81 protein-coding genes and 2 tRNA genes are annotated in these 89,219 nt (G+C 62.1%); 27 read left to right on the plus strand and 56 right to left on the minus strand.

Annotated elements, in window-relative coordinates; all coding sequences use genetic code 11:
* From ACK8OE_RS16170 to ACK8OE_RS16190, 5 genes are all read right to left on the minus strand, one after another.
* Window positions 1-2,037, minus strand: a 2,037-nt coding sequence (locus ACK8OE_RS16170) for a glycoside hydrolase family 9 protein (protein ID WP_410273402.1), incomplete at its 3' end; no start/stop codon positions are given.
* Between the two features lie 199 nt (window positions 2,038-2,236).
* Entirely contained in the window at window positions 2,237-3,520 is a 1,284-nt protein-coding gene (locus ACK8OE_RS16175; protein ID WP_410273403.1) for a glycoside hydrolase family 5 protein, read from the minus strand.
* 335 nt (window positions 3,521-3,855) lie between these two features.
* Window positions 3,856-5,385, minus strand: a complete 1,530-nt coding sequence (locus ACK8OE_RS16180; protein ID WP_410273404.1) for a tryptophan halogenase family protein — start codon at window positions 5,383-5,385, stop codon at window positions 3,856-3,858.
* 165 nt (window positions 5,386-5,550) lie between these two features.
* Window positions 5,551-8,952 carry a TonB-dependent receptor gene (locus ACK8OE_RS16185; protein ID WP_410273405.1) on the minus strand — a complete coding sequence of 1,134 codons (3,402 nt, stop codon included), beginning with the start codon at window positions 8,950-8,952 and terminating at the stop codon, window positions 5,551-5,553.
* 383 nt (window positions 8,953-9,335) lie between these two features.
* Entirely contained in the window at window positions 9,336-9,719 is a 384-nt protein-coding gene (locus ACK8OE_RS16190) for a hypothetical protein (RefSeq protein WP_290792964.1), read from the minus strand.
* 277 nt (window positions 9,720-9,996) lie between these two features.
* On the opposite strand from ACK8OE_RS16190, the gene ACK8OE_RS16195 reads away from it, so the two are divergent.
* Window positions 9,997-10,692, plus strand: a complete 696-nt coding sequence (locus ACK8OE_RS16195; protein WP_410273406.1) for a FadR/GntR family transcriptional regulator — start codon at window positions 9,997-9,999, stop codon at window positions 10,690-10,692.
* Between the two features lie 56 nt (window positions 10,693-10,748).
* On the opposite strand, the gene ACK8OE_RS16200 is transcribed toward ACK8OE_RS16195, so the two are convergent.
* Genes ACK8OE_RS16200 through ACK8OE_RS16210 form a run of 3 tightly spaced genes read right to left on the minus strand, consistent with a single transcriptional unit; the run spans window position 10,749 to window position 15,976 of the window.
* Window positions 10,749-12,326, minus strand: coding sequence for a GH39 family glycosyl hydrolase (locus ACK8OE_RS16200; RefSeq protein WP_410273407.1), 1,578 nt, complete (start codon window positions 12,324-12,326; stop codon window positions 10,749-10,751).
* 20 nt (window positions 12,327-12,346) lie between these two features.
* Window positions 12,347-13,882 carry a carboxylesterase/lipase family protein gene (locus tag ACK8OE_RS16205; protein ID WP_410273408.1) on the minus strand — a complete coding sequence of 512 codons (1,536 nt, stop codon included), beginning with the start codon at window positions 13,880-13,882 and terminating at the stop codon, window positions 12,347-12,349.
* Between the two features lie 45 nt (window positions 13,883-13,927).
* Window positions 13,928-15,976, minus strand: a complete 2,049-nt coding sequence (locus ACK8OE_RS16210; RefSeq protein ID WP_410273409.1) for a beta-galactosidase — start codon at window positions 15,974-15,976, stop codon at window positions 13,928-13,930.
* Between the two features lie 290 nt (window positions 15,977-16,266).
* On the opposite strand from ACK8OE_RS16210, the gene ACK8OE_RS16215 reads away from it, so the two are divergent.
* Genes ACK8OE_RS16215 through ACK8OE_RS16230 form a run of 4 tightly spaced genes read left to right on the plus strand, consistent with a single transcriptional unit; the run spans window position 16,267 to window position 21,713 of the window.
* Window positions 16,267-17,478, plus strand: coding sequence for a sigma-54-dependent transcriptional regulator (locus ACK8OE_RS16215; RefSeq protein WP_410273410.1), 1,212 nt, complete (start codon window positions 16,267-16,269; stop codon window positions 17,476-17,478).
* Window positions 17,468-18,640: a sensor histidine kinase gene (locus ACK8OE_RS16220; protein WP_410273411.1), complete on the plus strand. Its 1,173-nt coding sequence runs from the start codon at window positions 17,468-17,470 to the stop codon at window positions 18,638-18,640. The genes ACK8OE_RS16215 and ACK8OE_RS16220 overlap by 11 nt, the downstream gene beginning before the upstream one ends.
* Window positions 18,641-18,645: 5 nt before the next feature.
* The gene (locus tag ACK8OE_RS16225) at window positions 18,646-19,332 is read left to right on the plus strand and encodes an ABC transporter ATP-binding protein (RefSeq protein ID WP_410273412.1); all 687 of its coding nucleotides are present in this window, start codon (window positions 18,646-18,648) and stop codon (window positions 19,330-19,332) included.
* Window positions 19,329-21,713 (plus strand): ABC transporter permease, encoded by a 2,385-nt coding sequence (locus tag ACK8OE_RS16230; protein ID WP_410273413.1) that lies wholly within the window; start codon window positions 19,329-19,331, stop codon window positions 21,711-21,713. The genes ACK8OE_RS16225 and ACK8OE_RS16230 overlap by 4 nt, the downstream gene beginning before the upstream one ends.
* A gap of 14 nt (window positions 21,714-21,727) precedes the next feature.
* On the opposite strand, the gene ACK8OE_RS16235 is transcribed toward ACK8OE_RS16230, so the two are convergent.
* From ACK8OE_RS16235 to ACK8OE_RS16250, 4 genes are all read right to left on the minus strand, one after another.
* Complete coding sequence (locus tag ACK8OE_RS16235; protein ID WP_410273472.1) at window positions 21,728-22,345, minus strand: fibronectin type III-like domain-contianing protein; 618 nt, start codon at window positions 22,343-22,345, stop codon at window positions 21,728-21,730.
* Between the two features lie 4 nt (window positions 22,346-22,349).
* Complete coding sequence (locus ACK8OE_RS16240) at window positions 22,350-24,059, minus strand: glycoside hydrolase family 3 protein (protein ID WP_410273414.1); 1,710 nt, start codon at window positions 24,057-24,059, stop codon at window positions 22,350-22,352.
* A gap of 90 nt (window positions 24,060-24,149) precedes the next feature.
* Window positions 24,150-26,570 (minus strand): glycoside hydrolase family 2 TIM barrel-domain containing protein, encoded by a 2,421-nt coding sequence (locus ACK8OE_RS16245; protein WP_410273415.1) that lies wholly within the window; start codon window positions 26,568-26,570, stop codon window positions 24,150-24,152.
* 528 nt (window positions 26,571-27,098) lie between these two features.
* Window positions 27,099-27,174: transfer RNA gene (locus ACK8OE_RS16250), tRNA-Ile, on the minus strand.
* A 252-nt stretch (window positions 27,175-27,426) separates the two neighbouring features.
* Here ACK8OE_RS16250 and ACK8OE_RS16255 point away from each other — a divergent pair.
* From ACK8OE_RS16255 to ACK8OE_RS16270, 4 genes are all read left to right on the plus strand, one after another.
* Complete coding sequence (locus ACK8OE_RS16255) at window positions 27,427-28,170, plus strand: SIMPL domain-containing protein (protein WP_410273416.1); 744 nt, start codon at window positions 27,427-27,429, stop codon at window positions 28,168-28,170.
* 76 nt (window positions 28,171-28,246) lie between these two features.
* Entirely contained in the window at window positions 28,247-28,759 is a 513-nt protein-coding gene (locus ACK8OE_RS16260; RefSeq protein WP_410273417.1) for a DUF805 domain-containing protein, read from the plus strand.
* A gap of 36 nt (window positions 28,760-28,795) precedes the next feature.
* Window positions 28,796-29,431, plus strand: coding sequence for a TIGR02466 family protein (locus ACK8OE_RS16265; protein WP_126423581.1), 636 nt, complete (start codon window positions 28,796-28,798; stop codon window positions 29,429-29,431).
* Between the two features lies 1 nt (window position 29,432).
* Window positions 29,433-30,470, plus strand: coding sequence for an oxidoreductase (locus ACK8OE_RS16270; RefSeq protein WP_410273418.1), 1,038 nt, complete (start codon window positions 29,433-29,435; stop codon window positions 30,468-30,470).
* Between the two features lie 77 nt (window positions 30,471-30,547).
* Here ACK8OE_RS16270 and ACK8OE_RS16275 read toward each other — a convergent pair whose 3' ends face one another.
* Both ACK8OE_RS16275 and ACK8OE_RS16280 read right to left on the minus strand, forming a co-directional pair.
* Window positions 30,548-32,884, minus strand: a complete 2,337-nt coding sequence (locus tag ACK8OE_RS16275; protein ID WP_410273419.1) for a TonB-dependent receptor — start codon at window positions 32,882-32,884, stop codon at window positions 30,548-30,550.
* A gap of 151 nt (window positions 32,885-33,035) precedes the next feature.
* Entirely contained in the window at window positions 33,036-33,653 is a 618-nt protein-coding gene (locus ACK8OE_RS16280) for a DUF1134 domain-containing protein (protein ID WP_290793008.1), read from the minus strand.
* A gap of 163 nt (window positions 33,654-33,816) precedes the next feature.
* Here ACK8OE_RS16280 and ACK8OE_RS16285 point away from each other — a divergent pair, with 163 nt between their 5' ends.
* Window positions 33,817-34,542, plus strand: a complete 726-nt coding sequence (locus ACK8OE_RS16285) for a DUF6348 family protein (RefSeq protein WP_410273420.1) — start codon at window positions 33,817-33,819, stop codon at window positions 34,540-34,542.
* Here ACK8OE_RS16285 and ACK8OE_RS16290 read toward each other — a convergent pair.
* Both ACK8OE_RS16290 and ACK8OE_RS16295 read right to left on the minus strand, forming a co-directional pair.
* Window positions 34,524-35,159 carry a hypothetical protein gene (locus ACK8OE_RS16290; protein ID WP_410273421.1) on the minus strand — a complete coding sequence of 212 codons (636 nt, stop codon included), beginning with the start codon at window positions 35,157-35,159 and terminating at the stop codon, window positions 34,524-34,526. The genes ACK8OE_RS16285 and ACK8OE_RS16290 overlap by 19 nt on opposite strands.
* A gap of 283 nt (window positions 35,160-35,442) precedes the next feature.
* Complete coding sequence (locus ACK8OE_RS16295) at window positions 35,443-35,805, minus strand: MmcQ/YjbR family DNA-binding protein (protein ID WP_410273422.1); 363 nt, start codon at window positions 35,803-35,805, stop codon at window positions 35,443-35,445.
* Window positions 35,806-36,345: 540 nt separating this feature from the next.
* Here ACK8OE_RS16295 and ACK8OE_RS16300 point away from each other — a divergent pair.
* A complete protein-coding gene (locus ACK8OE_RS16300) occupies window positions 36,346-37,596 on the plus strand; it encodes an SGNH/GDSL hydrolase family protein (protein ID WP_410273423.1) in 1,251 nt (416 codons plus the stop codon).
* A gap of 169 nt (window positions 37,597-37,765) precedes the next feature.
* Here ACK8OE_RS16300 and ACK8OE_RS16305 read toward each other — a convergent pair whose 3' ends face one another.
* Window positions 37,766-38,536, minus strand: a complete 771-nt coding sequence (locus ACK8OE_RS16305) for a DUF695 domain-containing protein (protein WP_410273424.1) — start codon at window positions 38,534-38,536, stop codon at window positions 37,766-37,768.
* 128 nt (window positions 38,537-38,664) lie between these two features.
* On the opposite strand from ACK8OE_RS16305, the gene lepA reads away from it, so the two are divergent.
* Entirely contained in the window at window positions 38,665-40,467 is a 1,803-nt protein-coding gene (lepA, locus tag ACK8OE_RS16310) for a translation elongation factor 4 (RefSeq protein ID WP_410273425.1), read from the plus strand.
* Window positions 40,468-40,662: 195 nt separating this feature from the next.
* Window positions 40,663-41,439 (plus strand): response regulator, encoded by a 777-nt coding sequence (locus ACK8OE_RS16315; RefSeq protein ID WP_410273426.1) that lies wholly within the window; start codon window positions 40,663-40,665, stop codon window positions 41,437-41,439.
* A 35-nt stretch (window positions 41,440-41,474) separates the two neighbouring features.
* Here ACK8OE_RS16315 and ACK8OE_RS16320 read toward each other — a convergent pair whose 3' ends face one another.
* The 12 genes from ACK8OE_RS16320 to ACK8OE_RS16375 all read right to left on the minus strand — a co-directional run bounded on the left by ACK8OE_RS16320 (window position 41,475) and on the right by ACK8OE_RS16375 (window position 50,898).
* Window positions 41,475-41,861 carry a hypothetical protein gene (locus ACK8OE_RS16320; protein ID WP_410273427.1) on the minus strand — a complete coding sequence of 129 codons (387 nt, stop codon included), beginning with the start codon at window positions 41,859-41,861 and terminating at the stop codon, window positions 41,475-41,477.
* Window positions 41,862-41,877: 16 nt separating this feature from the next.
* Window positions 41,878-42,270: a hypothetical protein gene (locus ACK8OE_RS16325; protein ID WP_410273428.1), complete on the minus strand. Its 393-nt coding sequence runs from the start codon at window positions 42,268-42,270 to the stop codon at window positions 41,878-41,880.
* Between the two features lie 251 nt (window positions 42,271-42,521).
* Window positions 42,522-42,914: a DUF6491 family protein gene (locus tag ACK8OE_RS16330; protein ID WP_410273429.1), complete on the minus strand. Its 393-nt coding sequence runs from the start codon at window positions 42,912-42,914 to the stop codon at window positions 42,522-42,524.
* Window positions 42,915-42,926: 12 nt separating this feature from the next.
* Window positions 42,927-43,421 (minus strand): DUF6491 family protein, encoded by a 495-nt coding sequence (locus ACK8OE_RS16335; RefSeq protein ID WP_410273430.1) that lies wholly within the window; start codon window positions 43,419-43,421, stop codon window positions 42,927-42,929.
* Window positions 43,422-43,491: 70 nt separating this feature from the next.
* Window positions 43,492-45,219, minus strand: coding sequence for a tRNA (5-methylaminomethyl-2-thiouridine)(34)-methyltransferase MnmD (mnmD, locus tag ACK8OE_RS16340; RefSeq protein WP_410273431.1), 1,728 nt, complete (start codon window positions 45,217-45,219; stop codon window positions 43,492-43,494).
* Between the two features lie 88 nt (window positions 45,220-45,307).
* The gene (locus ACK8OE_RS16345) at window positions 45,308-45,529 is read right to left on the minus strand and encodes a hypothetical protein (RefSeq protein ID WP_298333350.1); all 222 of its coding nucleotides are present in this window, start codon (window positions 45,527-45,529) and stop codon (window positions 45,308-45,310) included.
* A 208-nt stretch (window positions 45,530-45,737) separates the two neighbouring features.
* Window positions 45,738-46,604, minus strand: coding sequence for a flagellar motor stator protein MotA (gene motA, locus ACK8OE_RS16350; RefSeq protein ID WP_126423567.1), 867 nt, complete (start codon window positions 46,602-46,604; stop codon window positions 45,738-45,740).
* Between the two features lie 97 nt (window positions 46,605-46,701).
* Complete coding sequence (locus tag ACK8OE_RS16355) at window positions 46,702-47,202, minus strand: hypothetical protein (RefSeq protein WP_410273432.1); 501 nt, start codon at window positions 47,200-47,202, stop codon at window positions 46,702-46,704.
* Between the two features lie 75 nt (window positions 47,203-47,277).
* Window positions 47,278-47,844, minus strand: coding sequence for a hypothetical protein (locus ACK8OE_RS16360; protein WP_410273433.1), 567 nt, complete (start codon window positions 47,842-47,844; stop codon window positions 47,278-47,280).
* On the minus strand, window positions 47,841-48,092 hold the full coding sequence (locus tag ACK8OE_RS16365) for a hypothetical protein (protein ID WP_410273434.1): 252 nt from the start codon (window positions 48,090-48,092) through the stop codon (window positions 47,841-47,843). Before ACK8OE_RS16365 ends, ACK8OE_RS16360 begins: the two co-directional genes overlap by 4 nt.
* Window positions 48,093-48,200: 108 nt before the next feature.
* Window positions 48,201-49,745 (minus strand): amidase, encoded by a 1,545-nt coding sequence (locus ACK8OE_RS16370; protein ID WP_410273435.1) that lies wholly within the window; start codon window positions 49,743-49,745, stop codon window positions 48,201-48,203.
* A 214-nt stretch (window positions 49,746-49,959) separates the two neighbouring features.
* Window positions 49,960-50,898 (minus strand): 2-hydroxyacid dehydrogenase, encoded by a 939-nt coding sequence (locus ACK8OE_RS16375; protein WP_410273436.1) that lies wholly within the window; start codon window positions 50,896-50,898, stop codon window positions 49,960-49,962.
* Between the two features lie 90 nt (window positions 50,899-50,988).
* Between ACK8OE_RS16375 and ACK8OE_RS16380 the strand changes: the two genes are divergently transcribed.
* The 4 genes from ACK8OE_RS16380 (at window position 50,989) to ACK8OE_RS16395 (ending at window position 53,436) form a co-directional block, all read left to right on the plus strand.
* Entirely contained in the window at window positions 50,989-51,450 is a 462-nt protein-coding gene (locus tag ACK8OE_RS16380; RefSeq protein ID WP_410273437.1) for a hypothetical protein, read from the plus strand.
* A 31-nt stretch (window positions 51,451-51,481) separates the two neighbouring features.
* On the plus strand, window positions 51,482-51,901 hold the full coding sequence (locus tag ACK8OE_RS16385; protein ID WP_410273438.1) for a DUF1801 domain-containing protein: 420 nt from the start codon (window positions 51,482-51,484) through the stop codon (window positions 51,899-51,901).
* Between the two features lie 80 nt (window positions 51,902-51,981).
* Window positions 51,982-52,695, plus strand: coding sequence for a hypothetical protein (locus tag ACK8OE_RS16390; RefSeq protein WP_410273439.1), 714 nt, complete (start codon window positions 51,982-51,984; stop codon window positions 52,693-52,695).
* A 75-nt stretch (window positions 52,696-52,770) separates the two neighbouring features.
* Window positions 52,771-53,436, plus strand: coding sequence for a hypothetical protein (locus ACK8OE_RS16395; protein ID WP_410273440.1), 666 nt, complete (start codon window positions 52,771-52,773; stop codon window positions 53,434-53,436).
* 15 nt (window positions 53,437-53,451) lie between these two features.
* On the opposite strand, the gene ACK8OE_RS16400 is transcribed toward ACK8OE_RS16395, so the two are convergent.
* Window positions 53,452-53,940, minus strand: coding sequence for a hypothetical protein (locus ACK8OE_RS16400; protein ID WP_290793077.1), 489 nt, complete (start codon window positions 53,938-53,940; stop codon window positions 53,452-53,454).
* Between the two features lie 133 nt (window positions 53,941-54,073).
* Between ACK8OE_RS16400 and ACK8OE_RS16405 the strand changes: the two genes are divergently transcribed.
* Both ACK8OE_RS16405 and ACK8OE_RS16410 read left to right on the plus strand, forming a co-directional pair.
* Window positions 54,074-54,319, plus strand: coding sequence for a BrnT family toxin (locus ACK8OE_RS16405; RefSeq protein WP_410273441.1), 246 nt, complete (start codon window positions 54,074-54,076; stop codon window positions 54,317-54,319).
* Window positions 54,306-54,602, plus strand: a complete 297-nt coding sequence (locus ACK8OE_RS16410) for a BrnA antitoxin family protein (protein WP_410273442.1) — start codon at window positions 54,306-54,308, stop codon at window positions 54,600-54,602. The genes ACK8OE_RS16405 and ACK8OE_RS16410 overlap by 14 nt, the downstream gene beginning before the upstream one ends.
* Before the next feature lie 103 nt (window positions 54,603-54,705).
* Here ACK8OE_RS16410 and ACK8OE_RS16415 read toward each other — a convergent pair whose 3' ends face one another.
* Window positions 54,706-55,101 (minus strand): acyl-CoA thioesterase, encoded by a 396-nt coding sequence (locus ACK8OE_RS16415; protein WP_041659479.1) that lies wholly within the window; start codon window positions 55,099-55,101, stop codon window positions 54,706-54,708.
* A gap of 126 nt (window positions 55,102-55,227) precedes the next feature.
* Window positions 55,228-55,461, minus strand: coding sequence for a 30S ribosomal protein S21 (rpsU, locus tag ACK8OE_RS16420; RefSeq protein ID WP_041659477.1), 234 nt, complete (start codon window positions 55,459-55,461; stop codon window positions 55,228-55,230).
* Between the two features lie 277 nt (window positions 55,462-55,738).
* Here rpsU and ACK8OE_RS16425 point away from each other — a divergent pair, with 277 nt between their 5' ends.
* The gene (locus tag ACK8OE_RS16425; RefSeq protein ID WP_410273443.1) at window positions 55,739-56,386 is read left to right on the plus strand and encodes a COQ9 family protein; all 648 of its coding nucleotides are present in this window, start codon (window positions 55,739-55,741) and stop codon (window positions 56,384-56,386) included.
* Here the strand turns inward: ACK8OE_RS16425 and ACK8OE_RS16430 are convergent.
* Together ACK8OE_RS16430 and purE are read right to left on the minus strand one after the other, a co-directional pair.
* Window positions 56,383-57,459: a 5-(carboxyamino)imidazole ribonucleotide synthase gene (locus ACK8OE_RS16430; protein WP_410273444.1), complete on the minus strand. Its 1,077-nt coding sequence runs from the start codon at window positions 57,457-57,459 to the stop codon at window positions 56,383-56,385. The genes ACK8OE_RS16425 and ACK8OE_RS16430 overlap by 4 nt on opposite strands.
* A gap of 4 nt (window positions 57,460-57,463) precedes the next feature.
* The gene (purE, locus tag ACK8OE_RS16435) at window positions 57,464-57,958 is read right to left on the minus strand and encodes a 5-(carboxyamino)imidazole ribonucleotide mutase (protein ID WP_126423554.1); all 495 of its coding nucleotides are present in this window, start codon (window positions 57,956-57,958) and stop codon (window positions 57,464-57,466) included.
* A gap of 114 nt (window positions 57,959-58,072) precedes the next feature.
* Here purE and ACK8OE_RS16440 point away from each other — a divergent pair, with 114 nt between their 5' ends.
* Complete coding sequence (locus ACK8OE_RS16440; protein ID WP_410273445.1) at window positions 58,073-58,816, plus strand: GGDEF domain-containing protein; 744 nt, start codon at window positions 58,073-58,075, stop codon at window positions 58,814-58,816.
* 52 nt (window positions 58,817-58,868) lie between these two features.
* Window positions 58,869-59,258 (plus strand): VOC family protein, encoded by a 390-nt coding sequence (locus ACK8OE_RS16445; RefSeq protein ID WP_410273446.1) that lies wholly within the window; start codon window positions 58,869-58,871, stop codon window positions 59,256-59,258.
* A gap of 28 nt (window positions 59,259-59,286) precedes the next feature.
* On the opposite strand, the gene ACK8OE_RS16450 is transcribed toward ACK8OE_RS16445, so the two are convergent.
* Window positions 59,287-60,462 carry a deoxyguanosinetriphosphate triphosphohydrolase gene (locus tag ACK8OE_RS16450; RefSeq protein WP_410273447.1) on the minus strand — a complete coding sequence of 392 codons (1,176 nt, stop codon included), beginning with the start codon at window positions 60,460-60,462 and terminating at the stop codon, window positions 59,287-59,289.
* A gap of 253 nt (window positions 60,463-60,715) precedes the next feature.
* Between ACK8OE_RS16450 and ACK8OE_RS16455 the strand changes: the two genes are divergently transcribed.
* Together ACK8OE_RS16455 and ACK8OE_RS16460 are read left to right on the plus strand one after the other, a co-directional pair.
* Window positions 60,716-61,042, plus strand: coding sequence for a HesB/IscA family protein (locus ACK8OE_RS16455; RefSeq protein ID WP_410273448.1), 327 nt, complete (start codon window positions 60,716-60,718; stop codon window positions 61,040-61,042).
* A gap of 120 nt (window positions 61,043-61,162) precedes the next feature.
* Window positions 61,163-61,927: a hypothetical protein gene (locus tag ACK8OE_RS16460; protein ID WP_410273449.1), complete on the plus strand. Its 765-nt coding sequence runs from the start codon at window positions 61,163-61,165 to the stop codon at window positions 61,925-61,927.
* Window positions 61,928-62,261: 334 nt separating this feature from the next.
* On the opposite strand, the gene guaD is transcribed toward ACK8OE_RS16460, so the two are convergent.
* The 16 genes from guaD to ACK8OE_RS16540 form a co-directional block, all read right to left on the minus strand.
* Entirely contained in the window at window positions 62,262-63,632 is a 1,371-nt protein-coding gene (guaD, locus tag ACK8OE_RS16465) for a guanine deaminase (RefSeq protein ID WP_410273450.1), read from the minus strand.
* A gap of 139 nt (window positions 63,633-63,771) precedes the next feature.
* Complete coding sequence (locus ACK8OE_RS16470; protein ID WP_410273451.1) at window positions 63,772-64,791, minus strand: adenosine deaminase; 1,020 nt, start codon at window positions 64,789-64,791, stop codon at window positions 63,772-63,774.
* A complete protein-coding gene (xdhC, locus tag ACK8OE_RS16475) occupies window positions 64,766-65,719 on the minus strand; it encodes a xanthine dehydrogenase accessory protein XdhC (protein WP_410273452.1) in 954 nt (317 codons plus the stop codon). Before xdhC ends, ACK8OE_RS16470 begins: the two co-directional genes overlap by 26 nt.
* Complete coding sequence (xdhB, locus tag ACK8OE_RS16480; protein WP_410273453.1) at window positions 65,716-68,025, minus strand: xanthine dehydrogenase molybdopterin binding subunit; 2,310 nt, start codon at window positions 68,023-68,025, stop codon at window positions 65,716-65,718. The genes xdhC and xdhB overlap by 4 nt, the downstream gene beginning before the upstream one ends.
* Window positions 68,018-69,451, minus strand: coding sequence for a xanthine dehydrogenase small subunit (gene xdhA / locus ACK8OE_RS16485; RefSeq protein WP_410273454.1), 1,434 nt, complete (start codon window positions 69,449-69,451; stop codon window positions 68,018-68,020). Before xdhA ends, xdhB begins: the two co-directional genes overlap by 8 nt.
* A 15-nt stretch (window positions 69,452-69,466) precedes the next feature.
* Entirely contained in the window at window positions 69,467-69,796 is a 330-nt protein-coding gene (gene uraH / locus ACK8OE_RS16490; protein WP_410273455.1) for a hydroxyisourate hydrolase, read from the minus strand.
* On the minus strand, window positions 69,793-71,187 hold the full coding sequence (locus tag ACK8OE_RS16495; protein ID WP_410273456.1) for an NAD(P)-binding domain-containing protein: 1,395 nt from the start codon (window positions 71,185-71,187) through the stop codon (window positions 69,793-69,795). Before ACK8OE_RS16495 ends, uraH begins: the two co-directional genes overlap by 4 nt.
* Window positions 71,184-71,687, minus strand: a complete 504-nt coding sequence (gene uraD, locus ACK8OE_RS16500) for a 2-oxo-4-hydroxy-4-carboxy-5-ureidoimidazoline decarboxylase (RefSeq protein ID WP_410273457.1) — start codon at window positions 71,685-71,687, stop codon at window positions 71,184-71,186. Before uraD ends, ACK8OE_RS16495 begins: the two co-directional genes overlap by 4 nt.
* Window positions 71,684-72,064 carry an oxalurate catabolism protein HpxZ gene (hpxZ, locus tag ACK8OE_RS16505; protein WP_410273458.1) on the minus strand — a complete coding sequence of 127 codons (381 nt, stop codon included), beginning with the start codon at window positions 72,062-72,064 and terminating at the stop codon, window positions 71,684-71,686. Before hpxZ ends, uraD begins: the two co-directional genes overlap by 4 nt.
* Complete coding sequence (gene puuE / locus ACK8OE_RS16510) at window positions 72,054-72,947, minus strand: allantoinase PuuE (RefSeq protein WP_410273459.1); 894 nt, start codon at window positions 72,945-72,947, stop codon at window positions 72,054-72,056. The genes hpxZ and puuE overlap by 11 nt, the downstream gene beginning before the upstream one ends.
* A complete protein-coding gene (locus ACK8OE_RS16515; RefSeq protein ID WP_410273460.1) occupies window positions 72,944-74,170 on the minus strand; it encodes a pyridoxal-phosphate-dependent aminotransferase family protein in 1,227 nt (408 codons plus the stop codon). The genes puuE and ACK8OE_RS16515 overlap by 4 nt, the downstream gene beginning before the upstream one ends.
* The gene (locus ACK8OE_RS16520) at window positions 74,167-75,537 is read right to left on the minus strand and encodes an allantoate amidohydrolase (RefSeq protein WP_410273461.1); all 1,371 of its coding nucleotides are present in this window, start codon (window positions 75,535-75,537) and stop codon (window positions 74,167-74,169) included. Before ACK8OE_RS16520 ends, ACK8OE_RS16515 begins: the two co-directional genes overlap by 4 nt.
* Window positions 75,531-77,105 (minus strand): gamma-glutamyltransferase family protein, encoded by a 1,575-nt coding sequence (locus ACK8OE_RS16525; RefSeq protein WP_410273462.1) that lies wholly within the window; start codon window positions 77,103-77,105, stop codon window positions 75,531-75,533. Before ACK8OE_RS16525 ends, ACK8OE_RS16520 begins: the two co-directional genes overlap by 7 nt.
* Window positions 77,102-78,424: an AtzE family amidohydrolase gene (locus ACK8OE_RS16530; protein ID WP_410273463.1), complete on the minus strand. Its 1,323-nt coding sequence runs from the start codon at window positions 78,422-78,424 to the stop codon at window positions 77,102-77,104. Before ACK8OE_RS16530 ends, ACK8OE_RS16525 begins: the two co-directional genes overlap by 4 nt.
* Window positions 78,421-78,681: a hypothetical protein gene (locus tag ACK8OE_RS16535; RefSeq protein WP_410273464.1), complete on the minus strand. Its 261-nt coding sequence runs from the start codon at window positions 78,679-78,681 to the stop codon at window positions 78,421-78,423. The genes ACK8OE_RS16530 and ACK8OE_RS16535 overlap by 4 nt, the downstream gene beginning before the upstream one ends.
* Window positions 78,682-78,776: 95 nt before the next feature.
* On the minus strand, window positions 78,777-79,676 hold the full coding sequence (locus tag ACK8OE_RS16540; protein WP_410273465.1) for a LysR family transcriptional regulator: 900 nt from the start codon (window positions 79,674-79,676) through the stop codon (window positions 78,777-78,779).
* Window positions 79,677-79,812: 136 nt separating this feature from the next.
* On the opposite strand from ACK8OE_RS16540, the gene ACK8OE_RS16545 reads away from it, so the two are divergent.
* Window positions 79,813-80,643: a pirin family protein gene (locus ACK8OE_RS16545; RefSeq protein WP_410273466.1), complete on the plus strand. Its 831-nt coding sequence runs from the start codon at window positions 79,813-79,815 to the stop codon at window positions 80,641-80,643.
* A gap of 189 nt (window positions 80,644-80,832) precedes the next feature.
* Window positions 80,833-81,444, plus strand: a complete 612-nt coding sequence (locus ACK8OE_RS16550; protein ID WP_272741539.1) for an FMN-dependent NADH-azoreductase — start codon at window positions 80,833-80,835, stop codon at window positions 81,442-81,444.
* 43 nt (window positions 81,445-81,487) lie between these two features.
* Here the strand turns inward: ACK8OE_RS16550 and otsA are convergent, their stop codons facing one another.
* The 3 genes from otsA to otsB are packed head-to-tail and all read right to left on the minus strand — an operon-like array spanning window position 81,488 to window position 85,547.
* Window positions 81,488-82,939: an alpha,alpha-trehalose-phosphate synthase (UDP-forming) gene (gene otsA, locus ACK8OE_RS16555; protein ID WP_410273467.1), complete on the minus strand. Its 1,452-nt coding sequence runs from the start codon at window positions 82,937-82,939 to the stop codon at window positions 81,488-81,490.
* A gap of 9 nt (window positions 82,940-82,948) precedes the next feature.
* Window positions 82,949-84,808 carry a glycoside hydrolase family 15 protein gene (locus tag ACK8OE_RS16560; RefSeq protein ID WP_410273468.1) on the minus strand — a complete coding sequence of 620 codons (1,860 nt, stop codon included), beginning with the start codon at window positions 84,806-84,808 and terminating at the stop codon, window positions 82,949-82,951.
* Window positions 84,801-85,547 carry a trehalose-phosphatase gene (otsB, locus tag ACK8OE_RS16565; RefSeq protein WP_410273469.1) on the minus strand — a complete coding sequence of 249 codons (747 nt, stop codon included), beginning with the start codon at window positions 85,545-85,547 and terminating at the stop codon, window positions 84,801-84,803. The genes ACK8OE_RS16560 and otsB overlap by 8 nt, the downstream gene beginning before the upstream one ends.
* Window positions 85,548-85,946: 399 nt before the next feature.
* On the opposite strand from otsB, the gene ACK8OE_RS16570 reads away from it, so the two are divergent.
* Entirely contained in the window at window positions 85,947-87,518 is a 1,572-nt protein-coding gene (locus ACK8OE_RS16570; RefSeq protein WP_410273470.1) for an alpha-N-arabinofuranosidase, read from the plus strand.
* 68 nt (window positions 87,519-87,586) lie between these two features.
* Here ACK8OE_RS16570 and ACK8OE_RS16575 read toward each other — a convergent pair whose 3' ends face one another.
* Window positions 87,587-88,708 (minus strand): alpha/beta hydrolase family protein, encoded by a 1,122-nt coding sequence (locus ACK8OE_RS16575; protein WP_410273471.1) that lies wholly within the window; start codon window positions 88,706-88,708, stop codon window positions 87,587-87,589.
* A gap of 230 nt (window positions 88,709-88,938) precedes the next feature.
* Window positions 88,939-89,015, minus strand: a tRNA-Arg gene (locus ACK8OE_RS16580).
* Window positions 89,016-89,219: the final 204 nt, after the last annotated feature.

Below are 89,219 nucleotides of genomic sequence, written 5' to 3' on the forward strand. Positions count from 1 at the left end.
AACGAACTTGGACAGCAGGCGGATGTAGGCCACCTGATAGCCGTTCGACACTTCGGTGATCGGCCACGAATTCAGCGGCCAGCCATCATTGAAGTCCTTGTAGGATTTTTGCGCGGGCTGCGCATAGGGCGGCGAAGGACGCTTGGTGCCACACAGGTTGCTGACCGACGGACAACGGCTGTCCCAGTCCCATTGCGTCTGGTTGGGACCGCCCGGCACAAAGCCCGGCGGCGGGCCATAGGTCGAGGTGCCCACGCTGTCCCATTTGGCCGAGCCATCCACAAACCACGCGTGGAAGATCTGAGTGGCAGAGTTTTCCGCGCCCAGACTGGACATATTGGTCAGATAACACAGGGCCAGCGGGTTCACGCCGTGCATGTAGTGGATATAGGCCGCGGCCGCGTTCAGATTATCGGTCGGGCTGTGCGTCGTGCCCAGATTATGCACATTGAGCGCCGTAAACAGCAGACCAAAATTAGCCTTGATACTGTTGCTGCCCCACACATAGTCGGGAATGAAGGCCTGATACGGGTCGGCCTTTGTGGTGATCTTGCCGCGCACCCATTCCCCATTGACGCCATTGAGGTAGTTCGTGCGGATATCATTGGCCGTGGCCGAGGGCACCCCCGGCAGGGTCGCGTAGTGCAGGAGCGCATCCTGCGTCCCGCCATCATAGGGCGACACATAGTTGCGAAAGCGGATCAGGTTGGCCTGCCCGTAATTGGCTTCGACGAAATCGCGATAGGTGGTCTTGCCCGTCGCGTCATAGAGATAGACCGCCGCGATCAGACGCGCCAGCAGGCGTCCGCGATCATCCGTCTCCTGCTGACCGGCCCCCAGCCCCTGCGAGCCGTTGGCGGGATCATTGTTGGTGAAAATGACATTCGGGTTGGCCACGGCCCAGTCCCACGCCTTTTCGGCCCGCGTCTGAAGATCGGCGGCATAGCTGGCAAAGGGCGTAAAGCCTGCCAGCACCTTGGCCCCGCGTGCAAAGGCCCCGGCGGTGTTCAGGGTCGCCGATGTGCTGGCCGGACCATAATAGCTGGGGCCCGTGGCCGCCGACGGGGGCGATGCGTGGCTGAGCCCGACAATCGACAGGACCGAGCCGTCGGCCTGCTGCATGCGGCGCAGCCAGTCGAGCCCCCATTTGGCTTCGTCGATAATGTCCGGAATGCCATTGCCCGATTCCGGGATATTGTAGTCATCTCCCCAGATGGACGGCTTTTCGGCATAGGCGAACAGCAGGGCCGTCACGTATCCGGCGGTCCAGCTTGTATATTTGTTGAAATCGCCCGCGTCGTACCAGCCGCCGGAGACGTCGCGTTCGGTCGCGGCATTGGTCTTGTCGCTGTACAGGCGCGCATTGCGGTCCTGACCCGGCCCGACGTGCGAGGCCGCATCGGCCCAGCCGGCCCCGGCATGGGCCACGGTCTTTTCCTGCCCGGCGCGCTGATAATAGAAGTAACGCACCGCCGCCTTCAGCACCGCGGCATAGACGTCGCTGGCGATCCTGAATGTATAGGATTTGACGTTCTTCTGGGCATCGCGAATGTAGTATTCGCCGACGGCGGTGACGCTGCTGAAGTCGAAATGCCACACCTTGTCGCCAGAACTTTTGTCGGTCGCGCCATTGTTCCAGGCCACGGGGGCCGCCGTAAACACCACGGCGTCCGTGGCGGCATTGACCACCTCATAGACGGTGCCGGGCGTGAAGGAATCGGCGGCATCGAAACTGATGATCTGCGTCCCGTCGCTCAGGGTGCCCACGGCCTCGCCCTGCGGGTCACGGATGACGGCGACCTTGCCCTGCGTCGGCAGGTAGCCGAACTGATCGACGACAATCGGCAGGCCCAGCGTCATGGTCGAAGGGCGCAATACGGCCGGTGTGGCGGATGAGGCGGACGAAGACGCCCCCCCGCCGCCGGAGCTGCCACCTCCACCGCCCCCACCACCGCAACTCAGAAGGCCAAACGGGATCAGGCTGATGCCGGCGGCCAGAAACAGGCGACGGCGGGTGGAGTCAACGGGGGTGATCATAAGCAATACCCTTCGCATGACGGGAAGGCGGTCCCTGCCTTCCCGTGGACTGTTCTGTGCGTTTCAGGCCCTGTGCCCGAGCGGATGGTTCTGCCAGAGCGAAATGACTTTGAGTGGAATCGACATTTCGCTCTAAAATTTTGTTTTGTCCCGATATTTTTTGTCGAAAACCGCTCACACTTTTCGACATATCGCTCTGTTATTTCTTGCCGGCCCCGATGAGCAGGGCGTCCAGCATCGCCTGATCCTTGACGGCAAGCGTCGTGCGGTCGATGAGGGCTCCGGTGTCCCAGAAGAAGGGCACAGCGCCATTAGCTCGCGCCTGCTGGGTGACATACCGGTTCCAGAAATCCACCGAGGCGTTGTGCTTGGGCATGTCCAGCGGCTGGGTTTTGCGCCAGGCACCGTACTCACCGATGATGACGGGGATGCCCTTGTCGATGAAGTGGGTCTTCATCGCCAGCATTTGCTGATCGACATAGGGCTCCTCGCTGTGGGTCGCGTTGCGGTCCGGCTCGATCGTCGAATGGTTGTCGCGGCCCCAGTAGTAGAACATCTTGCCCCAGGACGCGTCCTTGTCGATGATCATGAACTGCGACGGCGCGTAGTAGTGGACTTCGAACATCAGACGGTTCGTCGTGGTATCGGTGGGCATGCCCGGCCACATCGAAACGGCCAGCTCGGTATTGGTTTGCGGCGCCTGTACGACGAGGGTGCGGTAGGCGTTTCGCCCGCCGGTCGCGCGCACAGCGTCGATAAAGGTCTGGTGATAGCTGAGCAGGATTTTTGTATTCGCTTCCGTACCGGCGTCCGGCTCGTTAGCGCTGGCGAAGATCAGGCGCTCGTCGAAGTCGCGCAGGTGGGTGGCGATCTGCTCCCAGAACGCTTTCTGCCTGGCGTTGACCGCGTCCTTACTGGCCGCATCTATGTGCTTCTCAAGCCAGCCGCCATCCCAGTGGATGTTCAGGACCACATAGAGGTCGGCGTTCATGCAGTACTGGACAACCGTCTTGACGCGATCCAGCCAGGTGCTGGAAATCTTTGCCGTTGTCTTATCCGCATACTGGTCCCAGGCGCACGGCAGTCGGATGGCGTCAAAGCCCAGAGCCTTATACTTGTTGACAAGCGCCTGGGTGATGAGCGGATTACCCCAGGCAGTCTCACCGCCTATGGCTTCCATCGTATTGCCGATATTGATGGCCAGCTTGATTTTGGCGGCAATCTCGGCCGCCGTGCTGGTCATCCCCGTCGCATTCGCCGACAGCGGATTTGTATTATAGTTGGGATACAAACCGCTCGCTGACGAGGACGATGAGGAGGAAGACGACGACGTTGAAGAGGTGCCGCCTGCGGAGGCCGTCGATACGCCCCCACCGCCGCCCCCACCGCAGGCCACGACCGATAAGGGCACCACGCAGGCGGTGGCCATGATCAGATGGCGACGGTTCAGGACCTTGGGCGTCTTGCCGGTTTGTTTTGTCATAGGGTACTTCCTCGTTTTACAGGCCGTTTACGGCTCTCTTTGTGACTGTTTCAGATTTCAGGGGTTACAGCCGACACAGGGGACGGCTTTGCGGGGGGGCGTCACGACATCTGTCTTGAAAGGGGCCCCCATCCCATGGGCACAACTCGCCTTCGAGGGCGATAAATTGAATGATTATATGATAATAACGCCAATTGCGGACTGTCAAGCTCTCCCTAGATCATTATGATTTCTGGTAGAAACATAATGATCTAGTATTTTGTTTGCCCCTCGCCGGGCGGTGGCTCCGCCACCTTGGCCGCCGCCTCAATGGCGGCTTGAGCGGAATGATTCCACTAGAAATCATTCCGCTCTAAATCGGCCTGAGGTCGCTCAGAGGCCGCCTTGCAGTGCCGGTCGATGAAATCCTGATGCGGCATGACCGCCTGCGCCGATCGACTGATCTCGTCGCGGCGCAAATCCATACCCTTTTTGATCTGTTCCAGCGGGTAGAGGTCCGCCGCTACGGCGTAGCGCGTGGGCACGGCTCCATTGCCCAGCAGGATGGCGAGCCAGCTCGGTTCCATATAGGATTCCAGATCACCCAGCGGGATCTGTGCGCTGGCGTTCCATACCTCCAGCTTGTGGCGCAGACTGTCGGGAATTTCGATGTTGCGGCACGCCGCCCACAAGGGCTCTGGCCGGCGTGAGAGGTAATAGTGGGCGATGATGAAGTCGCGTATGCGCTCGATCTCGCGGGTGGATATCCGGTTGTATTCGTCGCGCAAAACGGGGTCGATCGTCCTTTCGGGGAAGAACTGAAGCAACTTCAGGACGCCCATGACGATCAACTGTAGCCCGGTGGACTCCAGAGGTTCGAGAAAGCTGGAGGCGAAACCGATCCCTATACAGTTGCGGTTCCAGAACACCTTGCGATGCCCGGAGGTAAAGCGGAACACTCTGGGTTCAGCCAGCGGTTCGCCCTCGATGGCACCAAGCAGGGCGTCACGCGCCGCATCGTCGCTCCAGAGGTCCGAATTATAGACCATGCCGTGCCCGCTTCGGTGTTGCAGGGGAATCGTCCAGCGCCAGCCCCCGGCGTGAGCCGTGGACCTCGTATACGGCATGGGCGCGCCGGTCCGTGTCGCCGGGGCCGCCATAGCGCTGTTGCACAGCAACCACTGCGACCAGTCCACAAACGGCGTGTCCAGCGCCTTTCCCAGCAATTCAGAGGCGAAGCCGGTGCAATCCAGAAACAGGTCGCCGGACACCTTGCGGCCATCGGCAAGGTGGATGGCGGTGATATGGCCAGACGCGCTGTCCAGATCAACGTGCGTCATCCGGCCTTCGATACGCTGCACGCCCAGCCCCGTCGCCACCTCGCGCAGATAATGGGCGTACAGGGCGGCATCGAAATGGTAGGCATAGTGATAGCGCGCAGTCTGCGGATCGCCCGGCGCAAAACGATTGTTTTTGGCAACGGCGTAGGCGAACGAATAGTCATCGATCGGATGCGCGTCGCCGGCCTGCCTCAGTCTCAGCCAGTAATGGTGGGTCGATACCCCCTCCACCTGATGACCATAGTCGCTGAAGGCGTGGAAATGCCGGTTCCCCACAACGCCCCAGTCGCAAAACTCAATACCCAGCTTGAACGTGCCCTGAGTGCGGCGAATAAAGTCATTTTCGTCAATGCCGAGCAAGGCGTTGCAGTGCGCCAGTACCGGCACCGTCGCCTCCCCAACACCGATGATGCCGATCTCCTCGGATTCCACTACAGTGATGCGCGTTCGACGCCGATCCGTCTTGCGCGCCAGCAACCCCGCCGCGATCCAACCCGCCGCGCCGCCGCCCAGTATGACGATGTCCTGTTGCTGTACGCTGTTCATAGAGCGCTTTCTGAATTTATAGCGGAATGATTTCTACTGGAATCATTCCGCTCAAGCCGCCATTGCGGCGGCGGCCAAGGTGGCGGAGCCCGCACCCGGCGAGGGGCTAAACAAAAATGAAGAGTAAGGGCGCTTCGACATGAAGCGCCCTTCCCCCTCAGACCGTTAGAAGCGCGCCCGCACGGTGACTTCGTAACGCTGATCGCTGACATTGAAGTCGTAGGGCTCGAACACGCCAGGCACGGGCTCCTGAAGCGTTTTCGACTTCGTATTGAGAAGGTTGTTCGCGTTGAAGGAAACGGAAATCTTCTCGTTCAGCCTGTAGTCAAAGCCCAGGTCCAGATAACCCGCCGCCGCCATATAGGCCGGAACCATGTTGTACACCGGATAGGAATGGGCGGCGTCAAAGTTGGTCGGGCTGGTATTGAGGATGTAGGGGTTGCCGCCGCTTGTCGCGTAGGACAGCGGATTGACGTTGGTGGACAGCAAGGCCTTGTCGCGCCAGTTGTAGGCCAGACGGACATTGACCTTGTCGCGGCTGTACAGCAGCTGGATGTTGTAGGCCCACTTCGACAACCCGGCATAGGGGAGGTCGGGGTAGGTCTGCGGCACCGTACCGTCCGGGTTCAGGCCCGGCAGGGAGCCATTGGCCGGCGGCGGGGTCAGCACGCTGTTGGCCTGCTGGGCCGGGTTCCGGCTGTCGATATAGGTCAGGTTGGCATCGATACCGAACCCGCGCATCCAGCCAGGGAGCTGATCAAAGAACTTGCAGCCACCGATTTCAAAGCCCTTGATCGTGGCCTTCTGCTCGGAGGTCTTGTTCTGCAGATAGAGCCAAGGAAGGTCAAGCTCTGCCGGCGTTCCGGTTTGCGGGTCATTGGCGTTGACCGGAGGCTTAGCGCCATTAGCATAAGCCAGCGCCGGGACAGGTAGATTGTTGGCGATGAACGAATGGAAGACCGGATGATCTTCGATCTGCTTGGCGAACACATCCAGGTAAAAGAAGCTCGACGACGACGGATAGTATTCGAACGTCACGTCCTGGCTATTGATCATGGTCGGCTTCAGATCCGCGCCGCCACCATTGACAGAGACCCCGGTAAGAATTGAAGGCGCCTGCGGATTAGACGCCGCTCTTGATCTGGCACCAATGGTCCCGCCGGCGCGAATGTCATTGAGGTTCGGCGGTGCCGACGCCCTCGATGCTGCCGCCCGAATGATGAACTTGTCGCTGACGTCGAACTTGATGTTAAAGGACGGCAGGATGCGGTGGTAGCTGTAGTTGCGCTGTTGCAGGTTATACCCCTGAACAAACGCATAGAGCGTCGGGAACACCGGATTGGCATTGGGATTGGCGGTCTTCACCTGCTGCGCGTTGAAGTAATCCGTGCTGTCCTTTTCGGTGAGCGCGAGGTTCGTCGCATTGGGCGTGGACAGAAGGCCGCTCGCCGTCAGGGTTTCGCTGAAGGAACGCACCCCGATATTCCCCGAAAACGCCGGGATGAAGCCGAAACCATCGTGCGCAAACTTGGCCTGGATATAGATGGCCTTGTTGACGATGCGGCTGTCGGTCTTGTTCAGCCCCTGATCGATATAGCGCGTCCAGTATTGGTCCGCCGTCCCGTTGGTGATCTGCCCGTTATAGGTCTTGAGCAAATGGTACCAGTCATAACTTTGCTTCAGCGACTGGCTGGGGACCAGAAGCTGCGCCGGAACCGCCGCGTCGCCGCCGAAGAAGTTCGGGAAGCTTGCGACCTCATAATCCGACGCGCGGACATTCGGGTTGGTCAGATACAGAATATTCCCTGCGCCATAGGACGGATCGCCGGGATGCGAACCCCAGGGATTACCCAACCAGGACTGGCTGAGTGGTGCCCAATAGGTCCCCGCATTGTCGTCGTTTTCGGTGCGCTTGGCGATTCGGGCACCAAAAGTAACCGTGCGCAGGAAACCTTCATCGCTGGGCCGGTATTCCACATCAAAGTGGGCAGCCGTCATCTCGCCCTTGTTATTCGGTTTATGATAGCCGAAATTGCTGAGATACGCCTTGCTCTTGTCGAGCAGACCCGTGGTGGAAAGCCCCGTCAGGAGCGGCAGCGACCCCGTCAGGTCAACGTCCATCGAGTTCACCAGCGGGCTCGTCTGGGCGAGGCCCACAAACATGTTTTCGCCCGTCATGCGGGAACGGACGTATTGCGCACCGCCACGCACCGTTATCTGTTCGCCGGCCGTCCACAGGAAGCTTTGTGAGATATCGAGGGTAGAGCTTTTGCTGCGCGACGCCGACGCCCCGCCGCTCGGGTTAAACGTGCCCGCAGGCCCGCACTGCACCAGGCGTCTGCCGTCCCATCCCGCCGGCGGATTTGCCGGATTAACCCCGGCGCTGGCGGACCAATCCCACTGGAGCGACGAAGCCGGACCGCCAAAGGTGGCGCCGCAATCGAGCTGGTACCAGCTGGGCAACCAGCCAATGGTCTTGCTCTGGTTCTGGAACTCGACCGAGTTGCCGGTGGACCCGACCGTCAGGCTCCCCCTGCGGAAGGCGCCATCGGCATTGAATTCAACCGGGGTGCCCGGCTTAGGCATAACAGCCGACGTTGCAGTAGGACTTGATGTCACCGAACCGGTGTTACCCCAACCTTCGCTGTTATATTGCGAGTAGAAGACGGTGTTGGTCAGCGTCAGGTTTTCCGTCGGCCGCCACTGGATGGCCTGATAGGCGCCGTAACGGTCACGCTGGCTGAGATTGTTACTCCAGGTAAACGAGCTGGGAACAAACGCCATATGGTCGTCGCGCGTGGAGTTCGGCGAATACTCACCAAACATGGCGCCGACCTGAAGGTTGCTGCTCTGCTGGTGCAGACGGCTGTAGGCGACATCCCACAACACGCCAATTTCACCGATACCGGTTTCGAATCGCCTGGAGAACATGGCGGAGACGCGCGGCGACCCCTTCTTCACCTGGCTGCCGTAGCTGCCGCCCACCGTAAGGTTGAGTTGAGGAGCCTTGAAATCGAAGGGCAGATGGGTGCGCAGGTTGATCAAGGACGCCCCGCCTTCGATCAGGTCTGCGCGCGACGCCTTATACACATCTACACCAGCCATCAGTTCCGGCGTCACTTCGTTCCAGCTGATAGCGCTGGCACCGTTGGCGCTGAACAGCTGCTGGCCGTTGAGCATGCTCGAATTGAAGGGCAGACCGCGCACGGTGACGCCCGTCCCTTCGATTTCGAACGCCGAGCTGCCGCCGTTGGTGGAGGTGTAGCGCGAGATCGACACGCCCGAAATGCGTTGCAGCACTTCGGTGATCGAATTGTCGGGCAGCTTGCCCGCTTCGTCGGCGACGATCGAATCGACGATCGTGTCGGCCTTCCTTTTGATTTCAATGGCCGACTGAAGCGCCTTGCGACGCGCCGTAACCACGATCACGGCGTCGCCATCGGCTTTGGCAGCCTCGGCTTCTTTGGCCTCGGTGGCGTTTTGCGCACAGACCGGCATCGCCATTGACAAGGCGATCACCGACGTCCCGGCAACGAGCGCTAAAAAGCGCGACTTTATTGGCAACATACATGCCTCCCCTGTGAGCCGTCCTCTATGCGGCGGCGTTCTTGTTTGACTGGATGACCGCAACGGACTCGCCTGCGGACACGAGCTCATATCACACTATTATATTATTGTACGACAAGAATGTTTTTGAGCGCCGTGCAATTGTTTTCATATTTGATGCAAAAACATCACATAATTGTCCGATAAAATGCGAATTTTGGCTATAAATAAAGAAAAACGAAATTTACCGATAAAAAATTAGCCGGAGCCTCTTGTTTCATATTTTGTATGAGTATATTATTTATTGGCCAACTGGTTTGGCACCGCACTGAGCATCAAGCCCTCTCCCCGTTGGATGAGGCCACTCCCCTCGCTGAACGCTCTCCCTGTTCAGCGAGGGCTTTTTACAACCGCTCGACGTGGCCGCGGCAGATCAGTCGGGACCTGAGCTGAGACAGGCTGCGTATCTGCACCTCCAACAGCCCGGATAAGGCCCCAGAGGCCTCGCTGGCCGCCTGACCACTCAGGGCCTCGGCGTAAAAATGCAGGGTTCGCTGCTGACCCGGTGCCACAGAGCACCCTTCCCACCCGATCAGCCTTTCGCACACCCCGCCGTCGGCCTGTCTCAGACGGGCGTAGATCTGAACGTATTCGGTGATATGCCAGGGGGTGGGGTTATCGACCTGAAACGACAGGAACACCTGCCCTTCGTTCACGCACAGACGCGGCGGTCCATAACGCAAGGACTCGTGATGGGCGTCTGTGATCAGCAATGCGTCGTCGTACATTCCGTTCCCCTGAACATCGGCGGCGTTTACGCAACCGTTTTTCAGAAGTATAACGCGCCGCCGCCCCCCAGCTAACAGGCTGAATATGTGTGATTATTTCCGAAATGACACAGGCGGCCTGATCGAAACTGTTCGCGGTGTCCGAATACGGACATATCGCGACTCCCAAAGGCCCATCCACACGGTCACGTTTGCAAATGCGCCATAGTGCTTTGAAGTGCACATTGAATGCGTTAGACGTAGACAGACGATGAATACCGCACGATTTGAGGGCGCAATGACTGACCTTATGGAGACGGGGGCCAAGATGGCCGTGCACGTTCACCGCCTGCTCGGTGAAGCCATTGTCGCCGGTGAGTTTGACGGTTCGGGCCTGCCCAACGAAGCCGAACTGAGCACACGCTATGGGGCCAGCCGCACGGTGATCCGCGAAGCCATCCGTATGCTGATGGGCAAGGGCCTGATCAGTATGCGTCAGCGCGCCGACCGTATTCAGCCGCTGGCCGCCTGGAATCTTCTCGATCCCGAAATCAGCTTCTGGCTGCGCCGCCGCCCCTTCTCTCTGGAGATTTTCCGGGAATTTATCCAGATGCGTCTGGCGGTCGAGCCCGTGGCCGCCGGTCTGACGGCGGCGCGAGGCGATGCGGCGGTGGTAAAATCGCTTCAGACCCTCTTTGCGGCGCTCGAAGTGGCCCCCGCTCAGTCGGAAGCGCGCCTGACGGCGGCGATCCAGTTTCACCAGACGATCGTGCTGGAGTCCGGTAATGCGTTTTTCACGCGCCTGCTGGCCCTGATCAGCACCGCCCTGCACATGGAATATACCCACGCCCAGCCCAGCCCGCTCACCCTCTCCTTCCAAGAGCAGATCATGACCTGCATTGCGAATGGCGATGCCGCCGGGGCCGAGGGCATGATGCGGGAATTGCTGCGCGCGACGCTGCGGCAGGTCGAAGCGGCCCCCAACGAAGCCTGACGCCCCCGCAAAATGCCTGTGAGCCGGCCGGAAGACCGGCCCACAGAATGACCGCATCAGGACGCGGGCTGCACCTTTACCAGCACCACATCATTGCTCGACATGGGGACGCTGAGCGACACCGTGCCGTTTGACCCGACCGTCACCTTGCGGTCGGTTTCAGGGGCGTCGGTGGTGAGGGCCTGCATCTTTTCGATCTGCGCCGGCGTCAGTGTGTCCGGTGCCCCCAGCTCGATATAGGCGGAATAGGCATCGTTCTTCTTATAGCCCGTGCGCTGCACCGTCAGGCGGTAGGTACCGGGTTTCAGGCCCGTCAGTTTCAGGCTGACCGGGGCCGACCTGGCGTTGGGGACCAGCTTCGAGAAGAAGGTCTTGTTGCTTGAACCCTTCTGGTCCGGCAACTGGAAGTCCCAGATAACCGCCGAAGCCCCCTTGCCGTCATAGGCCGCCCACACCTGATCATCAGACGCAGGGATTTCCTTACCGGTCAGGGTGTTGAGATACTTATAGGCAAACCACGAAGCCTTGCGGATGCCTTCGCGGTTCATCAGGCCAAAACCGCCGTGGAAGGGGGCATTGGGGGGGCCGGGTTCCTCAAACAGGTCGGAATAGACCCAGTAGCTCATGCCCTGCGCCACCCCCTTGGTGCCCTTCAGCTTGCTGAGGATGTAGGGCGCAGCGATGTAGGAATCATGGCTTAAGTCGCGCGGGTTATAGCTGGTGCTCCATTCGGTGAAGATCAGCGGCAGGCCGGGCAGGTGCGAGGCCTCGATCTCGGCGCGCACTTTTTTGACGTCGGCGATGACGGCGTCCGGCTTCTTCGACAGTTGAAGGTCCATCTTGCCCTCTTCGTCGAGATAGCCGTAATCGACACCATAGGTGTGGGTGGTGGCGAAATCGACGGGCGTGTGCGTCGCCTTGGCATAGGCCAGAAGTTCCGGCACCCAGGCCGCCCCGGCGGTCGAGGGGCCGCCGACGCGCAATTGCGGGTCGATGGCTTTCAGCGTGCGGGCCGTGACGCCATAAAGGGCGAAATACTGCTCCTGATCGGCATACTGGAAGAAGCCGTCGAGATTGGGTTCATTCCACACCTCGAAATACCAGCTACGCACCTCTTCGATGCCGTAACGTTCAATCAGGTGTTTGGTGAAATCGTGCACCAGTTGCTTCCACAGATCGAGGCGCGGCGGCGAGGTATTGCCCTTCCAGTAGAAGATGGTCTGATCCGAGGTTTTGAGCGCCGAGGGCGTAAAGCCCAGCTCGACAAAGGGCTTGATCTTCATCTTCAGCAGGCGGTCGTACAGATAGTCGATCTTCGTCCAGTCATAGACCAGCTTGTTATCAACCTTCTTCACCGTGCCCAGTTCGTCGTGGAAGATGTCGTGGAAGCGGATATAGCGGAACCCCAGTTCTTTGGCGGCGATTTCCAGTTGTGCCAGATTGGCCTCACGGATCGTCGTGCCCGGATAGTCGGCCCCGACCGACAGATCATAAAAGCGGTCAACCGGCTGCGTGGCCTTGGTGACGTCGAGCGTGACCTGACGCGCAGCGGGGGCGGCCACTACGGCAGAGGGCACCAGCAGGGCGCTGGCGATCAGGGCCGCGAGGGTTCTGCGGGAAGCTTTAGCGGGCATAGAGTCTCCTGTGTGAAACGTTATTTTTGAGGTTCGGAAGGGGGTAAGAACAGCGAAAAGTCCGGCAGGGGCTGCGTCTCTTTGGCATCCTTTTCGGTGGCAATGATGTGCACCCGGGCGGGACGGCCATCAAAAGCCGGCCAATCTTTGCCGGGATCACCGTCTTTGGCGAAACGCACCCACGTGTCGGCAAGTCGGGTCGCCAGTTGCCGGTCCTGCGGCGTCCAGTCGCGCTTTTCGGTATCCAGATTATCAAAGACGAACAGGATTTCCGCACCATGACCAACACCGCACCCATAATGGCAGGGTTTGGGTTGCGCTGGCATGTGGGCAAAATAATAGAGATAGGGTTTGGCCTTACCCTCTCTGGCCTGAAGCCCGGCCCAGTACCATATGCGCCAGCCCCACCAGTCATTGCTCAGCCGGTTGATCGAGGCCTTGGCGTCGGCGTCCGTAGCGCCGGGATAGGCGGCCAGAAGTTCCGGTGAGGGCGAATGCCCCAGAAGTTTTGTCACCAAAGCCCGATAATTGGCAGCGGTAAAGGTGGGGGTGAACAGCAATTCCGGCGCCAGATCCTTGCCTTCGTCAGCGGTCCAGCCCGCCATCAAGGGCACATCGTTGTGACGCTTCCGGGTATAGGTCGTCGTCAGGTCTTCACGCAAAACATAGCCATCAACGCTGAGGAGCGTGTAATAGGCCACCTTGTGCAGGTCTTCGACGCTCAGTTGGCGCAGATCAGAGATATGGGCGGCCCCGACCGCCTTGGCATAGGTCAGCGCCCGATCTTCGGCCGACTGTCGTGAAAAATAGGCGTTCTCGCCGGCCGTGAGCGGCACGCCGAAATTGCCGCTCTGCGAGATGGCGCGCTGAAACAGGCCTTTGGCGACCGGTGATGCCATCAACTGAGCGACAGATTCACCACCGGCCGAATTGCCAAAAATGGTAACGCGCTGCGGATCGCCACCGAAGGCCGCGATGTTGTCGCGCACCCATTGCAAGGCGGCGATCTGATCCTCGAGGCCCTGATTGCCCGATGCCTTGTGCGCAGACTCCGCCGAAAGCTCAGGATGCGCAAAAAAGCCCAGAACGCCCAGACGGTAATTCAGGGTGACAATGACCGCCCCGTGCCGGGCCAGATTGCGCCCGTCATAGGACGGCTGGGCGGCGCTACCGCCGTAGTAGCCGCCCCCATGTATCCACACCATGACCGGCAGGTTATGGGCGTTTCTGGGGGCCCAGATGTTCAGATACAGGCAGTCTTCGCTTTTGGGATTGGGCAGCCATGTCGCGGTTTGCGCGCAGGCCGGTGAAAAGGTATCCGCCGCCCTGACCCCTTGCCAAGGTACGACCGGCTGCGGCGAGCGCCAGCGCAGATCACCGACCGGCGGCGCGGCAAAGGGAACGCCCAGCCACTTATGGACGTCCTGTTCATCCACACCCGCAATCTGGCCCCCGGTCACCGTCACGGGGGGCATGGTCGGGGCCGCAAACGCAGGCCCGCCCGCGAACAGGCTAAGACAGGCGGCGATCCGCGCGACGTTTACAAAGCGTTTCATGGCTGAATGTCCCCACATTGAGGCCGCCCGTCGACGCAACGGGGCCTATTGCACAATCTCAACACCGTCGGCCTCCAGATGCAGAGTGCCCGACCACGTCTTGCCGGAGAGTAACCCCGTTTTCGTGCCTTCAATACGGATATCTTTCGGACCGTAGGACGCGTTCACGTACAGGGTACGTCCGTTCACCACCCGCGCATAGACGCCCTCAGGGGTCGAGGGTCCCGGCGTGATCCCCAAACGGCCATAAAGGCTGCGGTATAAGGGTTGCAGCACCGACGGCTGAGCGGGCGTTGCGACATAGATGGCCTGCCCCTTTCCATAGGTGTTTATCGTGGCCAGCGGGGGCGTTCCCTCGACATTGGAAAAACGGCCCAGAACCGTGGCGGTGGTCGGTTCCAGCACCTCATAGAAGTGAATGGTGGTGTTGACCGACGCGGCCCCGATCTGCCCGCTCAAAGCGGCGTCCCTGCGGTAGAATTCGCGCGTTTTTACCCCGAAGACATCTGACAGATAGCCCGGCAAAGGCGTGTTAAACCATTGGTTTGTCTCGTTCACCTTGGCAGACATCGCCGTCATGATGACCGTACCCCCCTCCCTCACATACTGGCGGATATTGTCCGCCGACGCCTTGTCCATCAGGTAGAGGCCCGGCACCACGACCATCTTGTAGCGGCTGAGGTCCTCCTTGCCGACATTGATCACAGCGATGTCGATATTGTCGTTATAGACCGGCGAAAAGGCATTGTGCGCCTGAACCATATAGGGTGTGGTCAGGTACTGGGCGACGGTATTCGACCAGCTTTTGGGGCTTGAAGCGGTCTTGGCCTCGAACGAATAGGCGACGGCGACCTGTGGCTTCAATTCGCGGGGGAAACCCAGTTTTTCAAGCGTTTTGAACTCTTTGGCCATGGTGGCCCATTCGTCCAGCTTCCACGATGGGGTGTCGTCGTGATCAATCAGGCCAAACAAAGCCTGCTCCTCGCCGCCCAGATGCGTATTAAACGTCCAGGCCAGCATGCCCTGCGCCCCGTTCAGCAGGCCGAAATAGCCCCACATGCGCGACCGGCCTTTGGTGCCGTAATAGCCACCGCCGCCCGCCTGAAACTCGGAAAACCAGTTCGGCGTCGGCAGGGCGCCGCGCATCATCAGGGTCTCAAACGCGCCACCGATGGCATCGCCATTATAATAGCCGTGCGACCCGTGCGAGACGTACTGCTTGTAGGTGGACAGGTAGTCGAACCCCTTGCGATCGCTGCTGTCCCAGAGGTTGGAAATGACCGGCTTGTCCGGCGCGTTCTTACGCCGGGCGTTTTCGAGGATCATCAGGACGTTGATCGTCGCGTCTGACCAGTACCGGCGCAGATCCAGATAGCGCTCAAAAGGGCCCGGCCCATCCCCATAAGGGATTTCCACCTGATCCCACGCGGTGAGGGTGCGCGACCAGCGTTGCGTCGCCCAGGCCTTGTTCAGAGTGTCCAGAGTGCCGTACTTCTTTTGCAGCCACGCCACAAAGCGGGTCTTGTCGGCCTCGGAATAGGACATGAAGCCATTGCCGATTTCGTTATTGTAGCCGAAGGCAATAACCGCCGGATGATGGCCATAACGCTTGGTCATGGCCTCGGCCAATGCGGCGACCAGCCTCAGATAATCAGGATCGCTGGTATTATCCATATAGCGTTCGGCGGCATAGAGGCGTGTGCCGTTCTGCGTGACAAGGTCCACGCCCGGATAGGCCTTGTGCAGCCACATGGGGGCCGGCTGGCCCGGAATGTCCACAATCACCTTGATGCCGTTGCGATGCATCTCCTCCAGCACCGCATCAAAGGCCTCAAAGGTGAAGACGCCCTCGGCCGGCTGGAAGTAATCCCACGACAGATCGCCCATGCGCACCACGGTGAAACCGGCGGCCTTCATGCGCGCAATATCCTGATGAATCTGCACGGGCGTGCGGTCCACAGGCTGGTAATTGGCACCGACATAGAGGTGCGCGTCCGGCACGCGCAACTGCCCGGCCGGAGCCTGCGCGAAAGAGGCACTGGTCACCGCCGCCAACAGGGCGCACGCCCCCACCAAGGTCGCTTTGAGCTTCATCCACCGTCTCCCCTGTTCCGCTGTCCTTTGCGGCATCCTTGACGCGCACGGACCGGATTTTTATATTATTGTCAGACCAACACAGAAAGAGCACTCTGGGACTCTGACCTATGGGCGCTGCGCGTTTTTTGACATCCGCGCGCTTCGTCCGTCGCCGCACAGAATCGTCAGTATTCGCCTGCGCAGTTTACCAGACACCTCAACCATACATAACAGGCGGTATTGGTTGACTTTTTTCAATGGCGCTCACAAAGTGTCCGCTCAATTGACCGCCCCGTCCGAAAGCGTACATGTCCGAAGCCTCCCCCACCCTTCTGTTTGTTGATGACGACGCGGATGTACGCAAAACGGCCGAACTTCTGTTCCGCCGGGCCGGATACGCCTATCTCGAGGCGGCGTCGCCCGTCAGCGCCCTCAGCCTGCTGGCCACTACGCCGGTCGATCTGGTGCTGCTCGATCTGAACTTTTCCAAATCGCAGACCTCCGGTCAGGAGGGACTTGACGGTCTGGCCGACATGCTGCGCCACGATCCAAGCCTCAGCGTCATTGTGGTGACCGGGCACAGCGGGCTTCAGATCGCCGTTCAGGCCTTGCGCGCCGGGGCGCGCGACTTCGTGATGAAGCCGTGGAACAATGAGCGCCTGCTGGCGACCGTGGAAGCAACCCTTGCGTCGCGGCGTACCGACACGCTCGCCTCCACCCGCCCTCCCGCGCTGATCGGCCTGTCCGGGCCCATGCGCCGCATCATGGCGGCCATGGACCGCTGCGCCACCCTGACCATCCCCGTGCTGTTCAGCGGCGAGACCGGGACGGGCAAGTCGCTGGCGGCGACGGTCCTGCATCATCAGTCGCGCCGCTCAAGCCTCAGCGTGGTGGAATGCGCCACCCTGTCCCCCGAAGACCTTGACGATACGCCCAACCGCACGCTGATCCTCGAAAATATCGACCGCCTGCCGGACAAGATCATTCCCGCCCTGCTGAGCTATCTGCATCGCGCCCCGCGTTCCAACAGCCGCGTCATCTCCACCAGCGCCAGACCCCGCGCCGAAATCGGGCTGGACCGCGGACTGATGTACGCCCTCAGCACCATGGATATCGCCCTCGTTCCCCTGCGTGAACGGGTCGAAGACATCGTGCCTCTGGCCGAGCATTTTATTCTGGCCACCTGTCAGTTGCACGGCTTTCACCCGCGCACCCTGTCGCCGGAAGCCCGCGCCAGTCTTCAGGCCGAAGCGTGGACCGATAATGTCCACGCCCTGAAACACGTGATTGAACGCGCCATCATCCTGTCGGACCATCCAGCCCTGACGCCTGACGACCTGCCCCTGCACGATCGCCCCGGCGCGGCCGCCGACACCCCCAGAGGCAATCTGGCGCAATCAGAAAAAAGTCTGATTGAAGAAGCGCTTAACCGGCATAACTTCAATGTGTCTGCCGCAGCAGCGGAGCTGGGTCTGACCCGACCTTCGCTTTATCGAAGGATGGCCAAACATGGTCTTTGAGCCCCGCCTGAGGCAGGGGCTGGCCCTTCTGGCACTGGCCCTGAGCGCCGCCTTTATCGGGGACGCCGTCAACCGGGCGCTATGGGCCAACGCCGCGCTGGGGGGCCTGGTCTGTCTCATCCTGTTTGCCTATCTGATGAGCGGAGACCGGGCGGCCGCGACGCTCCCGCCCGCCTCTGCGCCGACGGGCCATAGCGATCCCGTCCACGTCTTTCTGGATCAGATTCCCCTGCCCCTGATCAGTCTGGCCCCCGGCGGGATGCCGCAGGCCGTCAACCGGGCGGCGCGCGCCCTGTTTGAAACCGACGACGCCATTGTGCGCGGTCGCGAGGCCCTGCTGTCGGCCCTGACGCCCCCGAACGAGCCGCGGCTCGATCTCTTCGGGCGACGCTACGCCCTCACCCTCAACGAGGTACAGACGGAGGACGGTGCCTTCCGGCTGGCCACACTGACGGACGTGCAGTCGGAAATCTATCGCGTCGAAGCCGCCACCTTGCGCGATACGCTTCAGGTACTGGGCCATGAAATCATGAACTCCCTGACGCCCATCTCGTCGCTGGCCGATATCGCGCGGGACTATCTCAGTCCCATGTCAGGCGAAGCCGCCGACCACGCGCGCGACGCCCTCACCACCCTGTCGCGCCGTTCGGCCAGCCTGACCCGCTTTATCGACGCCTATCGCGCGCTGGCCCGTTTACCCGCCCCGCAGTTGCAGCCGGTGCATCCCGGCCGTCTGGTCGAGGACGTGCTCAGTTTTTTCACGCGCAATCCCGCCATGGCCGATATCCGCTTCGACCTTGAGATCGAGGCGGGCGTGCCCTGGGTGGCGCTGGATGAGGCGCAGGTCGGTCAGGCCCTGATCAATATCATCACCAATGCCGTCGAAGCCACCGAGTCCAATGCCGGTCTGCGTCAGGTCAGCGTCCGCGTATCCCACACGCCGCACGATGTGGTCATTCGCATCGCGGATAATGGCGAAGGTATTGCCGAAAGCGTGCGCGCCGGCCTGTTTATGACCTTCACCACCACAAAGCCGCACGGGTCCGGTACGGGCCTCAACCTGGCCCGTCAGATCGCGCTCGCGCACGGCGGCAATCTCGGTTTGCTCGATGAGCCGTCCGCCTCTACGGTGTTCGCCTTCACCTTCCCGGTCACCGGATAGACCCCATGCCGCTGATCCAGCTCACCCACATCCATCATACCTATGCCGAAAATGCGCGCCCGGTGAACGCCCTGCGCGGCGTCAGTCTGGACATCGAAGCGGGTGAATTTGTCGCCATTGTCGGGCCGTCGGGCAGCGGAAAATCCACCCTGCTCAATATCATCGGCACGCTGGAAAGCCCCAGTCACGGCGACTATCGCTTTGACGGCCGGGCCGTTGCCGAGATGTCGGGACGTGAACGGGCGCTGTTGCGGGCGTCGCGCATCGGCTTCGTCTTTCAGAACTTCAACCTGATCGACCACCTGACGGTGTTTGAAAATATCCGGCTGGGGCTGCGCTATCGGCGTGACCATCTGAAAAACGAAAACGAACGGATACTGAGCGCCATGGACAAGGTCGGTCTGGCGCACCGGGCCGACCATCTGCCGCGCGAATTGTCCGGCGGCCAGCAGCAGCGCTGCGCCATTGCCCGCGCCATCGTGGGTGATCCGCAGATCGTGCTGGCCGACGAACCGACGGGCAGTCTCGACTCCCAAAATGCCGCTCAGGTTCTGGGCATTCTGGCGGAACTCAACAGCCGCGGCACCACGCTGGTCATCGTGACACACGCCCCCAGTCAGGCCGACCGCGCCGGACGGGTGGTCGAAATGCACGATGGCCGCATCCATCTTTCGACCCGACGTCTGGCATGAGGCAGGCCCAACGCGACTTTGGTTATGTTTTGCGCAGCGTGACGCGCCGCTGGGGCGTCTATGCCCTGATGATCGCCGGAACAGGCCTCGCGCTGACCCTGACCCTGATCGTCGGCCTGTTTATCCGCAGCGAGTTGAGTTTTGACCGCTTTATCCGCGACTCCGACCGTGTCTATCTGGTGTCGGCCCTGTACGGGCTGGAAAACAAGCCTCTGGTGCCCAGCGACATCACCCCCACTGGCGTGGCGCGCTGGATGCGGACGGATATGCCCGAAGCCCGGCAGGTGGCGCGTCTCCTGCCCGTCGAATGGGCCTTTTCGACACCGCGCCGCATCGCCCGCGAGCGCTTTTTCTGGGCCGACCCCAACCTGTTCGAGGTGCTTGACCTGCCCGCCGTCGCCGGAGACCTGAAGACCGCCCTGCGCGCACCCGACAGCATCGTCATGACGCAGCGCATGGCCAGAGCCTATTTCGGGGATCAGAACGCACTCGGCCGCACGCTGACCACGCGATACAACCAACGTCTGCGCGTCACCGCCATACTGAAGGATTTTCCGTCCAATACGCATCTGGACCGCGAACTTTTCGTTTCCGGGCGTTCCGCCGACAGCGTGCTGGCGCTGCACGACGCCAACCCCAGCTATCTGTGGAGTATCTGCTATACCTATGTGAAGATGGCCCCCGGCGTCCGGCCGCAGACGGTGGCGCAAACCCTCAGCCGGCTCACGCATCAGAACTGGCAGGGGCCGAACAACATCCCCGTCAGCTACGAACTGATCGCCCTCAAAGACCTGCACCTGCACGAACGGGGTGACCTTCAGATGAAGGCGCGCGGACACGTGGATACGCTTGTGGCCCTGTCGCTGGTTGCCTTGGTTATCCTGTCGATTGCCTGTGCCAACTATGCAGGGCTGGTGCTGGCGGAAACCGATGAACGCGGCGCCGAAATGGCGTTGTTGTCCGCGCTGGGCGCCGGGCGGGCGCATCTTCTGGCCACGGTGCTGCGCGAAAGCCTGATCGTGCATCTGATCAGCCTTGTGGTGGCGCTGGCCCTGACCGAGCGGCTGTTGCCCTATCTGAACCACAGCCTCAATCTGGACCTGAAACTGTGGGCCTCCCCGCTAAGCCTGATCGCGATTATGGCGCTGATCACCACCGCCCTCGCCGGGCTGTCGGCCCTGCTGCCGGCGATTATCGTCACCGCCCCTTCGGCGGTCCGCCGGGCCCGGATGCGTACACGGCCGCCGCAAAGGTGGCAGGGATGGATCATCGCGCAGTTTACACTGGTCATCAGCCTGCTGATCGCCGCGCAGGTCGTCTCGCGGCAATGGGACTATGCACTTTACACCGCGCCGGGGTTTGATGGAGAGCATCTGTACATCGTGCCGCGCCATGACAACCCCTGGATAAACAGGGCATTTCTCAACGAGATCGAGCAGATGGACGGGGTTTCGGGCGTCGCTGAGGCCTTCGGGGCCCCGACCTCAAATTTCGTGCGCCCCGCTCTGGTGAAGGGTAAGGACGGACGGGTTCTGTCCTTTACCCGAAACTCGGTTTCCCCTGATTTTTTCGACGTCTATGGAGTCAAGCTGCGCGCCGGGCACGGTCTGAACGGTACGTTTTCCGAGATTATTGCGCCGAAAGACGTCCTGATCAATGAGACCGCTGTGCGCGCCCTGGGCTTCGCGTCGGCTCAGGAGGCGCTGGGGCAAACGCTCGAATACGAAACCGACCGCACGCATATGCGGTCACGCATTATCGGCGTGGTGCCGGATATCCGCTTTTCTACCGTTCATTATGCCGTCCCCCCCATGATGTTTGACGGCTTCGACCGGTTTTTCACGCATTTCAGCATCCGCGTCAAAGCTCAGGGGGAGGCCGAAACCCTGAGACAGATTGATCAGGTCTGGCTGCGTCACACGGTGGGGACCGAACCCATCGCCCGGCAAGCGTTTCGGGACTATCTGACCTCGCAATATCACGACCTGCATCAGCAGGTGGCCGTCAGCCGCCTTGTCGCCGCCGCTGCCATTGTCCTCTCGGCACTGGGGCTGATGGGGCTGTGCGTCTTCCTGACCCGTCATCAGAGCCGGGAGCTGGCGATCCGCAAGGCCTTGGGGGCGCATTTCGGCGATCTTCTGAGGCACCGCCTCAGACCCTTCTGGCTGCCCTTGCTGATCGCCAATATTGCCGCCTGGCCGCTGGCCGGTTTCGTCCTGCAAAAGTGGCTGGGGACGTTCGCGGCGCACGTGCCCCTGACGCCCCTGCCCTTTGTGCTGGCCAGTCTGGCGACCAGTGCCTGCGCCGGAGGGGCCATCCTTCTGCACGCCGCGTGGTCAAACCGCAGCGTCAGGACGTCCCTTCTGCGACAGGATGCCTAGATGGTTCCCATGCTCTACGGCACCGTCTTTCCCTGACGCGCCGCAAACCGCTGGGCGGCAAGGGTGACAGTGACCCTTTCGCGAATATCATCCGACGCCGCCCCCAGTTGCACCTCATAGGCCCCCGGCGCGATCACCCATTCGGACGTGGCCTCGTCATAGACGGCCAGAAGCCGCGGATCGACGCTCAGGGTGACCGTCTGCGACTGCCCTTTCGACAGGGACAGCTTGCGGAACCCGACCAGACGACGCGGGGCCTCCCAGCCGGCGCTTTTGGGGGCCGCCACATAGACCTGCCCCACCGTCTTGCCTTCGCGCGCCCCCGTATTGGCGAGCGTGAAGCCGATCGTCAGCCGCTCCCCGGCCCCCTCGACCGCCTGAGCCTTGAGCCCATCCATGCGGAAGGTCGTGTAGCTGAGCCCCTGCCCGAAGGCAAACAGCGGCGTATAGCCTTTCAGATCAAACCACTTATAGCCCACGGCCGCGCCTTCGGTATAGCGCACGGTGAAGCTGGAATTGGGCGGCAGGTCGCCTCCCGGCAGGGCCTGATGCACGAATTGCGCCTCGGAGGCCGGGAAGGTCAGGGGCAGGTGCCCCGACGGATTGACCTCACCGCTCAGGACACGGGCAATCGCCTCACCGCCGCGCGCACCGGGATAGAAGGATGATCAGGCCGGGCAGTCTGGGCCGGTGGTCCTCACCGCCGCGCGCACCGGGATAGAAGGCGCTCAGAATGGCGCGCACCTCGTCCTTCCACGGCATGAAGACCGGACCACCGCTTTCGACAACGACGACCGTGTTGGGATTGGCGCTGGCCACCGCGCGCACCAGTTCATCCTGCTGACCGTTCAGATCGAGAGAGACATCAAAGCCTTCGCCCGCCCACTGATGGACGAACACGATCACCACATCGGCCGAACGTGCTGCGCGGGCCGCCGCGCTCAGATCGTCCCCGGAGAGGTAGCTGATCTGGGCTTTCGGGAGTTGTGCCTGCAAGGCCTTGAGCGGTGACGAGGGCTGCCAGACCACCGGCCCCGGCCAGCCCTTGGGTTCAAGGCCCGTCACCGCATTGCCGCCTACGGGGGAGACGCTGGACGACCCCCCACCGGCCAGCACGCCCTTGTCCGCGTAGGAACCCACCAGCAGGATGCGCTTCTGCCCCGACAGGGGCAACAGGGCCTTGTCGTTTTTCAGAAGCACCAGCGACTCTTCGGCGGCGGTTTGCGCAATCCTGTGGTGGGCTTCGAAGTCGATCTCGCCCTTGACGACCGGGTTGTCCATCACGCCCTTGTCGATCAGGGCCCACAGGATGCGCCGGGCCATGTCATCCAGACGACGGGCCGGAACCGAGCCATCCGAGAGAGCCGCCTTGAGACTTTCCCCGAAAAAGGCCTGCTTGTCGAAGGGGAAGCCGGATTGCTGATCCAGACCGGCATTGGCCGCCTGCACCGTCGAATGCACCGCCCCCCAGTCCGACATGACGTAGCCCTTATAGCCCCAGTCCCGCTTGAGCGTATCCGTCAGCAGGGCCTCGTTCTCACAGGCATAGACATCGTTGATCTTGTTATAAGAACACATGACGGAGCCCGGACTGGCGCGCTCAATAGCCAGCTCAAAGGCCAGATTGTCGCTCATGCGCAGGGCCGGCTCCGAGATTTGCGCGCTCAGTGTGGTGCGCCCCGTCTCCTGCGCATTGATCGAGAAATGCTTGACGGTCGAAACGACGTGGACGGACTGCACGCCCCGGATCAGGCCCGCCCCCATCTCGGCGGCCAGCAACGGGTCTTCCCCCGTATATTCGAAATTACGCCCGTTGCGCGGCTCCCGCAGCAGATTGATGCCGCCGGCCAGCATGATGTTGAAACCCGACAGGCGCGCCTCGGTGCCGATCATACGCCCGCCCCCCTCGGTGACCTGCGGGTCCCACGAGGCGGCCGTTGCCAGAGAGGACGGCAGGGAGGTGCGTGGCATAAGGTGATTGCGCACCCCCATCGAGGCATCGGTCTGAAACTGCGCCGGAATCCCCAGACGCGGAATGCCCGGAATATAGCCCGCCGACCCCGGTATGACGTTCGCCACCACTTCCCTGGTGTTGAGGCCCGGAATGACGGAAGGGTCGATCTGGGTCAACTGATCGCCGGAAGCATAGCCGAAAACCAGAAGCCGCTTTTCCTCCGTCGTCATCTGCGCCAGCAACAGGGCGGCGCGCTGATCGCTGCTCAGCGTCTTGTCCATCCACGGGGCGACCGCCTCGGCGTGCGCGGTTTGCGGCACGACCATCAGGGGAGACGCGGCGAGAAGCGAGGCGCTCAGCAAGAGCGCGGTGCGAAGTCGTTGAAGAGACATGAAAAACCTTCTTTATGAAAGGCGGGTCGCACAACCGGCGACACACGCGTTAAAAAATGGGCGTCAAATGAAACAGGAAAGGCGCGTGGCTCAAGGCGCCACCGTTTCCAGTACGACCCGCTGCGGCGCGAGTCCCTCGACCTGGACGTCAAGCCAGACCGGACCGGCGCCGGTTCCCGCACGCACCACGGCGACAGCGCGCCCGTGGAAGGTGCGGCGTATGCCCGACTGAAGGCTGCTGGCGTCGCGCGGATTGCCGTTGCCGAAACCGGCCAGCGTCCCCGCCCCCGACACGCGCACCGTGACCTGACGATCTGCCGCCTGCGTGTAAACCGGCGTCCCCTGCGCATCGAACAGCTCGACCGTCACATAGGCCAGATCCTGACCATTGGCCCGCAGTTGGCGGCGCTCGGCCACCACCTTCGCCCGAACAGGCACTTCTGAGGTGCGCAGCTCCCATTGCGCCGCCTTTCGCCCGTTACGATACCCGACGGCCACCAGCCGACCGGGTGCGTATCTCACCCTGAAGCTGGCGCGGTATTGCGTCTCGACCGACACGGCCTTGCGCCCCAGACTGCGGCCATTGAGGAACAGCTCGACCTCCGGCCATTTTGAAAACACCACCACCTCAAGCGGCTTGCCCTCCTGACCGGGCCACGTCCAGTTGGGGTGGATGTCTTCCAGCGACCAGTCCAGATGCGGCGGCGTGGTCGGGAAATACTGCCGGTCGGGCAGGTCTTCGGTGCCCTCCGGCTGACGCACAAACATCGACACCGGCGTTTTGCCCGTCTTCCACAGCACTTCGCGGTAATAGGCCGCCGGCCGCTTGCGGCCCGTGGCGTCGATTTCGCCGCAATAGGCCAGATGCCACGGATAGGGCCCCAGCTTTTGCCAGTCCTGACTGTAGCCCATCCAGCCGATGCCCGTTTCCCCCAGATAGTCCACGGCGGTCCACACGAAGTCGCCGATAACCCAGGGCTTGGTTTCCACCGCGCGCCAGTAGTCAAAGGCGTCCTTGGGCGTCGATTCCGAGGTGTACATCACGCGATCGGGGAAGGCCTGATGGTCGGGGTCGAAGCGATTGACGCGATAATTGTAGCCCGCCACGTCCAGCACGGCGAACTGCGCATCGCTCAGAGGCGGGTCGGCATTCACCCCTTGCGTCACCGCGCGCGACGGATCGAGCGCGCGGATACGGGCGACCAGCGCCTTACCCGTCTCCACCCCCAGCGGCGTGCCCTGCTCCGGGATTTCGTTGCCGATGCTCCACAGGATGACACTGGGGTGGTTGCGCCCGCTCAGGACCAGACTGTCGATATCCGAGCGCCAGTTGTCGGCAAAAAAGCGCGCATAGTCCTGATCGCGCTTGGGGCGGTTCCAACTGTCGAAGGCCTCGTTGATGACCAGCATCCCCAGCTCGTCCGCGGCCTCAAGCGTGGCCTGACTGGCCGGATTGTGGGCGCTGCGAATGGCGTTATAGCCCGCCGCCTTCATCAGGGCGACCTTGCGCCGGTCAGCATCCGGCCAGCCCGCAGCCCCCAGCATGTAGTTGTCGTGGTGGATATTGCCGCCCTTCAGCTTGTAGGGCTTGCCATTGATCCGCAGCCCGTTGACCGCATCCATCGTTACGCTGCGGATGCCGAAGCGCGTGCGTCTTTCGTCCACGATGACGCCATTCAGTTTCAGCTCCTGCACCAGCGTATAGAGGTGGGGCGTTTCCGGCGACCACAGGCGGGGCGTGGCCACGGTCAGGCTCTGATCCCGGACGTCAGCGGTGCCCTGGCGCGTCGCTTGCGCCACAACCTTTCCGGTCGGGTCGCGCAGGGTCCACACCCTTTCTACTGCGTCTTTCGAGGTGGCGCAGTCCGAGACCCGCGACTGTACCGACACCGTGGCCGTTTGTGCAGAGACCTGCGGCGTGGTGACGAAGACGCTGTCCGGCACGATATGGGCGCAGTCGAGCAGTTCCAGCCTTACGGGCCGGATAATACCCGACCCGGCGTACCAGCGCGACGACGGGTCCTTGTGATCGACACGCACGGCAATCACATTGTCGCCCGTGCGCAGCTTCCCCGTAAGATCGAGCGTAAAGGCCGTGTAGCCATAGGGGTGGCGCGCCACAGGCTCACCATTGAGCCAGATTTCGGCATCCATGTAGATCGCTTCGAAGGTCAGTCGCACGACCTTTTGCGCCTCCGGGGCCTCCAGCCGGATATGCCGCCGATACCAGCCCACGCCGCCCGGCAGATAGCCCGAATCCTGCCCGGCCACGGCCTGCGCCTCAAACGGCGGCTGCCCATCCGCCCTGTCCATGATGGCCCAGTCGTGTGGTACGGCGACCGTTTTCCACTGGCTATCGGGCGTATCGCTTTGCGCGCCATTGGGCGTATCCCCCGCATGAAAGCGCCACCCCTGCGAGATATCCTTTTCAATCGCTTGGGCCTGACACGACAGCGCGGCACTCAATAGCGCCGCAAACGCAGCCGCCTGATACGTCTTTTTCAGTAACACCCTGCCCTCTTTTCAGTTTTTTTGATACGACACAGGCCCGCCTGATCTCTCCGGGCTAAGACGCGCCCGAAACGGCGTTTCGCACTCTGCTCGACACCCCAGCCCTGACGACGCAGGGCCGCAGGTGCCCATCAACCGGGCTCCATGCTAGCAATGGTGCCCGTCTCGATGCAAGCAATATTTGTCTGACTATATTACTGAATGCGCAGTGAATAGCCTCTTCGATGCAAGACTGCCAGGGCGGTGTGTGCAATCGCCTGAGTACATTTCACGTCCAGACACGTCACATCAGGCACAGCCTGAGCTTCTGCCGAGGGCACGGTTTGCGGGTAGATATTTCCGAATTATGACGAACGATTGGGATGAAGCTGGTGGCTCTGACCGAGGGCAAATCATCCCATGGCCTGCGCAAACTGGCGGGGTCTCGTCTGACTGAAGCCGGGGGCTCTGAGAAGGAAATAATGGCCGTGTTGGGCCTCTCCTCCCCCAAGGCGGCGCACGGCGGCAATAACGACGTCTTTAGGGAGTTGGTAGGCGCGGAGGGACTCGAACCCCCAACCAGACCGTTATGAGCGGTCGGCTCTAACCATTGAGCTACACGCCCGCACCAAAGGCAGGGGTTGCGTGCCTAACACGCTCCCGCAAGGATTTAAAGCCCTCTGCCGGTATTTTCAACATGCAGACACGGCGGCGACAAAGCTGACGCCAGATCGTCAGTCCGGTTCATGCGTCATTCACACGCGCACATGGATTATTGACACACAGGCGGGGCATTCTCCGCCCCGTGACGCCCCCGCCGGGTCTTAAAAAGGCCACGCCGGAGCGCCAGACTGATTTTAAAAGAAGAGAGACACCTATGAAACGGATGTTCGCGGTTTCCGCCGCTGCCCTCGCCCTGATGACCGCCGCCGCGCCCGTAATGGCCCAAACCCCTGAAGCGCCCAAGGCGGAGCGCATGGCGCATCATCAAATGGGCACCCTGCTCACCTTGTCGGAAACGGCCGAGGTGCGCTCGACGCCGGACGTCGCCTTCATCACCTTTGGCGTGGTCACCGAGGCCAAAACCGCCGAAGAGGCCATGAAGCTCAACGCCCAGAAGATGAACAGCGTCTTCGCCGCCGTAAAGGCGCAGGGCATTGCCGACAAAAACGTGCAGACGACCGGCCTCAGCCTCAACGCCGTCTATGATTACCCGCAAAACGGCGGCACGCCGACCTTGCGCGGCTATCAGGCCAGCAATCGTATCAGCGTGCGCGTGGAAGAGGTCAAAAAGCTGGGCGGGGCCATCGACGCGGTGGTCAAGGCCGGTATCAACCAGATCGACGGCATCTCCTTCGGTCTCAAAGACCCGTCGGCCGCTGAGGACAAGGCGCGCATCGAGGCGACCAAAACCCTGATGGCGCGTGCCGAGCTTTATGCCAAGTCGCTGGGCAAGACGGTGAAGCGCATCAAGTCGCTGAACGAAAACGCCGCCATGTCCGCGCCGCCGCCCATGCCGATGGTCCGCGCCATGGCCATGAAGGCCGAGTCCGATACGGCCATTGCCGGCGGCGAGGTTTCGACCGCGATGACGCTCAATGCCGAGTTTGTACTGGAATAGGATTTGCTCTGAACGCATGACACCTCCCCCCGGTGAGTGATAGGTTACCTGTCACAACCACCGGGGGGATTTTTTTATGTGGCGTTTTCTGTTGTCCACCAAAGGGCGTACCGCGCGCCTGCCTTATGCGTTGTTCATGGTATCGACATCGCTGGGGCTGTTTGCGGCTTATTTCTTACTGTTACCGATAATGATGAATATCGGTTTTTCTATCTATACCCCGGTTATCAGCGTTTTATGGTTGCTGGCATTTGTGTTGATATGGCCCAGCTACGCACTGTCGGTACGCAGGCTGAAAGACATGAATGGGCCGACCTGGCCCGCCCTGTTTTTTTTGTTGCCCTTCCTCACTTCGCTTCTTTTTGTGCTGTCGCCTTGGATAGTGCCTGCTTTTCCGCAAAACAGTACAGGAATTAACCCTGAATACGAAGCTCTCACACGGACGCTGGGCCAAGTCTCAGAGGCTGTAGGCTGGCTAAATAGAGCCCTTATCCTGATCCTCTGCTTCATCCCCGGCACCAAGGGGCCCAACCGTTACGGCCCGCCGCCGGGACAAAAGGCCGCGCCCGACCTCAGCGTCTTCGAATAGGCTTGCCGCGAGCGCCCCTTTGGGCGAAAAGGCAGCATGAGCCAGCCCTACGCCTCCACCGTCACGCCTTTGTTCACCACCGAAATCTACCGCGCCGACCTGTCGGACATGCCGGATTTCGCGGCCTATCTGGAGGAGATCGACGACACCTGCCGCGCCTTCGCCGATGAGGACGAGGCCGGGCAAAACTGGTCGCAGCAAAAGGGCTATCTCGGCTACACCTCCTATGGGTCATTGAACAACCTGCCCCTTCTGGCCAGCGCCTTTGAAGACCTCAAGGCGCATACCGACGCCCACGCGGCACGCTTTGTCGAGATTCTGGAATACGACCTGCCCGCCGGGGCGCTGAAGCTCGACAATATGTGGATCAATATTCTGGAGCCCATGGGGCACCATTCGAACCACATCCACCCGCATAGCCTGATTTCCGGTACGTTTTATGTCAGCGTGCCCGACGGGGCCAGCGCGCTCAAATTCGAAGACCCGCGCCTGACCAGCTTTATGAATTCGCCGCCACGCAAGGAAGGGGCCAAGCGCGAGCATCAGCCCTTCGTCTATGAGGCGCCAAAGCCCGGCACGATCCTGATGTGGGAAAGCTGGCTGCGCCACGAAGTGCCGATCAACCTGTCTGAAGATATCCGTATAAGCATCAGTTTTAACTACAGTTGGTGAGATGATGAGCGCTCCGGTACAGACGGCATTGGTGGGCTATGGTTATGCCGGAAAGACCTTCCATGCGCCGCTGATCCGGGCCGCAGCGGGCCTTGCGCTGACCACCGTCGTGTCGTCGCGCCCCGCTGAGGTGCAGGCCGATCTGCCGGGGGTGACGGTCTGTGATTTCGAGGCGGCTCTGGCCGACCCGGCGATCGAACTGATGGTCGTGGCCACGCCCAATGATTTGCACGCCCCGCAGGCCATCGCCGCGCTCAAAGCGGGCAAGCACGTCGTCATCGACAAACCCTTTGCCCTCACCACCGCAGAGGCCGAAACCGTGCTGGCGGCAGCGCGGGCGGCCAAACGGCTGACGACCGTCTTTCATAACCGCCGCTGGGACGGCGATTTTCTGACCGTGAAGCACCTGATCGAAACGGGGGCCCTGGGTGAGATCAGCCTGTTTATCTCGCGCTTTGACCGCTTTCGCCCGGCCTTGCGCAACCGCTGGCGTGAACAGGCCCTGCCGGGGTCGGGCCTGTGGTACGATTTGGGGGCGCATCTGGTCGATCAGGCCCTGTGCCTGTTTGGCGCGCCCGACGCCATCGCGCTCGATCTGGCGCAGCAGCGCGACGGCTCGGTGGTCGATGACTATTTCCACGCCACCCTGTTCTACGGTGCGCGCCGCGTGCGCTTGCAGGCCAGCGCCCTGACGCCCGCGCCGGGACCGCGCTTTGAAATCCACGGGCGGTTGGGCAGCTACGTCAAATACGGCCTTGATACGCAGGAAGAGGCGCTAAAGGCTGGACAGCCGGTCGGTGGCGAGAGCTGGGGCGCAGATGGCGACGGCGTGCTTACACCGGTGAGCGGGGTCGATCCCCTGCCCCCTGTGGCGCAGCCGACCTTACCGGGGCGCTATCCGGCCTTTTATGAGGGCGTGGCGCAGGCCATTCGCGGCACCGGCCCCCTGCCCGTCCCCGCCGCAGAGGCGCTCAGCGTCATGCGCCTGCTCGATCTGGGCCGCCAGAGCGCCGAAACGGGCCGGACTCTTTCCCTATAAAAAAAGCCGCTCCGGTGTGGTCACCGGAGCGGCAGTGTGTATCCGGGCCGCAGCAGAGGCCCGGAGGACTTCCAAATTTAGAAACGCTTACGAACCGTGACGAAGGCCTGACGCGGCGCGCCGGGCAGCAGGGTCATGGTCGTGCCCGCGGTGTCGCGGTTGACGAAGCCGCCCGAACCGACCGTCGAGATGTAGTTTTCGTCGGTCAGGTTGGTGACGTTCAGTTGCACGTCGATATCGGCCGGGAAGCGGTAGCCCAGCGTCGCATCGACCGTGGTGAAGCCTTCGACCTTACCGCCGATGTTTTCGTAGGTGTAGTAACGCTCGCCCGTGTACTTGGCACCCGCCGTAGCGAACAGCGTACCATTGTCGTAGCTCAGGTCAGCGCTCAGCATGTGCTTGGGCGTATTGACGACGGTCTTGTCCTTGGTCTGATAGGTTACGCCGTTGCTGGTGTAGTTATCGGCGTACTTGGAGTCGTTATAGCTGTAGGACGACGACAGACGCAGGCTGTCGGTGAAGCGCCAGGTGCCGCCCAGTTCGACGCCGTTGGTCTTCACGGAACCGACGTTCGACAGGACCGCCGCATTGCCGAGGATCGAAGCGCCCTGCTGGATGGCCAGCAGACGGTCCGAGAAATCGACGTGATAGATGGCTGCGACGCCGCGGAAGTTGCTGAGGTTCAGGCGCAGGCCGCCTTCAAACGTCTTCGAGCTTTCCGGCTTCAGCTTCTGGCTGACGAAGTTGACGATGGCCTGCGACTGCGAAGCGAAGGGGCCCGACGTCGCCGCCGACACGTAGGCGGCCATGTTTTCCGAGTAGGAGCCGAACAGTTCGACTTCCGGCAGGGCCTTGAAGACGATACCGGCCTGCGGCAGGAAGCTGTCGTCCGACTTGATCTTGCCCGACAGGGCGCTGCCCGTGACGGTCGAGACCGAGTTTTCCACCTTCATCGCCTTGAAGCCGTAGTTCAGCTTCAGGCGCTCGCTGAGGGTCCACACGTCCTGAACGTAGCCGACCGTGGTCTTGGTGTTGAACTTGTATTCCCACTGGGTCTTGATCGGGTTCGACTGGAAGCCCAGCGAATCGCGCGACGGGGCGTTCAGGGTTTCGCCATAGAAGCGGCGGGCCTGATTGAAGTCGTTGTCTTCGACCCACAGACCGGCGGTCACCATGTGCGCGCCGAGGTCGAAGTTCACCGCGCCAAAGGCCCCCTTGCGGTCGATGTCGTATTCCGTGGTGCGGATCGACAGCGGCGCATTATTGGTGGTCGCGCTGGCCACGCCGTAGTTCGGCGAGATCGTGTAAGGGGTGACCCACAGGCCCTGACCCTTGTTGGTGTGGTTGTAGAGGGTGCCCGACACCTTGATCATGTCGTTGATCGGGGTCTCATAGCTGAGTGCCATCAGGTCGTCATCGCGCACGCCCGCGCCGTAATAGTAGGCGTCGTCCGGGTTGGCCACGCCGTAGGCAGCGTAGGGGTTGACACCCTTGCCGGTCCAGTAGCCCGAATTGGGGTCAAGCTGACCCGAAGCGTAGAGGGCCGGATTGTTGAGGGTGGTAGCCACGCCGATCGCGGCGGCGTAGTTCGGCTGGAAGTTATCCCAGTCGCGGCCCAGACGTCCGATCATTTCGAACGACATGTCCTGATAGTCCTGCTCGCGGCGTTCGGAGTGGTTGATGAAGCCGGTCAGTTCGCCTTCGCCCAGCGGCAGCACGGCCTTGGCGCTGATCTGCTGCTGCTTCTGCTCGCCGCCGCCCTTCCACTTGTCGGACTTCTGATCGGCGACCGACACAAAGGCGCGCAGGCCACCGAGGTTATCGAGCGTGCCGGTTTCAAAGCGGCCATAGAGGCGGTGCATCGAGTCCGAACCGATCGTGCCGGTCAGCTCGCCGCCCATGTTCTGGGCCGGGTCGCGCGAGAAGAATTGCAGCGTGCCGCCAAGGTTGGAGGTCGAAGCGGTCGAAAGCGCACCGGCACCCTGCATCAGGTCCACACGGGCTACGTCTTCGGAGATGATGGCGCGCGAAATGTGCAGACCGTTGTGGTTGCCATAGGACATGTCGCCCAGCGGCACGCCATCCAGCGTAAAGCCGAGCTGGTTCTGGTTGAAGCCGCGCAGGGTGATGCGGGTGGACCATTCATAGGCCCCGAAGGCGTCGGCCGACTGGAAGGACACGCCCGGCAGCTTGTCGATGGCCTTCAGCGGCGAGGTGCCGGCGGCTTCGAGCGACAGTTCGCTGCCCTTCAGCGTCTGGAGCTGACGGCTCTGACCCTGACCATAGACGATGACTTCGGTGATCTCTTCGGCCGGAGCCGCAGCGGCCTCCGCCTTGGGCGCTTCCGCCGCCAGAACCGGCGCGGCAGCAAACAAAAGGGCCAGGGCAGTCCCGGCTTGCAGGTAGGCTTTCATACTCAAATCCCCAATGGGCGTCCACACGACGCCGCTGAGGAACGCTGCTACGCGGCCATGATGACAGCCGCTTAACCAAACGGCGACACAGCCATGTCAGCCGTGTCGCCGTTTTGTGACGGGGATTTTTCGCAACAGTGGGAAATGAGGCTTAGGCCGGGAACCACTTGCGCGTCTTGGAATAGGCCAGATAGCCGATATTGGCCCCCAGACGGAACCCGACGCCGGCGCGGATCGGGGCCACGATGGTGTCGTCGGACTGCTGATAGTTGACGCCGAGGCCACCGATAAAATAGGCCGAGCCATCGACGCCGGGGAAGCGCTGATAGATTTTCTCAACGTCATAAAGGCCATAGACGAGCGAGAAGACGCGCGAGGCATTGCCGCCGGTATCAAAGCCGACCGACGGGCCGCGCCAGAAGATTTTTTGCGGGCTGGGCAAGGCCTTCATATGGACCAGCCCCTTGCCATAGCGCAGACCGACCGCAATGGCCCCGGACACTTCTTCACCGGCGATATAGGCGGTCGGGCGATCACCATAGTCGGAGAAGATTTTTTCGATGGCTCCGCCCAGCGCCTCGACCGTCACGCCGAGGAAGTCGGACCCGGCGCGCAGGATTTCATCGCGCTGATAGCCTTCGGCACGACCGGATGGGGCGCTGGAAGATGAGGCGGAGGCTCCGGTCTGGGCCAGGGCCTGAAGCGGCGAAGCGATCAGCGGGGTGGCGGCCGTAGCGGCGGCACCCATCAGAAAATGGCGGCGTTCCATGACGCAAGAGACTCCGTCGAAAATAAGCGTAAGGCTTTTATTAACCCTGAAGGGGTGACCAAATCCTTACCGGCGGCTTAAGGTGAGGTTTATCTCTCCAAAGCACATAAACTCGTGGCGGGATTACGACGAAAAGCCGATCAGATCAGCAAAGGGGGCAAATATGTGGGGCTGGCTGCGGAGGGGGTTTTCCCTCAAAAAAACACCCGAAGTTCTCAGTGATAACGGCTTTGAGGAAGCCACGCCCTTCTTGGTTGATCTCTTGGAGGCGCACGGGATGACGTCCGTCACAACTCATAATGGGTTCGTTTTTACGAGTGATGACTGGCCCGCCATACGAGCCCGTTTTGAACCCCAAGGAGAAGGTAACAGACAATGTCTGGACGTAGAGCTTTGGCTTGACCGCCACCGGGTGATTTATGAGAGATACCCCGGATCGGGAAGCGACAATGCCGAAGCCAAGCGAAATGCTTTGGCCTATTTTTGCGGCGTAAGCCTACACGTCTACCTTGCTGCCTTTTGGAACCAGAGGTGCTGTGATCAGGTGGATGAAGAAATCTGGACAGTAAAGGGCGAAGTCTGGAACGCCTATATAAGCCCGTGCGTTCAGCGTGCCACAGATGGTCAGAAAATCCCAGTCCCCTTGGAATTTCTTCCTGCCCTTCAGGCGCTCGTAGAAGGCATGTCTTTCAACGAGGATGTTGTAAGTATTTCCAGCTTCTGCGGCGGTTTACCTGAGGCACGACTGGCCGAGGTCAGGGTAAATAATGGGGTTAACGATACACTCAGCGAAACCTTGAAGGCCCTGCCTTGGCCGGAAAGCACCGTCTTCTATTCTATGCGCAATTTCATAGTGTTAACGCGACAAGTTCAATCGTCCCAGCCCTGACGGCACTTCTTCTTGCCGGAGACCATATCGCGCAGACCGGGATAGGCCCCGCGCCCTTCGCGGTACTTCTGCCATTCGCGTTCGCGGGCCGCCAGACAGAGCTGGGTGGGGCGGGTTTCCGGCGGTTTGAGCGGCAATACGACCTCTTTGGAAGCGCTGACGGGGCAGTCCTTGTCCATTGGTCGGCCCTCGTTGCGCTGCTGGATGCAGAATTGCCGCTTGTTCAGGGCGCGCGTCGCCGCCGCCCGTCCCGCGTCGCCGCCTTCGGGATAGGCGCGCGGTGTGACGCCGGAGCCGGTTTCAGTCGCTGCGGGCGGTGCGGACGGCCTTTCAATGACCCATGGCGGCGTCTGCGTCTCAGGCGTTCGCGGCGCAGGCTGTGTGGGTGTGGGTAAAGAACGGCGTGGCGTGGGTTCGGTCGGCCTCGGGGCGGGCACGGCCTCGGCTTGCGGCTGGGGTCGATCCATAACCGGCATGGGCCACAGCTCGACTTCTACCGGCGGCGGCTCTGGCGCAGAGGGCGCGGGCGTCAGCCACACCACCATAAGAGCGGCCAGCGCGTGCAGGGCCAAAGCCACCGCTACCGCCCAACCCCACCGTCCTGCGCGGTTACGCACCCTGCCCTGCCCGTTCGTCATAGCCGCATTGACCATGCCGTCGTGTCGGGATTACGGCCTCAGTGGGGCGGCAATAGGCGCTTTCACGACAAGGTGTACATATGGCCCGCCCAAAAAGGCGTAAACTCTCACCGTTGTGTCGAAAGGAGGTGAGCCAAGATGCGCGCCTTTAAGATCAACCCCGACGACCTGATGGACAAGATATTCCCGATGGTCATTGCCGGGGCCATGCTGGCGGCCTTTGTCGCCGCCGTTTTCTCTGCCTTCTGAACATTTCCGGCTATCAGGCCCGTGACGAGGCCTCATCCCAGGCTTTCAGCGTGCGTTTCTTCACCTGTGCGCGCCACACCCGGTCGATATTGGCCCTCACCCAGTCTATATCGACGCGGTCGGGGCGCGCCAGTATGAGTGGCCACGGCCGATGATGGTCCGTGGTGAAAAACGTGTCCGGATCGACCTCCAGGAGAAAGTCGCGCTCCTCAAACGACACCTTGAACACCGGCGCGTCATAGGTCGGATTCCAGAACAGGATTACCTTGCCATTGACTTTGCCATTGACTTTGAACGACCGCGCGTCCCAGGACGTCGTTTCTTCCGTGTCCGGGTAGGCCAGAACAATCTCTTTCAGCCGTTCAAACGTCAGCATACCACCCTCCGGCTTGCCTGATCACGAAGCTTAACAGGTTTCGCCGCGTTTGCTTACCGGATGTGATGGCACTGCGACATATCGACCCCTAACCTTTTTCGCACTCGCAACATATATAGTCGTCATCAACACAAGGAGAGTATCAGATGACCCTGATCAAGTTGAGCGACACGTTCGGTATGGTTGGCAACCTGTTGTTTGCCGGTATCCTGCCTATGGCAGCCCTGATTGCCGCGGCCAGCCTGCTGTAAACCGAACTGTAAAATCTATGAAAAAGGACGGTGGATCATTGGATCGCGCCGTCTTTTTCATTTGAAACGCCTCAAGTGAGAAACCGCGCCCGGCGCATTGACACACCGCTCACGCCGGTGATGATGGCTGCATAATACCAACGGCCGAAGATGCTGACCGCATCCAGCCGTTGAAGAAACGAGGATTTCTCATATGTGTTAGTGACATGAGAAATCCTCGAATGGAATACCAAGAGTCATTTTCAATGACCCTTGGTATAATCTACAAAAAACCGTACAGGAGCGAAACATGACCGCCATTGACCGCCGTGCCCTGCTGGGGGGGATCGCCGCCGGTGCCGGGCTTATCAGCCTGCCCGCCGCCTCCGAGGCCATGTCTTTCGGTGCGTGGGTCGGGGCCTGGGCCTCGGCGCAGATGGTCCCCAATCCCGACACCACCCTGCCGCCGGACATCGCTTCTGACGTGACCATCCGTCAGATCGTGCGCCTGACGCAGGGCGGGAAGCAGTTTCGTGTGCGGCTGTCCAACGTGTTCGGCACCAAACCGCTGAAGATCGGCGCGGCCCATGCGGCGGTTTCGGCGGATCAGATGACCTCACGCATCGACCCGACCACTGCGCGCGGCCTGACCTTTGGTGGCCGCACGGCCATCACTATTCCCGCCGGAGCGGAGTATGTGTCCGACCCTGTGGTCCTGACCGTCAAGCCGTTCACCGACCTGACCCTGTCGCTATACCTGCCCGAAGCCGCCTCACCCCAGACCAGCCACCCTGGCGCGCGCATGGTCTCCTACTTCGCCAAAGGCAACCGCGTGGCGGAGGCGTCTTTGGACGGGGCGAAGACCATGGAGCGCTGGTTCCATGTGTCGGGCGTCGATGTGTGGACCGGACAAGGCGCGGCATCGATCGTGGCGCTTGGCGACTCCATCACCGACGGCTATGGCGTCAAGCCGGGGATGAATGCGCGCTGGACCGATCAACTGGCGCGGCGGCTTCAGGCCGATCCGCGCACGCGGCACCTGTCGGTGCTCAATGCCGGCATAGGCGGCGGGCGCATCCTCAATGACGGCTCAGGCCCCAATGCTATGGCGCGGTTTGAACGCGATGTGCTGAGCCAGACGGGGGTGAAGTATCTGGTCATCCTCGAAGGGGTCAACGACCTCGGCACCCTGACTAAGGACGCCCCGGTGAGCGCTGCCGCCCACGCGCAAGGGGTCGAAGATATGATCACCGCCTATCAGCAGATGATCCGCCGGGCGCGGGAACGCGGCATCAAAGTCATCGGCGCGACCATCCTGCCTTTTATGGGCTTTTCGCTCTACCACCCCGATGCGCAGAACGAAGCCGACCGTCAGGCGGTCAATCGCTGGATACTCACCTCAGGGGCGTTTGATGCGGTGATCGACTTCGATAAGCTGATGGCTGATCCGACGGACCCGACGCGCCTCAAGCCCGACTACGATTCCGGCGACCATATCCACCCCTCGATAGCGGGCTATAAGGTGATGGGTGATGCGGTGGATTTGAAGCTGTTTCGATAAGTGAGGCTGTTATGAAAACGAAGGACCAGCAGACCCAATCGGAATTCGAGCACTGGCTGGAACACGAAGTAGGGCCAACCTATGACGCTGTGATGGCCGCCCCTTCACAGTGTATCCCGATCAAGAAAGCCTTCGCGGAATTACGGCGGAAGAAAGGGCTTAAGCGCTCTTAGGCTTTTGTAACCTCGCACCCCCAACCGTCATACTCGCCATTATGCACGGCCACCAGAGAGAGGATTTCAGCCGTTACATCGTTTATGTGTTCTGGTGCGTCCGGCCTGCAGAAATCAACGTAAATAGCCGCCTCTCCCTGCTGGTGATTAGACGTCTCGATAGCGAAGCCCAAGGCTTTGATACCCGTTGTGAAAGCTTCCGCGTCTGTCCGTGTTTCGAAATACGCGCGATGATCCACTTTACGGGGTATGGTCAGGTCATCCCCATGAGTTTCTAATGATTCCAGAACACGGCGGTTCATCATGCCCTGACGATTGTTACGTGAAGGATAAAGAAAGTCCTTGTATATAGACCATTTTTCATCGTGGCGCCGGTTGACTTCGTAGGCATAAGTCGCAAATGCCTTCATGGCCGCATTCACAGCTTTAGAAAAAGAATTCAAATCTTTGGCATAAAAGACGAAATCACGACGACCATCAGTCGTTATGCGGCCTACATAGACCGCTTTGTTCCCGATCTGCTTTTCGAGCGTATCCTCGATGTGGTTCAGCGTTTCGTATTCGTCCTGACTGGATAGTCCATCTGCCTGCGGATTTTGCATCGTCAGATGCAGCGTGCATAGCAACGAAAAACCGGGCACGGGTGCATGTGCCTTTCGGCCCATGTCCACAAAAATAGAAGCCAGTTTGTCATCCAGCCTCAAAAAATAGAAATCCCAATCGTCAGTTTTCGTGACCTTACCTGCGAAATTCAAAAACCAGGACATAATTCCCCTCCCTGTTATGACCTGACCCTATTATCGGCGAGCATTCCTCTCAATGGATAAATTTCCGGGTGCAGGGGCCGTGCCCCTGCCCCCTTCCCCTTAAGGGCGCATCATGCTATCGCCCCCGCATGACCGAACTGTCCCAAATTCGTAACTTTTCCATCGTCGCCCATATCGACCACGGCAAGTCCACCCTGTCCGATCGCCTGATTCAGTTCACCGGCGGCCTCACCGCGCGTGAGATGAAGGAGCAGGTGCTCGACAATATGGAGATCGAGCGCGAGCGCGGCATCACCATCAAGGCGCAGACCGTGCGCCTGAATTACAAGGCCAAGGACGGAAAAGACTACGTCCTGAACCTGATGGACACGCCGGGCCACGTCGATTTCGCCTATGAGGTGTCGCGGTCGCTGGCGGCCTGCGAAGGCTCGATTCTGGTGGTCGATGCGTCGCAGGGCGTTGAGGCCCAGACGCTCGCCAATGTCTATCAGGCCATTGACAACAATCACGAAATCGTCCCCGTCCTGAACAAGGTCGATCTGCCCGCCGCCGAGCCGGAGCGCGTGCGCGCCCAGATCGAGGACGTGATCGGCATTGACGCCTCCGAGGCCGTGCTGGCTTCGGCCAAGTCGGGCATTGGCATCGAGGACGTGCTGGAAGCGATTGTCAGCAAACTGCCCTCCCCCAAGGGTGACCCCACGGCGCCGCTAAAGGCGCTGCTGGTCGATGCCTGGTACGACCCCTATCTGGGCGTCGTCGTGCTGGTGCGCGTGTTCGACGGCTTCCTCAAGCCCGGTCAGCAGATCAAGCTGATGAACGCCGGCGCGACGTACAAGATCGATAAGCTGGGCGTGTTTCAGCCCAAGGCCACCGATGTTGAGGCGCTGGGCCCCGGCGAGGTCGGCTTCTTTACGGCGCAGATCAAGGAAGTGCAGGACGCCGCCGTCGGCGACACCATCACCGATGAGCGCAAGCCGACGTCACAGGCCCTGACGGGCTTCAAGGAAGTGCAGCCGGTCGTCTTCTGCGGCATCTTCCCGGTCGATGCGGCGGACTTCGAAGACCTGCGCTCGGCCATGGGCAAGCTGCGCCTCAATGACGCCAGCTTCTCCTATGAGATGGAGACGTCGGCGGCGCTGGGCTTCGGCTTCCGCTGTGGTTTCCTGGGGCTGTTGCACCTTGAAATCATTCAGGAACGCCTGAGCCGCGAGTTCAATCTTGACCTGATCGCCACCGCGCCCAGCGTGGTCTATAAGATCTATATGAACAATGGCGATGTGATCGACCTGCACAATCCAGCGGACATGCCGGACCCGGTGAAGATCGACCATATCGAGGAACCGTGGATCAAGGCGACCATCTTCACGCCGGACGACTATCTGGGCGCGGTGATCAAGCTGTGTCAGGACCGCCGCGGCATCCAGACCGACCTCTCCTATGTCGGGTCGCGCGCCATGGCCGTCTATGAGCTGCCGCTGAACGAGGTGGTGTTCGACTTCTACGACCGCCTCAAGTCGATCTCGAAGGGCTATGCCTCGTTCGACTATACGATCGAGGAATACCGCGAAGGCGACCTCGTGAAAATGTCGATCCTCGTCAATGCCGAGCCGGTGGACGCCCTGTCCATGCTGGTGCACCGTGACCGCGCCGAACAGCGCGGCCGGGGCATGTGCGAAAAGATGAAGGACCTCATCCCGCAGCACCTGTTCGTCATCCCCATTCAGGCGGCCATCGGCGGGCGCATCATCGCGCGCGAAACCGTGCGCGCCCTGCGCAAGGACGTGACGGCTAAGTGTTACGGCGGCGACGCCACGCGCAAGAAGAAGCTGCTGGAGAAGCAGAAAGAGGGCAAGAAGAAGATGCGGCAGTTCGGCAAGGTCGAAATCCCGCAGGAAGCCTTCATCGCCGCGCTCAAGATGGACAATGACTGAGTCGAACGGTTCCGACCCGATACTTCTGACCCGAAAGCCCGCTCTACGGAGTGGGCTTTGCTTTTTGTCAGACCATTTATGACCCTCGCGCAGCAGAGCTGTGCATAACTGCGTTTCAGCCCATTTACAGCTTGCCAGTCACGTGAGGACGGACCTACGGTTTGTTTCAAATTGTTACAAGGACGTGATCTTGCTATGCCGAATACCGTTCTCATTCTCGAAGACTCGAAAACACAGGCCCGTATTGTCGGTGCCCTGTTTGAGAAAAACGGCTTCAAGGCGGACTTCGCCCATACGCGGTCCGAAGCCCTACACAAACTGAGCAGCCGCGGTTATGCGCTTCTGGTTCTCGATGTGTTTGTCGGCGAAGAAAACACGCTCGACTATCTGGAAATCTATCGCCGGGCGGCCTCAGACGCGCCCATAGCCATCATGACGGCGGGTAAGCGTGACATGCCTCTGGCCGGCAGTCAGGCCCTTAACAAGGCGCGGCGTTCTGAGGTCGAGTTCCTGCTGCCCAAACCGTTTGATCTCAACGACGTGCATCAGATTTGTGCCGAAGCCGAGCGTATTCGCCGCCGAAAGGGGCCCGTCAAGCGCATTCTGGTGATCGACGATGATGCACATGCGCGCATCGTGTATCGCAGCTATCTGGAGGAAGAGAGCTTCTACGTTGCCGAAAGCAGTTCGGTCGAAGACGCTCTGGTGCGGTTGGAAATCACCCGCGTCGATGCCATTCTGATTGATCTGATCATGCCCGGTATCGGTGGCATTACCGGTATCAAGGTCATCGCGGCCACCTGGCCGGATGTGCCATTGATCGCCATGACGGGCTATACGCAAAACCCCGAAAATCTGGAAAAGGCGCTTTCGCGAGGCGCCGTGAGCGCCCTGAAAAAGCCTTTCACACAAGAGGTCCTGCTCAGCGAAGTGAAGAAAGCGCTAAGCGCCGACCGGATTATAGAAATTTAGAGCGGATTTCGTTCAAATTGAAACTAAATTGCACTCTATCGTTCCAGCGGGGTCACTTTGAGCAGGGACGGCGGGCTATACTGTCCCTGATAGGTCACCTCGCAGGTGCGGGTACTGGCCATGCTGTTGCCGTACACCACCTGCGCCTTGCCGCCATATCCGATGGAAATCTTCTGTTCCGTCATGTGGACGTGTACGAAGGGCGCATCGACCAGACCCTTGCAGGCCTTCGCCCCGGTAAAGCGGTGCGTACCTCCCAGCGATTTGATCAGCAGGTCATTATCAATGACCTCAATGACCCCGGTGAAGGACTGTGGCGGGATGATCGTGACGGTTTCGGTTACCGACGAGATTTCCGCCTGAACGCTGCCCGCCAGCGACAATCCCGCCACAACCGCGCTTAAAACAAGACTCCGAGACATAAGCCCCCCTGTAAATTTAACGATCCGTGCGTTGATACTTCTGCTTGCGCAGGGTCTTGACCTCTTCGGCGCTGACCGGCGTTACCGACTGCACGAAGCAGGGCGTCTTGAAGCCGCCGTCTCCACTTTGGCGCACCGAAAGCTGCACATCCAGCGGATCACAAATCTGCACCGAGCCGCGATACTCGAACACCAGAATATCATAGGGCGTCAACCGGCAACCATCGACCTTGATCAGCACCCCGCCGCGGCCGGCCCCTTCGGCCAGTATCGTCTCCTGATCGAGAACGGTCGTGTCGATCCCCGGTCCGTTTACGCAACGCGGCGGGGCTTTTTTACCGTCCTCGGCCTGTGAACTCACGGGCAGGACACCCATAGCCATCAACCCGCCCGCAAGCCCGGCAGCCACGATCATCGTTCTTTTGCTGATACCAAACATGTGTCTCTACATTCCCTTATGCACACTCGGCCCCGCCCCTCAGCATGGACCGAAAATGAAGTCAGCGGTTTTCACGTTCTTGCGTTTGCCCGTTGTTTCCATAGCTCGGAACCGGTCGGGTTTATGCTCTAAATCATTGTGATTCCTGGCGGAAACATAATGATCCAGATTTTGTTTCGAGCGATATGTCGAAAAGTGCGTCACACTTTTCGGAATGCGCTTTAGTACTTTTTCGCCTCTTCCTTCGTCAGGGGCGTGACGGACTCAATGAGACAGCGCACCGGGGCCTCGTCAAAACGCGAATAGAGGATCTTAACGTCGCGCCGGTCGCAAATCTGCGTACCGCCGAAAAATTCAAAGCCGATCTTGTCGAGATCATCGAGGTTCTGACAGGGGGCCGAAAGCTTCAAAAGGGCCGAACGGCCAAAACTGTCCTCGATCAGCACCGTCGTCTTATCGACCACCATCTTGCGGTTCAGATGGCTGGCGTCCAGACACCGCGCCTTACCCGCCGGTTTGGGCGCGTCTTCGGACGCGGCAGAGGCTAGGCTCAAGGCCCCCAGTCCGCTGGTCACCACGACGGCCACCGCCGCCAGTTTCATCAGGACTTTCATCTCTGCACCCTCTTACGTCCCTTCTCTGTCTCTGTTTTCCGACGTCTTCGGCGTGACGCCTTCGATACGGTCGGCTTCTTCCTTGGTAATGGCTTTGACGTCGGTGATGTGGCAGCGCGCCAGACGGCCCGACCCCGGCTCGGAATAGAGAACCTCCGCATCAAAGCCGCCGCAGACGTTGAGCGCACCGGCGCGCGTGCGTATCCCAATACGGAAGGCATCCTCGATGCCCATACAGGCCCCGCTCAGCTCCAGTTTGTAATTCTGGCGGCCATAGGTTTCGACGATCATGGTCCGTGAGTCGACGGGGTTGAAGCGGTCGATATCATCGCTGCGGAAGCATTTGCGCATTTCCTTTTGCGCCGGTGTCACGGCCTCACGCTCCGGCTGAGCGGAGGCCGAAGATTGTGCCGAAGATTGTGCCGAAGATTGCGCCTGCGCCGGAAGCAGGCTGAGCGTCGTCAGTCCGGCGGCCGCCACAGCCACAGCAGTCATCAGAGTCTTCATCGCATCACTCCTTCGCCAAACCGCACGCGACGGTCCTTTATCTCCAATGAGGCGAGCGGAATCAGGCCATTTAATGACTATGTACAGACTGTAATCTTTCCGGGCGCAACCGATGCGCGGATGCCACAGTCAGCGGCGACGGCACCCCCAGCGCCTGCGCCACCGCCGCCATGCCGAGCAGCGGCCCCAGACACAGGCCGCGCGCCCCCAGACCGGTCAGCGCCGTAAGGCCAGATGCCACCTCCCCCATCACCGGCAGGTGATCGCGCGTGGTGACACGCACCGCGGCGCGCGACACTGTGCCCCCCGCAGCCCTGTCCGCCGCTTCGGGGAGGACCGCGCGCAGGGTGTCGAGATTGTGGGCGCGGTCATCGTCACGCCCCTCCGTTGCGCGATCGCCGCGAATATGGGTCGAGCCGAAGACAAACCCTTCGGGCATCGGCACGTAATAGCCCCCCCAGGCCTGCGGCTGCGGGTCCGGTGGCAGGGCGGCGGCGGTTTCGATCTGCCCGCGCACTGGCCGCAGATCGAGCGCCTCGGCCCACGGCAGATCGAAAATCCCGTCGCCACAGGCCAGAAACACCCGGTCAAATTCATAGACCGCGCGGTCGGTCACGATACGCACCGGCGCAGCGGGCTCCACGCGCACAACGGTTTCGGCTACCAACGGAGCGTCTCCCAGAAGCGCCTTAACGATCTCCGGCGGGCGCACCGACGCCGCGCGTGCCATCCCGAGCCCTTCAGGGGTGAGTATCATATCGCCCGGCGCAAAGTCGGGCTGGGCGGCGATTTTGGCAAAGCGGGCTTCGTCGCGCGCGTCGGCGCAGCGCTGCTGCACCCCCTGCGCCAGCACGGCTTCGGGGCACAGGCGCGCATAGAGGTCGGTGGCGGCATAGAGCGCATCGGCAAACAGGGCGCTGATCGGCCCGCCCCCGGCATCCAGCCGCGGCGTGACCAGGCCCGCCGGATTGCCCGAGGCCTGCGGGCCGATATCGAAAACGGTGGCCGAATGCCCGTAATGGCGCAGGGCGTGGACGATCGAAGCCCCGGCAATGCCCCCCCCGATAAGGGCAATGCGTTCTGGCGCGGCGGGCGCTTTGACCGTGCCGGGGAAAACCGCCTCCAGCCGTTCGCGCTTGCGGCCAAAGCCGGGTTGTTTCGACACCTCAAAGCCGGCGGCCTGAAGCCCCCGCCGCACAAACCCCGCCACGGTAAAGGTCGCCAGACGCGCGCCCGGCGCGCTGTGCGTCGCCACGGCGCTCAGCACGTCATCGGCCCACATGTCAGGGTTCTGCGCCGGGGAAAAGCCGTCGAGAAACCACGCATCGGCCTTGCCATCCCACTGGTTCAGCGCGTCGCGCACATCCATCAGGGCCAGAGTCAGGGTCACGCCCCATTCGGGGAAGGTCATCAGGTGAAAGCCGCGCCGTTGCGGCGGCCAGCGCGCGATAATCGCCTCGGCAAAAGGGGCCAGTTCCGGCCAGCTGGCCAGTGCGCGTGCGGCGGCCTCACGCGGCATCAGATAGGCTTCGACGGAAAACAGGTGCAGGTGGCCCTGCGCCGGGCGGTGGGTGGCCCACAGCTGCATCAGGGCGGCGATATTGAGCCCGGTGCCAAACCCCAGTTCGCCCACCGTGTAATGACGTCGCCCCGCCCAGCCATCAGGCAGGCCACAGCCGCTCAGGAACACCGCGCGCGTCTCCGACAGACCGTCCTGTAAGGAATAGTAGATGTCATCGAAACGCGCTGAACGCGGGTTACCGTCTTCGGCAAAATAAAGCTGGGGGTCGTCGGTCATCGGGCTCACGCACAAAAAAGAAGAGGCCGTTCCCGGGAACGACCTCTTCCAAACTCTTGTCTAATCTAGCGCCGTGAGGCGCAGGGGATTAGTGAGCAGCAGCCGGAGCTTCAGCAGCCGGAGCTTCGACGGCGGCCGGCGAAGCGGCTTCCGAAGCTTCGACAGTGGCCGAGGCGTCAGCCGAAGCGTCAGCCGGAGCGGATTCTTCGGTGGTGGCGGGCTCTTCAGCCGGCTTCGAGCAAGCGGCAACCGACAGAGCGGCGACGGCGGCGGCGGCGAGCAGGGCCTTGCGGACGATTTCAGAGGTCATGGATCCAGATCCTTAGATTCTAACGTTAGAGCGCCTAGCAACTGCGCCCGACTCCTTCATACGCAAAACCGCCGAGTCTCGCAAGGGGTGTTTTCACAAATATGTGATCACCTCTCGCAACAAAGCCGCAATTCCCCCTCAAAATACGCCAAAGGCGGGAAATTGCGGCTTTTCAGAGGGACGGATTCGCCCCTGCGTTAACCTTACCCTATTCGTTCGGGATATTGTTGAGCGCCTCTTCCATCTCGGCAAAGGACGGCTGCGCCCCGGACGGGATGTTGCCACGACCGATTTCGACCGAAATCTGCGCCGCATTGCCGTGCAGGTGCGCCACCAGCACCGCCTGAATGATCTTGTAGAAGGCGCCTTCTTCTTCAACGATACCGTTGAGACGGGCCGCAAACGGCCCAACCAGCCCATAGGACAGCATAACACCCAGGAAGGTGCCGACCAGCGCGCCGCCGATCATGCCACCCAGCACTTCCGGCGGCTCGGTGATGGCACCCATGGTCTTGATAACCCCCAGAACGGCCACAACGATACCCAGCGCCGGCAGGGCGTCTGACATGTTTTGCAGAGCATGAGCGGGATGCGCAGCCTCGTGGTGATGCTTTTCGAGCTGCTTTTCCATCGCGTCCTCAACCTGATGCGGGTCTTCGAGGTTCATCGTCATCATACGCAGCGTGTCGCAGATGAAGTCGATGGCGAAGTGGTCCTTCATGATCTTGGGGTAGCGCGAGAAGATCGAGGAGTCATGCGGCTTTTCGATATGGCTTTCCAGCGCGATGACCCCCTTGGCCTTCATCGTCTTGGTCAACTGGAACAACAGCGACAGAAGATCGCGATAATCGGAGCCCTTCCACTTGGGACCGCTGAACACCTTACCCAATCCCCCGGCCATTCCCTTCAGGGTATGCAGGTCATTAGCGATCAGCGTGGCACCAATGGCGGCCCCCAAGATGCCCGTAAGTTCGTAAGCCAGGGAGTGCAGAATCGGCGCCATGGACCCGCCGGACCACAGATAGCTGCCGAACACCGTGGCAAACAGGACGACAATACCGATAATCTGAAACATGCAGGAGGGGTCCGGAGAACTTCGTGATTCTTCCGAACTTAACCCGCCAAATCTTAAGAGGCGGTTTCCGGTTAACGCCTAAGGTTAATGAAAGACCTTATTTCGGCAGGAACAGCTTCACCACCTTGTTCATGTCCATATAGGTGACGAACCCCATCGAGGCCGTCTGCACATCCGGATGGGCCATCAGGTCTTCCATGCCGCGCTCACCGACGCTCGAAAAGGCCTCTCCGAAGGCGTTCTCCACGACAGTCTGATTGCCGCTTTTGTAGATTTCGCGGATTTCATTCCCGCACTGATCGACCATCAGCCGCGTCATCATGGTCCCAACGTCACGGTCAAGGGCCGTGCGTTCGGCCTGCGAAATAGCCGCATAGCGCGACACGTCGGGGTGGCGTGCCATCATGAAAAAGACATAGCGCACAATCAGACGTTCATCTTCCGGCGTCACCGCCCTGGCAATACAGGTCTTGAGCGCAGCGGCCTGTGCGTCACCCTGAGTGGATGTTGCAGTCTGGGCGTGCGCCTGAGCCCCCAAACCCAGTGCGGCCATCACGACAAGGCTGACCAGCCCCTTTTTGACTTTCGACCCGTGCATGATGCGCCCCTCCTCGTCGCTTTCAGATGAAGCACCCTAACCCGCCCCGTACCCCCTCGTCCAGAGGTTGACGCCTCAGCGGCGGGGCAACAGGTCATCCAGTGCCACGGTCTCCGGGCGGGCCGCTGAGTCCGGTGTAACGGCCGGCAGGGAGGTGGTGTCGCCACCCGCGGTTTCGACGGTGTCTGTGGCCGCCTGATGCGCGTCGAAACAGGTGTCGGTGCATTCGATGACGCCCGGCACGGCGCGCGGCCGGGTGGCCTCGGCCAGAGCCGCCGCATCGCTGACATCCGGCGACACATAGGCCATATCCGCCGCTGCAGAGGTTTCAGAGCTGACCGAAGTGGCGTCTTCGGGCGGGGGCAAGGCCTCAGTCGCGGGCCAGACGCTGGCGAGGGCGAGCGTTTCCACCACCGGCGGGCGCACATCCAGCACATCGCGCTTTACGGCTTCCGTGGCGGGGAACACGGCGTGCGGGTCGCGGCGCTCATCGACCTGGGTCAGCATGGAGCCATCAAAGGTGGCAATACGCGCCGCAACGGCCCCGCTACCCACCGTCAGCACCACCCCGGCGGTCCACAGGCTGAGGCCCAGCGCGCGCCGGGCCCTTAAAGCGGCATCAGGCGCGAAGACGGCGCTCATCCCCCCCTCCCGCTGATCCGCGCCGTCTTACGGCGTTGGATGTCCTTGACGAAGCGGGCCACCGCCACGACGGCCAGACCGACGCTGATCAGACCGCTCAGGCCGGGGGCCACACGCCGCGCATAGGGCGTATTGATCAGGCCCGCCGCCGCCATCAGTTTGGCCGACGGGGCGCGACCGGTCAGGGTCTGAACGAAGGGCAGAAGGCTCAGCACCTTGGTGGCGACAGGGACGATACGGCGGGTCATCTTATCCTCGGCAGAACAGCTTGGTCTGCGCACCCTACGCCCAACCGCATAAGGATGAAGGCGCGGCCATAGCGGCGCGCCGTTAAAAACACCTCAAGACGTATTACCTTATTGGGTGGGAGCCACCCGTGCCTTCGCCACCTGCTCGAAAGCGAAACCGGCACTCAGTAAGTTTGCGTCCGACCACTGGGTGCCGATAAAGGACATCCCCAGCGGCAGGCCCTGCACCTGACCCATCGGCACGGTCAGGTGCGGATAGCCAGACATAGCGGGCCACTGGCTGGCCGACGGGCCGGAAAACTGATCGCCATTGACCTCATCTGAAAGCCACGGCAGGCCATAGGTCGGCGCGACCAGCAGCGACACGCCATAGGCGCTGAGAAGCCCGTCTATATGGCTGCGCGCAAAGGTTTTCGCGCGGGTGGCGGCGGCCTTATAGGCCGGATCGTCCAGTCCCTGCGTCTTTTCGGCGGCCTCAAAGAACTCCTGCCCGAAGAAGGGCATTTCGCGGCCGGCCTCGGTTTTGTTGAAGGCGATGACGTCCGACAGGGTGCGCGTTTTGACCGTCGCTGGCGTGGTGGCCAGATAGGCGTTGAGATCGGCCTTCAACTCGGTCTGAAGCACGTTGAGTTCGGCGGCATCCAACCCCTCAACCGACGAGTCAGCAATATCGACCAGCACAGCGCCGGCCGCCTCCAGATGCTTGAGCGCGGCGTTAAAGGCCGCTTCAACCTTGCCCGGACCGCCCGTGCGGTCGCGCAGCACGCCGATACGCACCCCTTTCAGGGCATCGGGCGACAGGCCCGCCGCATAGTCAATTTTACGCACATCGGCTTCGTGAGTCACCGGATCGGCCGGGTCGCTGCCCGCCATGGCCGACAGCATCAGCGCCACATCGCGCACGCTGCGGCCCATCGGTCCCGGAATATCCTGACTGTGCGAGATAGGCACCACATGGGTCCGCGAAATCAGCCCCATGGACGGTTTCAGCCCTACCAGTCCATTCATGGCCGACGGACAGACGACTGAGCCATCAGTTTCCGTCCCGACGGCCAGCACCGCGAAACTCCACGCCACCGCCGTACCGCTGCCCGACGACGAGCCACAGGCCGAACGGCGCGCGTCATAAGCATTGCCCGTCAGGCCGCCCACGGCGCTCCAGCCACTCATCGAACGGGTCGAGCGGATATTGGCCCATTCCGACAGGTTGGTCTTGCCCAATATGACCGCTCCAGCGGCCCGCAGCCGTGCCACCACCGGCGCGTCACGCTCCGTCACATTGTCTTTCAGCGCCAGAGACCCCGCCGTGGTGGGCATGGCGTCCCTGGTTTCGACATTGTCCTTGATCAGGACGGGGATGCCGTGCAGGGGCCCGCGTACCTTGCCCGCCTTGCGTTCGGCATCCAGCGCACGCGCCTCAGCCAGCGCATCGGGATTGAGCGCGATCACAGCATTGAGTTGGCGCGATTTGTCATAGGCTTCGATGCGGCGGATGGAGGCTCTGGTGATGGCCTCTGCCGATAGCTCACCGCGCGTCATGGCCGCCTGAAGCTGATCCACGGAGGCTTCGCGTACCGGATCGGGTTTGGGCGCCGCCTGAACCGGGCTGGCCAGACAGATGGCGATACTCAATAAGGATACCAGACGCTTCATAACCCATGCCCTCCAGCCTTTGTCTGTGAAAGGTTACACGCGAGACCGTATCTGGCAAGACGTTGCAGACTCATACCAACGGCCGGAGATACTGACCGCATCCGGCCGTTGAAGACGCGCTTAAAGCGTTGAGTGGAATCGTCATTTCGCTCTAAATTTTTGTTTTATCGCGATGTTTTTGCGGAAAACCGCTCACACTTTTCCGCACATCGCTCTAATAGCCGCGCGAGCGCTCAACCGTCGGCGGCAGTTGGCCCGTCATCCGCCAGTGGCGCAGATTATCCGCCACCACCTGCGCCGCGGTGTGGAGGTTGGTCGGGGCGGAGATGTGCGGCAGAACCGTCACCTGCGGGTGGTGCCACAGGGGAGACGCGGCCTCCAGAGGTTCAGAGTCAAACACATCCAGCACGGCGTACGACAGGGTGTGGTCCAGCGCCTGCAAGAGCGCGTCGATGTCGAGCGCCGCGCCGCGTCCGAAATTGATCAGCCCCGCGCCCGGCGGCAGCCAGCCCAGGGTTTCGGCGTTCAGAATCCTTCGCGTGCCCGGCGTCGAAGGCAGCAGGTTGACCACGACATCGGCCTGCGACATCAGGGATTTGAGCCCATCCATGCCCGTAGACACCTCAAAATCGGTAGATTTCGGTGTGCGGCTCCAGCCGAGAACGCGAAAACCCGCTGCCTGCAGCCGCGCCACCGCCGTCAGCCCCATATGGCCAAGCCCCAGCACCCCCACTGTCACCACCGACGGCGCGCGATAGGGCCGCTGATGCCACTGGCGCGCCGCCTGCTGACGCGCATAGGCCGGCATGTCGCGCTGAAGGTAGAGCGTCCAGGCCAGCACCGCCTCGCCCATCACGCGGCTCAGTTCCGGATCGACCAGCCGCACAATCGGCAGGTCTACCGGCAACTCAGCCACCAGCCGCTCGACCCCGGCCCAGACGCTGTGCACCCATTTGAGGCGCGGCAGGGCCTGCAACAGCGCCGGGTCAGGATTGGCCACCACCGCCACCTCAACCGCCTGCGGGTCGGTGTCGCTTAACGGCAAGACAGGCATATCCGGCAAGGCGGCGGAGAGGGCAGCAATCCATGCCTGCGCTTCGGCATCGCAGACGCGGCCCGTAAAGACGATGGGCGAAGAGACGACAGACGACATGGGGGTTTCTCCTTGCGCTTTGGATAGGCAGGGGCGCGGCGGGCGTCAACCGCCCTTTCCCGACCACCCTTCCCGCCTTACATAGAGACGATGGAACGCCCCCTCACCCTTTCCGAACGCATGGCCCTGCCTGCGGGACTGATCGCCGCCGTGCCGGTCGAGGGCGTGCGGCTGATCGGGCGGGCGCATCCGCTGTCGTGGCTGTCTCAGGCGCTCGGTTGCGGGCCGCTGATCGTGGTGCGTGGACGCAGGATTTTCTGGCCCGACCTGCCTGCCGATCTTTCGGCTCGTCCGGAGGTTCTGGCCCTGCTGGCGCACGAGTTGACACACGTGTGGCAGTACGCCAACGGCCTGACCGTGTGGCGCTATCTGTGGCGCGAACGCGGGCGCTATCGCTACCGCCTCATCCCCGGCAAAGCCTTTACAGACTATGGCTATGAGCAGCAGGCGGCCATGGTCGAGGACTGGGTGCGTGACCGCAATGACCTGCCGCCGCGCTGGGGGCATCCAACTGACGTCCAGAGCTTGCCCACCTGCCTGCCGTTTGCTTGACAAACCCGCGTTACGCCCACAGTCTGAGGGCATGGCCGAACCGAAGACCCAGCCCACCGACGCCGATCCCGTGGCCTTTCTGGATGCGAAAGCGCCGGAGAAGATGCGCGCCGACGCCCAGACCCTGCTTCGCCTGTTTACGGACGTCACAGGCGAGCCGCCGGTCGTGTGGGGGACGTCCCTGATCGGCTATGGCCGCTACACCTATCTCAGCGGCAAGACGACGGTGCCGTGGCCGCTCAGCGCCTTTGCCGTGCGCAGCGCCGCCCTGACCCTCTATGTATTGGCAAGCGCCCCGGAGCAGGCCGATCACCTCGCCCGCCTTGGCAAGCATACTACCGGCGGCGGCTGCATCTATATCAAGCGCCTCAGCGAGGTGGATATGGACGTGCTGCGTGAGATTATTGCCACCGCACACGCCCTGATGACGGCGCGTCATCTGTCGTCCTGATGCCTTTCTGATCTCTTCATCTGCGGTTCAGCCTTAATTTTGTAAAACGCATAGGCTAGAACAACAGAAAGAACAGAAAGATGGACCTGCCTATGTTTGTCAAAGCCGCCAAGCCTGCCCTGCTGGCTGCCGCCCTGTGCCTGACGCCGGCCGCCGCCGGGCTGATCCCCGTGAGCGCCGTTGCGCAGCAGACCCAGCGCGAAATCTCCGCCGATCAGGCCTTTCCCTTCCTGTCGAAATTCCTCGCCCTGCCGACCTCGGAGCGCGATGAGATCACCGTCGCCTATATTCTGAAGATCAAAGGCGGCACGCAAGGCGCCAGCATCGTACTCAAGCACAATGGCCAGAGCCAGAAGCTGAACATCGGCGGTGACGGGCGCATCACCCCCCTGCCGACGCTGTCGCAGTTGCGCGGCGGGGCTACGGTGGTCGTCAATGGACCGGAAAAGGGCGTGTCGATGCGCGTGCGCGTCTATGCTACCGAAACCCCGGCGAAGACCATGACGCTCGCCCCGCTGGCCAAGGCTGTGACGCAGAGCAACAGCGTGATGCGCAAGGTCGGCGGCGTGCTGGCCTTGACGCAACCGAAGCTCGACCGGCTGTATTTTGTCGGCTCCGGCAATGCGCGCGTGACGATGGCCGATGGCAGCCAGAAGCTGCTGCCGAAATCCGCCGTTGACGACGCCTATCCGGCCGGCACGCCCTATCTGGTGCCGTCGGAATACCCTGGTGCAGTCAGCGTCAGCTTTGACGCCACGCCGTCAAAGATCGGCATTGACGACCGGGCGAAATAGATTTGAGATAGCCGTGATTTTGCCGCGATCCCGAACCACAGTTCGGGATCGTCTGTTTTTTTTGCGGGGTGGTTAATGACTGTTTTCAATCGGCGGGGATTCGTAGGGTCGGCCGCAGCGCTGGCGTTCATGGGGGCCTCTGCGGCGCGGGCCGAAACCAAGGACGTGCCGTGCACGGACATCTTTCCGTTCCTGCTCAACTACCTGAACCTGCCGGCCGCTGAACGCACGCACTTCCGGCTGGCCTATAAACTGGCGGTGACCGGGGCTAAGCTGTCGGATATCCGGCTGGTGCTGAAGCATAATGGCGAGACGCCGCTCAACGTAGCCGCCGATAACACCCTGACGCCCCTGCCCCCCGTCGCGGCGCTGAAAGCCAAGGCCCCGGTTACGGTCACGCGCCCGGACGGCAGCAAGATGGGCCTGACCCTGCTGATCGCCGCCGCCCTGCCGCCTGCGGCCGCCTACGCCGCCCCCGACCTCAAAAAGGCCGTCGATCAGTCGCGCGCCGGGGCCAAAAAGGCCGCCGGTGTGATGAGCCTGGCGGTGCCCAATCTCGACCGCATCGTCTTTGTCGGGGCAGCGGGCGGGCAGGCCATCGGCGCCGATGGCAAGGGCGCGGCCCTGCCGAAGACCAAGGACGGGCATCCGGTGTTTCAACCGGCGGCGCAGGCTAAGGCGGCGCGCGTGACGCTGGACAAGGCCCCGACCCTGCTCAGGATCGAGGCCAAGCCGAAATAAGGGCGGTGTCTTAGATTAACCGCGCGTCTGGCGGATCAGCATGTAGTTGCCGAGCAGACCCGCGGCGAAGGCCGACACGGCGCACAGCGGCAGGCAGATCAGCACCACCCAGGTGGGGTGCGGGATGAAACTCATATGGATCATGTAGCTGGCCACCAGCAGCACCCCGGTGAGCCACGCCGGAAAGGCCCCGACCTTAGCCATACGCACGGCCAAATAGCCGCCGCCGAGCGTGCCCAGCGCCCATGAAATGATCTTGATGATATAGGCGTCAGCCGGGACCGTATCGAGCAGTTTGGCGATGTCTTCGGGGCTGGCCATATCGAAGGTCGGCGGCGGCGGGAACATGTAATTGCCGACCTGACGCAGGATGGTATCGAGCACCATGCCGAACAAAAGACCCGTCAGCACGGCCAGCGTGATATTGAGCACGCTGCGCGTCTTGTCCTCGTCCCACACGGTGAACCACGTGACAAGCCGGTCCGTTACCGATGCCTTGGCCATTTCTGCCTCCCTGACTGGCGGAGAAAATGACAAGGCGCGCGGCTTTGGTCAACGTCTTTATAAAGACAGTGTTACGACACGATAATTGACCCGCTGCACATTATCGTGTACACAATAATTATATTGATCATCTATGACGAACCGAAAGCGTCTGAGAAACTTCGAAAAGCACGGGCTGGATTTTGCCGACCTGACGATCGGCTTTTTCGAGGCCGCACGCATCGCGGATGCGAAGCTGGGCCGCTTCGTTGCCGTCGGTTATTTCGATGATCAGCTCGTTGTCGCCGCTGTCTTTCGCCCGCTGGGCACAGAAGCGCTCAATGTGATTTCGATGCGCCCGGCCAGCAAGAAAGAAAGGAAGAACTATGTCGAAGTCTAAAATCGCGCCGCTCACCGACGCCGAAGAAGCGCGTATTCAGGCCATGATCGCTTCTGACCCCGACAACCCCGAATTGACGGACGAACAGCTTGCCAATATGCGGCCGTTTGCCGAGGTCTTCCCGGAACTGGCGGCCTCTATCCGACGTGGTCGCCCACCGCTGGAGACACCGAAACAGTCCGTGCATCTTCGGCTGGATGCCGATGTTCTGGCGGCCTGGCGCGCCACCGGCGCGGGCTGGCAGAGCCGCATGAACGAGGCCCTGCGCAAGGCTATGCCTTAGAGCGGATTTCGTTCAGACTGAATCGAAACTCCGCTCTAACATTTTGTTTTATCGCGCATTTGATTCCGAAAACCGTTGCACACTTTTCGGAATGCGCTCTAACTCACGGCAGAGGCAGCGGGCGCGAATTGCCGTTTTCGTCGATGGCGACAAAGGTAAAGTCGGCATCGGTCACCTTGATGCGCACGTCGGAGTCGCGTGAGCGCCGCCACGCCTGAACGTGGATCTTCATCGAGGTACGACCGGTCGAGATCAGCTCAGCATAGACGGACACTTCGTCGCCTACGCGCACCGGCGTGTGAAAGGTCATGCCTTCGACCGCGATGGTGGCGGCGCGACCCACGGCCCGGCGCGCGGCGACGTTTCCGGCCGCGAGGTCCATCTGTGACATCAGCCAGCCCCCGAAAATATCGCCCGCCGGATTGGTGTCCGCCGGCATGGCGATGGTGCGAATGGCAATCAGCGCCTCGTTCGGCTGCGTGTCTTTCTGGTGTTTCATCGACTTACCCCACATGCCGCTATTCATTGCCGCAGGTTTGACTTTTTGCAATGCAAAAAAGCCAAACAAAAAGCGCCGAAGCTGAGGCTTCGACGCTTTTTAAAGATCGGATCGTGTCCGTAAGGCTTACTTCGAGCGGCCCGTGGTCGCACCGCCTTCGCGTTGCAGACGCTTGCGCGCCAACTTGCGGGCGCGGCGCACGGCTTCGGCCTGCTGGCGAGCGCGCTTTTCAGAGGGCTTTTCGTAGTGGACGTGACGCTTCATTTCGCGGAAGGAGCCTTCACGTTGCATCTTCTTCTTCAGCGCCTTCAGGGCCTGATCGACATTGTTGTCGCGGACAAAGATCTGTACCAGAGGTATCTCTCCATTCTGTCTGTTCCGCCGGGCCGTTAAGCCTTGCGACGGACCGCCTCGCCCTTTTGAAGTTCGGGCCATAAAAGGGCGGAGGGTGAAAACAAGCTGCCCGCAAACCGTGGTCTGCGGGCGTGTGGGCGAAGCCATTACATCATGCCCGCGCCCAATTCAAGCCGCACCGCCTTTGAAAAACGCCGGATTAAACATTTTATCGGGCTGTTGCCTTTTGACGCAGGTGCAATTTGGTCTTGGCGCGGGGCGGGCTTGGGCCTATTCTGGGTCCATGTCCGTAAATGCCCTTACCGAACTGGAACAGTCACTGGCCACGGCCTGTTCCGCGCTGATGCCTGATCTGGGCCTGACCCGCGTCACCGTGCGCGTCGCGGGTGCGCGAATCGGCCTCAGCCCCGCCGAGGTTGAACTGATCTGCCCCAACGGGCCGTCGGACATCGCCGCGATCCTGTGGCGTCAGGGCGATGCGGCGCTTGCGGGTGATGACATTGACGCGCAACTGTCTGCGATGAAGGTGCGTGAACGCATAGGCTTCCTGCTCAACCGCCGCATCGACGCCGCCTGCGCCGATGAACGCGCGACGCACCGCCTGATCGGGCACCTGTGCCTGCCGCAGCATCTGGGGCTTTATCGCCGCCTGTTGTGGGAGTCGGCTGACCTTGTGTGGCGCAAGGCGGGGGATAAGGCGCTGGACGAAAACCACTATTCCAAACGCGCCATAGTGTCCGGCATTCTGGCCACGGCCCTGATGACGCGCCTGACGCAAGGGGTTGAGGCCCAGCACGAACAGATCTCCCGCAATATTGAGCAGGTGATGGCGTTTGAAACATTCAAGGCCAAACTGCCGTTGAAGCCGGAAGACGCGCTTCTGGGGGCCGTGGAATTTCTGGGCAAGCTGCGCTTTGGGGCGGCGGCTTAAAGACTCGCCTTCAAGCGGTTGATATGGCCCATCTTGCGGCCCGGACGCGGATCATCCTTGCCATAGATGTAGAGCCGTGAGTCCGGCTCCTGCGACAGGGCTTCCCAGGCCAGCACATCCGGCCCCAGCAGATTGGTCATTTCGACCTGAAAACGCGCTGTGGTGTCGCCCAGCGGCCAGCCAGCGACGGCGCGGATATGCTGCTCGAACTGATCACACAGGCAGCCGTCCTGCGTCCAGTGGCCGGTATTGTGCACGCGCGGCGCGATCTCGTTGAGGATCAGCTCATCGCCTTCCAGCACAAACAGCTCGACGCCCAAAATGCCCACATAATCAAGGCCTTCCAGCACCTTCCTGGCAATCGTCTCCGCGCGCGTTTTCAGCCTCTTCGACACCACCGCCGGGGCCAGAGTGGTCGAAAGAATGCCGCTGACGTGGTGATTTTCCCCGACCGGATAGGTCTTCACCGCGCCGTCGTAGCCGCGCGCGGCGATCACCGAGACTTCACGCAGAAAATCGGCCTTGGCCTCCAGAATCGCCGGGCGGCCATTGAGGCTGTCGAAGGCCGCTTTCGCTTCGTCGGCGGCGCGAATCCACACCTGACCCTTGCCGTCATAGCCTTCGCGGCGCGTCTTCAGAAGCGCGGGCAAGCCATTGGCGGCAATCGCCTTTTCGAGATCATCAAGGCTGTTGATCTCATAGAAATCAACGGTGTTTATGCCGACGCTGCGGGCAAAGCGCTTTTCGAGGATACGGTCCTGCGTGATGCCCAGGGCCCGTGCATTGGGGGCGACCTTTGCGCCTTTGGACACCAGATAGTCGAGCGAGGCGACCGGCACGTTTTCAAACTCAAACGTAATCACGTCCGAGGCCGCGGCAAAGCGATCGAGCGCCGCCTCATCCGTATAGCGCGCCACCTTCGACACCGCCGAGACGCTGGCCGCCGGCGATTCGGCGTCGGGCCCATAGACCACCACCTTGAAGCCCAGCCGTGACGCCGCCTGCGACAGCATCCGCCCCAACTGACCATCGCCCAGAATGCCGATTTTTGACCCCAAAGGCAGCGGTTTCAATGGTTTAGTCCTCAACGCTATCGGGCACGCCGTCGGTCTGCGCCTGACGCAGGGCTTCGACGCGGATCGCCAGTTCGGGATCGGACAGGGCCAGAATCTGCGCCGCCAGAAGTCCGGCATTCTTGGCACCCGCTTCCCCCACCGCCAGCGTGCCGACCGGCACACCGCCCGGCATCTGCACGATCGACAGGAGCGAATCGAGGCCTTTCAGCCCGTCGCGCACCGGCACCGGCACGCCCAGCACCGGCAGCGGCGTCAGCGAGGCGGTCATGCCCGGCAGGTGGGCGGCCCCACCGGCGCCAGCGATAATCACCTGAAAACCCTCAGCCTTGGCGGATTTGGCAAATTCGACCATGCGCTCCGGCGTGCGATGCGCCGAGACGACGCGCGCCTCATAGGTGACGCCCAGGCCGTCCAGCGCCTCAGCGGCCTTTTTCATCACCGGCCAGTCCGAGCGCGAGCCCATAATGATGGCGACTCTGGGTTTCGACGCGGTCATGCCCACCTCCGAAAGCTGAAAGGCCGCGAACTATAGGATTAGGCCCCGGCCTGCAAGGGGCGTCTGTGCAAATAGCACTCGCTTCGCGCTCCAAACGCCGCTAATCTTGGGCGCATGACCGCCTTGCCGCCCTCAGCCTCTGCCGATTCTGAGCCCTCCGCCTTGTCCGCGGGCGGATTGACGGCGTCGATGCAAGCCCTGCTGCAAAGCCAGTTTGGTGGCGCCCCCCAGCCCGTCCCGGCCCCTACCCCGCCCGCGCCGGAGCCCCAGACGGGTGATGAATGGCCCTTGGCGGCGCGCACGCTGATCGACAGCCTGATCCGCGAAAACATCCGCCTGAAGGCCGATATCAAGGCCCTCACCGAGCAGGTGGCGCTGGCTGAGCACCACGCCGATCACGATGTGCTGACGCCGACGCTCAACCGCCGCGCCTTCCTGCGGGATCTGGGCCGCGCCATGGGGGATGGCCGCCGCTATGGCGACCCGGCCTGCCTGATCTATCTCGATCTCGATGGTTTCAAAGCCATCAACGACACCTACGGCCACGCCGCCGGCGACAAGGCGCTGATCCACATTGCTGAGCGGCTTAACGCCAATGTGCGCGAAGGCGATTCAGTCGGGCGTCTGGGCGGCGACGAATTCGCCATACTGCTGCGCCACGCCGACGTCTCCGTCGCCCGCAGCAAGGCGCAGAAGCTTGAGGCCGAACTGAATATCGCCACCTTTGAATATCAGGGCCTTTACCTGCGCGTCGGCGGTTCGTTCGGCGTGCGCGCCTACGAAGGACAGGCCTCGGCCGAAGAATGGATCGCCGAAGCCGACGCCGCGATGTTTCTGGTCAAGAAATCGAGCCGATGAGCGCCCCCAAGAAGGGAGTAGCGGTTTTTGGATACGGAGGCGCGACTAAAATATGAGCCAGATCGCCGCCGTTACCCTCGTCGTGCCCGATTACGATGAGGCCATCGCCCATTACTGCGCCGGGCTGGGCTTCGACCTGATCGAGGACACCGACCTCGGCGGCGGCAAGCGCTGGGTGCTGATAGCTCCGCCCGGTTCGAGCGAAACGCGCCTGCTGCTGGGCAAGGCCTCGAATGAGGCTCAACGTGCCGCCATCGGCAATCAGGCCGGTGGGCGCGTCTTTCTGATCCTGTTCACCGATGACTTTGCCCGCGACCACGTGCGCTTCAGCGCGGCAGGCGCGGTCTTTACCGAGGCCCCGCGCCACGAAGCCTATGGCACAGTGGCCGTGTTCCGCGACACGTTCGGCAATCTGTGGGACCTGCTGGAGCCGAAGGCGTAATCTCCGAGTTGTGCAATAGAGCCGGCCTCTATGACATACTGAACAACTGCCTGTGCTGTTCGATGGCATAGGCGTCCGTCATCCCGGCAATATAGTCGCAGACCACGCGCGCACGCTGGGTTTCGGTATCCTTGGTGCACACCCGCCCGTACCAGTTGGGGGGCAGCACCTCCGGCTCCTCCATATAGAGGCGGAACAGGTCGTTCAGCACGCGCCGCGCCTGCGAGCGGTGGCGGTTGACCGTATAGTGCTTGTACATGCGCGCATACAGAAAGGCCCGCAGCCGCGACAGGTCCTCATTCACCGTGCGCGAAAAGGCCACCATCTGACGCCCGGCGCGGCGCACATCCTCCGCCGTTTCGATGCCGTCCTCTTTCAACCGCCGCTCGGTTTCCAGACAGACATCGCGGATCATGAAGCCAATCACGCGGCGGATGGCCTCCAGCCGCAGCAGCCTCTGGTCGATCAGCGGCCAGTCCTTTTCCACCTCGGCAATCGCCGGTCCGATCAGCGGGATGTCGCGCAGGTCAGCCAGCGTAAACAGCCCGGCGCGCAAACCATCATCAACATCGTGATTATTATAGGCGATGTCGTCGGAAATCGCCGCAATCTGCGCCTCAAGCGACGCATAGGTTTCCGGGCGCAAGTCCCAGAAATCGCTGAAATCGGCCACGGCCTTCCACGCCGGATTGCCCAGCTTGTGCGCCACGGGGCCGTTGTGCTTGATCACCCCTTCCAGCGTCTCCCAAGCCAGATTGAGCCCCTCAAACGCCGGATAGCGGTGCTCCAGCCGCGTCACAATGCGGAAGGTCTGCACATTGTGATCGAAGCCGCCCCACGGCTCCATCATCTTGTGCAACTCGTCCTCGCCCGCATGACCGAACGGCGAATGACCCATATCGTGCGACAGGGCGATGGTTTCGGCCAAATCCTGATCGGTCCCCAGCGTATGCGCCAGCGAGCGCGCCACCTGCGACACCTCGATCGAATGCGTCAGGCGCGTACGGAAATAGTCGCCCTTATCGGCCACAAAGACCTGCGTCTTGCCCTTCAGCCGCCGGAAGGCCGTGCAGTGGATCACCCGGTCACGATCGCGCGCAAAGGCCGTGCGCGTCAGGCTGTCCGGCTCGCTATATAACCGTCCGCGAGAGCGGGCATGGTTTTCGCTATAGGGCGCAAGCGTCAGGATCAGCGGATCGTGCACGGGCAGGGTCTTTCGCAGTGATACTTACGCCCTAAATCCCCCTCTGCGCGCCAATTTGCAATGCAAATTCATGACAAAAAAGTGACTCAGAGCGCTTTCCGAAAAGTGGGACGCACTTTTCGGGAAAAAAAGCGCGGCAAACCAAAAATTTAGAGCGATATTTTGTTACGCCGAACGGCGTTACGATTCAATTTGAACAAAATACGCTCTGAGCCCCCTAAAACTCGCGCCCGCCCCGCGCTATATTGAGCCCATGAACCCGATTACGCTTTCCGCCAGCGCCGCGCGCCACCTCAACCGCCTGTCCGCCGACGCCGGGCACCCGATCCTGTTGCGCGTCGCCGTCGAAGGCGGCGGCTGCTCCGGCTTTCAGTACCAGCTCGACCTGGTCGAAGCGCCCGAAGACGGTGATACCGTTATCGCCTATGAGGGCGCTCAGGCCCTGATCGACGAAGTCTCCGCCCCCCTGCTGGCCGGGTCGATCATCGACTATGTCGAAGAACTGGTCGGCGCGCAGTTCAAAATCCTCAACCCGCAGGCCAAATCGTCCTGCGGCTGTGGTGTCAGCTTCTCGATCTGATTTTTGGGCCTTGTTTTTGGCCGTTCAAGAGCCTCCGGCGGGCAGGGGCACAGCCCCTGCACCCGGTTTAGAGGCGCGAAATCTATCCCCGCCATAAAAAGCGCGGTTACCCTTTTGGGCATGACCGAGACGACGGACATGGCTGGCTCTCTAACCCCCGAACAGCGGCGCGAACATTTGCGCGCCTATGCGGACCGGATGTTGCTGGCCTTAAGCGCGATGGACGCGCCTGAAACGCCGGACGCGGTCACCAAGGGTATCCGAACAGCGTTGATGATCGAGCGCCTCTATGCCCGCTGCGACGCCTCTCAGGCACAGGCGCACAAACACGCCATCGCCGCCATCGAAGATCAGGTGAAGCTGAAAAACAAACTCGAATGGTCCGGAAACCGGCTGGACAAGGCGCCGGACGTGCCCTTCATCACGCTCAAATCCGATGCGCTGAAAGGGATGCAGTGGCCATGCCCGCCGCGCGATTACGTCGGCGAACTCAAGGCCAGGATTGACCAGATCAAGGCCGCATCACAACCCAAGCCCCAGCCACAGCCTGCACCCGCGCCTGTCGCGCCGGTCGAGGTCAAACCTCAACCCCAACCGAAATCTGAACCTGCTGCCCCGTCGCGGCCCCTGACGCCGCATCAAATGGCTCTGCGGGAGCGCGTGCTGAACACGGTCGCCATCCCCCGGCCGCAGGATACGCCGTTAACGGAACACGATTACGGCCTGATCCGCGATGAGGATGTGGAAATCCTGCACGGCGACCGACTCCCCCGCCTGTATGAAATGGGCGAAACGCGCGACACGCTGTTGAAAGCGCTGAAAGCCTACAGCCGCGAAGACCTCAACCTGTTGTGGCCCGATCTGTTCCCGCTGGATACGGGGTGAAGGAAACACCACGAACGGCACGAACCTCTTTGCGTTGAAACGCCCGGCCCGCAGGGCTCTTACCTTTGTGCGGCCTGCACGAGTGAGGGGCGCTGCGCGCCGAAAGGTTCAGAAACCACAGATTTCACAGATGGCACAGATTGGCGCTACGCACCCCTGCGTGATGCAGACACGGATAATCTGTGAAATCTGTGTAATCTGTGGTTCCTATAAATCTCGCGTAGCACAGCGCTGCATTTGATAGGTCAGGCGCAGACCTGTGCCACAGGCTCCCGTTCGTGCTTTTTGTGTTTTTAGTGGCTAAAACCTTCCCCGCCCCACATCCGGGTCCGGGTCAACTGACCCCGGAATCCTTAGACCGTTCCACAACGCGCTCAGCCGCGACCCAGACGCGCGCGATATTGGCTTTTGAGGCCGTATAGACGATTTTTTGCAGCACATCGGCGTCGCTATCGAGGTCGTCCATCAGGCGGATGGTCCCGCTGGCGGCCTGCGGATCAATAAGCTGCGCGTCGAAATAGCGGCCGGGCTCAAAACTGCCGACGGGCAGGTCCAGGGCTTCGGCCCCGCCCTTGGTGGCGAGGTAGAAGGCGGTGCGCCAGTCGATCTGGCTGTCACGGATGCCGCGATTGTCCCAGTGCAGGCGCGCATCGACGCCGTCGTGCAGAGCGCGGGACGAGGCGACGGCCCAGCGCATATTGTCATAGATCGAGGACGACGGCCCGCCGGAAATATCGGTGCCGAGGCCCACGCGCACGCCTTTTTCCAGCGCGCGTTTGAGGGGGAAGACGGCGTTGGAGAAGTAGTAGTTGGACAGCGGGCAATGGGCGACGCCAGCGCCGCGGTCACGGATGGTCTGCATATTGGCGTCGGAGATGAAGTTGGCGTGGGCCAGCACGGTGTGCCGTGTCAAAAGGCCGAAGCGATCCAGACTGTCGGTATCTTCGCGACCGTGGCGATCAAGGACGTAATTGTGTTCCCAGTCGCTTTCGGAGCAGTGGGTCTGAACGTGGCAGCCGCAGCGACGGGCGATGTCGCCCAGCCCTTCCAGCGCCGCATCGGTGCACGAGGCGATAAAGCGCGGCGTGACCACTGGCTTGACGCGCGCGCTGTTGAGGCTGCGCACATGGTCGATAAAGGCTTCGGTGCCACGCAGGGCGGCGTCGGTGGATTCGACGTAGAAGTCCGGGCATTGCTCCGGGTTGTCCATCGCCACCTTGCCGATCAGGGCGCGCTGGCCCTTGGTCAGACAGATGTCGGCCAAAAGGCGCGTGGCGTCCTGATGCTGGGTGGCGAAATAGAGCGCCGTGGTGGTGCCGTTCGACAGGAGGTCGTCCACCAGCCCTTCGTAGGCGCGGCGCGCGAATGACAGGTCGGCATAGCGCGCTTCCAGCGGGAAGGTATGCTTTTGCAGCCAGACTTCCAGCGGCACGTCCAGCGCCTTGCCCAGTTGCGGCCACTGCGGGGCGTGGATGTGCAGGTCGCAAAAGCCCGGCAGGGCGTAGGTGCCCTCTGGCAGGGTTTCCAGCCGCCCGGCAGCGCGGTCTTCGCTCAGGACTTCGGCATAGGTCGGCGCGTCGGGGCGCAGGACCTCAAGGATGCGGCCCTCCGCGTCGCAGCGGATCAGGGTGTCGCGCAGAACCTCAATGCCGCCGCAGACGGGGGCGTGGAAGAAGCTGCCTTTGAAAGAACGGGGTGTGGTCATTCTTCTTTCCTCCTCCCCTGTTTACCGGGGAGGTGTCGGCGAAGCCAACGGAGGGGGCATTCTTCGCTTGAACGCCCCACCCACCGCTTCGCGGTCCCCCCTCCCCGCTACGCCCAAGGGCTTGCAAGGAGGGATGTCCTTAACCGGCATAAGCCTCGATTTCGTCCAGATGCTTAAACACCTCCGCATCGCTGAGGAAGGACCCGAGAAACGAATTGCGCGCCAGGGTGATCAGGTCGTCGCGATCGACCAGACCCGACGCCGCCACGGCGCGATAATTGTCGTTCACATAGCCGCCGAAATAGGCCGGATCGTCGGAATTGAGCGTGGCGCGCAGGCCCTTATTCAACATGGTGCGGATGGGGTGCTGCGCCATGTCGTTGACCACGCATAGCTTGAGGTTCGACAGCGGGCAGACGGTCAGCGTCATGCCCAGACGCGCCAGCCGCGAGGTCAGGTGCGCGTCTTCCAGCGAGCGGTTGCCGTGGTCGATACGGTCCACCTTGAGAATATCCAGCGCTTCGTGGACGTAGTCGGGCGGCCCCTCCTCGCCGGCGTGAGCGACTTTTTTGAGGCCCAGAGCGCCGGCGGCCTCAAACACGCGGGCGAATTTCGACGGCGGGTGGCCGACTTCGGACGAGTCGAGCCCCACACCGGTCAGGCGGTCGAGAAACGGCTCGGCGGCCTTTAAGGTGGCAAAGGCCGCGTCCTCATCGAGGTGGCGCAGGAAGCACAGGATCAGTTTGGAGGTCAGGCCGTATTCGGCTTCGGCCGCCTTCATGCCCGAGGTCAGGCCGTCCATCACCACCGACATCGGGATACCGCGGTCGGTATGGGTTTGCGGGTCGAAGAAGATTTCGGCGTGGCGCACGCTGTCGGCGTAGGCGCGGTCGAAATAGGCCTTGGCGAGGTCGTGGAAGTCGTCTTCCGTGCGCAGGACATCGGCCCCCTGATAGTAGATGTCGAGGAAGTCCTGAAGGTTGGAAAATTCGTAGGCCGCGCGCACCTCTTCGACCGATTTGAACGGCAGGGCGATCTTGTTGCGTTGCGCCAGCGCGAACATCAGCTCCGGCTCCAGCGAGCCTTCGATATGCAGGTGCAGTTCGGCCTTGGGCAGACCGGCGATAAAGGCGTCAAGCGACGGGAAGGGTTTGGTCATGACGGGTATCCTCGGTCAGGGTGCGATTTTTATCTGCAATTTGAAGCAACTGCGCGGCGACGGCAACCGCGATCACCTCCGGGGCCTTGCCCACAATGCCTGGCAGGCCGATGGGGCAGGTGATACGCGCGATCTGGTCTTCGGCAAAGCCGTCCTTACGCAAACGGCTGAAGAAGCGGGCGCGCTTGGTGGCCGAGCCGATCAGGCCGATAAAACGCGCAGGCGAGCGCAGCGCCGCCTTGGTCAGCTCATAATCGAGCGCGTGGTCGTGGGTCAGGATCAGGGTCAGGCCGGTCCCCGCCTCAGCCTCCGCGCACAGTGTCCGGGCATCGCCAATCAGGACACATGACGGTACATCGGTGCGGTCATCGCACCAGCGCAGGTGAAACGGCAGGCCTTTCAGCACGCGCGCGATGGCGATGCCGACATGGCCCGCACCAAACATCAGCACAGGCATCAACGGTTGACCCAGGTGCTCGATCAGATGATCCCCGACCACCGGCACCGGGCCGCGCGCTGATACATTGGGCACGTCTTCGCTCAGGCAACGGCTGACCCCATCGGCGTGCAGATCGCTGCGCAAGGTAAAGGCGTCAAGGCCGCGCACGGCCTCCAGCCAGTCCGCCTCCGCCGGGTCGAGGTGCTCGATCATCACCCGCACGCGGCCGCCGCAGCATTGCCCCAGCAGCACCCCCAACGGATAGTCCTGAATGCGCCAGGTGCCGGGGGGATGTTTCAGGGCCAGCCGCGCCTGATCAATGCACTGAAACTCCAGATTACCGCCGCCAATCGTACCGTAAATGGCCTTTGCCGTGACCAGCATGCGCGTCCCGGCCTCGCGCGGCGTCGAGCCTTCGACGGCCAGCAGCGAGACCATGGCCAGCGGTTCTTTATCCAACAGATCAAGGGCTTTGACGACCCAGTTCACAGCCCACTCCCCTTTACCGCCCGCAGGATACGTTCCGGAGTCGCCGGGGCATCGAGCATCGGCCGCGGGTCGCCGGTTGCCGCCGCCACCGCATAGGTCAGGGCCGAAAACACGCTGTTGGCCAGCATGAAGGGCGGCTCGCCCACGGCCTTGGAGCGGTGGATGGTCGGTTCGCGGTTGTCGCCCGCCCGCCACAGGTGGATATTCATCACGGCCGGCCGGTCAGAGGCGCAGGGGATCTTGTAGGTCGAAGGGGCGTGCGTCAGAAGCCGCCCTTTGGCGTCATAGACCAGTTCCTCAAAGGTCAGCCAGCCCTGCCCCTGCACATATGCGCCCTCAATCTGACCCAGATCGAGCGCCGGATTGATGGAGCGCCCGACATCATGCAGGATATCGGCGCTCAGCACCTTATGCTCACCGGTAAAGGTGTCGATGACCACCTCTGACACCGCCGCCCCATAGGCGAAGTAGAGGAAGGGCCGCCCGGTGTGCGTCTTGCGATCGTAATGGATTTTCGGCGTGGCGTAAAAGCCCGTGGCCGACAGCGAAATCCGGTTGAAATGCGCTAATCGGCAGACCTCGGCAAAGCCCAGCGCCTCGTCGCCCGCGCGCACCACGCCGCCTTCAAACACCACGCTGTCTGCCGCCACGCCGTTGCGCGCGGCCATCAGCCCGGCCAGCCGTTCGCGGATGGTATTGGCCGCGTTCCACGCCGCCCAGCCGTTGAGGTCCGTCCCTGAGGAGGCCGCCGTGGCCGAGGTATTGGGCACCTTGTCCGTGCGCGTTGACGTGATGCGGATGCGCTCCAGCCCCAGACCGAAGACGTCGGCGACGATCTGCGCCACCTTGGTATTCAGCCCCTGCCCCATCTCGGTGCCGCCGTGATTGAGCGCAATCGAGCCATCGACATAGGCGTGGACCAGGGCCCCCGCCTGATTGAGGTGGCTGGTGGTAAAGGAGATACCGAACTTGACCGGCGTGCAGGCAATGCCGCGCCGCAGATAGGGATGCGTCGCGTTGAAGGCGTCGATCTCAGCCTTGCGGGCGTCGTAATCGGCGGCGGTTTTCAGCTCCTCAACGAGGGTATCAGCGACGAAATCTGTCACCGCCATCTGATACGGCGTTAGATTGCGCTCCGGGCCGTAGAAGTTGGTCTGGCGCACGCTCAGCGGATCACGCCCCAGGTGCAGGGCAATGGCGTCCATCACCCGCTCGATGGCCAGCATCCCCTGCGGCCCGCCAAAGCCGCGAAAGGCGGTATTGGAAACAGTATGGGTGCGGTAGCGATGCGAGACGATCTCAACATTTTCAAGGAAATAGCAGTTATCGGCATGGAACATGGCCCGGTCATTGATCGCCGGCGACAGGTCGGTCGAACAGCCGCAGCGCGAGGCCAGCTCCAGCCGCAGGGCCCGGATACGCCCCTCGTCATCAAAGGCCACGTCGTAGTCAGCGGTGAAATCGTGCCGCTTACCCGTAATCTGCATATCCTCATCGCGGTCGGCGCGGTACTTGGCCGGGCGACCCGTCTTGGCCGCCACCAAGGCAGCCGCCGCCGCAAACAGCGAGGCCTGCGTCTCCTTGCCGCCAAAGCCGCCACCCATGCGCCGCACCTCAACCGTCACATCGGCGGACGTGACGCCCAGAAGGTGCGCCACCAGATGCTGCACCTCAGACGGATGCTGCGTCGAACACAGAAGATGCACCCCGCCCTGCTCCATCGGCGTAGCGACGCTGATCTGGCCTTCGAGGTAGAAGTGATCCTGCCCGCCGATTTCCAGCGCGCCTTGGATCCGATGCGGCGCAGCCGCAAGCTCTGCCATATCGCCGCGCCGCATCACCTGCGACGCCTCGATCAGGCTGTGGGCGGCCTTGGCCTCGGCAATGGTCAATAGGGCGGGCAAGGGCTCGTAGTCGATGCGGCCTAGCTTCGCCGCCACACGCGCGGCCTTGGCCGAGGTGGCGGCAACCAGAAACACCGGCTGCCCCATAAACACCACTTCATCGGCGGCCAGCAGGCGGTCGTCTTTGGCCACCGGCGCAACATTGTTGTCGCCAGGGATGTCGGCGGCGGTGAAGACGGCGACCACGCCCGGCGCGGCGCGCACGGCGCTGAGGTCAAGGCTCAATATCTTCGCGTGGGCGTGCGGAGCGCGACCGAAGGCCAGATGCAGCATCCCCGCCGGTTCGGCCACGTCATCGGCATAGAGGGCTGTGCCGCTGACGTGTAGGGGAGCGCTGTCGTGGGCCAGAGACGTATGGACCTTTGGGGTATGAATTTGGGGGGTGTGAGCGCGCTCAGCCATGCGCCACCCCCAGCACATCACCGCCTTGACCCTGAATATCAAAACACAGTTTTTTCAGTATATTACCGGCGACAATTAATCTATATTCCGAAGAGCCACGCACATCGCTGAGCGGGGTGAAATCCGCGCGCAGCGCCTCGGCGGCCAGCGCCAGCCGCTGCGGCGTCAGCGGGTGGCCGGTCAGGATAGCCTCGGCGTGCGCGGCACGTTTGGGGGTGCCCGCCATGCCGCCAAAGGCCAGCCGCGCGCCCTGCACCACCGCCCCGTCAAAGCGCAGATGCACAGCGGCGCAGACCGCCGAAATGTCGGAATCAAAGCGCTTCGACAGCTTGACGATACGCACCACATCGCCGGATTTTGGTGCGGGCACAAAGATGCTTTCGACGAACTCACCGGGCTGCCGGTCCTGCTTGCCGTAGTCGAGGAAATAGGCCTCCAGCGGCAGGGTGCGGCGCGTCTCGCCCCGGCGCAGGGTCAGTTCGGCCCCCAGCGCGATCAGGGCGGGCGGCATGTCCCCGATGGGCGAGCCATTGGCGATATTGCCGCCGATGGTGCCGGCATTGCGCACCTGAACCGCGCCGATGCGGCGGATCAGTTCGCTCAGATCGGGCGACAGGTCGGCCAGCGCCGCACGCGCCTCAGAATAGCGCACACCGGCGCCCAGCCGCACGCCCTGCGGCGTCCCCTCGATGTCGCGCATCAGGTGGCCGATAAAGGCGACCTCCGGCAGGACGCGGTGCTGCTTGCTGACCCACAGGCCGACATCGGTGGCCCCGGCGATCAGCCGCACATCGGGGTTTTCGATAAGGATTTCCGCCAGATCATCGGTGTTGCGCGGCACATAGGCCCGCCGCGTCAGCCCGGCCAGCGGGTCTTCGTAGCTGAGGACCAGCCGGGTGTCGCGGCGCAGTTTCAGCAGCGCCTCACGGATGGGCGCGTCGTCAAACGGCACTGATGCCACCTGTTCGGCGGCCTTGAGGATCGGGCCATAACCCGTGCAGCGGCACAGGTTTCCGGCCAGCACCTCCGCCGGGTCGGCCCCCGCCGTGCCGCACGCCCCCATCAAACGCCCGACCAGCGACATCACAATGCCCGGCGTGCAGAAACCGCACTGCGAGGCGTGCAAATCAACCATTGCCGATTGGACCGGATGCGCGCCTTTCAGGCTTTCGACCGTCATCAGCGCCTTACCGTCCAGCATGGGCAGGAACAGGATACAGGCATTCACCGCACGCCATTCTATGCGCGCGTTCGCAAGCTCACCCACCAGCACCGTACAGGCCCCGCAATCGCCCTCGGCACAGCCTTCCTTGCTGCCGGTGCGTCGTACCGTGTAGCGCAGCCAGTCGAGCACGCTTTGCGTCGGGTCGAAGCCCGACAGGGTGACGATCTCACCATCGAGACAGAAGCGGAGTTTATCGGTCATGGCGTGCACCCCCCATCAGCTCCCCCTGTAGGTCGAATAGCCATAGGGACTGACCAGCAGCGGCACGTGGTAATGCCCCACCCCGTCCATGCCGAAGTCGATGCCCACGCGGTCGAGAAACGGCGGCTCGGCCAGCGTCACGCCCCTGGCGCGGAAATAGTCGGCCACATCGAATTCCAGCCGGTAGAGCCCCGCACTCAGGCTCAGCTCGCGCAACTCCGGGCAGCGGCCATCGGCGTCAGTTTTTCCGGCAAACAGCACTTCGCGCCCGCTGAGGAGGTGCAGCCCGACCCCCTGGGCCGGGGTGCCGTGGGCCGTGTCGAGGACGTGGGTCGAAAGGCTCATGAGGCGCTCCATTCGCCGACAAATTCCGGCTCATCATAGGCAAAATAGGCGTCGAGGCAGGCTGTCTTCTGATCGAGGAACAAATGATCGGCCACGGCGCTGGCCAGCTTCGGCAGGGCGTATTTCAGCCCCGACAGGGCCGAGGCCGACAGGCCGAAATTGATCAGGGCCGAATAGTTGAAGGCAAACAGGCCATGCAGTTTCGCCTGCCACTCAGGGTCGCGCCCGGTAAAGGTGAAGCCTGCGCCCAGATAGGGATGGGCGTCAAGCAGCGGGTTCCTGATCGCCTCCGGGGCCGAATAGACATCGGCCCAGCGCGCAATGCCCGGCTCCAGTCGCCGCAGTTCGGGCCGCAGCGCCGGATCGGTGACCAGACCGGTCGAGATGACCAGAAAGTCGAAACCGTGCTCGCCCTTGGGCGTCGTCACCACCGCCTGCCCGCCGTCTTCGCGCACGGCTTGCCAGGGCGAACCCGTATACAGGCGGAAGCCTGCAAAGGCCGCCGCCCGGTTGAAGGTGTCGTTAGTCGGCGGTTGATTGAATTTGAAAAAGTGCGACATAGCGGCGTATTTTTCGCCGTCGCTGAGCGCGGCAAAGCGCGGGATCAGGCCCGCCGCCTCCATGTGCCGGATGGGATTGATACGCGGCAGGGCCTCACGCCGCACAAAGACGTGTGCTTCGGCGGCCCCGGCATCGAGCAGATGGTGGGCATTGTCAAAGGCCGAGGCCCCTCCCCCCAAAATGCCGATACGCTTGCCTTTCAGCGCCGCCACATCGATGGGCTCAGAGGTATGGGCGTAAAGATGCCGCGGCAGGTCCCTGATCATCTGCGGCGTATGCCAGCCGCCGCCGCCCTGAATCCCGGTGGCCAGAATGACCTTTCGCGCCAGATAGGAACCGTCGGAAGCGTGCACGCGGAACAGGCCGTCTATGGGCTCGATATCGCTGACCCGCACGCCGTTTCTGACCGGCAGGTCCAGCACGCGGCGGTACCAGCGCAGATAGGCCATCCAGTCGCCCCGCGGAATCTTGTCAAGCCGCGCCCAGCCTTCGGCCCCGTGCTGCGCCTCCCAGAAGGCGCGGAAGGTCAGGGAGGGGACGCCCATATCTATCGAGGTGATACCCTTGGGCGTGCGCAGGGTCATCATGCGGGCATAGGTTTCCCACGGCCCTTCAAAGCCTTCGGCGCTCTCATCGAGGATCAGCAGGTTGTGGATGCGCTCGCGCTTCAGCGCGAAGGCGGCGCTGAGGCCCGACTGGCCCCCGCCGATGATGATGACGTCGTGCACCGGACCTTCCGGATGCGTCGCCGGGCGCAGCCAGTCGCTACCGGGATAGCACAGCGCCTCAAGATCGTGCCGGACGCGGGCATTATGGGCTTCGAGGCTCATGCGCCCTCCACATCTTTGAGGCGCAGCCAGACGATCTTATCCACCTCAGCCAGGGCCGTGCTAAACTCTGTCTGCGGGTCGTTGCCGAGCCGCGACTCCATCGCCGCAAGGATATCCGCCTTACCCCCGGCCAGCCGCACACAGATGATAAAGGGGAAACCAAAGCGCGCCTCATAGGCGGTGTTCAGCTCATGAAACCGCGCAAATTCGGCCTCCGTCAGGGCATTGAGCCCCACCGATGCCTGTTCCGAAGCCGACTCCTTCGTCAGACCGGCCTTCACCTGTGCCTTGTCGGCCAGCTTGGGGTGGGCGCGCAGCAGGGCCAGTTGCGCCTCCGGCCCGGCGTGCGCCACCACCTTCGTCAACCCGGCGTACAGGGCCATAAGGTCCTTAAACGGCCGCATCGTCTCGGCCTGCGCCACGATCCACGGGCTGTGCTCGAACAACAGGCCAAAGCGTTCAATAAAGGCTTTACGAGTCAATTGGTTGAAATCACTCATGACGTCGCCCCCTCTATCGACACATGCGCCGATACCACCTTCCAGCCATCGGCAAAACGCACCCACGCCTGCGACTGACGCCCCCTCCGGTCGGAGGTTTCCCGGAAAAACTCGGCATGGGCGGTGGCGAAGGCGTCGCCATAGACGGTGATTTCGACCCGGCCCAGTTTGCGCTGTGGCGAGCCGCCCCGGCCTTTGCGGAAGGCGCGGATGGCTTCGATGCCGTACAGCACCTCACCCACGCCGAAGCGGATGGTTTCCGGTGCCTCACGAAACAGGCGGTCCATGGCCGGAATATCGTCGGCCATCAGCGCCGCCTCATAGGCGTAGAAGGCCTCGGTCACCTCTTTCAGGCGAACAGGATCATTAAGCTGCATAGGGATGCACCTTCAGCCAGTGGCGGGCGATGTCGATGCGGCGCGCCACCCACACCTTGTCGTGGCTCAGCACGTGGTCGAGGAAGCGCGCCACGGCGGCGGCCCGCGCCGGCTTACCCGCAATGCGCCCATGCAGGCCAATCGACATCATGCGGCTGCCCTCAAGGTACAACTGATCGAAGGTGTCGCGCAGGTAGCGATAGAAGGGTTCGGCATCGGCAAAGCCGTTATAGGCCACGAACTTCATATCGTTGACGTCCAGCGTATAGGGCACGATCAATTGAGGTTTGCCATATCGCGTGTCGTAATAGGGCAGATCGTCGGCGTAGGAATCGGCGTCATAGATAAAGCCGCCCTCCTCGACCACCAGCCGCGCCGTTTGGGGCGAGGTGCGCCCCTGATACCAACCCAGAGGCCGCGCCCCGGTCAGTTGCGTGTGCAGCTCTATGGCCTTGTGGATATGGTCGCGCTCAACCTCTTCCGGCACGTTTTGATAATCGATCCAGCGGTAGCCGTGGCTGGCGATCTCCCAGTCGGCGGTCAGCATGGCCTCAACCGCCGCCGGGTTCATCTGCATGGCCGTAGCCACGCCATAGACGGTGACCGGGGCCTTGCGTTCGGTAAATATGCGGTGCAGTCGCCAGAAACCGGCGCGCGCGCCGTATTCATACAGGCTTTCCATAGCCATGGCCCGCGCCCCGATATGGCTTTGGGCGCCCACCATTTCGGACAGGAAGGCCTCAGACCCCCTGTCACCATTGAGGATAGAGTTTTCGCCGCCCTCTTCGTAATTGATGACGAACTGTACGGCGATGCGCGCGCCGTTGGGCCACTGCGCATTGGGCGGTGTCGGACCATAGCCAATCAGGTCACGCGGGGTCATCCCCACACCTCCCGCGCGGCGGGGACCGCGGCCCCCAGATTGACCGCCACCCCTTCGGCGACCAGACAGGCCTCCAGCGCGGCCAGGGTCGTCAGCACCTTGGACTTCATGGCGTTATACCCCATGGCCCCGATACGCCAGATCTGCCCCTGCAAGGGGCCAAAGGCCGTACCGATCTCGATTTCGAAGTCTTCGCGCATCCGCTGACGCACACGCTCGCCATCAAGACCGTTGGGGATGTACACCCCCGTCACATTGGTCATGCGGTAGCGGTCGTCGCCATAGACGCTCAGCCCCATGGCGCGCAGCCCCGCCGTCATGGCTGCCCCGGCCCTTGTATGGCGGTCAAAGCGCGCCTCAAGCCCCTCCTGAAGCGCCACGCGGGCGCATTCGCGCGCCCCGTAAAGCATGGTCGTGGCCTCGGTATGGTGGTTCAGCCGCTTTTCCGACCAGTAGTCCATGATCATGGCCAGATCGAAATAGTTGGAGCCGATACGCGGGCGGTGGCCGTCTTCGGCATCAACGGCACGGATGCCCTTTTCGGTATGGCGACGTGAAAAGATGAACTCGGCCGCACGGTCGGAAATCGTGATGGGGGCCGATCCCGACGGCCCGCCCAGACATTTCTGCAAGCCCGCCGTGACGATATCGAGGCCCCAGCCGTCGGTCTCAATCGGCATCCCGCCCAGCGTCGCCGTGGCATCGACATAGGAAAAGGCCCCGATCTCACGGCACAGTTCGCCCAGCCCGTCCAGCGGCTGCGCCATAGTCGTCGAAGTGTCGCCGTGCACGCAGGTAATCACATCAGGTCGAAATTCGAGCGCCTTGGCCCGGATAGCTTCCATCGGCACCACTTCGCCCCAAGAGGCATCGACAACCTCATAATCTGCGCCGAGGCGCTCGCAAATCTCGGTCAGCAGCAAGCCGAAGCGCCCTGATCTCACGATCAGTACATGCGTGCGACCGGCGTCGATCAGCGAAACCAATGCCGCCTCGATCGCCGCCCGCGCCGTACCGTCGATCAGGAAGGTCCAGCGGTTTTGCGTGCGGAAGACCTGCCGATAGAGCGCCATAGTCTCGTTCATATAGGCGGTCATTTCGGGGTCGAACTGCCCCAGAAGGTCCGCCGACATGGCGCGCAGCACGCGCGGGTGGGCATTGACCGGCCCCGGCCCCATCAGCAGGCGTTGCGGCGGATTGATCTCACCGAAATAGTCGGTCATGCGGAGGCTTCCCCCAGTTTGAGTACAAGGCCGAGCAAGGCCTGAAACGCCGCTTCGGCGTCGGCCGGCTCGACGGCTTCCAAAGGATTGTGGCTGATTCCGTCCTTGCAGCGAATAAACAGCATGGCGGTGGGCGTCACACCGGCAAAGGCCATGGCGTCATGGCCCGCGCCTGACACCAGACGGCGCGGGATGTGACCAGCCTCACGCACGGCTTGCGACAGAAAATCCATCATTGACGGGTCGCACGGTGCGGCGGGCAGGTCGTGGATAAGCTGGTGCGCCACCGTCACCCCGCGAGCGGCGGCAGTGGCCTCGATACGGCTGAGGATGGCAGCGGCGGCGACGTTGCGCGGAGCCTCTTCGCCCGACCGCACGTCGATGGTGAAGACCACCTCGCCCGGCACCACATTGGGGGCATTGGGGGCGACATTGAACCGCCCGACCGTGGCCACCAGATCGTCCGGCCCGGCGCGGCCAACGGTTTCGACCGCCAGCGCCATTTCCGCTGCGGCGGTGAGCGCGTCCCGGCGCAGGGCCATGCTGTTGGTCCCGGCGTGACCGGCGACGCCCGTGACCGTCACCGCATAGCGTCTCTGACAGGCGATGGCGGTGACCACCCCCAGCGCCAGCCCTTCGGCCTCCAGCACCGGGCCCTGTTCGATATGGGCTTCGATATAGCCGATCAGCTCGGACGGGTCGCGGCAGGCGTCCGTAAAACGGTCGATATCCAGTCCGAAATCGCTCAGCGCCCTGGCTAAGCTGATGCCGTCGCGGTCGGCGACATCAAGCTGGGCCCGCTCCACCCGCCCGCACACGGCGCGCGAACAGAGCATGGAGGCCGGAAAGCGCGAGCCCTCCTCGTCGCCAAAGGCATAGAGGTCGATGGCGAACGGCAGGCGCTTGTTTTGCGCGTGCAGGGCGGCCACGACCTCTATTGCCAGCATGACCCCCAGCGGCCCGTCATAGGCCCCGGCGTCGCGCACCGAGTCGATGTGCGAAGCGAGGATGAGGGATTTAGCCCCTCCCCTGATTTCAGGGGAGGTACCCGCCGACCGGCGGGGGGTGGGGTTAACATCGGAGTCGGCCCCCACCACCGCATCTCGCGCTGCGCGCATCGTGCGGTCCCCCTCCCCAGCAAGCTGGGGAGGTATAGTGGCGGCCTCATACCGCCCGATCAGATTGCCCGCCGCATCGAGGCGCACGGCCATCCCCGCCGCCTCCATCCACTCGCGCAGTTGCGCCAGCGTCGCGCGGTGCGCCTCGCTGAGGTAGGGGCGGAACAGGCTGTCCGCCGCCTCGCTGAACGGCGGGCGTCTGAGGGCGTCGCAGCGGGCGACGGCGCGGTATCCGCCCACCTCTACCATGCCGCCACCCCGCCGTCCGAACGCGGATCGGTGGCCCCTTCGATACGCCCATCCGCATGACGCACCAGCGCCCCGGCATGGCCCATCATAGAGGTGAAATCGTCTACGATTTCCGTCTGATGTCCCGCTTTCTTTAAGTTTTCAATTAACTCTACCTCAAACCGACCTTCAAGCTTGAGCGACACGCTCTCCTCGCCCCAGGTCTTGCCCAGAAGCCAGCGCGGCGCGGTGATGGCGGCTTGTAAGTGCATACCGGCGTTGTAACGGCTGAAAACAGCGGCTTGCGTCTGCGGCTGCCCCTCACCGCCCATCGTGCCATAGCTCATCACCCGCCCGTCCTCAAAGACGGCCAGCGCCGGATTGAGCGTATGGAACGGCTTGCGCCCCGGCTTCAGAGCGTTCCAGCCGCTTTCGACCAGACGGAACGACGCCCCGCGGTTCTGCCAGATGATGCCCGTTTCCGGCAGGACGAGGCCCGAACCGAACTCGAAATAGGTGCTCTGAATGGCGCTGACGGCACGACCCTCGGCATCAATAGCCCCGAACCACACCGTGTCGCCCTGTTGCGGCTCATAGGGCCACGGCAGGGCCTGTGCGCGGTCGATGGTCGCCGCCAGCGCGTCGAGCGCCGCTGCGTCGGACAGCAGGGCCTGCGCATCGAAATCCATATAGGCCGGGTCGCCAATATGCTGATCACGCAGCAAAAACGCCTGTTTGGTGGCTTCGATCAGGCCGTGCAGATGGTCGAAATGGTCGTGTCCCTTAACCCCCAACCGGTCGTACAGGGCCAGTATCAGCAAGGACGCAAAGCCCTGCGTCGGCGGGGTCATGTTGTAAAGCTGCGCCCCACGCAGGCGCGTAGTTAGCGGCACGGGCGTCGTGGCGCGGTGGGCGCGCAAATCCTCGCCACAGACCGGCGACCCAGCGCGACCGAGATCGACCGCAATGGCGCGCGCCAGATCGCCTTCGTAGAAATCGCGCAATCCCCTGGCCGCCAGCGCTTTCAGCGTGGTGGCCAGAGCCGGTTGCGTGAGGATCGCGCCCTCTTTCAATGGTTGATTATCGGACTGAAACGCCGCGCCATAGCCGTACTGATCCTTCAGCTCGGCGTCCTTGGCGGCGGCGATATCGGCTCCGCCTTTGGTGACCACAACTCCCGTTTCGGCGTAGTGAATAGCCGCCTCCAGCAGCACCTCCAGCGGCAGGGGATCGGCCACCCGCTGCAACAGCGCCTCCCAACCGGAGACGGTGCCCGCCACCGTATTGGCCGCCAAAGGCCCGCGCCAGGGTACGCGGGCATGGCCCTTATAGAGGTCGAGCGTGGCCCCTTGCGCGGCCGCGCCGCAGGCACTGACGCCGTGCACCGACCCGTCGGGTTCGCGCACCATCCAGAAGCTGTCGCCGCCTATGGAATTCATGTGCGGATAGACGACGGCCAGCGCTGCCGCCGTGGCCACCGCCGCCTCGATGGCGGTGCCGCCGCGTTTGAGGATATCGAGCCCCGCCTGCGCCGCCAGATGGTGCGGCGCCGTGACCATGCCTCGCAGGGATGCCGCCGTATGGATCATACGCGCCCTCCCGGTGCCGTAAAGCCCAGCACGCCTTCGTCCTCCAGTCGGTGCATCAGGTCGAACACCGCGCCTTCGAGGCCCGGTCGCGTGATGATTTGCAGGCCGATGGGCAGGCCCTTGGTCTTCAGCGGCGCGGCAATTACCGGCACGCCCGTCAGCGAAATGGCCTGCGCATAGATCCCCAAATGGGCGCGCGCCGGGGCCGGTTTGCCGTCGATCAGGATGGTCCCCGCCTCAATCAGCGGGGCGGAACAGGGCGTCGCCGGGGCAATCAGAACATCAAACTGATCAAACAGTTGATAGAAAATCCTGCGATAATGATCACGATAGCGCAGCGCCTTGTCCAGCACAGCCGCGGGCAGCATGGCCCCGGCGATCAGCCGGTCGCGCACCGCCGGATCATAGTCCGGCGCCCGCCCCCGCAAGGTGTCCAGATGCAGTGCCCCACCGAGCGCCGCCGTCATCACAAAGCCCGCCGAACGCCCGGCCTCGGCCTGCGGCAGATCGGCGACGGCGCTGCCCCCCAGATGCGCCATCAGTGTATCAACGGCGCTCACCGCTTCCGGGGCGGCATTACGCGCGAAAAAGCCGTCCAGACGCGCAACGCGCAACGGTTGATTGTCCCCGGTCAGCGCCTCACCGGCAAGCACCTCGTACAGGCGGCGCAGGTCACGGCTGCTGCGCGCAAACGGCCCGACCGTATCGAGCGCTTCGACAAACGGAAACACGCCCGAAAGCGGCACCACCCCTTGCGCCGGGCGCATCCCCCAAACGCCGCACAGCGAGGCCGGAACGCGCACCGAGCCATTGGTGTCTGAGCCCAAACTCAGCGGCACAAACCCAGCCGCCACCGCGGCCGCCGACCCGCCGGAGGAGCCCCCGGCCAGCCGCAACGGATCGTGCGGGTTCAGAGTGGTGCCGAAATGGGCATTGACCGTGGCAAAACCGTAGGCGAATTCGTCCATATTCAGCGTGCCGATCAGGATCGCGCCGGCGGCCTTCACACGGCGCACGACCTCGGCGTCCTGCATCGCCGCTGCCGCGCCAAGGCGCAATTTGGCCCCGGCGGTCGTCACCTGCCCCGCCACGTCGAACAGGTCCTTGACGGCAAACGGCACCCCGGCCAGAGGCCCGGAAATCTCACCGTGATCAACGGCCTGCGCACTGGCCACGGCTTCGGAGGCAAAGACGCGGGTAAAGGCGCAAAAGGGATCACTCAGCGCCGCCTCGACCGCCTGACGCACCACCGCTTCCGCCGTGATCTCGCGGCGGGCAATGGCATTGGCCAGATCGAGCGCGCTGCGGGTGTCGCTCATGCCTCGGTGTCCTTAGAGCGCATTCCGAAAAGTGTGAAACGGTTTTCGGAATCAAATGCGCGACAAAACAAATTGTTAGAGCGGAATTTCGATTCAGGCTGAACGAAATCCGCTCTAAACGCATCCTCGATAATGGCCGCGTGCTGATGCAGAAGCCGCAGAGTGGCGCTCACCGCCGCCTGACTGTCCTCGCTGAGGGACAGGCCCAGAAAAGCCGCTGCCCCTTCGCTCAACCGGTCAAAATCCTCCGGCTCCATCACCGCCTCCGTGTTGTCACATATGAACTTAAACGTTTCACCAAGCCTGACAAGCCCCTTTTCGCACCCGCAACAATCTTCCGTAGGCGGCGCGTTTACAAGACCTCATTAGCGAAGCGCAGGGCCAGAAAATCGACCAGCGCCCGCACCCGCGCCGTGCGCGAACGTCCGGGCGGCATGACGGCGCACAGCGGCACGGTGGTATTATACTCCGGCAGGATGGGCACCACCTGCCCCGACGCTATGGCCTCGCTGCTGATAAAGGCCGGCAGGCGCGCCACGCCCAGACCCGCCACCGCCGCGCTGAGCAGCATGTCGCCATTGTCCGACCTCAGCCGCACCGGGATACGCACCATGCGCTCCTCACCATTGACCACGAAGCGCCAGACGTCGCCGGGGGCGACATTGGTGTAGAGCAGGCAATCGAGTTGCCCCAGATCGTCGGGCGTCTGCGGCGTGCCCTTCTGGCTCAGATAGTCGGGGCTGGCGACGATCATGCCGTTGATATGCCCGATCCGCCGCGCGATCAGCGTCGAGTCGGTCAGTTCGCCGATACGGATCACCACGTCAAAGCCGCCGCCCAGCACATCGACCTTGCGGTCATCAAAGCTGACATCCAGCTCGATGCGCGGGTTGCGCACGGCAAACTCGGTCAGGACGGGGGCGAGGTGCGACACGCCAAAGCTCAGCGGTGCCGACAGGCGAATGGGCCCGGCGACCTCCAGCATGGCGTCATTGACCGCCTCCTGTGCCGCCTCAAGCTGTGCCATGGCTTCGCGCGCCTTAGCGTAATAGAGCGCGCCCACATCGGTGGTCTGGGTGCCGCGCGCCGTGCGCGTCAGAAGCCGCGCCTTCAACTGGTCTTCGAGGTGCGCCACACGGCGCGAGACGATGGACTTGGCCACCCCCAGCCGGTCAGCCGCTCGCGCAAAGGAACCGGTTTCCACCACCAGAAAGAAGGCGTTGAGATCTTCGAGATCGACTCCGGGGGTCATGGGTGTCCCTCCTTCCAGCGTTGCTCTGAGCGAAACACCGGGGTTCATTTTTGCAGGCTTCTGACAACGCATAAACCCGGCTATACGTCTCGTCAACACGGGGAGCCCCCGCTCCCCCGTTTGGAAAGACACCACCATGACCACACAACGCAGCGTTACCCGCCTCGTGCGCGGCCTGCCAGCCACCGATGGCGCGGGCGTCAAGCTGACCCGCGTTCTGGGCACGCAGGCCCTGCCGGAGGTCGATCCCTTCCTGATGCTGGATGAGTTCCGCTCCGACGACCCGCAGGCCTATATTGCCGGCTTCCCTGACCATCCGCACCGCGGCTTCGAAACCATCACCTACATGCTGGCCGGGCGGATGCGCCATAAGGATTCCAAAGGCAATGAAGGCCTTCTGGGCCCCGGCGACGTGCAATGGATGACCACGGCGCGCGGCCTCGTCCACTCCGAAATGCCGGAGCAGGAAGACGGCCTGATGCAGGGCTTTCAGTTGTGGCTGAACCTGCCCGCCAGGGAAAAGATGCTCGACCCGCAATATAAGGACGTGCCCGCGAACACTATCCCGGTGGTCCGCCATTCCGATGCCTGGGTTAAGCTGCTGGCCGGGACCTATCAGGGCCAGACCGGGCCGATCCAGTCGCCGACGACGAAGCCGTTTATCGCCGATGTGTCGCTCGACGGTGGGGCCGGCCTCACCCTGCCCGTGCCCGCAGGCCATGCCGGTTTCGCCTATGTCTTCGATGGCGACGCCCTGATCAACGGTCAGAGCGTTGCACGCGGTCAGGCGGCGGTTTTGAGCGACGGTGCCGAACTGCCGCTGTCCGGCGGTCTTGACGGTGCTCGTGTGCTGGTCGTTCTGGGGCAGGCACTGAAGGAGCCTATCGCCCGCCACGGTCCGTTCGTCATGAACACGCCGCAGGAAATCTATCAGGCCTTTGCCGACTATCAGGCCGGGCGCTTTTAGTCTTGCCCCTCGCCGGGCGGTGGCTGCGCCACCTTGGCCGCCGCCTCAATGGCGGCTTGAGCGGAGTGATTATAGAAATCCCTCCCCACTTAACCCCTGATGCCTGACCCGTCCCCTCTTGACGGGTCAGGTTTACCCCCAAGATAGAATCGTATCTGTTACGGTTATCTTTTACGCAAGGAGACTACCATGTCCAAGGTTCTCATCGTCAATTCCTCGATCAAGGGCGAAGGCTCGATCTCACGCCAGCTGGTCGAAACCTATAAGGATAGCCTGCTGAAGGCCGACGCCAAGACGCAGTTCATCGAACTCGACCTCGGCCTCAACCCGCTGCCGGTGCTGAGCGCCTCGAACATCAACGGCTTCTTCGGCAATATCGGCGAAAGCGCCGAAGCCTCGGCTCTGGCCGAAACCGTCGAAGCGCGCGTGTCGGAACTTGAGGCCGCCGACATCCTCGTCCTCGGCGCGCCGATGTACAATTTCGGCATGTCGGCCCTGCTGAAGACGTGGTTTGACTACGTGCTGCGCGCCGGTCGCACCTTCCGCTACACCGAGTCCGGCCCGGAAGGTCTGGTCAAGGGCAAGAAGGCCGTGGTCATCGAAACGCGCGATGGCAAATATTCCGAAGGCCCCGCCTCGGTGATGGACTTTCAGGAAGGCCATATCCGCACGCTGCTGGGCTTTATCGGCATCACCGACGTGACCTTTATCCGCTCGGAAGCCATGGCCTTCGGTCCGGACATCAAGGCCGCGGCGATTGAAAGCGCCGCCAAGGCCCTGAGCGAACTGGCTGCCGCTTAAGCTATGCCGCCTCCTCCCTGTGCCTCAGGCGTAGGGAGGAGGGTTAGCTGGCCACCGGTAAGGTCACGATGCGGTCGTCGGACTGTCCGCCCGGAAAGGTGTCGCCATCCGGCGTCACCTCGCCTTCGTCCCTCAGCTTGGCCACAAAATCGTTGCGCCACCACACCACGTCCTCGGCCATCACGCCGTGCATCAGGTCTTCGTGGCGTTGCTTACGTTCCTTGAGCGGCATGTGCACCGCCTCGGCAATGGCTTCGGCCATGGCCTGACGGTCGAACGGGTTGACGATCAGCGCCGCCTGCATCTGCGCCGCCGCCCCGGCAAATTCCGACAGGATAAGCACCCCCGGATCGCGTTCGTCCTGCGCCGCCACAAACTCCTTGGCCACCAGATTCATGCCGTCGCGCAACGGCGTCACCAGCCCGACGTGCGAGGCGCGATAGATCCCCGCCAGCTCATCCCGGCGATAGGCGCGGTTGACGTAGCGCACCGGCACCCAGTCGATGGTGGCGTGTTCACCATTGATGCGCCCGGACAGGCTGTCGAGCCGTGCGCGCAGTTCCTGATAGGTATTGACCTCCTCGCGCGTCGCCGTGGCGATCTGCATCAGGAAGACCTCACCCTCCATGCGCGGATGGTTGTTGAGGAACTGCTCATAGGCCAGAAAACGCTCCTCCAGCCCCTTGGAATAGTCGAGCCGATCAACACCAGTGATCATCTTGCGCCCGGCCTGCGAATTGCGCATCAGATTGTAGAAGGCCAGCGCCTTGTCCGAGGTGGCGGCCGCCGTAAAATCCTCGCTGTCGATGCCGATGGGGAAGGCCCCGGCGCGGATCGTCTTGCCAAAGGCGCGCAGACGGCCATCGGGCAACATCTCGCCCTCGGCGGCGTGCACCACATATTCCTGAAAGGCATTGAGACTGTCTTCGGTCTGAAAGCCGAGCAGGTCATAGTCGAACAGGGTTTCCACCAGCTCGCGATGCTTGGGCAGGGTCTGAAACACGCGCATAGCCGGCCACGGAATGTGCAGGAAGAAGCCAATGCGGTTGCTCACCCCGTGCTTGCGCAGCATCGAGGCCAGCGGCAGCAGGTGATAGTCCTGCACCCACAACAGGTCCTCTTTCTCGACCAGCGGAAACAGGGTGTCGGCAAAGCGCTGATTGACCCGCAAATAGCCCTCGTCAAAGCTGCGCTCAAAGGCCACGAGGTCGGTGCGGTAATGGAACAGCGGCCACAGGGTGCGGTTAGCGTAGCCGTTGTAATATTCCTGCACGTCCTGCGCCTCAAGATCCGTCAGGGCGACGGTGACGCCGCCGATCTTCTGGATCGACAGATGGCCGGTAAAGGCCTCGGTCGTTTGCCCGGACCACCCGAACCAGATGCCGTTTTCTTCGCGCAAGGCCGCCGACAGGGCCATGGCCAGCCCACCCTGCGTGCCGACGCTGGCATCGCTCGGCGGGTTGACGCGGTTGGACACAACGATCAGTCGCCCCATAGCAGTCTCCTATCTGACATCGCGCCACGGGCGGCTGAGCAGCCCGGCGCAGTTGATGATCCCGACCAGCGAATAGGTTTGCGGGTAGTTGCCCCACAACTGGCCGTCGTCGTAGGCCGTATCTTCGGACAGCAGACCGGCCGCGGTCCGCCGTTTCAGCATCCCTTCGAACAGGGTGCGCGCCTCATCGCTGCGGCCCGCATGGTGCAGGGCCTCGATCAGCCAGAAGGTGCAGAAGTTGAACGCCGTTTCCGGCTCACCGAAATCGTCGGGCACGGCGTAGCGCAGCATGTGCTCGCCGCGCCGCAACCCCGCCTCGACCGCCGCCAGCGTCGCCAGATGGCGCGGATCGTCGGGCGTCAAAAAGCGCAGGTCGATCATCTGAAGCAGGCTGGCATCCAGTTGCGCGTGGTCGAAACAGGCGCTGAAACTGCCGCCTTCACCGCAAAAGGCGCGTGATTCGATGGCAGCGCGGATGGTGCGGGCGTGGCCGCGCCACACCTCGGCGCGGTCGGCCAGCCCCAGCGCCAGAGCGGCGTTTTCCAGCCGGTCACAGGCCGCCCAGCACATCAGGGCCGAATAGGTATGGATGTTGGACAGGGTGCGGTATTCCCACAAACCGGCATCGGGCTTGTCAAACACCTCCAAAGCCCGCTCGCCCATGCGTTCCAGCGCGCGGAAATCGCTTTCCGTCCCCGGTTGCAGTAGCCGCTGATCGAAGAAGGCGTGCACCGCCGACAGGACGATCTGCCCATAGACGTCGTGCTGATGCTGGATATAGGCCAGATTGCCGACGCGCACCGGCCCCATGCCGCCATAGCCGGGCAAGGCCGCCGCCTCGGTTTCCGGCAGTTCCGGGCCGAAGCCGATACCATAGACGGGCTGGATCGGACCCTCGCCCGCCTGATCGACGATATTGCGCAGATACTTCAGGTAGTTTTCGAGGATATCGACGGCCCCCAGCCGCGTCAGGGCCTGCACCACATAATAGGCATCGCGGATCCAGCAATAGCGGTAATCCCAGTTGCGCCCGGAATCCGGGGCTTCGGGGATGGAGGTGGTCATGGCCGCCACAATGGCACCCGTCTCTTCATAGACGCACAGTTTGAGCGCGATGGCGGCGCGGATGGTCGCCTCCTGCCACTCCAGCGGCAGGGAGAGGGTTCGCACCCAGCGCTTCCAGTAGGCGTCGGTCTGCTCGTACATGTCGCGCACCCCTTGCAGGATGCCGGTCGAAAACGGCTCATCCGGCCCCAGGAAAAAGGCCAGCGGTTCCTCGACGCGGAAGGTGCGTTCGTTCAGCAGGTGCGAGACGGGGCAGTTGGTGGTCAGGCGCAGGTCGGTGTCCGTGCCCATAAAACGGATATGGTTGGAGCCGAAGGAATGCGGCGCCCGCTCCGTACCATAATCCCGCATGGGCCGCAGCCGCACCCGGATGCGTGGTGCGCCGCTCAGGGGCCTCAGCAGGCGGCAAAAGGCCACGGGGCGGTACTGCCGCTCATGGTGGCGAAAGCGCGGGCAGAAGTCGAGAATCTCAAGCTGTGCACCCTTTTCGTCGGTCAGGACGGTGCGCAACACTGCGCTGTTGCGTTCATAGGCCTGTTCGGTGCGCGCCAGACCGATCAGGTCAATGGCCCACACCCCCTGCGCCGTGGCTTCCGTCGCCGCTACACCGCTCAGCAGATTGCTGAACGCCGGGTCGCCATCAAAGCGCGGGATGCAGGCCCACACCCAGTTGCCGCGGTCGTCGATCAGAGCCGACACCGTGCCGTTGCCGATCAGCCCCAGATCGAGCGTATGGCTGAGCGGCCCGCTACGCGGGGCGGAGGTGGTCGCCGTGACCGGCACGGCAGACGACTGATCAGGCATGATGCGTCACCCCCGCATCCAGCCAGTCGAGCACGGCCTGCACATTGGGCAGGCGGAAGGACGCGGCACTGTCTCTCGCCTCCCCCACAAGAATGCCGAAGCCGCCCAGTTGCGCGGCCGCCCGGAAGGCGTGTTCATCGGTCAGGTCGTCGCCGACAAACACCGGCCGAAAGCCTTCAAACGGCGGCTCATTCATGAACGCACGCAAAGCGTCGCCCTTGTCCGGGCCCGGCGCGCGCAGCTCGACCACACGGTCGCCCGGTTGCAGCACCAGAGGCGAATTTTGCGCGATATTGGCGGTGATGGTTTTCACCATGCCCTCGGCCTGCGGATTGAGGCGGTAATGCACGCCGATCGACGGCCCCTTGGCCTCGATCAGCACCCCGGATTTCTGCTCCGCCAGCCCGCTTAAGACCAGTAACGCCTGCTCCAGCGCGTGGCGCACCGGCTCGGTCAGGATCTGGTCGCGGCGCTCCCCTTCGGCATCGCGGCGCTCCAGCCCGTGTACCCCCGCCACAGCCCGCACCGTATTGCCGGTAATATAGTCAATCTCAGCAATCGACCGGCCCGACAGAATGGCCAGCCGTCCGCCCAGCACGCGGCGCGCCCGCCCCAGCAGGTCGGTGCGCCGGGGCTCCGGGCCGACATCCTCCGGACGCGGGCGGATGTGGGCCAGAGTGCCATCTATATCGAGGAACAGCGCAGTCGTCCGCGCGTCCAGCCGCTCAGGTAATATCATACGTCAAACCGTCAATGTCATGGCTTCGCAAAGCAAAGCCTCTGGCCGCAGAATCGGGCCGGTCAGCGGGGCACAAAGGTCGAAAGGCGCACCGCAGGGTCAGGCGTTATAAATGGCCGAACGGGCCATAAGGATGCCATTATTAAAGGGCGCTTCGCTATGTCGCTGTTGAGGCCGAAGCGTAAGCACCTGACCACCTTACACTTTTGCCGTTCACGCAGAGGTCAAAAGGCCGTCATACGCGCGTGACCGCTATTCAATCGGTTGCACACAGGCTCAATAGTGTTGATTTCACCCAAGGCCGTGCTAATTGTAGGACATAATAAGAGGCCGGGGAGGCAGTGCCACCTGCCAACGTCCCTACCCCGCCCGACACATCACTCCCAAAGAGGTAACCCCATGTTGAAATCTCTCACCGCCCTGGCGCTGACGGCTGTTGCCGGCTGTTCGGTCACCGCCGCCTTCGCGGCTCCGGCCAAAATCGACGCCACCCTGAAACCCGATCAGCCCGGTCTGGAAATCCCCCGCCACATCTACGGTCAGTTTTCCGAACACCTCGGCCTCGGTGTCTATGAAGGCATCTGGGTGGGCAAGGACTCGTCCATCCCTAACACGCGTGGCATCCGCAATGACGTGGTGGCGGCCCTGAAAGCCATCAAGATGCCGAACGTCCGCTGGCCCGGCGGCTGCTTCGCCGATGAATACCACTGGCGCGACGGCATCGGCGATCCGGCCAAACGCCCGGTGCGCAAGAACAACTGGTGGGGCGGCACGCCGGAAACCAATCAGTTCGGCACGCACGAATTCTTCGATTTTGTCGAGCAAACGGGCTCGGAAGCCTATCTGGCGGTCAATGTCGGCTCGTCCAACCCGACCGAGATGCGCGAATGGATCGAATATATGACCTCCCCCGGTGAGGACGATCTGGCCAAGGAGCGCCGCGCCAATGGCCGTGACAAGCCGTTCAAGGTGCCCTTCATCGGCATTGGCAACGAAAGCTGGGGCTGCGGCGGCGAAATGCGCCCGGAATACTATGCCGACGTCTATCGCCGTTTCTCGGCCTTCTTCCATAAGGGCACGGACAATCCAGCCGTGCGTGTCGCTTCGGGCTCCAATGCCGACGACGTCAACTGGACCGACGTCGTGGTCGGCAGTGCCGGCAAGCGCATGGACGCCATCTCGCTGCACTATTACACCCTGCCGACCGCCAACTGGTCGAAGAAGGGGCCGGCGACCAACTTCCCGGTCGATCAGTGGTATTCGACCTTCTATCAGACCTCGCGCATGGACCAGATCATCCGTGACCACAGCGCGGCCATGGACAAACACGATCCGAACAAGCGCATTGCCCTCTATGTCGATGAATGGGGCACCTGGTACGATGTTGAGCCCGGCACCAATCCCGGCCACCTCTATCAGCAGAACACCCTGCGTGACGGCATTGTGGCGGCCTATAATTTCAACATCTTCCACCGTCATACCGACCGCGTAAAGATGACCAATATCGCCCAGACCATCAACGTCCTTCAGGCCATGATCCTAACCGACAAGGAAAAGATGGCCCTGACGCCGACCTATTACGCCTACAAGATGTACGTGCCGTTCCAGGACGCCACCCTCATCCCGCTCGACGTGACCGCCCCGAACCTGCAAGGCAAGGACGGCAAGGGCGTGCTTCAAGACTATCCGGCCTTTAACGTCACCGCCGCCAGGGCCAAGGACGGCAAGACCTATATCGGCGTGGCCAATACCAACCTGACCGAAGGCTATGTGCTGAACATCAATCTCGGCACGCTGAAAGCCAAGTCGGTGTCGGGTGATGTGCTGACCGCGGACAAGATGGACGCGCACAATGTGCCGGGCCAGCCGGAAACCATCTCTCTGGCCCCCTTCAAGGGCGGCAAGATCAAGAACGGCACGCTGGAACTGACCATCCCGGCCAAGTCGGTCGTGGTGGTAAAGCTGGACTAAGAGCTTTTATTTTGAAGCGCTTTGCACCCCCTGCGTCTTCGGATGCAGGGGGTTTTTTGTGGGTAAACTCAGTGCCTCGTCTGCGCCTGCACCCACTCGGTCACAAGGCGCAAGACATCTGCGTTCACGGTTTCAGCTATGGCCGCATATTCTGACGGGGCACCCGTCCGGGCCTTTTGAAGTTGATGATTGAGGGCCGGCATTTCCACAATTGTCGCATTCTGACGGCTAAGCAAACGACGCATTGCGGTCAGATTTTCTTGGGCGGGAACCTGCCTATCAAGACCGCCCTGAACGACCAGAACCGGTATGGAAAGTGATTTGAGATAAGGTTGAGGGTCGAACATCATCAATTCGAGTCCCAACGGACTCGTCAACCCAGCTATGCCATTTTCCGCCTCTTGCCGCGATAGCTGACCGCTCTCCACTAAGGGTTTGGCCATCACGATTAGTGCGTCCCGCGCGGCCTGGGCATCCGATGCCCCTTGCACAATGTCAAACACTTGCCGGTAAAACCTATCGCGCGCGGATATCTCCGCTTCGCTGGCCCCTTCTGCCCGCGCGAGTGAAGCTTTCTGCAAAAGGTTTATGTCAAGGTAAGGCAGGGCCGGTGCGGAAACCAGCACAAGAAAGGCGATCTGATCATCCGCCTTAGCGAGAACCGGCGCAATGTAGCCTCCTTCTGAATCCCCCAAAACGCCAATGTGCTCTTGCGCAACGTCTGAACGGGTTTTGAGGTAATGCAAAGCGGCCTGAGCATCACTTGTGAAATCCGTGAAACTCGCCGTGCTGTAATTCCCTGTAGATTTACCTACGCCCCGTTTATCGTACCTTAGCACCGCAATTCCGGCCCGATTCAGCGCATCGGCAAGCACAAGAAACTTTCTGCGAGCAAAGCCTGCCGAGGCTTCATCCCGATCGTTAGGGCCCGATCCATGCAACAATACAACAGCAGGGAAAGACGCCTGCCCGGCAGGCTTGGAAAATGTCCCCGCCAGCACCACATCCGGATTTTTGGTGAATATTCGAACCTCTTCAATCTTATAAGGTTTTACCGTCTTTTCGACGGCAATTTCCTGAGTGGGAATGGTGGCTCCTTGACCAAATGAAGAGGCCGTGTGGAGGAGATAAACAGACACGAACGCAAAAAGGAGCGTACCAACAAACCCGTATGTGGTTGTGCGTCTCATGCCTTTTCCCCCTTAGGCTTGGCATCAGCTTCGGGTTTCGGCGTGTCCAATTTGAGGCAGACCGCGCGCACCCGGCGCGATTGATGCGCCGCGTTTTAACGCGGCTTACCCCTTCGGGGCGCCTTCGGCGTCGCGCGCCCGTATCTCATCGCGCCGAACGCAGGTGCCTCCAACCGGCAGAGTCCCCCATAAACAAACAGCCTCCCTCAAAAGGGGAGGCTGTTTGTTTATGGCGCACCCGGCGCGATTCGAACGCACGACCTTTGCCTTCGGAGGGCAACGCTCTATCCAGCTGAGCTACGGGTGCCCGTTGGGGCGTAAGGCCTGTTTGGCCCTTGGACAGGGCGGACCCTAAGCTAAACCGCTTGGGCGCTCAATCCTAAAAACGCAGTCGCCCCCGACTTTTGCCACGACTTTTCAAAGTCACGCCAACAGGGCTCTCGACAACAAAAAAGGCCGAACGCTAAGCGATCCGGCCTTTGATATATTTGTGCATGAAGGGTTGTAGCTT

This window comes from Asticcacaulis sp. W401b (assembly GCF_046503825.1).
Classification (GTDB): domain Bacteria; phylum Pseudomonadota; class Alphaproteobacteria; order Caulobacterales; family Caulobacteraceae; genus Asticcacaulis.

Excerpts from the sequence above, each read along its gene's own strand:
- ACK8OE_RS16210 (WP_410273409.1), bottom strand. The coding sequence starts at position 15,976 with ATGAAGCTCAAAGCGACCTTGGTGGGGGCGTGCGCCCTGTTGGCGGCG.
- ACK8OE_RS16335 (WP_410273430.1), bottom strand. The coding sequence starts at position 43,421 with ATGAAGACTCTGATGACTGCTGTGGCTGTGGCGGCCGCCGGACTGACG.
- ACK8OE_RS16460 (WP_410273449.1), top strand. The coding sequence starts at position 61,163 with ATGACCGAGACGACGGACATGGCTGGCTCTCTAACCCCCGAACAGCGG.
- ACK8OE_RS16270 (WP_410273418.1), top strand. The coding sequence starts at position 29,433 with ATGATGAGCGCTCCGGTACAGACGGCATTGGTGGGCTATGGTTATGCC.
- ACK8OE_RS16365 (WP_410273434.1), bottom strand. The coding sequence starts at position 48,092 with ATGACCCGCCGTATCGTCCCTGTCGCCACCAAGGTGCTGAGCCTTCTG.
- otsA (WP_410273467.1), bottom strand. The coding sequence starts at position 82,939 with ATGGGGCGACTGATCGTTGTGTCCAACCGCGTCAACCCGCCGAGCGAT.
- ACK8OE_RS16530 (WP_410273463.1), bottom strand. The coding sequence starts at position 78,424 with ATGAGCGACACCCGCAGCGCGCTCGATCTGGCCAATGCCATTGCCCGC.
- ACK8OE_RS16560 (WP_410273468.1), bottom strand. The coding sequence starts at position 84,808 with ATGCCTGATCAGTCGTCTGCCGTGCCGGTCACGGCGACCACCTCCGCC.
- ACK8OE_RS16355 (WP_410273432.1), bottom strand. The coding sequence starts at position 47,202 with ATGCACGGGTCGAAAGTCAAAAAGGGGCTGGTCAGCCTTGTCGTGATG.
- ACK8OE_RS16345 (WP_298333350.1), bottom strand. The coding sequence starts at position 45,529 with ATGACCTCTGAAATCGTCCGCAAGGCCCTGCTCGCCGCCGCCGCCGTC.
- ACK8OE_RS16535 (WP_410273464.1), bottom strand. The coding sequence starts at position 78,681 with ATGGAGCCGGAGGATTTTGACCGGTTGAGCGAAGGGGCAGCGGCTTTT.
- ACK8OE_RS16575 (WP_410273471.1), bottom strand. The coding sequence starts at position 88,708 with ATGAGACGCACAACCACATACGGGTTTGTTGGTACGCTCCTTTTTGCG.
- ACK8OE_RS16330 (WP_410273429.1), bottom strand. The coding sequence starts at position 42,914 with ATGAAAGTCCTGATGAAACTGGCGGCGGTGGCCGTCGTGGTGACCAGC.
- ACK8OE_RS16515 (WP_410273460.1), bottom strand. The coding sequence starts at position 74,170 with ATGACCGACTATTTCGGTGAGATCAATCCGCCGCAACGCCTGCTGATG.
- ACK8OE_RS16440 (WP_410273445.1), top strand. The coding sequence starts at position 58,073 with ATGACCGCCTTGCCGCCCTCAGCCTCTGCCGATTCTGAGCCCTCCGCC.
- ACK8OE_RS16320 (WP_410273427.1), bottom strand. The coding sequence starts at position 41,861 with ATGTCTCGGAGTCTTGTTTTAAGCGCGGTTGTGGCGGGATTGTCGCTG.
- ACK8OE_RS16360 (WP_410273433.1), bottom strand. The coding sequence starts at position 47,844 with ATGAGCGCCGTCTTCGCGCCTGATGCCGCTTTAAGGGCCCGGCGCGCG.
- ACK8OE_RS16190 (WP_290792964.1), bottom strand. The coding sequence starts at position 9,719 with ATGTACGACGACGCATTGCTGATCACAGACGCCCATCACGAGTCCTTG.
- xdhA (WP_410273454.1), bottom strand. The coding sequence starts at position 69,451 with ATGACCGATAAACTCCGCTTCTGTCTCGATGGTGAGATCGTCACCCTG.
- ACK8OE_RS16525 (WP_410273462.1), bottom strand. The coding sequence starts at position 77,105 with ATGATCCATACGGCGGCATCCCTGCGAGGCATGGTCACGGCGCCGCAC.
- ACK8OE_RS16225 (WP_410273412.1), top strand. The coding sequence starts at position 18,646 with ATGCCGCTGATCCAGCTCACCCACATCCATCATACCTATGCCGAAAAT.
- ACK8OE_RS16240 (WP_410273414.1), bottom strand. The coding sequence starts at position 24,059 with ATGTCTCTTCAACGACTTCGCACCGCGCTCTTGCTGAGCGCCTCGCTT.
- puuE (WP_410273459.1), bottom strand. The coding sequence starts at position 72,947 with ATGACCCCGCGTGACCTGATTGGCTATGGTCCGACACCGCCCAATGCG.
- ACK8OE_RS16260 (WP_410273417.1), top strand. The coding sequence starts at position 28,247 with ATGTGGCGTTTTCTGTTGTCCACCAAAGGGCGTACCGCGCGCCTGCCT.
- ACK8OE_RS16445 (WP_410273446.1), top strand. The coding sequence starts at position 58,869 with ATGAGCCAGATCGCCGCCGTTACCCTCGTCGTGCCCGATTACGATGAG.
- ACK8OE_RS16275 (WP_410273419.1), bottom strand. The coding sequence starts at position 32,884 with ATGAAAGCCTACCTGCAAGCCGGGACTGCCCTGGCCCTTTTGTTTGCT.
- ACK8OE_RS16405 (WP_410273441.1), top strand. The coding sequence starts at position 54,074 with ATGACGAACCGAAAGCGTCTGAGAAACTTCGAAAAGCACGGGCTGGAT.
- ACK8OE_RS16495 (WP_410273456.1), bottom strand. The coding sequence starts at position 71,187 with ATGAGCCTCGAAGCCCATAATGCCCGCGTCCGGCACGATCTTGAGGCG.
- ACK8OE_RS16375 (WP_410273436.1), bottom strand. The coding sequence starts at position 50,898 with ATGTCGTCTGTCGTCTCTTCGCCCATCGTCTTTACGGGCCGCGTCTGC.
- purE (WP_126423554.1), bottom strand. The coding sequence starts at position 57,958 with ATGACCGCGTCGAAACCCAGAGTCGCCATCATTATGGGCTCGCGCTCG.
- ACK8OE_RS16220 (WP_410273411.1), top strand. The coding sequence starts at position 17,468 with ATGGTCTTTGAGCCCCGCCTGAGGCAGGGGCTGGCCCTTCTGGCACTG.
- guaD (WP_410273450.1), bottom strand. The coding sequence starts at position 63,632 with ATGACCACACCCCGTTCTTTCAAAGGCAGCTTCTTCCACGCCCCCGTC.
- lepA (WP_410273425.1), top strand. The coding sequence starts at position 38,665 with ATGACCGAACTGTCCCAAATTCGTAACTTTTCCATCGTCGCCCATATC.
- ACK8OE_RS16470 (WP_410273451.1), bottom strand. The coding sequence starts at position 64,791 with ATGACCAAACCCTTCCCGTCGCTTGACGCCTTTATCGCCGGTCTGCCC.
- ACK8OE_RS16545 (WP_410273466.1), top strand. The coding sequence starts at position 79,813 with ATGACCACACAACGCAGCGTTACCCGCCTCGTGCGCGGCCTGCCAGCC.
- ACK8OE_RS16280 (WP_290793008.1), bottom strand. The coding sequence starts at position 33,653 with ATGGAACGCCGCCATTTTCTGATGGGTGCCGCCGCTACGGCCGCCACC.
- ACK8OE_RS16185 (WP_410273405.1), bottom strand. The coding sequence starts at position 8,952 with ATGTTGCCAATAAAGTCGCGCTTTTTAGCGCTCGTTGCCGGGACGTCG.
- uraD (WP_410273457.1), bottom strand. The coding sequence starts at position 71,687 with ATGAGTGATTTCAACCAATTGACTCGTAAAGCCTTTATTGAACGCTTT.
- ACK8OE_RS16215 (WP_410273410.1), top strand. The coding sequence starts at position 16,267 with ATGTCCGAAGCCTCCCCCACCCTTCTGTTTGTTGATGACGACGCGGAT.
- ACK8OE_RS16305 (WP_410273424.1), bottom strand. The coding sequence starts at position 38,536 with ATGTCCTGGTTTTTGAATTTCGCAGGTAAGGTCACGAAAACTGACGAT.
- ACK8OE_RS16400 (WP_290793077.1), bottom strand. The coding sequence starts at position 53,940 with ATGGCCAAGGCATCGGTAACGGACCGGCTTGTCACGTGGTTCACCGTG.
- motA (WP_126423567.1), bottom strand. The coding sequence starts at position 46,604 with ATGTTTCAGATTATCGGTATTGTCGTCCTGTTTGCCACGGTGTTCGGC.
- mnmD (WP_410273431.1), bottom strand. The coding sequence starts at position 45,219 with ATGACCGACGACCCCCAGCTTTATTTTGCCGAAGACGGTAACCCGCGT.
- ACK8OE_RS16415 (WP_041659479.1), bottom strand. The coding sequence starts at position 55,101 with ATGAAACACCAGAAAGACACGCAGCCGAACGAGGCGCTGATTGCCATT.
- ACK8OE_RS16285 (WP_410273420.1), top strand. The coding sequence starts at position 33,817 with ATGTGGGGCTGGCTGCGGAGGGGGTTTTCCCTCAAAAAAACACCCGAA.
- ACK8OE_RS16520 (WP_410273461.1), bottom strand. The coding sequence starts at position 75,537 with ATGGTAGAGGTGGGCGGATACCGCGCCGTCGCCCGCTGCGACGCCCTC.
- ACK8OE_RS16175 (WP_410273403.1), bottom strand. The coding sequence starts at position 3,520 with ATGACAAAACAAACCGGCAAGACGCCCAAGGTCCTGAACCGTCGCCAT.
- ACK8OE_RS16300 (WP_410273423.1), top strand. The coding sequence starts at position 36,346 with ATGACCGCCATTGACCGCCGTGCCCTGCTGGGGGGGATCGCCGCCGGT.
- otsB (WP_410273469.1), bottom strand. The coding sequence starts at position 85,547 with ATGATATTACCTGAGCGGCTGGACGCGCGGACGACTGCGCTGTTCCTC.
- ACK8OE_RS16550 (WP_272741539.1), top strand. The coding sequence starts at position 80,833 with ATGTCCAAGGTTCTCATCGTCAATTCCTCGATCAAGGGCGAAGGCTCG.
- ACK8OE_RS16255 (WP_410273416.1), top strand. The coding sequence starts at position 27,427 with ATGAAACGGATGTTCGCGGTTTCCGCCGCTGCCCTCGCCCTGATGACC.
- ACK8OE_RS16395 (WP_410273440.1), top strand. The coding sequence starts at position 52,771 with ATGACTGTTTTCAATCGGCGGGGATTCGTAGGGTCGGCCGCAGCGCTG.
- ACK8OE_RS16200 (WP_410273407.1), bottom strand. The coding sequence starts at position 12,326 with ATGCCCGCTAAAGCTTCCCGCAGAACCCTCGCGGCCCTGATCGCCAGC.
- uraH (WP_410273455.1), bottom strand. The coding sequence starts at position 69,796 with ATGAGCCTTTCGACCCACGTCCTCGACACGGCCCACGGCACCCCGGCC.
- ACK8OE_RS16380 (WP_410273437.1), top strand. The coding sequence starts at position 50,989 with ATGGAACGCCCCCTCACCCTTTCCGAACGCATGGCCCTGCCTGCGGGA.
- ACK8OE_RS16425 (WP_410273443.1), top strand. The coding sequence starts at position 55,739 with ATGTCCGTAAATGCCCTTACCGAACTGGAACAGTCACTGGCCACGGCC.
- xdhB (WP_410273453.1), bottom strand. The coding sequence starts at position 68,025 with ATGGCTGAGCGCGCTCACACCCCCCAAATTCATACCCCAAAGGTCCAT.
- ACK8OE_RS16410 (WP_410273442.1), top strand. The coding sequence starts at position 54,306 with ATGTCGAAGTCTAAAATCGCGCCGCTCACCGACGCCGAAGAAGCGCGT.
- ACK8OE_RS16195 (WP_410273406.1), top strand. The coding sequence starts at position 9,997 with ATGACTGACCTTATGGAGACGGGGGCCAAGATGGCCGTGCACGTTCAC.
- ACK8OE_RS16370 (WP_410273435.1), bottom strand. The coding sequence starts at position 49,745 with ATGAAGCGTCTGGTATCCTTATTGAGTATCGCCATCTGTCTGGCCAGC.
- ACK8OE_RS16230 (WP_410273413.1), top strand. The coding sequence starts at position 19,329 with ATGAGGCAGGCCCAACGCGACTTTGGTTATGTTTTGCGCAGCGTGACG.
- ACK8OE_RS16455 (WP_410273448.1), top strand. The coding sequence starts at position 60,716 with ATGAACCCGATTACGCTTTCCGCCAGCGCCGCGCGCCACCTCAACCGC.
- ACK8OE_RS16390 (WP_410273439.1), top strand. The coding sequence starts at position 51,982 with ATGGACCTGCCTATGTTTGTCAAAGCCGCCAAGCCTGCCCTGCTGGCT.
- ACK8OE_RS16295 (WP_410273422.1), bottom strand. The coding sequence starts at position 35,805 with ATGCTGACGTTTGAACGGCTGAAAGAGATTGTTCTGGCCTACCCGGAC.
- hpxZ (WP_410273458.1), bottom strand. The coding sequence starts at position 72,064 with ATGCAGCTTAATGATCCTGTTCGCCTGAAAGAGGTGACCGAGGCCTTC.
- ACK8OE_RS16385 (WP_410273438.1), top strand. The coding sequence starts at position 51,482 with ATGGCCGAACCGAAGACCCAGCCCACCGACGCCGATCCCGTGGCCTTT.
- ACK8OE_RS16540 (WP_410273465.1), bottom strand. The coding sequence starts at position 79,676 with ATGACCCCCGGAGTCGATCTCGAAGATCTCAACGCCTTCTTTCTGGTG.
- ACK8OE_RS16570 (WP_410273470.1), top strand. The coding sequence starts at position 85,947 with ATGTTGAAATCTCTCACCGCCCTGGCGCTGACGGCTGTTGCCGGCTGT.
- ACK8OE_RS16315 (WP_410273426.1), top strand. The coding sequence starts at position 40,663 with ATGCCGAATACCGTTCTCATTCTCGAAGACTCGAAAACACAGGCCCGT.
- ACK8OE_RS16205 (WP_410273408.1), bottom strand. The coding sequence starts at position 13,882 with ATGAAACGCTTTGTAAACGTCGCGCGGATCGCCGCCTGTCTTAGCCTG.
- ACK8OE_RS16265 (WP_126423581.1), top strand. The coding sequence starts at position 28,796 with ATGAGCCAGCCCTACGCCTCCACCGTCACGCCTTTGTTCACCACCGAA.
- ACK8OE_RS16180 (WP_410273404.1), bottom strand. The coding sequence starts at position 5,385 with ATGAACAGCGTACAGCAACAGGACATCGTCATACTGGGCGGCGGCGCG.